General features: G+C 62.2%; 118 protein-coding genes (2 of these 118 cut by a window edge). 51 read left to right on the plus strand and 67 right to left on the minus strand.

All coding sequences use genetic code 11. From position 1 onward, the window contains the following. The 5 genes in view from V5N12_RS06435 to V5N12_RS06455 are tightly spaced (at most 33 nt apart) and all read right to left on the minus strand, a layout consistent with a single transcriptional unit that may run on beyond the window. A protein-coding gene (locus tag V5N12_RS06435; protein ID WP_332898329.1) for a DUF7283 family protein crosses the window boundary here: on the minus strand, positions 1-178 show its 5' end (the start). 293 nt of this gene lie to the left of the window's left edge; only the first 178 of its 471 coding nucleotides appear in the window; its start codon is at positions 176-178; its stop codon lies off the left edge, out of view. 32 nt (positions 179-210) lie between these two features. Then, positions 211-1,914, minus strand: a complete 1,704-nt coding sequence (locus V5N12_RS06440) for a type II secretion system protein (RefSeq protein WP_332898330.1) — start codon at positions 1,912-1,914, stop codon at positions 211-213. Next, entirely contained in the window at positions 1,911-3,806 is a 1,896-nt protein-coding gene (locus V5N12_RS06445) for an ATPase, T2SS/T4P/T4SS family (RefSeq protein WP_332898331.1), read from the minus strand. Before V5N12_RS06445 ends, V5N12_RS06440 begins: the two co-directional genes overlap by 4 nt. 33 nt (positions 3,807-3,839) lie before the next feature. Further along, a complete protein-coding gene (locus V5N12_RS06450; RefSeq protein WP_332898332.1) occupies positions 3,840-4,298 on the minus strand; it encodes a DUF7311 family protein in 459 nt (152 codons plus the stop codon). Beyond that, entirely contained in the window at positions 4,295-4,687 is a 393-nt protein-coding gene (locus V5N12_RS06455; protein ID WP_332898333.1) for a DUF7310 family coiled-coil domain-containing protein, read from the minus strand. Before V5N12_RS06455 ends, V5N12_RS06450 begins: the two co-directional genes overlap by 4 nt. Before the next feature lie 74 nt (positions 4,688-4,761). Here V5N12_RS06455 and V5N12_RS06460 point away from each other — a divergent pair, with 74 nt between their 5' ends. After that, positions 4,762-5,841 carry a tubulin/FtsZ family protein gene (locus tag V5N12_RS06460; protein WP_332898334.1) on the plus strand — a complete coding sequence of 360 codons (1,080 nt, stop codon included), beginning with the start codon at positions 4,762-4,764 and terminating at the stop codon, positions 5,839-5,841. Here V5N12_RS06460 and V5N12_RS06465 read toward each other — a convergent pair. Together V5N12_RS06465 and V5N12_RS06470 are read right to left on the minus strand one after the other, a co-directional pair. Then, positions 5,838-7,181 carry an alkaline phosphatase family protein gene (locus V5N12_RS06465; RefSeq protein WP_332898335.1) on the minus strand — a complete coding sequence of 448 codons (1,344 nt, stop codon included), beginning with the start codon at positions 7,179-7,181 and terminating at the stop codon, positions 5,838-5,840. The two genes, V5N12_RS06460 and V5N12_RS06465, sit on opposite strands and share 4 nt — an antisense overlap. A gap of 202 nt (positions 7,182-7,383) precedes the next feature. Further along, entirely contained in the window at positions 7,384-7,917 is a 534-nt protein-coding gene (locus V5N12_RS06470; protein ID WP_332898336.1) for an inorganic diphosphatase, read from the minus strand. 188 nt (positions 7,918-8,105) lie between these two features. Here V5N12_RS06470 and V5N12_RS06475 point away from each other — a divergent pair, with 188 nt between their 5' ends. Further along, the gene (locus V5N12_RS06475; protein ID WP_332898337.1) at positions 8,106-8,465 is read left to right on the plus strand and encodes a PadR family transcriptional regulator; all 360 of its coding nucleotides are present in this window, start codon (positions 8,106-8,108) and stop codon (positions 8,463-8,465) included. On the opposite strand, the gene V5N12_RS06480 is transcribed toward V5N12_RS06475, so the two are convergent. Together V5N12_RS06480 and rnhA are read right to left on the minus strand one after the other, a co-directional pair. Then, positions 8,460-9,011: a DUF7108 family protein gene (locus tag V5N12_RS06480; protein WP_332898338.1), complete on the minus strand. Its 552-nt coding sequence runs from the start codon at positions 9,009-9,011 to the stop codon at positions 8,460-8,462. The genes V5N12_RS06475 and V5N12_RS06480 overlap by 6 nt on opposite strands. Next, complete coding sequence (gene rnhA, locus V5N12_RS06485; RefSeq protein WP_332898339.1) at positions 9,004-9,597, minus strand: ribonuclease HI; 594 nt, start codon at positions 9,595-9,597, stop codon at positions 9,004-9,006. Before rnhA ends, V5N12_RS06480 begins: the two co-directional genes overlap by 8 nt. Before the next feature lie 180 nt (positions 9,598-9,777). On the opposite strand from rnhA, the gene V5N12_RS06490 reads away from it, so the two are divergent. After that, the gene (locus V5N12_RS06490) at positions 9,778-10,743 is read left to right on the plus strand and encodes a transcription initiation factor IIB (protein ID WP_332898340.1); all 966 of its coding nucleotides are present in this window, start codon (positions 9,778-9,780) and stop codon (positions 10,741-10,743) included. A 170-nt stretch (positions 10,744-10,913) separates the two neighbouring features. Continuing rightward, positions 10,914-12,176, plus strand: coding sequence for a DNA repair protein NreA (nreA, locus tag V5N12_RS06495; RefSeq protein WP_332898341.1), 1,263 nt, complete (start codon positions 10,914-10,916; stop codon positions 12,174-12,176). Here the strand turns inward: nreA and V5N12_RS06500 are convergent, their stop codons facing one another. From V5N12_RS06500 to V5N12_RS06510, 3 genes are all read right to left on the minus strand, one after another. After that, positions 12,177-12,626, minus strand: a complete 450-nt coding sequence (locus tag V5N12_RS06500; RefSeq protein WP_332898342.1) for a DUF302 domain-containing protein — start codon at positions 12,624-12,626, stop codon at positions 12,177-12,179. A gap of 38 nt (positions 12,627-12,664) precedes the next feature. Next, entirely contained in the window at positions 12,665-13,252 is a 588-nt protein-coding gene (locus tag V5N12_RS06505; RefSeq protein WP_442904959.1) for a CPBP family intramembrane glutamic endopeptidase, read from the minus strand. Positions 13,253-13,343: 91 nt separating this feature from the next. Beyond that, the gene (locus V5N12_RS06510; RefSeq protein WP_332898344.1) at positions 13,344-13,628 is read right to left on the minus strand and encodes a DUF5789 family protein; all 285 of its coding nucleotides are present in this window, start codon (positions 13,626-13,628) and stop codon (positions 13,344-13,346) included. A 151-nt stretch (positions 13,629-13,779) separates the two neighbouring features. On the opposite strand from V5N12_RS06510, the gene V5N12_RS06515 reads away from it, so the two are divergent. Further along, a complete protein-coding gene (locus V5N12_RS06515) occupies positions 13,780-14,637 on the plus strand; it encodes a DUF7139 domain-containing protein (RefSeq protein WP_332898345.1) in 858 nt (285 codons plus the stop codon). Here the strand turns inward: V5N12_RS06515 and V5N12_RS06520 are convergent. Genes V5N12_RS06520 through V5N12_RS06530 form a run of 3 tightly spaced genes read right to left on the minus strand, consistent with a single transcriptional unit; the run spans position 14,634 to position 17,250 of the window. Further along, a complete protein-coding gene (locus tag V5N12_RS06520) occupies positions 14,634-15,080 on the minus strand; it encodes a Mut7-C RNAse domain-containing protein (protein WP_332898346.1) in 447 nt (148 codons plus the stop codon). The genes V5N12_RS06515 and V5N12_RS06520 overlap by 4 nt on opposite strands. Continuing rightward, positions 15,080-16,819, minus strand: coding sequence for a DNA polymerase/3'-5' exonuclease PolX (gene polX / locus V5N12_RS06525; protein ID WP_332898347.1), 1,740 nt, complete (start codon positions 16,817-16,819; stop codon positions 15,080-15,082). Before polX ends, V5N12_RS06520 begins: the two co-directional genes overlap by 1 nt. Continuing rightward, on the minus strand, positions 16,816-17,250 hold the full coding sequence (locus V5N12_RS06530) for a DUF5788 family protein (protein WP_332898348.1): 435 nt from the start codon (positions 17,248-17,250) through the stop codon (positions 16,816-16,818). Before V5N12_RS06530 ends, polX begins: the two co-directional genes overlap by 4 nt. A 104-nt stretch (positions 17,251-17,354) precedes the next feature. Between V5N12_RS06530 and V5N12_RS06535 the strand changes: the two genes are divergently transcribed. Genes V5N12_RS06535 through V5N12_RS06545 form a run of 3 tightly spaced genes read left to right on the plus strand, consistent with a single transcriptional unit; the run spans position 17,355 to position 19,853 of the window. After that, entirely contained in the window at positions 17,355-18,278 is a 924-nt protein-coding gene (locus V5N12_RS06535) for a rhomboid family intramembrane serine protease (protein WP_332898349.1), read from the plus strand. Further along, complete coding sequence (locus tag V5N12_RS06540; protein WP_332900078.1) at positions 18,275-19,006, plus strand: endonuclease V; 732 nt, start codon at positions 18,275-18,277, stop codon at positions 19,004-19,006. Before V5N12_RS06535 ends, V5N12_RS06540 begins: the two co-directional genes overlap by 4 nt. A 25-nt stretch (positions 19,007-19,031) precedes the next feature. After that, positions 19,032-19,853: an SDR family oxidoreductase gene (locus V5N12_RS06545; RefSeq protein WP_332898350.1), complete on the plus strand. Its 822-nt coding sequence runs from the start codon at positions 19,032-19,034 to the stop codon at positions 19,851-19,853. Here V5N12_RS06545 and V5N12_RS06550 read toward each other — a convergent pair. After that, on the minus strand, positions 19,850-20,893 hold the full coding sequence (locus V5N12_RS06550) for an ArsA family ATPase (RefSeq protein WP_332898351.1): 1,044 nt from the start codon (positions 20,891-20,893) through the stop codon (positions 19,850-19,852). The two genes, V5N12_RS06545 and V5N12_RS06550, sit on opposite strands and share 4 nt — an antisense overlap. 163 nt (positions 20,894-21,056) lie before the next feature. Then, positions 21,057-22,154, minus strand: coding sequence for a pyridoxal phosphate-dependent aminotransferase (locus V5N12_RS06555; RefSeq protein ID WP_332900079.1), 1,098 nt, complete (start codon positions 22,152-22,154; stop codon positions 21,057-21,059). A 78-nt stretch (positions 22,155-22,232) separates the two neighbouring features. On the opposite strand from V5N12_RS06555, the gene V5N12_RS06560 reads away from it, so the two are divergent. Both V5N12_RS06560 and V5N12_RS06565 read left to right on the plus strand, forming a co-directional pair. Further along, complete coding sequence (locus V5N12_RS06560; RefSeq protein WP_332898352.1) at positions 22,233-22,745, plus strand: CinA family protein; 513 nt, start codon at positions 22,233-22,235, stop codon at positions 22,743-22,745. 27 nt (positions 22,746-22,772) lie between these two features. Next, positions 22,773-23,252, plus strand: coding sequence for a metal-dependent hydrolase (locus V5N12_RS06565; protein WP_332898353.1), 480 nt, complete (start codon positions 22,773-22,775; stop codon positions 23,250-23,252). Here V5N12_RS06565 and V5N12_RS06570 read toward each other — a convergent pair. Continuing rightward, the gene (locus V5N12_RS06570) at positions 23,249-23,983 is read right to left on the minus strand and encodes a PHP-associated domain-containing protein (RefSeq protein ID WP_332900080.1); all 735 of its coding nucleotides are present in this window, start codon (positions 23,981-23,983) and stop codon (positions 23,249-23,251) included. The two genes, V5N12_RS06565 and V5N12_RS06570, sit on opposite strands and share 4 nt — an antisense overlap. A 120-nt stretch (positions 23,984-24,103) precedes the next feature. On the opposite strand from V5N12_RS06570, the gene V5N12_RS06575 reads away from it, so the two are divergent. After that, positions 24,104-24,409, plus strand: a complete 306-nt coding sequence (locus V5N12_RS06575; RefSeq protein ID WP_332898354.1) for a DUF7565 family protein — start codon at positions 24,104-24,106, stop codon at positions 24,407-24,409. A gap of 75 nt (positions 24,410-24,484) precedes the next feature. Here the strand turns inward: V5N12_RS06575 and V5N12_RS06580 are convergent, their stop codons facing one another. From V5N12_RS06580 to V5N12_RS06600, 5 genes are all read right to left on the minus strand, one after another. Then, the gene (locus V5N12_RS06580) at positions 24,485-24,922 is read right to left on the minus strand and encodes a transcription elongation factor Spt5 (RefSeq protein WP_332898355.1); all 438 of its coding nucleotides are present in this window, start codon (positions 24,920-24,922) and stop codon (positions 24,485-24,487) included. A gap of 1 nt (position 24,923) precedes the next feature. Further along, a complete protein-coding gene (locus tag V5N12_RS06585) occupies positions 24,924-25,097 on the minus strand; it encodes a protein translocase SEC61 complex subunit gamma (RefSeq protein WP_332898356.1) in 174 nt (57 codons plus the stop codon). Positions 25,098-25,143: 46 nt separating this feature from the next. After that, positions 25,144-25,944, minus strand: coding sequence for a helix-turn-helix transcriptional regulator (locus tag V5N12_RS06590; protein ID WP_332898357.1), 801 nt, complete (start codon positions 25,942-25,944; stop codon positions 25,144-25,146). A 65-nt stretch (positions 25,945-26,009) separates the two neighbouring features. Next, on the minus strand, positions 26,010-27,164 hold the full coding sequence (gene ftsZ / locus V5N12_RS06595; RefSeq protein ID WP_332898358.1) for a cell division protein FtsZ: 1,155 nt from the start codon (positions 27,162-27,164) through the stop codon (positions 26,010-26,012). 97 nt (positions 27,165-27,261) lie between these two features. Beyond that, positions 27,262-28,584, minus strand: a complete 1,323-nt coding sequence (locus V5N12_RS06600) for a D-aminoacyl-tRNA deacylase (RefSeq protein ID WP_332898359.1) — start codon at positions 28,582-28,584, stop codon at positions 27,262-27,264. Between the two features lie 83 nt (positions 28,585-28,667). Here V5N12_RS06600 and V5N12_RS06605 point away from each other — a divergent pair, with 83 nt between their 5' ends. From V5N12_RS06605 to V5N12_RS06635, 7 genes are all read left to right on the plus strand, one after another. Further along, on the plus strand, positions 28,668-29,840 hold the full coding sequence (locus V5N12_RS06605) for a sodium:calcium antiporter (RefSeq protein WP_332898360.1): 1,173 nt from the start codon (positions 28,668-28,670) through the stop codon (positions 29,838-29,840). Positions 29,841-29,897: 57 nt separating this feature from the next. Further along, positions 29,898-30,695, plus strand: coding sequence for a shikimate dehydrogenase (locus tag V5N12_RS06610; RefSeq protein ID WP_332898361.1), 798 nt, complete (start codon positions 29,898-29,900; stop codon positions 30,693-30,695). A gap of 25 nt (positions 30,696-30,720) precedes the next feature. After that, entirely contained in the window at positions 30,721-31,308 is a 588-nt protein-coding gene (locus V5N12_RS06615) for a helix-hairpin-helix domain-containing protein (protein WP_332898362.1), read from the plus strand. Positions 31,309-31,357: 49 nt separating this feature from the next. Next, positions 31,358-32,833: an aminodeoxychorismate synthase, component I gene (gene pabB, locus V5N12_RS06620; protein ID WP_332898363.1), complete on the plus strand. Its 1,476-nt coding sequence runs from the start codon at positions 31,358-31,360 to the stop codon at positions 32,831-32,833. After that, positions 32,830-33,453 carry an anthranilate synthase component II gene (locus V5N12_RS06625; RefSeq protein ID WP_332898364.1) on the plus strand — a complete coding sequence of 208 codons (624 nt, stop codon included), beginning with the start codon at positions 32,830-32,832 and terminating at the stop codon, positions 33,451-33,453. Before pabB ends, V5N12_RS06625 begins: the two co-directional genes overlap by 4 nt. Continuing rightward, complete coding sequence (locus V5N12_RS06630) at positions 33,438-34,319, plus strand: aminotransferase class IV (RefSeq protein WP_332898365.1); 882 nt, start codon at positions 33,438-33,440, stop codon at positions 34,317-34,319. The genes V5N12_RS06625 and V5N12_RS06630 overlap by 16 nt, the downstream gene beginning before the upstream one ends. A 240-nt stretch (positions 34,320-34,559) precedes the next feature. Continuing rightward, positions 34,560-34,976 (plus strand): Rieske (2Fe-2S) protein, encoded by a 417-nt coding sequence (locus V5N12_RS06635; protein ID WP_332898366.1) that lies wholly within the window; start codon positions 34,560-34,562, stop codon positions 34,974-34,976. Here the strand turns inward: V5N12_RS06635 and V5N12_RS06640 are convergent. Beyond that, positions 34,973-35,269, minus strand: coding sequence for a transcriptional regulator (locus V5N12_RS06640; protein WP_332898367.1), 297 nt, complete (start codon positions 35,267-35,269; stop codon positions 34,973-34,975). The genes V5N12_RS06635 and V5N12_RS06640 overlap by 4 nt on opposite strands. 199 nt (positions 35,270-35,468) lie before the next feature. Between V5N12_RS06640 and V5N12_RS06645 the strand changes: the two genes are divergently transcribed. Beyond that, positions 35,469-36,440: an NDP-sugar synthase gene (locus V5N12_RS06645; RefSeq protein WP_332898368.1), complete on the plus strand. Its 972-nt coding sequence runs from the start codon at positions 35,469-35,471 to the stop codon at positions 36,438-36,440. 1 nt (position 36,441) lies between these two features. Here the strand turns inward: V5N12_RS06645 and V5N12_RS06650 are convergent, their stop codons facing one another. The 5 genes from V5N12_RS06650 to V5N12_RS06670 form a co-directional block, all read right to left on the minus strand. Further along, positions 36,442-37,491, minus strand: coding sequence for a dipeptidase (locus V5N12_RS06650; protein WP_332898369.1), 1,050 nt, complete (start codon positions 37,489-37,491; stop codon positions 36,442-36,444). Between the two features lie 8 nt (positions 37,492-37,499). After that, the gene (locus V5N12_RS06655; RefSeq protein ID WP_332898370.1) at positions 37,500-38,234 is read right to left on the minus strand and encodes a diphthine--ammonia ligase; all 735 of its coding nucleotides are present in this window, start codon (positions 38,232-38,234) and stop codon (positions 37,500-37,502) included. 39 nt (positions 38,235-38,273) lie between these two features. Beyond that, the gene (locus V5N12_RS06660) at positions 38,274-39,410 is read right to left on the minus strand and encodes a DUF373 family protein (protein ID WP_332898371.1); all 1,137 of its coding nucleotides are present in this window, start codon (positions 39,408-39,410) and stop codon (positions 38,274-38,276) included. A 36-nt stretch (positions 39,411-39,446) separates the two neighbouring features. Continuing rightward, the gene (gene sppA, locus V5N12_RS06665; protein ID WP_332898372.1) at positions 39,447-40,469 is read right to left on the minus strand and encodes a signal peptide peptidase SppA; all 1,023 of its coding nucleotides are present in this window, start codon (positions 40,467-40,469) and stop codon (positions 39,447-39,449) included. Positions 40,470-40,572: 103 nt separating this feature from the next. Then, positions 40,573-41,463, minus strand: coding sequence for a coiled-coil protein (locus V5N12_RS06670; protein ID WP_332898373.1), 891 nt, complete (start codon positions 41,461-41,463; stop codon positions 40,573-40,575). Between the two features lie 582 nt (positions 41,464-42,045). Between V5N12_RS06670 and V5N12_RS06675 the strand changes: the two genes are divergently transcribed. The 4 genes from V5N12_RS06675 to V5N12_RS06690 all read left to right on the plus strand — a co-directional run bounded on the left by V5N12_RS06675 (position 42,046) and on the right by V5N12_RS06690 (position 43,827). Further along, a complete protein-coding gene (locus V5N12_RS06675) occupies positions 42,046-42,198 on the plus strand; it encodes a hypothetical protein (protein ID WP_332898374.1) in 153 nt (50 codons plus the stop codon). A 138-nt stretch (positions 42,199-42,336) separates the two neighbouring features. Then, entirely contained in the window at positions 42,337-42,750 is a 414-nt protein-coding gene (locus tag V5N12_RS06680; protein WP_332898375.1) for a DUF371 domain-containing protein, read from the plus strand. Positions 42,751-42,804: 54 nt separating this feature from the next. Continuing rightward, positions 42,805-42,987 carry a hypothetical protein gene (locus V5N12_RS06685; protein WP_332898376.1) on the plus strand — a complete coding sequence of 61 codons (183 nt, stop codon included), beginning with the start codon at positions 42,805-42,807 and terminating at the stop codon, positions 42,985-42,987. Between the two features lie 42 nt (positions 42,988-43,029). Next, a complete protein-coding gene (locus V5N12_RS06690; RefSeq protein WP_332898377.1) occupies positions 43,030-43,827 on the plus strand; it encodes an endonuclease III domain-containing protein in 798 nt (265 codons plus the stop codon). Here V5N12_RS06690 and V5N12_RS06695 read toward each other — a convergent pair. Genes V5N12_RS06695 through V5N12_RS06705 form a run of 3 tightly spaced genes read right to left on the minus strand, consistent with a single transcriptional unit; the run spans position 43,824 to position 45,426 of the window. After that, on the minus strand, positions 43,824-44,240 hold the full coding sequence (locus V5N12_RS06695; RefSeq protein WP_332898378.1) for an EamA family transporter: 417 nt from the start codon (positions 44,238-44,240) through the stop codon (positions 43,824-43,826). The genes V5N12_RS06690 and V5N12_RS06695 overlap by 4 nt on opposite strands. Before the next feature lie 39 nt (positions 44,241-44,279). Further along, complete coding sequence (locus V5N12_RS06700) at positions 44,280-44,702, minus strand: disulfide bond formation protein B (RefSeq protein WP_332898379.1); 423 nt, start codon at positions 44,700-44,702, stop codon at positions 44,280-44,282. After that, on the minus strand, positions 44,689-45,426 hold the full coding sequence (locus V5N12_RS06705) for a DsbA family protein (RefSeq protein WP_332898380.1): 738 nt from the start codon (positions 45,424-45,426) through the stop codon (positions 44,689-44,691). The genes V5N12_RS06700 and V5N12_RS06705 overlap by 14 nt, the downstream gene beginning before the upstream one ends. Positions 45,427-45,511: 85 nt before the next feature. On the opposite strand from V5N12_RS06705, the gene V5N12_RS06710 reads away from it, so the two are divergent. Further along, positions 45,512-45,958, plus strand: coding sequence for a MaoC family dehydratase (locus tag V5N12_RS06710; RefSeq protein WP_332898381.1), 447 nt, complete (start codon positions 45,512-45,514; stop codon positions 45,956-45,958). Here the strand turns inward: V5N12_RS06710 and V5N12_RS06715 are convergent. Beyond that, a complete protein-coding gene (locus V5N12_RS06715) occupies positions 45,955-47,868 on the minus strand; it encodes a beta-CASP ribonuclease aCPSF1 (RefSeq protein ID WP_332898382.1) in 1,914 nt (637 codons plus the stop codon). The genes V5N12_RS06710 and V5N12_RS06715 overlap by 4 nt on opposite strands. Positions 47,869-48,194: 326 nt before the next feature. Between V5N12_RS06715 and V5N12_RS06720 the strand changes: the two genes are divergently transcribed. The 5 genes from V5N12_RS06720 (at position 48,195) to V5N12_RS06740 (ending at position 57,119) form a co-directional block, all read left to right on the plus strand. After that, positions 48,195-48,674 carry a hypothetical protein gene (locus V5N12_RS06720; protein ID WP_332898383.1) on the plus strand — a complete coding sequence of 160 codons (480 nt, stop codon included), beginning with the start codon at positions 48,195-48,197 and terminating at the stop codon, positions 48,672-48,674. 119 nt (positions 48,675-48,793) lie between these two features. Next, complete coding sequence (gene proS, locus V5N12_RS06725) at positions 48,794-50,254, plus strand: proline--tRNA ligase (RefSeq protein WP_332898384.1); 1,461 nt, start codon at positions 48,794-48,796, stop codon at positions 50,252-50,254. A gap of 166 nt (positions 50,255-50,420) precedes the next feature. Beyond that, the gene (gene gltB / locus V5N12_RS06730) at positions 50,421-54,950 is read left to right on the plus strand and encodes a glutamate synthase large subunit (RefSeq protein ID WP_332898385.1); all 4,530 of its coding nucleotides are present in this window, start codon (positions 50,421-50,423) and stop codon (positions 54,948-54,950) included. 69 nt (positions 54,951-55,019) lie between these two features. After that, positions 55,020-56,003: an NAD-dependent epimerase/dehydratase family protein gene (locus V5N12_RS06735; RefSeq protein WP_332898386.1), complete on the plus strand. Its 984-nt coding sequence runs from the start codon at positions 55,020-55,022 to the stop codon at positions 56,001-56,003. Between the two features lie 57 nt (positions 56,004-56,060). Continuing rightward, on the plus strand, positions 56,061-57,119 hold the full coding sequence (locus tag V5N12_RS06740) for an NAD(P)-dependent glycerol-1-phosphate dehydrogenase (protein WP_332898387.1): 1,059 nt from the start codon (positions 56,061-56,063) through the stop codon (positions 57,117-57,119). Here V5N12_RS06740 and V5N12_RS06745 read toward each other — a convergent pair. Then, positions 57,116-57,631: an NUDIX hydrolase gene (locus tag V5N12_RS06745; RefSeq protein WP_332898388.1), complete on the minus strand. Its 516-nt coding sequence runs from the start codon at positions 57,629-57,631 to the stop codon at positions 57,116-57,118. The genes V5N12_RS06740 and V5N12_RS06745 overlap by 4 nt on opposite strands. Positions 57,632-57,809: 178 nt before the next feature. Beyond that, a complete protein-coding gene (locus V5N12_RS06750) occupies positions 57,810-59,603 on the minus strand; it encodes a S9 family peptidase (RefSeq protein WP_332898389.1) in 1,794 nt (597 codons plus the stop codon). Between the two features lie 109 nt (positions 59,604-59,712). Between V5N12_RS06750 and V5N12_RS06755 the strand changes: the two genes are divergently transcribed. Continuing rightward, the gene (locus V5N12_RS06755) at positions 59,713-60,774 is read left to right on the plus strand and encodes a glycosyltransferase (RefSeq protein ID WP_332898390.1); all 1,062 of its coding nucleotides are present in this window, start codon (positions 59,713-59,715) and stop codon (positions 60,772-60,774) included. A gap of 196 nt (positions 60,775-60,970) precedes the next feature. On the opposite strand, the gene V5N12_RS06760 is transcribed toward V5N12_RS06755, so the two are convergent. The 3 genes from V5N12_RS06760 to purH form a co-directional block, all read right to left on the minus strand. Beyond that, positions 60,971-61,642: a helix-turn-helix domain-containing protein gene (locus V5N12_RS06760; protein ID WP_332898391.1), complete on the minus strand. Its 672-nt coding sequence runs from the start codon at positions 61,640-61,642 to the stop codon at positions 60,971-60,973. Positions 61,643-61,717: 75 nt separating this feature from the next. Then, positions 61,718-64,150, minus strand: a complete 2,433-nt coding sequence (gene folP / locus V5N12_RS06765) for a dihydropteroate synthase (RefSeq protein ID WP_332898392.1) — start codon at positions 64,148-64,150, stop codon at positions 61,718-61,720. 111 nt (positions 64,151-64,261) lie between these two features. Beyond that, a complete protein-coding gene (gene purH, locus V5N12_RS06770) occupies positions 64,262-65,839 on the minus strand; it encodes a bifunctional phosphoribosylaminoimidazolecarboxamide formyltransferase/IMP cyclohydrolase (RefSeq protein ID WP_332898393.1) in 1,578 nt (525 codons plus the stop codon). A gap of 168 nt (positions 65,840-66,007) precedes the next feature. On the opposite strand from purH, the gene purB reads away from it, so the two are divergent. Continuing rightward, complete coding sequence (gene purB, locus V5N12_RS06775) at positions 66,008-67,411, plus strand: adenylosuccinate lyase (protein WP_332898394.1); 1,404 nt, start codon at positions 66,008-66,010, stop codon at positions 67,409-67,411. A 74-nt stretch (positions 67,412-67,485) separates the two neighbouring features. Beyond that, the gene (locus tag V5N12_RS06780; protein ID WP_332898395.1) at positions 67,486-68,136 is read left to right on the plus strand and encodes a TVP38/TMEM64 family protein; all 651 of its coding nucleotides are present in this window, start codon (positions 67,486-67,488) and stop codon (positions 68,134-68,136) included. On the opposite strand, the gene V5N12_RS06785 is transcribed toward V5N12_RS06780, so the two are convergent. The 6 genes from V5N12_RS06785 to dapA are packed head-to-tail and all read right to left on the minus strand — an operon-like array spanning position 68,133 to position 73,805. Next, positions 68,133-69,206, minus strand: a complete 1,074-nt coding sequence (locus V5N12_RS06785) for a M20 family metallopeptidase (RefSeq protein WP_332898396.1) — start codon at positions 69,204-69,206, stop codon at positions 68,133-68,135. The genes V5N12_RS06780 and V5N12_RS06785 overlap by 4 nt on opposite strands. A 1-nt stretch (position 69,207) precedes the next feature. Next, positions 69,208-70,074, minus strand: a complete 867-nt coding sequence (dapF, locus tag V5N12_RS06790; protein WP_332898397.1) for a diaminopimelate epimerase — start codon at positions 70,072-70,074, stop codon at positions 69,208-69,210. Next, a complete protein-coding gene (gene lysA, locus V5N12_RS06795) occupies positions 70,071-71,306 on the minus strand; it encodes a diaminopimelate decarboxylase (RefSeq protein WP_442904960.1) in 1,236 nt (411 codons plus the stop codon). Before lysA ends, dapF begins: the two co-directional genes overlap by 4 nt. Before the next feature lie 5 nt (positions 71,307-71,311). Then, complete coding sequence (locus V5N12_RS06800; protein WP_332898399.1) at positions 71,312-72,142, minus strand: 2,3,4,5-tetrahydropyridine-2,6-dicarboxylate N-succinyltransferase; 831 nt, start codon at positions 72,140-72,142, stop codon at positions 71,312-71,314. After that, entirely contained in the window at positions 72,139-72,903 is a 765-nt protein-coding gene (gene dapB / locus V5N12_RS06805; RefSeq protein WP_332898400.1) for a 4-hydroxy-tetrahydrodipicolinate reductase, read from the minus strand. The genes V5N12_RS06800 and dapB overlap by 4 nt, the downstream gene beginning before the upstream one ends. After that, positions 72,900-73,805 (minus strand): 4-hydroxy-tetrahydrodipicolinate synthase, encoded by a 906-nt coding sequence (gene dapA, locus V5N12_RS06810; protein ID WP_332898401.1) that lies wholly within the window; start codon positions 73,803-73,805, stop codon positions 72,900-72,902. The genes dapB and dapA overlap by 4 nt, the downstream gene beginning before the upstream one ends. Before the next feature lie 349 nt (positions 73,806-74,154). Here dapA and V5N12_RS06815 point away from each other — a divergent pair, with 349 nt between their 5' ends. Beyond that, positions 74,155-74,652 (plus strand): LabA-like NYN domain-containing protein, encoded by a 498-nt coding sequence (locus V5N12_RS06815; RefSeq protein WP_442904929.1) that lies wholly within the window; start codon positions 74,155-74,157, stop codon positions 74,650-74,652. Here the strand turns inward: V5N12_RS06815 and V5N12_RS06820 are convergent. Continuing rightward, complete coding sequence (locus tag V5N12_RS06820; RefSeq protein WP_332898403.1) at positions 74,649-74,831, minus strand: hypothetical protein; 183 nt, start codon at positions 74,829-74,831, stop codon at positions 74,649-74,651. The genes V5N12_RS06815 and V5N12_RS06820 overlap by 4 nt on opposite strands. A 149-nt stretch (positions 74,832-74,980) precedes the next feature. Between V5N12_RS06820 and V5N12_RS06825 the strand changes: the two genes are divergently transcribed. Genes V5N12_RS06825 through V5N12_RS06835 form a run of 3 tightly spaced genes read left to right on the plus strand, consistent with a single transcriptional unit; the run spans position 74,981 to position 76,618 of the window. Further along, positions 74,981-75,448: a PUA domain-containing protein gene (locus V5N12_RS06825; protein ID WP_332898404.1), complete on the plus strand. Its 468-nt coding sequence runs from the start codon at positions 74,981-74,983 to the stop codon at positions 75,446-75,448. 52 nt (positions 75,449-75,500) lie between these two features. Continuing rightward, positions 75,501-75,899, plus strand: a complete 399-nt coding sequence (locus V5N12_RS06830) for a nascent polypeptide-associated complex protein (protein ID WP_332898405.1) — start codon at positions 75,501-75,503, stop codon at positions 75,897-75,899. Continuing rightward, positions 75,896-76,618 (plus strand): methyltransferase domain-containing protein, encoded by a 723-nt coding sequence (locus V5N12_RS06835; RefSeq protein ID WP_332898406.1) that lies wholly within the window; start codon positions 75,896-75,898, stop codon positions 76,616-76,618. Before V5N12_RS06830 ends, V5N12_RS06835 begins: the two co-directional genes overlap by 4 nt. Here V5N12_RS06835 and V5N12_RS06840 read toward each other — a convergent pair whose 3' ends face one another. The 3 genes from V5N12_RS06840 to V5N12_RS06850 form a co-directional block, all read right to left on the minus strand. Next, entirely contained in the window at positions 76,619-78,307 is a 1,689-nt protein-coding gene (locus V5N12_RS06840) for a DUF7096 domain-containing protein (RefSeq protein WP_332898407.1), read from the minus strand. Between the two features lie 170 nt (positions 78,308-78,477). Then, positions 78,478-78,792 carry a transcription factor S gene (locus V5N12_RS06845; RefSeq protein WP_332898408.1) on the minus strand — a complete coding sequence of 105 codons (315 nt, stop codon included), beginning with the start codon at positions 78,790-78,792 and terminating at the stop codon, positions 78,478-78,480. An 88-nt stretch (positions 78,793-78,880) separates the two neighbouring features. Further along, on the minus strand, positions 78,881-79,138 hold the full coding sequence (locus tag V5N12_RS06850) for a DUF5789 family protein (RefSeq protein WP_332898409.1): 258 nt from the start codon (positions 79,136-79,138) through the stop codon (positions 78,881-78,883). A gap of 226 nt (positions 79,139-79,364) precedes the next feature. Here V5N12_RS06850 and V5N12_RS06855 point away from each other — a divergent pair, with 226 nt between their 5' ends. Next, the gene (locus V5N12_RS06855) at positions 79,365-80,624 is read left to right on the plus strand and encodes an MFS transporter (protein WP_332898410.1); all 1,260 of its coding nucleotides are present in this window, start codon (positions 79,365-79,367) and stop codon (positions 80,622-80,624) included. Here the strand turns inward: V5N12_RS06855 and V5N12_RS06860 are convergent, their stop codons facing one another. After that, on the minus strand, positions 80,625-81,398 hold the full coding sequence (locus V5N12_RS06860; RefSeq protein WP_332898411.1) for an enoyl-CoA hydratase/isomerase family protein: 774 nt from the start codon (positions 81,396-81,398) through the stop codon (positions 80,625-80,627). Between the two features lie 82 nt (positions 81,399-81,480). Between V5N12_RS06860 and V5N12_RS06865 the strand changes: the two genes are divergently transcribed. Continuing rightward, a complete protein-coding gene (locus V5N12_RS06865; protein WP_332898412.1) occupies positions 81,481-81,975 on the plus strand; it encodes a DUF5797 family protein in 495 nt (164 codons plus the stop codon). Here V5N12_RS06865 and V5N12_RS06870 read toward each other — a convergent pair. Together V5N12_RS06870 and V5N12_RS06875 are read right to left on the minus strand one after the other, a co-directional pair. Continuing rightward, on the minus strand, positions 81,964-82,929 hold the full coding sequence (locus V5N12_RS06870; RefSeq protein WP_332900081.1) for a DUF5787 family protein: 966 nt from the start codon (positions 82,927-82,929) through the stop codon (positions 81,964-81,966). The genes V5N12_RS06865 and V5N12_RS06870 overlap by 12 nt on opposite strands. Before the next feature lie 99 nt (positions 82,930-83,028). Beyond that, positions 83,029-83,466 carry a bis(5'-nucleosyl)-tetraphosphatase gene (locus tag V5N12_RS06875; RefSeq protein ID WP_332898413.1) on the minus strand — a complete coding sequence of 146 codons (438 nt, stop codon included), beginning with the start codon at positions 83,464-83,466 and terminating at the stop codon, positions 83,029-83,031. A 155-nt stretch (positions 83,467-83,621) separates the two neighbouring features. Here V5N12_RS06875 and V5N12_RS06880 point away from each other — a divergent pair, with 155 nt between their 5' ends. The 3 genes from V5N12_RS06880 (at position 83,622) to V5N12_RS06890 (ending at position 85,767) form a co-directional block, all read left to right on the plus strand. Then, positions 83,622-83,948, plus strand: coding sequence for an uS10/mL48 family ribosomal protein (locus V5N12_RS06880; RefSeq protein ID WP_332898414.1), 327 nt, complete (start codon positions 83,622-83,624; stop codon positions 83,946-83,948). 45 nt (positions 83,949-83,993) lie between these two features. After that, a complete protein-coding gene (locus V5N12_RS06885) occupies positions 83,994-85,283 on the plus strand; it encodes an amidohydrolase (protein WP_332898415.1) in 1,290 nt (429 codons plus the stop codon). A 103-nt stretch (positions 85,284-85,386) separates the two neighbouring features. After that, complete coding sequence (locus V5N12_RS06890; protein ID WP_332898416.1) at positions 85,387-85,767, plus strand: methylated-DNA--[protein]-cysteine S-methyltransferase; 381 nt, start codon at positions 85,387-85,389, stop codon at positions 85,765-85,767. Here the strand turns inward: V5N12_RS06890 and V5N12_RS06895 are convergent. Both V5N12_RS06895 and V5N12_RS06900 read right to left on the minus strand, forming a co-directional pair. Next, entirely contained in the window at positions 85,764-86,558 is a 795-nt protein-coding gene (locus tag V5N12_RS06895; RefSeq protein ID WP_332898417.1) for a hypothetical protein, read from the minus strand. The genes V5N12_RS06890 and V5N12_RS06895 overlap by 4 nt on opposite strands. A gap of 54 nt (positions 86,559-86,612) precedes the next feature. After that, a complete protein-coding gene (locus V5N12_RS06900) occupies positions 86,613-87,983 on the minus strand; it encodes a geranylgeranyl reductase family protein (RefSeq protein WP_332898418.1) in 1,371 nt (456 codons plus the stop codon). Between the two features lie 130 nt (positions 87,984-88,113). Between V5N12_RS06900 and V5N12_RS06905 the strand changes: the two genes are divergently transcribed. The 7 genes from V5N12_RS06905 (at position 88,114) to V5N12_RS06935 (ending at position 93,327) form a co-directional block, all read left to right on the plus strand. Continuing rightward, the gene (locus V5N12_RS06905) at positions 88,114-88,449 is read left to right on the plus strand and encodes a 2Fe-2S iron-sulfur cluster-binding protein (RefSeq protein WP_332898419.1); all 336 of its coding nucleotides are present in this window, start codon (positions 88,114-88,116) and stop codon (positions 88,447-88,449) included. Between the two features lie 141 nt (positions 88,450-88,590). Further along, entirely contained in the window at positions 88,591-89,238 is a 648-nt protein-coding gene (gfcR, locus tag V5N12_RS06910) for a transcriptional regulator GfcR (protein WP_332898420.1), read from the plus strand. 170 nt (positions 89,239-89,408) lie between these two features. Then, a complete protein-coding gene (locus V5N12_RS06915; protein ID WP_332898421.1) occupies positions 89,409-89,750 on the plus strand; it encodes a glutaredoxin family protein in 342 nt (113 codons plus the stop codon). A gap of 168 nt (positions 89,751-89,918) precedes the next feature. Further along, positions 89,919-90,509, plus strand: a complete 591-nt coding sequence (locus V5N12_RS06920; protein ID WP_332898422.1) for a DUF7110 family protein — start codon at positions 89,919-89,921, stop codon at positions 90,507-90,509. Between the two features lie 124 nt (positions 90,510-90,633). Beyond that, positions 90,634-91,593, plus strand: coding sequence for a phosphoadenosine phosphosulfate reductase family protein (locus tag V5N12_RS06925; RefSeq protein ID WP_332898423.1), 960 nt, complete (start codon positions 90,634-90,636; stop codon positions 91,591-91,593). A gap of 266 nt (positions 91,594-91,859) precedes the next feature. After that, positions 91,860-92,819: a phosphoadenosine phosphosulfate reductase family protein gene (locus V5N12_RS06930; RefSeq protein WP_332898424.1), complete on the plus strand. Its 960-nt coding sequence runs from the start codon at positions 91,860-91,862 to the stop codon at positions 92,817-92,819. 40 nt (positions 92,820-92,859) lie between these two features. Beyond that, complete coding sequence (locus V5N12_RS06935) at positions 92,860-93,327, plus strand: hypothetical protein (protein ID WP_332898425.1); 468 nt, start codon at positions 92,860-92,862, stop codon at positions 93,325-93,327. On the opposite strand, the gene V5N12_RS06940 is transcribed toward V5N12_RS06935, so the two are convergent. Genes V5N12_RS06940 through V5N12_RS06950 form a run of 3 tightly spaced genes read right to left on the minus strand, consistent with a single transcriptional unit; the run spans position 93,324 to position 96,373 of the window. Then, positions 93,324-94,067: a hypothetical protein gene (locus V5N12_RS06940; RefSeq protein ID WP_332898426.1), complete on the minus strand. Its 744-nt coding sequence runs from the start codon at positions 94,065-94,067 to the stop codon at positions 93,324-93,326. The two genes, V5N12_RS06935 and V5N12_RS06940, sit on opposite strands and share 4 nt — an antisense overlap. A gap of 56 nt (positions 94,068-94,123) precedes the next feature. Then, positions 94,124-94,948: an aldo/keto reductase gene (locus tag V5N12_RS06945; RefSeq protein ID WP_332898427.1), complete on the minus strand. Its 825-nt coding sequence runs from the start codon at positions 94,946-94,948 to the stop codon at positions 94,124-94,126. A 51-nt stretch (positions 94,949-94,999) separates the two neighbouring features. Further along, positions 95,000-96,373 carry a geranylgeranyl reductase family protein gene (locus V5N12_RS06950; protein WP_332898428.1) on the minus strand — a complete coding sequence of 458 codons (1,374 nt, stop codon included), beginning with the start codon at positions 96,371-96,373 and terminating at the stop codon, positions 95,000-95,002. Positions 96,374-96,550: 177 nt separating this feature from the next. On the opposite strand from V5N12_RS06950, the gene V5N12_RS06955 reads away from it, so the two are divergent. Beyond that, positions 96,551-96,712, plus strand: coding sequence for a hypothetical protein (locus tag V5N12_RS06955; RefSeq protein ID WP_332898429.1), 162 nt, complete (start codon positions 96,551-96,553; stop codon positions 96,710-96,712). A gap of 19 nt (positions 96,713-96,731) precedes the next feature. Here V5N12_RS06955 and V5N12_RS06960 read toward each other — a convergent pair whose 3' ends face one another. Beyond that, on the minus strand, positions 96,732-97,595 hold the full coding sequence (locus V5N12_RS06960; protein ID WP_332898430.1) for a 2-oxoacid:ferredoxin oxidoreductase subunit beta: 864 nt from the start codon (positions 97,593-97,595) through the stop codon (positions 96,732-96,734). Next, the gene (locus V5N12_RS06965; RefSeq protein ID WP_332898431.1) at positions 97,592-99,355 is read right to left on the minus strand and encodes a 2-oxoacid:acceptor oxidoreductase subunit alpha; all 1,764 of its coding nucleotides are present in this window, start codon (positions 99,353-99,355) and stop codon (positions 97,592-97,594) included. Before V5N12_RS06965 ends, V5N12_RS06960 begins: the two co-directional genes overlap by 4 nt. A gap of 99 nt (positions 99,356-99,454) precedes the next feature. Here V5N12_RS06965 and V5N12_RS06970 point away from each other — a divergent pair, with 99 nt between their 5' ends. Continuing rightward, entirely contained in the window at positions 99,455-100,090 is a 636-nt protein-coding gene (locus V5N12_RS06970; RefSeq protein WP_332898432.1) for an FAD-dependent oxidoreductase, read from the plus strand. Between the two features lie 39 nt (positions 100,091-100,129). Beyond that, positions 100,130-100,711 carry an NUDIX hydrolase gene (locus V5N12_RS06975; protein WP_332898433.1) on the plus strand — a complete coding sequence of 194 codons (582 nt, stop codon included), beginning with the start codon at positions 100,130-100,132 and terminating at the stop codon, positions 100,709-100,711. Here the strand turns inward: V5N12_RS06975 and V5N12_RS06980 are convergent. The 9 genes from V5N12_RS06980 to V5N12_RS07020 all read right to left on the minus strand — a co-directional run. Beyond that, positions 100,670-101,287, minus strand: coding sequence for a LysE family translocator (locus V5N12_RS06980; protein WP_332898434.1), 618 nt, complete (start codon positions 101,285-101,287; stop codon positions 100,670-100,672). The two genes, V5N12_RS06975 and V5N12_RS06980, sit on opposite strands and share 42 nt — an antisense overlap. A gap of 2 nt (positions 101,288-101,289) precedes the next feature. After that, positions 101,290-101,709, minus strand: coding sequence for a VOC family protein (locus V5N12_RS06985; RefSeq protein ID WP_332898435.1), 420 nt, complete (start codon positions 101,707-101,709; stop codon positions 101,290-101,292). Next, positions 101,709-102,092, minus strand: coding sequence for a methylmalonyl-CoA epimerase (gene mce, locus V5N12_RS06990; protein WP_332898436.1), 384 nt, complete (start codon positions 102,090-102,092; stop codon positions 101,709-101,711). Before mce ends, V5N12_RS06985 begins: the two co-directional genes overlap by 1 nt. Positions 102,093-102,139: 47 nt before the next feature. Next, a complete protein-coding gene (locus tag V5N12_RS06995; RefSeq protein ID WP_332898437.1) occupies positions 102,140-103,822 on the minus strand; it encodes an acyl-CoA mutase large subunit family protein in 1,683 nt (560 codons plus the stop codon). A 136-nt stretch (positions 103,823-103,958) separates the two neighbouring features. After that, a complete protein-coding gene (locus V5N12_RS07000) occupies positions 103,959-105,419 on the minus strand; it encodes a TIGR00366 family protein (RefSeq protein WP_332898438.1) in 1,461 nt (486 codons plus the stop codon). A gap of 264 nt (positions 105,420-105,683) precedes the next feature. Further along, complete coding sequence (locus V5N12_RS07005) at positions 105,684-106,667, minus strand: quinone oxidoreductase family protein (protein ID WP_332898439.1); 984 nt, start codon at positions 106,665-106,667, stop codon at positions 105,684-105,686. 33 nt (positions 106,668-106,700) lie between these two features. After that, positions 106,701-107,693, minus strand: coding sequence for an asparaginase (locus tag V5N12_RS07010; RefSeq protein ID WP_332898440.1), 993 nt, complete (start codon positions 107,691-107,693; stop codon positions 106,701-106,703). After that, complete coding sequence (locus V5N12_RS07015) at positions 107,690-108,967, minus strand: amidohydrolase (RefSeq protein WP_332898441.1); 1,278 nt, start codon at positions 108,965-108,967, stop codon at positions 107,690-107,692. The genes V5N12_RS07010 and V5N12_RS07015 overlap by 4 nt, the downstream gene beginning before the upstream one ends. Positions 108,968-109,022: 55 nt before the next feature. Continuing rightward, on the minus strand, positions 109,023-110,494 hold the 3' portion of the coding sequence (locus tag V5N12_RS07020) for an acyl-CoA synthetase (RefSeq protein ID WP_332898442.1). 166 nt of this gene lie beyond the right edge of the window; the window shows 1,472 of its 1,638 coding nt (coding positions 167-1,638); the start codon falls outside the window, past its right edge; it ends in the stop codon at positions 109,023-109,025.

Below are 110,494 nucleotides of genomic sequence, written 5' to 3' on the forward strand. Positions count from 1 at the left end.
CCGGGTGTTCTCCGGTGGCGTTGTAGGGGCTCGCCGCCACACGGTCGATTGAGGTGGTGAGCGGCCCCGTCGCGGCCGGAGTCGTCGTAGGTAGGCTCAGCGCCACACCGAGTACCGCGACGCTCACCACGCTCACGCCAAACCAGACGTACACGGACTCTGCGGGCAGGTCAAACATGGCCCGGAGTGGCCCCGTACTCTGGTATAAACTTACGTGAGGTGGGCGGTCACTTCGACCGTTGCAAGAAACACGGTTGGTGCGACCACGAGCGCGATACCGACGTGATAGCCGACGTGCGCCCGATTCAACCCGGCTTCGAGGCCGACGCTGAGCGTGGTGAGAAGTACGGCGAGCAGGAGGACGTAGACGCCGATAGCAGTGCCAAGCGTGTCGAACGCGAGCGCCTGACTCGCCAGTTGTGCGTCCGTCCCAGACAGGCTCGTCGCGAGCGCGACGGTCGTTCCGCCAACGAGCGGCGCGAAGACGAGGCCGGTTTGTCGAAGCGTGTCCGCCACTCGCCGCAGGTTCCGTCTGGCGTGTGTCTCAACGTGGTTCAGGTCGTCTAAATGGTCTGCCATCGACACGATTGCGTGACCAGCCGGTCGTCCTTCGGTCGCCGCAAGCGCGAGGAGCGTGCTAGCGCTTTCGACCCGTGGACTCGGGAGTGAAGAAAGCGCCCCGTGTGGCCCGGTAAAGGCGCGCTTGAGGTCGGTTTTCAACACCCGCTGGGTGCGCGCTGCATCCGCGAACACCTCGCCGGTCGCCCCGCCGAGTTCCTCCCCAACGCTCACAAGTGCGGCGTCCACAGCCGTCCCGGTCTGGACGCGTTGGCCGACGAGATACAGTGCATCAGCGAGCCCGTCTTCGACTGCGCGAACGCGCGTCTGAACCTTCGTCACCGGGTGGAACCACGCGATGAGCGTGACGCCCACCCCTCCGCCAACCGCGACGAGCGGCGCGCCCCACGACGCTCCGAAACGCGTCGTCGCCGCATAGGCGACCAAGCCACCAGCACTGCCCAATACCGGTGCCCATCGTCGCCACGCTGGGAGCGCCGGATGGGTGGCCGAAATCTGTCCCGGTGAGAACACCATTGGTCGCCGGACGAGCAACCACGCGCTCGCCGCAAGCAATCCAGTAGGCAACAGTAGGTCGTAGAGGACGACGAACACGGGTGTCGTGACCGGCAACCCAGCCGCACTCGCCGCGGGCAACACCGCCACGAGTGCGAGCGGGAGCAACACACCAAACGCGTACAGCGCCGTCGTCGGGCCGCGAATCTGCTCGACGAACGATTCGGTTCGCTCGCGCGTCCCCGACAGCACCGCATCGAGTGCCCTGTCGAGCGTTCGGCCACGCTCTCCCGGCGGAGCCTGGGCTGCCGCACCGACGAGCGAAAGCGAGCGTCTGAGCGAGGGATACCATTCGTCCCATTCGGTGGCAAACGTCTCGAAGCCGCTTCGGCCGGTTCCGCGTGCCATCCGGACGTGGGCAGCCAAACTAGCACCGAGTGGACCAGTGCTCGTCTCCGCGGCGAATGCCGCCGCTGATTCTGCGGTCGGGTCGAGTCGCATTCGCAACACCGCCCGACTCACCAGTCCGGGCGTCTCACCGAGTGCAGCCGTTCGTCTGGCCGTTGCGAGCAGGAAGGGAAGTCGATGGATGGCATCTGCGACCAGCAACGCGATGACGACTGCACCGAGAAATCCCGCTAACTGCTGGCGGCCACGTGACGCGAGAACCGCCACAAGTAGCGCAGTCACGGAAAAGGAGCCCACTGCTGCGACGTAGCCACCTTTCACGACCGTTTCCGCACTGACGTCCCACGCGAGGAAGGCCATCGCACGGTGAAGGTCGTCACTGACTGACACCGACCACGGCCAGAGCGTGGCCAACTGCGTGAGCCAACTCACGACTCCACCCGGCGGCGCGCGTGGGCCGCTACGACCTCCTCCGGCGTTGTCTGTCCGTTCGCCACGAGTTGCTCGAACCAGTGTTCGCGTGCCTCGACGTGGGCACGCACATCGGCATACGACTCTGTCGGGGTTGTGAGTGCCTCCACGAGCCGACTTCCTCCTCGGTCGATGCGTCCCGTGGCTTCGAGTTTCGAGACACCGTGGTCGTACAGCGGAGCGAACGTCGCGGCTCCGTCTCGTTCGACCACTTCCTCGATGCGGACGACGCGCCGGGTTCGTCCCTCGGGGCCATCGGCGGGGCGGAGCGTGACGACGAGGTCGGTTGCCGCGAAGGACGTTTCGGGGACGTTCAGGTCGGTGACGACGCGTTCTTTGACCGCCGCCCCACCGTCTCCGTGGATGGTTCCGAGGACGGTGTTCACTCCGGCACCGACGCGCATCGCTTCGTAGAGCGCAGCGGCTTCTTCCCCGCGCACCTCTCCGATGACGAGCGCGCCGTCACCGAGTCGAAGCGCGGTTCTGAGCGCATCGGTTGGCCCGAGTGTCGTGGCGTTCTCGGTGGTCGAGACGTGGAGTGCTTGCACGTCGCGGCCCGCCGCTTGCAGCGCGGAGACGGGCAATTCGGGGGTGTCTTCGATGAGGACTGTTCGCGTCGCGGCTGGGAGTTCCCAGAGCAGTGCGCCGATCAGCGCCGTCTTCCCAGCACCGCGGCTCCCGGCGATGAGACCGGTTACGCCGCGTTCGACAGCGACTGACAGGAGTGCGGCCACGTCCGCACTGAGCGTGCCGTTTGCGACGAGCGCCGCGAGCGTCCACGGTTCCCTGCCGTGGGCTCTGAAGACGAAGCCTGTGCCATCGCTCACGGGTTCGGTGACGCCTGCGACCCGAAGCTCCAGATCTTTCGTCTCTGCAACCGTATCGAGGGTCGGACTCGCCCGCGAGAAGGTACGCCCGCTTTCACGACGCAAACGCGACGCAAGCGCCGCTGCGCCTTCCTGCGAGAGCGAGACGTTCGTCTCACAGATGTCGCCGTCAACCTGAACTCTGAGCGTGTTCTCCGAGACGGGTGCAGTGGCAAACACGTCAGACACGTGGGGGTCTGCGAACAGGTCTTCGAGCACGCCGTAGCCGTGGGTGTGCTTTCGCAGTATCGGCGCGAGTGTGTCACTGGTGATGGGGTCGGAAACGACGGCTTGCACCGCCCGGCGTGGAGCGCGCGGGCCGTCGCCCACCGACCCGCTTGCGAGCGTGTCGATGGCCGCATCGAGCTGTGCGAGCAGCGCTGGGCTGAGAGTGTACTCGATAGGTTCGACGTGGTAGGTGTCGAGTTCTGTGGCGGGCTGTACGTAGCGACGCACCGTCGCGCCCGTGTCGAGTGTTTTCGTCGCGCAGAGGCGCGCGTCAGGCGGCGGGCGCGCCGTCACCCGCGAGTGGGCGAGCGAGAGGCCAACTACCGGGCACAGGAGTTCGTCGTACGAATCGACGTGCTGGCACACTTCGAGCAAGCCGGTTTCTGCGGCGATTCGCGCGACCGGGTCTGCCCGTCCCGCTGCGTCGTGGGCGGAGCGAAGCGGGTCTGTCCGGGTGCGTTCTGCGAGCAACTCGTCGTGAACGCGAATTTGTGAGGCGAACCGTCCGGCAGCGACGAGCGCCGCCGCAGCCCTCTCGCGATAGGTTCGCGTCCGCCCGTCACACTGCGTTTTGATTTGCGAAACGTCGCGCGTTTCGAGCGCCTCGATGACGGTTGCCCGACAGGCCGGGTCCTCAGCGAGTTCACCGCGTCCCGGGCACGCAGTCGATTCGACGGACAACTGCGCGCTTGAAAACGAGCATTCACACCGACAGGCCGGTGAGTCAGAGCGCGTCAGCCGACGAAACCACTTGTGCATGGCCCGGAGTCGTCCCTTGATTGCTGATAAATCTCAGGGCAGCCGACGAACTGCGACAGCGGGTGTTCCATCGTGGGTTTCGAGCGTGAGCGCGAGGCGGTGTGTGCCGGGTTCAGTGAGTTGAATGCCGTCCGGCTGGGCGGGCGTTTTCAGCGGCACACCCTCGATGAACACGGTGTGCACTGCACCAGCCGAAACCTGCCAACGCAGGACGCCCCCGGTTGGGGTTGGTGCGATGCGGACGGAGGACACTCGGGCGCGTGTCCACGCTCGCTCGGGGAGCCTGAGCGTGAGTGTCTGGTGGGTGAGCGCACGCTCCGGCGAGACTGGGTCCGTTCGTTCTGGAAGCGTTTCGATGGCCGTCTGAAACTGGCTCATCGTCGCGCGCAGTTGCGTCTCGGTCGATTCGACGCTCGCACGCTCGATTGCGGGCAGGCTCACAGCGACGAGCGCAGTCGCCAACAGCGTCGCGAGCACGACGCGGAGTATCACCGCGCTCTGAACCGTTCGAGCAGTCCAGTGGCCTCCTCGCCGGTGTCCTCTGCTGGCTCGAACGAGTCGAGCGACTGGCGCGGTTCGGGCTCGGGCTGGGTCGAATCGAGGGTTCGTTCCAGTCTGTCAACTGCGGCGAGCGCGGCGTCTGCGCGCTGTTCGACGTCGTCATTCACCGCCTTCTGTTGACCAACGTAGCCGCGAACCGCCTGTACCGCGGCGTCGAGTCGGTCGAGGCGCTCGTCGATAGTGTCAAGTCGGTCTGTGACGGCGTCGATTCGTTGGGTGAGTGCCGCGACATGTTCGAGGTCGGAAACGGGCTGGTCTGTGTCCGTCAGTGTGCGCTCAACGGCGCTAAGTCGCTCTTCGAGAGCGTCTATCTCGGTCATGGCTCACGCTGGTTCCCCCATCCGGTTTGAATGCTCGGGACAACGTTGAATAGTTTCGACATTGACCAGTAGGTATGAAAGCTGTTCTCATCGGGGTTGGTCAGGCTGGGGGGAAACTCACACAGCGAATGGCCGAGTTCGATGCCAAGATGGGGTTCAACGCCATCCAAGGCGCACTCGCGGTCAACTCGGCGCGCGCAGACCTCCAATCGCTTACGCTCGACACGATTCTTATCGGCCAAGAGCGAGTGAAGGGCCACGGTGTGGGCGGCGACAACGAGATGGGCGCGAAAATCATGGACGAAGACGCCCCAGAAGTGATGGACGCTCTTGACGGACGCATCACCTCAGAGGCAGAGGCGCTGTTCATCGTCGCCGGACTTGGCGGCGGGACAGGCAGTGGCGGCGCGCCGGTGTTGGCCCGCCATCTGAAACGCATCTACGATATCCCAGTCTACGTTCTCGGCGTGCTCCCCGGTCGCAGCGAAGGCTCACTCTATCAGGCGAACGCTGGTCGCTCGCTCAAGACAGTCGCCCGCGAGGCAGATGCCGTGTTGCTCATCGACAACGACGCGTGGCACGCAACGGGTGAGAGTGTCGAGGAAGGCTTCTCGAAAATCAACGAGAACATCGCCCAGCGCGTGGGCCTCCTGCTCGCGGCGGGTGAGGCCACGGAAGGCGTCGGCGAGAGCGTCGTGGATTCGAGCGAGGTCATCAACACGCTTCGTGGCGGCGGCATTGCGGCACTTGGCTACGCGAGCGCGGAAGCCAGTCCGGACGCGAGCGAGAATTTGACCGTCATCACGAGCGTTGCACGCAATGCGCTGCTCACGGGGTCGAGTCTCCCGAACGCCGTCGAGGCAGAGGCGGCGCTGCTCGTGATTGCCGGGAAACCAGACCGCCTCTCGCGCAAAGGCGTCGAGAAAGCGCGCCGCTGGCTCGAAGACGAAACGGGAAGCATGCAGGTGCGCGGAGGCGACTTCCCGCTTGAGAGCGACCGAATCGCCGCGCTCGTTCTCGTGAGCGGTGTCGAACGCTCGCCGCGGCTGGCCGAGTTCATGGAACGCGCGAAAACGGCCCACGAGTCGCGCCCACAAAAGCGGGCCGACCCGGCGGCCGCGTTCAAAAACGACGAGTTAGACGACCTCTTTTAGAGCAGGCTCGCGCCGTCGTAGGCGTCGCGGGCGAACTCGATATCCATCAGGTCGAGGATGGTTGGTGTGATGTCGAATAAGTCCGCATCGCGGATGGTCGCGTTTTCGTCGTCGATATAGAGCGAGGCGTTGTCGAAGCTGTGCATCCCGTTCCGTGGCCCCACGTCGAACACGTCGCCGTGTGGCTTGAAGCCGGATTTGAGGTCGTAGCCGTGGTTCGGAATCACGACGAGGTCGGGCGCGATGTCCTCGTGGTTACCGCGGAACGCTTCTTCCTTTTTGACGACGCGCTCAGCCACCTTCTTGCCGTCGGGGCCTTCGAGTTCTTCGAGCTTCGTCTTCAGCTCCTCGCGGACGGCTTCGTACTCCTCTTTCGGGACGCTTCCACGCGGTTCGCGGCCTTCTAAGTTGATGTAGAAACGGCCGGGGATGAGCGAGTAGGCCTTGCTGTCTCCAGAAATGTCGCCGAGACCGGAGTGGTCGTCTGACTCGTAGTCGAGCCAGCCCTGCTCGTGGAGCCAGGCGTTACAGTGGACTTCGTAGTTGAGCGTCGTGAAGCCGTGGTCGCTTGCGACGACCATCGTCACGTCGTCTGCGAGGGCGTCTCGCAGTTCGCCGAGGTAGCGGTCGACCTTTCGGTAGAACTCGATGAACTCCTCTTTGTACTCGCCGTCGTGTTCGTAGTCTTTGAACAGGAAGTGGTTGACCCGGTCGGTCGTCATGAACACGCCGAAAAACAGGTCCCAGTCGTCCTTCTCGACGAAGTGTTTGAACGCGTTAAAGCGCCCGTCGAGCGTCTTGTGGGCGTCTTCGATAAACGCGGTTTTGTCGTCGTCGTGGCCGAGTTTGGCGTTTACGTCGATACGATAGCCCATCTCCGAGAGCGGCCCTTCGAGGTCTTCTGGATAGGTTGCCTTATCGAGACCCGGTGAGAGGAACCCAGAGACCATGCGCTGGACGTTGCGCTGCGGGGGGAACGTGACGGGGACGTTCATCACCGTCGCGTTTCGTCCTTCGGAGGTCACGCGGTCCCAGAGGCGCTCTGCTTGCACGTCACGACCCATCGGAACGTACGTGTCGTAGGACCCCACTTCGCGGTCTTGGAAGCCGTACACACCGGTCTCGCCGGGGTTCTTCCCCGTCGTGAGCGATGGCCAACACGCGCTCGATTCGGGTGGGACGATGCTGTCTATCGCACCGGCTGCACCGTCGGCCGCGAGCGCGGCGAGATTCGGAAATTCATCCTCGTGTTCTGAGAGTAGGCTGTACGGCACCCCGTCGATACCGAAGAAAGCGACGCGAGGGGTATCGTCGCCACGTAGCCGGTCGAACAGACCCATACACACCCTTTCCGCCGTGGGGCACATGAAGTTTCGTTTCGACCGCGAAACTCGGGGGGACTCAGTGATGGCGGCAATCGAGGGGTCATTTCTCTCTGCTGACGGAGGTGTCTGTTCGCGCGAGCAACGTTGCGGGAACCAGCCCGTCGGCTCACGGCGCGGTGCGATGAAGTGGTGGGCGGTGAAAGCCCCCGAAAAGCGATTATCCGAAGTGCTGTTCGTAGAGGTCGCGGGCGTGTTCGATGGCGTCGTACGCCGCCTGCTTGTCCTCCCAGCCTTGGGTCGTGACTTCCTTGCCCTTTTCTAAGTTCTTGTAGGTCGAGAAGAACTCGTCAATCTCCTCGCGCAGCTGGTTCGGAATGTCTTCTAAGTCTTCGATGTGGTCGAAGCGCGGGTCTTCGTTTGGCACCGCGATGACCTTGTCGTCTTGCTCGCCGTCGTCGTCCATCTTCATGAGGGCGACGGGACGCGCTTCGATGATACACCCGGGGAACGTCGCGTCCTCTACGAGGACGAGCGCGTCGAATGGGTCTTCGTCGTCGTAGTACGAGCGGGGGATGAACCCGTAGTCGCTCGGATAGTGGACGTTCGAGTGAAGCACGCGGTCGAGGACGACGCCGGGGATGTCCTTGTCGTACTCGTACTTGTTGCGTTCACCTTTCAGGCATTCGACGACGACGTTGATCACTTCGGGCGAGTTCGGCCCTGTCTGCAGATCTTCCCAGAGATTCGCCATGCACCTGCGTCTCTGGCAGGCGTCCCAAAAGTCCTTTCGGCCTGCCTTTGGCCTGAATATTCTCGAACGGTGGTACATACATGCGCGAACTGACAGGCGGGTTCCCTCGGCAACAAAATCCGCAATTGTACCCGAAAACCGCTGGTTGGTTGAGAAGTGTTAAATGGATTGATGACATATCCTCAAGCATGTCAGAGGCACAAGCAGTATCGGACGAACTGGGCATGGTTCGGAACCTGACGGCGTTCCAACAGAACATTCTCGTCATTTTGAGCGAGCAACCGATGTACGGGCTCGCAATCAAGCGAGAACTTGAGTCGTACTACGGCTCGGAAGTGAATCACGGACGGCTGTATCCAAACCTCGACGACCTCGTAGAGATGGGACTCGTCGAAAAGAGCGAACTCGACAAGCGCACCAATCAGTACGCGCTTACGAGCGATGGCGAAGGTGCCGTCGTGGACAAGCTTGAGTGGATTCTCGCAAAGTTCGTGAACGAAGACGACCGCGCTGACACGGTCCGCGACATCATTAACGCGCAGTTATAGCGGCGACGGTTTGCCTGCGAGTTCGAACACTCGCGACAAACTCGCCTGCACAATCGTTTTTTGTGACTCCGTTGGCCAGGCATTGCGCTGGTAATACTCTGAGAGGAACTCTTCGACTTCGTCTCTCGTCGCAGAGTCCATCGGCCGAACGTAGTGGTTGCCCATGAAATCCGCGAATATCCGGGCGTTCGCGGCGTGGTCGTCACCGAACTCGGCTTCGACCTGACCGACGAGCGCCTGGTTGTGGGCTTCGACGTTCTCCCACTCGTTTTCGACGCCGGGACCGTCGATAACGCGCTCGACTGCGCGAGTGGTATCGTGGATGCGGTCGAACTGTACTTCGCCGTCTTCGACCCACTCGGCGGGATAGAGCACGAGTGTGTGGCGCACACCCTCTTCACGTACCCGGGCGACGAAGTCGTACTCCGCGACGAGCGTGTCTCGCCGGTCGCGGTAGGCGTCGGCCTCGCCGTCGTCGATTGCGTTCAACGCGAGTCTGGTCAGTCGCTCTGCCTCTGTGATTACGTCGTCAGGGACTTCAGGCATTGTCGAGAGCCTCATTTGCGAGGTTATCAGCGCGCTCGTTTATCTCTCGCGGAACGTGCGAGAGCGACCAGTCGTCGAACGCGGAGAGCAGCTCGTGTACCTTCACGCGCCGTTCGCGCATGCCCGGGTCGTTCGCGTTCCACTCGCCGCGCACCTGTTTGACGACGAGTTGGGAGTCGCCACGAATCTGTACCTCGTCGAACCCGTAGTCTCTCGCCACTTCGAGGACTTTGATGAGCGCTTCGTACTCGGCGCGATTGTTCGTCGTATTCCCGATGCGCTCTGACCCTTCGGCGACGATGCCGTCACCGGTGACGATGACCCAGCCAACCGATGCCGGGCCGGGGTTGCCGCGACTCGCGCCGTCGAAATAGAGGTGCGCGCGCCCGCCGTTGCCCGAGAGCAAGCCAGTCAGTTGCGCGGTGTTTTTGCCCTGTACGACGACCTTCTCGGCGTAAGCCACGGCGGTCGCCCCTTCGTAGGAAGCGCGCCACTGCTCGTGGTCTGTGTTGCCTGGTTGCACGGAAATTCCCGCTGCTTCCAGGCGGTTTCGTGCCTCGGCGACGTCGCACTCAATGACTGGCATCTGAACGTGAAGTCACTGATACTCTAATATACGATTTCCGGTTTGTCGCCCCGTCCTGACTGTCTAACGCGGCCGCTGTCATGCGATTTCTCAATGTCAGATCCAATACTTGTCCTCTGACGAACCACAAAACTCATACCAAGGGTTTAAGTACGTCGGTGTTACTACTATAAAAATGCGATGACACGGTCCACCCGAACACGGGAGCGCACGCTCGAGGAGGAATCAACGGGGGAGGAGCGAGAGGGGGTTCGCACTTGTCCAGAATGTGAGTCTGATAATCTTGTCAAAAGTACAGACCGGGGGGAGATTGTTTGTGACGACTGTGGTTTAGTCGTCGAGGAGGAGAACATCGACCCAGGCCCGGAGTGGCGAGCATTTAACCACCAGGAACGTCAGCAGAAGTCGCGTGTGGGTGCACCGACGACGCAGACGATGCACGACAAGGGCCTTACCACTACGATTGACTGGAAGGACAAAGACGCCTACGGTCGCTCTATTTCCTCAAAGAAACGCAGTCAGATGCACCGGCTCCGCAAATGGCAGGAGCGCATTCGTACGAAGGACGCAGGCGAGCGCAATCTGCAGTTCGCACTTTCTGAAATCGACCGCATGGCCTCCGCGCTCGGTGTGCCACGGTCTGTCCGCGAAGTTGCGAGTGTTATCTACCGACGCGCACTCAAAGAAGACCTCATCCGGGGGCGCTCCATCGAGGGCGTCGCCACCTCTGCACTCTACGCCGCCTGCCGCAAAGAAGGCATCCCGCGTAGCTTAGAGGAGATCTCTGAAGTCTCGCGTGTCGAACGCAAAGAGATTGGACGTACCTACCGCTACATCTCACAGGAACTTGGTCTCGAAATGCGACCGGTAGACCCCAAAAAGTACGTCCCTCGATTCTGTTCTGAACTCAACCTCTCCGAAGAAGTCCAGTCGAAAGCCAACGAGATCATCGAGACGACGGCCGAGAAAGGCCTCCTCTCTGGGAAATCACCAACCGGCTACGCGGCTGCTGCTATCTACGCGGCCTCACTGCTCTGCAACGAGAAGAAGACCCAGCGCGAAGTCGCAGATGTCGCGCAGGTCACCGAGGTCACCATCCGGAACCGCTATCAAGAACAGATCGAAGCGATGGGCATTCACAACTAAGCCCACATCCGTACTTTTATCACCGAAACCGTGACCAGCCAGTGGCATCTCCGCTGTGTGAGCCACGAGACGGGCCGCGACTGCGCGACACGTCGTCTCGTGGGTGGTCGCGTGTCGCCTGCTCGCCACGAACGAACATTCAAGGCCGTTCCACCCCTCGCTATCGGTGAATGCGGCTCGACGAATTTATCGACGGACTCGAACGCGACCCGGACGCAGAGCGACGGCGTCTCGCGGCCGAGAAGTCCTACGAAATTCTCGACTACATGGACACCGCGAAGCAGTCCTTCCAGAACGTCCTCCAAGGAGATTCGCTGTTCGGGAGCACCGCACCCTCCATCTTCGTCGGCCGGTCTAACTACCCGCGCGTCTCGACGGGCCTCCTCTCACCGATGGACCCCGATTCGAACGCCGCGGATTTTGCGACGAGCGGCGAGTGGTATCGTCAAGGCTTGAGCATCGACGACGTGTTCCAGCGTCGCACCGGCCTGCTCAACTCGACGCGCTCTGCAGCCGTGGACGTAAACGACGTGTGGGACGGCTTCGTCGGCGTCCAGCGAGAGGTCGCCATCGCGGGCCGACCCGTGGACGTAGAGATTGGCCTCGACAACGCCTCTGCGCTCGACTTCCAGCCGAACGTCGACGAGATTTCGACGCCGACTGGTCCCCGTGCTCGCGCGCGCTCGGCCGACCTCGCAGAGAACCCCTACATTCCGCGTCCGGTGCAGAAGACGCTCGAAGACGACGACTGGCAGGCACAGGGCGCGATGACCTACCTCTACCGGCGGGGCTTCGACGTGTACGACATCAACAAAATTCTCTCTGCGGGCGCACTCGGCCAAACAGAGAGCCGAAAGCTCGTCCCGACGCGCTGGTCGATCACGGCGGTTGACGACACGCTCGGCCAGTATCTCAGAGGGCGCATCCGTAACGCGCCGAGCATCGACACGGTGCAGGTCTGGACGAACGAGTATATGGGCAACCAGTTCTGGGTCGTCCTCGCGCCGGGTACCTGGGAGTACGAGTTGGTCGAGATGAAAGCGCCGGGGAGCATCTGGAACCCCGACCCCGGCGGCGCACTCTGGATGGGTGCGGATTCGGAGGGCTACGAAGGCCGCACCGCCTACGTCGATGAGACGTCGGGAGCCTACTACGCCTCCCGACTCGGCGTCCTCGAATACTTAGAGTCCATCGGCCGACAGGCAAAATGCCTCGTCCTCCGGCACGTCTCAGACGACTACTGGGGGCCAGTGGGCGTCTGGCAGGTCAGAGAGAGCGTGCGCAACGCCTTCGACGGCGACCACGGTGAGGCAGAGACGTTCCACGACGCCGTCCGGCAGGTCGCGCCGCTCTTGCCAGTCTCGCTCAACGACCTGCGCAGAAAATCGTCGATGGTGTCGGGGATTCAGGCGAACCTTACCGACTTCTCCTGATTATTCGCTGTCGAGGTTCGCGAACGCTTTCTCGACGAGCTTCCCGGTTTCGCCAACGAGTTCGTCCCACTCTTCGTTGTCCGGAGCCATCCCGAGCAGGCGCGCTGCGCGCATGATGCTGATGTGATACACTTGCTGGACGCCCGGCTCTTCTTCCCAGATGACGACGTTGCACGGGAACAGCGCGCCAATCTTGTTCCCACTCGCAGAGAGCGCCCAGTCGGCCATCTTCGGGTTGCACGCACCGAGCACGTAGTACGGGTCGCGGCCTGCATCGACCTTCTCGTTCAACAGCGCAGAGGGCGAGAACTCGGTGGCGACGCCGAAGCCAGCGTCCGTAAACGCCTCACGGACGCGCTCGATGGCGGCTTCGTGTTCCATGTGGAGGATGGCGGTTTCCTCGCCGATGTCTTCTGCATCGAGGTCTGCGGGGTCAAACGGCAGGCTCATAGCCGGGGGAACGGGTGGGTCGGCAAAAAGACTTCCCGCTAGAGGGGAAGCGGAAGCCAGCGCAGCCACGCGAGCACTTGCTCGGGCGGCAACAGCGGCTCGTGGAGCACGAGCCAATCGAGCAGTGCGAGGCCCGCACCGTGGGCGACAATCGAGGGGAGAATGGAATCGCTCTTGTAATCAACTGCCCCGAACAGCACGTCCGTTGGTCCGGAAAGGATGATTTCGATGGGGGGCTTGCCTAAGTGCTGGAAGGTGTAGATTATCGGGCTGACGAACACGCTCTTGAAGCCGATTTCGCGGATGCCGACGCACAGCAAGCCTCTGAAGTAGGTCTCCGCGGCGACCACGACCACGAACTGCTTGAGTGCGTGGGGGAGGTACTGATTGAGCGCCGCGCCCGTTTCCCACATCGGGTAGTAGGCCCTGACCGAGGGGAGCGAGGAGCCGACGATGTAAAACGGCAGCACGAACAGCGCGAGGAGGACGGTGTTTTTGACCGCGAGGCGGTCGACGCGCCAACCGAGGTGCCGACCGTAGAACACCGCGAGAATAGCGGGGCCAAGGATGTACACGACCGTGTCGTGGAAGACACGCTGTTCGAGGCCGGTTATCTCCCACTCCATCCAGATAATGGTGAGGATGGCTCCCCAGAGAAGGGCAACTTGCACCCAGGACAGCGAGGGGAGTCGCTGACGCAACGCCTCTATGGACACCTTATTCAGTTGGAACCGGGCCAGTGCCGATGGCCGTTCGCACGTCATCTACGAACTCTTGACGCGTTTCGAAGTACGGCGTGTCGATGTTATCGAGGACGTCACCGAGTGCCTGTGGGCCATCCGGCGTTCGGATGGCGGTGTCTCCCTCGCGGCGTTTGAGTTCACTGTGCTCCATGCCCCACGTCAGTCGGGAGGCGACTCGTGCGAGTGGAATGCCCTCGACGGACTCGCCCTCGCCAAGCTCGACTGCGGGCGCGGCTTCTTCTTCCGCTTCGTCTGCCATGAGACGACGTTTGCCCGCCCCGTGATTAGACCTTTCGACTCGGCGCGTTTTCCAGTTATGAGGAGTCTCGCCCGCGCTTTGCGCCCATTGTGACAGAATTCGGAGTGGTGTCTGACGTACTGTTTTGTGGAAGGCCAGTGTAGATTCCCGCATGACCAGCCTGACGGAGGTGTACGAGGGGAATATCGGCACAGAAGCGAGCCTCCAACGGCTGTACCTCGGCTTGAGTCTGTTCGCGGTTGGGGCGATACTCGTCGTCCTCGGCATCGTCATTGCGACGACAAACGTCGTCGGTAACGCGCTTTGGCAGTCACGAGAAATCGCGGGCGTGCTCGCTGGTGTGGGCCTTCCCGCGGTGTTCGTCGGCATCTTCAGCGTGCTTCCAGCAGGTCGAAGAACGCGACTGCTCGCGGCAGGCGGCGCAAGCATCGCGCTCTCCGGTGTCGCGCTGTTCTGGTACGCCTTCCCGACAATGTGGTTTCGCGACCCCGTCGACCTCACCCTCCCCGTAGTCGCAATCTATTTCTTCGGAACGATGACCACGTTCTGGTGTCTGTTCGCTGGGGTTGCGAACTTCAAAGTCCGCAACAAACCCGGGGGGACGGTCAAACTCGAAGTCACCAAGGAAGGGAAAACGCGTATCGTGGCCGTCGATGGCCCGGCGCTCTCGGGCGGCCTTGGCGGAATTGGCCTGCTCGGTGTCCAACCGGATGGCGAAGTCGAAACCCAAACGGCGGTGCAAAACGCCCGCCAGACCTCACGCCACGCGCGCCACATCAGCGACGGCGGGGCAGACACGCAGACGGTACGGGACGTGCCGACCGACGACGGCGCAGAACTCTTAGACCAGCCAACGCCGCCACGCCCGGCAGACCGGTACTGTGGCAACTGCTCGCACTTCGAGTACGTCCAGACGCCACAGGGCCGCAAACCCTACTGTGGCGCACACGACGAGGTCATGGATGATATGGAGCCGTGTGCGCAGTGGCACTACAATTTAGACCACTAAAGCGACTGAAGCGTTTTTCCGACGCGCTCCCAATGACTTCCTTTCCAAAAGTACTGTCCGCAGTCGACGCACTGCCAGAGCGTGCTCACGCCATCGGGAACGTACTCAGGTGGCGTTTCCGGTGACGACTCGGCCAACGCACCGTTACACCGTCCACAATAGGTGGGCGCTTCGAGTTCGAGCGCGAGTCCAGCTGTCTGCAGTTCGCGGAGTTGGTCTGTCACCTCGCGTTCGCGTAGGAGGATGCTCTCTGGTACCTGCGCTGCCAGTGATACGTCTCGGGTCACTAGCATTCGCCCCTCTTGCGCTGCAATCGTACGAAGTGTGTCGTCCGCTTCGACACCCCGGTCGAGCGCGTAGACGGTATCGTAACCACACATCCGCAGATAGCTCGCAAGCCGCCCGAGCATTACGTCGAGCAAGAGACGTGGGCGCGCAGTCATCAGCCGAAGAAGTCGCGCACGTCGTCGGCCGAGCACGCGTTGAGCACGTCGTCTGCTTCCGCCCAGCCACGCCGAGCGGTGTGGACGCCGTAGCGGATGAGTTCGTAGTTTTCGGGTCGGTGGGCGTCGGTGTTGATGGAGATGGTCGCGCCGTGTTTGAGCGCCTGTTGAACCATGCTCCCTGAGAGATCGAGACGGTGGGGGTTGGCGTTGATTTCGAGCGCCGTGTCGTGTGCTGCAGCCGCTTTGGCGACCGTCTCGATATCAAATTCGAGACCCGGACGCTGATTGAGCAGGCGGCCGGTTGGGTGGCCGAGGATGGTTACGTGAGGGTTCGAGACGGCCGTGACGAGCCGATCCGTCGCATCGCCGTCTAAGTTGCTGTGGGGCGACGCGACGACGATGTCGAGTGCCGCTGCGACTTCCTCGCCAATCGAGATGCCGCCCTCGTCGTCGATGTTGGCTTCGACGCCCGCGAACACCTCGATGGACGCGTCTTCTGCGACGGCGCGAATCTCTGAGAGTTGGTCGAGTAGTTCGTCATCCTCCAAACCAACGCCGCCGACCATTCCCGGCCCTGTCGCGTGGTCTGAGATGCAGAGATAGTCGTGGCCGAACGCGGCCGCGCCCTCGACCATCTCTTCGATGGTGTTGTTGCCGTCAGACCACTCGGTGTGGAGGTGGAGGTCGCCGCGAATGTCGTCCTCGTCGATGAGCGTTGGCAGGTCACCGTCGAGTGCGACTTCGATTTCGCCGCGGTCTTCGCGGAGTTCGGGCGGCATCCACGGCACCGAGAGGGCGTCGTACATGCTCTCCTCTGTCTCGCCCGCGACGCGCTCACCAACGCGCTGGCCCGCGTCCGGGTCGTCAACCACTGAAACGTCGAAGACGCCGTACTCGTTCATCTTCAGATTTTGGTCAATGGCGATGTTCCGGAGGTGGACGTTGTGGGCTTTGCTCCCGGTGAAGTACTGGAGCGCCGCGCCGAAGTCTGCGACATCGACGACCCGGAGGTCGATTCTGAGGCCACCAGAGCGCACGGCTGCCTTTTTCGTGCCCGCTTCGATGACGTCGTCTACGTCGGCCCAGTCGGTGAACGCCTCGATGACCGCTTGCGGCTCGTCGCTCGCGGCGAGGATGTCGATGTCGCCAATAGTGGCTTTCCACCGGCGTAGCGACCCCGCAACCTCCCACTTCTCGGCTTCCGAAACGTCCTCGAAGTAGGCGAGAATGGACTCCGCGAGTGGGCGCGCCTCTCCGAGCAGTTCACGGCTCTGCGATTCGCGGGCGAACGGAATGTTTTCGAGGATGTTTTCCTCTGTTTTCGCGCCGAACCCGGAAATCTCCTGAATCTTTCCGGCTTTTGCGGCCTCCTCGAGTTCATCGAGCGTCGTGATGCCGAGCGCTTCGTAGAGCTTTCCCACGCTTTTCGGGCCGACGCCTTCGACGGCGGTGAGTTCGGCCATGTTGACTGGCAGTTCTTGTCTGAGTTCGACTAACTCAGAAATTTCACCGGTTTCGAAGTATTCGACGACCTTCGAGGAGATGGCGTCACCGACGCCCGAAATTTCCTCGACTGCGTCTTGGCCGTCTGCCGCGAGCACTTCGATGTCGCGATGGTGTTCGCGGATGTTCTCTGCCGCCCGCCGGTACGAGCGAGGCTTGTACTCGACGCCTTTCGCGTCGAGTAAGTCTGCGAACTCCTCGAACAGGGCGGCGACTTCGTGGTTGCGGCTCATCGACTGCGTCCCTGACTTTTCTGCTTGCCAAGCGCCTGTTTCAGGAAGTTCATCCAGCGTTTCTGGTCTGCGGCTTGTTGGGCCGATATCTGCTGTTCTAAGTTCGCCGGGCCGAGCTGTTGGAGCGCGTTCAGCGCCCGGTCGATGCCAATAATCGCGGACACGAGGTCGTCTGCTTCCTCGACCGAGATGTCGCCCTCTTCGAGGCGGTCTCGGCGCTCGTTTCGCTCGCGTCTGAGATTCTTTTTCGCCTCGTCAACCTCGTCCTGTTTTCCCGGCGGAACCGTGTCGAGGCGTTTGATTTCGAAGACGAACGACCGCAGGTCGAGCGGCTCTCCCTGTACCACGATGCGGTCTGGAATGTCCGCACCCACCGTCGCGCCTTCGCGTTCGATGCGTTCAAGGCGCTGTTTTCGCTCGAACTCTTTCACACCCAGACTACAGGGTGGACGGGCAAAAATCTACAGCCCCGCGCCCCTGTGAGCGCCGGGGCTTACCCCAACCCCTTTTTATGCTCGGGTTCGTATCGAAGCCAATGGCGACGTGTGACCAGTGTGGCAGACACGAGAATCTACCCTACAACTGCCGACACTGCGGTGGAACCTACTGTTCTGACCACCGACTACCCGAGAATCACCACTGCCCCGGGCTGGAAAACTGGAACGACCCGCAGGGCATCTTCGCGAGTGATTTCGACGACAGCGTCCGGAACGAAGGCGGCCGTTCGCAAGCCGTATTCAACCGCGTGAATGTGAACACCGGAACCGGCGGGTTCCTCGGCTACTTCCGCAACAACATGACCTTCGTCTTCCTCGGGCTGATGTGGGTCTGGTTCATCATCGAAATCGCTGTCTTCCCGTTGTTCGTTGCGCCCCAGAACTCTCCGCTGTGGCGAGCGGTGTTCGTCTTAACTCCGCAACATCCAGAGTACGTCTGGACGTGGGTCACGTCTATCTTCTCCCACGGCGGCTTCACCCACATCGCAATCAACAGCATCGTGCTGTACTTCTTCGGCCCGATTGTCGAACGCCGGGTCGGGTCGCTCAAGTTCAGCGCATTGTTCCTTGGCGCAGGGATGATTGCTGGCCTCTCCCAAATCGGCGCGGCGATTCTGACCGCGTCTGCGGCGACCGGCGGCGTGGTGGGCGCGAGCGGCGCAATCGCCGCGCTCATGGGCGTCTTAACGGTGCTCAACCCCAACCTGCGCATCTATCTGTACTTCATCATCCCGATGCCACTGTGGGCCGCGACGGCGCTGTTCGCCGGGTACTCGGTGCTCGTCTCCGCTTCCTTCGGCATCGGCGCAGGCGGTGTTGCCCAACTCGCTCACCTCTCCGGACTTGGCATCGGCCTCATCTACGGCTACCTGCTGAAACAGCGCGGTGAGCGCGCCCCCGAACAACTCCAGTTCGGCGGCGGTGGCCGCGGCGGCCCCGGACGGAGACGCGGCCCATTCTGACCGTGAAACATCCGGAGTTCGCGCCTGACCCGGCGCTCTCGCGTGCCGAGATGGAGCAACTTCAACGCGAACTCGCAGAAGTCGCTGTGTTTGAAGATACTGTCGAAATCGACCCCGAAACCGCGCTCATCGCGGGCGTTGACCAAGCGTTTCTCGACGACGAAACCGCTGTGAGCGCCATCGTCGTCATGCGAGGTGGCGAGGTCGTAGAGCGTACGTCCGCTATCTCACCGATTTCAATTCCGTACATTCCCGGCCTCCTCGCCTTCCGCGAGGGCGGGCCGATTCTCGATGCGTTCGAAACCCTCGAAACAACGCCCGACCTCGTCATGTTCGACGGCAGCGGGCGCATCCACTTCAGGCAGGCGGGCATCGCCACGCACATCGGCGTCATGCTCGACATTCCGTCGATTGGCGTGGCAAAGAGCCTGCTCTGTGGGAACCCAAAAGGCTCTGTTTCCGGCCGCGAGGCAGGCACGCGCGTCCCCATCGAAGCCGACGATTCCGTGGACGCACCCGCCGGGGAGATAATTGGCTACGCCGTCCAAACGCGCCAGTACCCGAACTCGAAACAAATCAACCCACTCTACGTGAGTCCGGGCCACCGGGTGAGCGCCGCAACCGCCGCAACCCTCGTGGAAGCCACATCGACCAAGTACAAACTGCCAGAACCCACGCGGCTTGCCGACACCTACGCGGCAGAAGTGAAGCGAACCACTGACAGTTAACTGTCCACAGAAAGAGGGTCAAACAATGACGAAAACCGCCCTCATCACTGGTTGCTCGTCCGGCATCGGCCGTGCAACCGCCCAAGAATTTCTCGATACGGAGTGGGAAGTGTACGCGACCGCCCGCGACACCGCCGACATCGAATCCCTCGCAGACGCCGGCGCGCATACCGCCGAGTTGGACGTGACCAAAGGCGAGGACGTAGCGCGCGTTGTCGAACGAATCATCGAGGAACACGGCCGCATCGACTGTCTCGTGAACAACGCTGGCTACGGCAAACTCGGGCCCGTCGAGGACATAACACCCGCAGAGGCCCAACAGCAGTTCGACGTGAACGTGTTCGGTCCACATCGCCTGATTCGCGCAGTCCTCCCGCACATGCGCGAGGAAGGCGAGGGGAAAATCATCAACGTCTCTTCGGTGCTCGGGCGCATCTCCATGCCCGGAACTGGCGTCTACAGCGGCTCTAAGTTCGCGCTCGAAGCAATGTCAGACGCCCTCCGCGTCGAAGTCGAGGAGTTCGGTATCGACGTGGTGCTCGTCGAACCCGGTCCGGTCGAAACGAAGTTCTCAGACCGCGTGGGCGAGGAACTCAATGAACTCGACCGGACTGAAGCCTACGCAACGTTCTACAAACTGTTCGACGACACGTCGCTGCTCGGTGGCGGAAGCATTGGTGCGGTCACCCCCGAGCGCGTCGCAGAAGACATCATCGAAGCCGCGTTCTCGCCGAATCCACACCCCCGCTATCAGGTCGGCAAACCGGCCAAATACGGCGAGTACGCCCGATTCATTCCTGCAAATTGGATTGACTTCGCCTACCGACAGGCGCGCCGATTCCTCTAATCGAGGCAGGCGGCGACGACCCGCAACATCTGTTCTCCGCGCACTTCGTCTGCGAACAGCGGCACGCGCTTTACCGTGTGCCCCATGAACAGGTCTTGGGCCTTCGTGAGCGCGTTCTGTTGGACCTTCCAGCGGCGCTGGCAGAACTCACACGAGTCGAGGTTTGGCGAGACGAACCAGTCGGTTTCGATGCCCGTCACGTCCGTCAGATTCTCCATCACCTGATTCACGACGACGGTGCTAACAGGGATTTTGAACTCAGTGAGCCGCGAGAGCAGGCGCTGGGATTCGACGACGCTCATCTCCTCTGGCACCATGACGATGCGGAAGTCGGTCTGTGCGGGGTCGCGCAGCGTCGCACGCAGACGTTCGATGCGGGCGGCGAACTCCTCTAAGTCGCCGATTCCTTCTTCCGGGTTCTGTCCATCGCCAAACATCCCTTTGAGTCCCTCCATCATCCCGCTGAAGCGCTGGCGGAGTTTGATGAAACGCCCGACCATCGAGTCGAGCACCTCGGGGAGTTCGAGTAGGCGCAGTGTGTGGCCCGTCGGCGCGGTGTCGATGACGACGCGCTCGAAACGCTCGTCGTCCATGTACTGGAGCAAGAGACGCATTGCGGCCGCCTCGTCTGCGCCGGGCATCGTCCCGCCCATGAGCGGATTTTCATCCTCGTCATCCCCAGGCAGCAGTTCACCGAGGCCGCCCATGCCGTCCATGCTCCCACCCGCGCCGAACATGCCGTCTTCCATCGCCGCATCGGGGTCGATTTCCGCGCCGTAGAGCGGTACGTCATCCCGAATGCGGGCTGGCTCTGGAGAAATCTGCGTCTCGAACGTGTCCGAGAGCGAATGGGCCGGGTCGGTCGAAACGACGAGCGTGGCGGTGCCGTCACGGGCGCTCGCGAGGGCCGTCGCCGCGGCCATCGTCGTCTTTCCGACGCCGCCTTTGCCACCGTACAACACGTATTTCGGGGCGTCAACACCGACCGGAACGTCTGCGTCGTCGATTGATTCGACCGGCTCGACGGTCAGTTCACTCATGGTCGCCCGTTACTCGCGGGGGTTTGTGTACTTCTCGGTCGCCCCGAGGGTTTAGATACGAAGCCGACTCCAACCCGGAGCGGACGCATTCACACCGCCAGACCGGTGTGGGGTGGTCACGCAAACCCGTGACCAGCAGTCCGACTACCCCGAGAGGGTTTCGCTAGAAGTAGTCGGCCAGTCGGGTGGCCGCCTCCGTCGCGCGCGGCGTCACGAGCGCAAAGCGCAGCCAGTCGCCTCTGCTCTCACCGAAGGCTTCGCCGGGCATCCCCGCAACGCCCGCCTCGTCGATGAGGCGAAAGACGTTGTCGAGCGTCCCCGGGAAGCCGTCGAAGCGCGCCATGACGTAGAAGCCACCAGCAGGTCGGTTGTAGGCAGCCCCGGCTTCGTCCAGCGCGTCGGTGAACGTCTCGATGCGCTCAGCGAGCAGCTCACGAGTCTCTGCGTGGTACGACGCGGGCGTCTCTCTAAGCGCCTGCAACACGGCGTACTGCGAGGGCCGCGGCCCAGTGACGTTCACGAGCATGTGGCGGGTTTTCGCTCCGGCGACCAATTCCTCGGGGAAGATGGCGTAGCCCACGCGAAATCCCGTGATGGCGAACGACTTCGAGTAGGCGTTGGTGACGACGTAGTGGTCTGAGTCGAACGAGAGCGCGCTCGTGAACGTCCCCGAGTAGTCGAACTCGTCGTACACCTCGTCGCTCACGAGGATGGCGTCGTACTCCTCTGCGATGGCGACGAACTCGGCCATCGACTCACGGTCGTAGACGGCCCCCGTCGGGTTGTTCGGCGTGTTCACCACGATGAGTGCCGTCTCCTCACATGCCGCTTCACGCACGGCCGCCGGGTCGAGCGTGCCGTCTTCGTCTGCAGGGACGTATTTCGGCCTCCCACCGAGCATTTTCGTCTTGCCCGGATAGTAGGGGTAGACGGGGTCAGTCAGAATGACTTCGTCTCCGGCATCGCGCTCAAGCGCACCCGCCATGGCGAGATAGTTCGCCTCGCCCGCGCCGTTCGTGACGACGATGCGGTCTACAGACACATCTCTGCGCGCCGCAATCTCCTGGCGGAGTTCGAACAGCCCTTCGCTCGGCGGGTACTGGAACTCGTCACCGCCGAGGTCTGCGTAGTCGTGCAACCCCTGGCTCAGCGCAGGCGGCGAGCCCCAATCAGGATTCCCGCTCACCATGTCGATGACGTCTCGGTCTGCGTTCGCCGCGTACTGCATCACGCGAAAGAACAGCGGCGTCTCGTAGTCCATATGCCATCCATGGAGTCCGGCATGGTTGTTCTTTCGTTGGGAGTGGGTTTCTTGCGCGCGGCGACCCATTACACTGCCATGACCGATGACGCAATCGAGGTGCGCGTTGGCGATGCGCTGCGCGCACAGGGAGAAACCGTTGCCGTAGCCGAATCCTGTACCGGTGGGCTCGTTGGCTCGCTGCTCACCGACGCTCCCGGGTCGAGTGACTACTTCGACCGGAGCGTCGTCACCTATTCCTACGACGCGAAGCGTGCGCTCCTTGCGGTCAACCGCGAGTCACTCGACGAACACGGCGCGGTGAGCGACCAGGTCGCCCGTGAGATGGCACGGGGCGTCCGCGACACCGCCGACACGACGTGGGGTGTGGCGACCACTGGGATTGCGGGGCCGGACGGTGGCACGCCCGAGAAACCCGTTGGAACGGTGTTCATCGGCGTCTCCTTTGCGGGTGAGTGGGGAACCGGAACCTCGGAAACCACCGTTACTCGCCACCAGTTCGAGGGAACACGCACAGACATCAAACGACACATCGCCCACCAAGCGCTCTCAGACCTACTCTCTGCGATAGAAAAACGGAAAACCTTGTAGGGTGGCGTCGCGTTCGCTTCGCTGTCGATGAACAAACGAGGCCACGTGCTGAACGCCCTGTTGTTGAGCATCGGACTGGGCTATATCCTCCATCCGAGCGGCGACATCGAGACGCTCCGAACGATTGCCGAAGTGAGCGTCCCCGTCGTGCTTGGTGCGCTCTTCCCCGACGTTGACACGGACTTTGGCCGCCACCGAAAAACGCTCCACAATCTGCTCGTCCTCGGCGTGTTCGCCGCGTGGCCGACCTACTTCGGGAACCTCCACTACGTCTGGATTGGTATTTTGACGCACTACATCCTCGACATCCTCGGGTCGAAACGCGGCATTGCGCTGTTCTATCCGTTCGAAAAGGAGTACAATCTGCCCGTCGGCGTGCCCGTGAGCAGCCGCTACGCGGATGCGGTGATGCTCGCGGTGACGGCCGTTGAACTCATCGGTGCAGCAGTCATCATCTACCGCGAACCGCTCTCCCAGATTGCCTTCCAGTCACTCGGCTTGATTTAGTAGACGCTGATGTCGTCGAACCGCCCGCCGTAGGCGATGTGGTCTGGGTGGGTTGGCTCCGTGCCGGAGAGAAAGAGGCGGTCGATTTTCCCGTAGCTGTTCTCGTAGCCGAGGTGGGCGAACTCAGCGAGACAGCGCAGCCGGTGTCCGATACCGGTTCGATGCATCACCCGGCGGGGAACGCCCTCGCGGAGGGCGGTGACGAGGTCAGCTGTGGTCTCGAAGCGTTCGTCGAACGCCGTCCACGCCTCACCGATGGTGCCGCGCATGTGGGCGTACGACGAGGTGAACCCCGACAGTCCGGTTTCGCGGATGATTTCTTCTGCCCGTCGGTTCTGGTGGGGCCAGTGTTTCGGGTTGTAGGCTTCGACGCCGTGGATGCGGTCTGCGAAGCGTTCGATGTCCGGTTGCTCCATGCTGACGGTGAGAAACTCCGGGTGTGGGACGAGAACCGCGGCGTTCTGGCGGGCGAGTTCGGTCATCGCTCCGTCGAGCGTGATGAAATCTGGGACGGGTTCTGACAGGCCGAGGGCGAGGATGTGCTTTCGCGTCTTCCAGTCGCCGGTGAACAGTTCGCGGCCGGGGATGACGAGGAGGTCGTCGTCTGAAAAGGCGGCCGCTCGCGCGTTTATGGCCGAAAGACGCGTGAAGTGGGGCGCGTAGACGAGCGCGTCGATTCCACGCGCTTTGGCTCTAGCTACGACCTTCTCATCGAGGATTTTGACGTGCATGTCGACACGAAACTCGTCACGACTCACGGCCGTTGGTTTCGTCGCAAGGGATTAAGTGATTCTGATTTGCGCAACACGGAGGAAATTGTATATATCACCCACCGCAACAATTCAGTACGGATGTCACCTTGGGAGTGCGCCATCGAGGGCTGTGGTAACCAGTTCGAGAGCGTAGAAAGTGCGGCCGTCCATCAAGCAACCGACCACACACACCACGAATGTCAGGTGTGTGGCACGGTCATGCCGGACGGCTATTTCGCCATCAAACACGCGTTCGAGGAACACACACGTGCAGAGTACGTCCGCGCCTACGGCGCGAACGCCGCAGACGTACGCCGCCGCGAGAAGGTTCTCGACGATATCGAATCGGAAGTCGATTTAAACGAAGTGCTCGCACGCATCGAACAGGCTGGCCACGCCGTCTGAGGCCGACGCGTTTTCGACTACGTTAGTGGGGAGAGCCATGGCTCTGTATCCTGGGAAAACGCGAGAAACCTGCGATTATCGCTCTTCTGAGTCGAGCACGCGAATCTGGTCGCCGCGCACGGTGACCGGAATCGGAACGGTCGCCTCGTAGAGTTCGACCGTCACCTGGTCTTTGCCTTCGTCGATGCGTTGAACCTGCGCCTTCTCGCCTTTGAACGGCCCAGCGATGAGTTCGACGATGTCGCCCTCTGCAATCCCTTCGACGTCGGGCTTTGGCGAGAGGAAGTGTTCGACTTCACCGATCGAACTCTCACCGGGGACGATAGTGCGCGCGTGGGGGATTTCCTCTAAAACGCGCTTGATGACGGCGTCGTTGTCGGCTTCGACCATCACGTAGCTCGTGAGCGAGTCAGGGGCGAGTGCGGCGTGAATCTCGTCCTCCTCGCGGTTGATAATCATGTCTGCGACGGTGCGCTCTTGGCTGGCTGTCGTCTTGACGGCGTAAATCGGCATTTTACGCACCGCCCGGGACGAAGCTCATGATTACGAAGATGACGAATCCGAGCAGCCCAACTAACACGATGCCTGCTCCGGCAATCTTCGCAATCTGAGAGAACTCCTCTCGCGATGGCGTACTCGCAAGCTTGAGCACTCGTGTGTATGACGAGAGCTTAAACGGAACTTCCATGCCGAGGTGTTACCTCCCCGCCTTTTTCTATTTATTGCTTACAGTCTCACCCCTCAACCGAGAACAGTTCAGGGGTCACAAGGGTCGCAGCCCGTCGATATTCGGCAATCGTGTCGCTCGCCCACGCCCGGACGTGTTCGTCTTCGGTGATGATGAGCGCCCGTGGCATTCGCTGGTCGTCATCGACCCCGAGCAACGTCTTGTGGTCGGTGACCATCACGACGTACGGGACCTCCCCGTCGTATTCGTGGATGGAGGCGTTGCCCGTTTCGACCATCTCCGCCATTTGGGTGGCGAGGACGGCGTCTTCACGAATCGTTTCGACCACTCCCCGGGTGAGCACGGCGCTCAATCGCTGGGTGCCGTTGGCGACGGCCTGCCAGTTGGCTTCGAGATTCTCGGCTGCGACCGAGTGTGTGAGCATTTCGACCTCGTCTGCTTGTCGCAGGTAGGTTGCCGCCCAGCGAATCGGCGCGAGCGGGTCGCTCTGTGAGGGACGGATGATGGTTGCGTCGTGGAGACACGTGAGCGGAAAATCGAATTCGTCTGCGGGGAGCCACTGGATGATGTCGTGGAGCTTGTTTGCGGTCTCCGTCGTCTCGATGAGTTCGTTGAACTGGGTTGCGACCAACCGGCCAATCGAGGTTGCGCGATACTCGTTGCCGTCTTTGCGAATCCAACCACGCGTCTGGAGATCTGTGAGAATCCGACCGAGTGTCACTCGGGAAGCACCGGTCGCGTCTATGAGTTCGTCTCGGGTGCACGGCCGCGTCGCGAGTGTGTCGAGAACCACAACCCGGTTGGTGGAGCGGGCGAGGAACTCGATGTCCGCCAACGGGTGGTCCATACGTCTAGTGAGCCTGCGCGCTATATGAGGTTCGCTAGATTGTTCGGAAAATTGAACAGTCAGGATTATTCGACGAAGTCGATGTCGTCGCCGACCTGCTGGGCCGCTTTTTCGCGCTCTGCTTCGCTCTTACCGTAGATTTGTGGTGATTCGACGCCGGTGACGACAATCATCGTCTCCATCTTGCCCTCGTAGTCCTCGTTGACCGTTGCGCCCCAGATGATGCGTGCGTCTGGGTCGATGCGGTCGTAGATTTCTTCGACGACGCCCTCGGCTTCTTCGATGCTCATGTCCGGGCCACCAACGACGTTGACGAGCGCGGAGTTCGCGCCTTTGAACTCGACGTCGAGCAGCGGCGAACGGAGCGCAGACCGGACGGAGTCTTTCGCCTTGCTCTCGGTGTCGCTCTCTCCGAGGCCAATCATGGCGACGCCACCGTTCTCCATGATGGTGCGAACGTCGGCAAAGTCCACGTTGACCAGGCCGGGGCGCGTGATGAGTTCGGTCATGCCCTTCACCGAGCGCATGAGGACGCGGTCACAGATTTTGAAGGCGTCCTGCAGCGGCATGTTCGGCGCGTAGTCGAGCAGGCGGTCGTTCGGGATGACGATGACCGTGTCCGCGACCGAGCGCAGGCGTTCTAAGCCAGCGTCCGCGTTCGCGCGACGTCGTTCACCTTCTGCAGTGAACGGAATCGTAACGATTGCGATGGTGAGCGCGCCTGCGTCCTGTGCGGCCTGTGCGACGACGGGCGCAGACCCGGTGCCGGTGCCACCGCCGAGACCGGCCGTGATGAACACCATGTCGGAGCCGGTGACGGATTCGTTGATGTCTTCGATGTCTTCCTGTGCGGCTTCCTCACCGATCTTCGGGACGGACCCGGCCCCGCGGCCGCCGGTGCGTTTTCGGCCGATGAGAATCTTCGTGTCTGCTTTCGTGTTGTTGACGAGGTGTTGGGCGTCGGTGTTCGCGGCGACGAGCGTCGCGCCGAGGATCCCCTCTTCTGCCATGCGCGTCACGGTGTTGCTCCCTGCACCACCACAGCCAACGACCGTAATCTCCGTCTTGAGGTCGTCTACGACCGAGAGCAGTTCCTCGTCGGTCATCGTCCCGGATGTTTTCATACCCTTCCCTTTAGAACCGTTTTCTGCCCCCGGAGGAGCCTCGCCGCCTCGGTCTTGCTCGGCTTCCTCGATAGCGTCCTCAATAATTGAGTCCATGTAATACGGATGGGTTCAAGACGAGAGGTAATTATTTTTCCCCTCTTGTCTGCCGCACGTCAGACGCTTATTCCATCAAAAAATATGTTAATGAAAATTAGAGTCTGAACGTCTGCTCCCGGTACGTCCGCACCTCTTCGGGAGGTATCTCACGACCACGAATCGTGACAGGTTGCCCACTTGCCAGCTTCCCAAATTTCGGCCCCTCGGGGATGCCAAGCGTCGCGGCTTTTTCGGGGTCGAACGTCGAAACGCGCGCGACGACGGCGTCGGCTTCGCGCACGACTTCGTCGTACTTCTCGCGGAGAATCGGAACGAGCGCGTCGATGAAGGCATCACGGGCGGGTTCGTTTGGAATCGCTGCGCGCCCCCCGACCCGAGTCCCAGCTTCGTCGGTTGTGAATGCGAGCAGGTGTGCTTCTGCGGCCGCCCGTACTGCCTCGCGGTCGGTGCCTTCCGCCTCTTGGATGAGCGCGACCGGAAGCGAGACGGTCTCGAATGCGACCGGCCACGTCTCTAGCTGGCCAAATCGAAGGCCGTCATCGACCGGGCACAGCGCCGCTTCGAGTTCCGAGACGGCTGCGAGCGGTACGTCGCTCGTCTCTTGAACCCACGTCTCGCTCACGACGCGGTAGCCGAGTGCATCGATGGCGTCTCTGAGGGCGGGTTTCTCGCCGTCGACGACGGCGAACTCGGCGGCGCTCTGCTCGAAGGCGTGGGCGAGCACGTCACGATGCTCGTGTGGGTCACCCATATCAGCCAAACACCAGTCGGCAGCGATGTGGCCCACGGCCCACGCCGTCTCCTTGACGATACGGGTCGGGCGCGGGACGTAGTGGCCGCCGCCGAAGCCGACGAGGTGGCGCTTGCTGTCGGCGGGAACCCCCTTGAGCGCGAGAATGGCTTTCGCCACCGCACGTGCGCCCTCGGGGTCTTCCCACTGTTCTTCGCCGCTTCCGAGTTCCACGAACATAGAGGGGACGCCCACCGCAGAAGGACCGTGGTGGGTACACTCCATCCCCACGTCGTAGCCCGCAGGCGCGACTTCTTCGAGTGCCTTGATGACGGCTTTGTGCGCGTTCGGACAGGCACGAGCGAGGCCGCCGTCGACGCCGCCGTACTCGGCCGGGCCGAAGTTGCCGGTGAAGTGGGCGGTCAATAGCGGGCCGGTGTCGCCCGCGTGACGCGAGGCGAACACGATGTATTCGGGGTCAGAGAAGGCGTCCGCGACGGTTTCGAGTTCTAAGTGCAGGTCGTCGAACTCACGCAGACAGAAGCCGTCTGTGCGGTAGACGGTGCCACCACCGCGCGCGTCCGGGCGGCTGTCGTCTTCTGATTCAGTCCAGTCAGCGAGCGAGCGCAGGTGCTCACCGATGTGGACGGAGGCGGAGTCGGCACGGCTCACGACGAGTGCAATCACGCTGATGGCTAACAGAGACGTGCAATAAAGCCCGTCGGAGTGTGGATAGAATCGCTTAATTGAGTTTGTCGAGAAGCACGTCCATGGCACCGCACCTCGGCTTGGTCTCCGTGCCGTTTTTGCCCCGCACGGTCGGAAACGGTCTTCTTTTGCTCGGCTCGTTCGCCCTCCTCCTCCTCGGTGCAGAGGTGTTCACGAACGGCGTCGAGTGGCTCGGGCATCGACTCGGCGTCTCAGAAAGCGCGACTGGAAGCATCCTCGCGGCGGTGGGGACGGCGCTTCCAGAAACCATGATTCCCGTCATCGCCATCCTCCAAGGGGTTGCGACGGGCGACACCTCGGGCGCGGACGAAGTCGGCGTCGGCGCGATTCTCGGCGCGCCGTTCATGCTCGCGACGATTGCGATGTTCCTCATCGGCGTGAGCGTCCTGTATTTCGCCCGCCGTCGGGCGTACGGCCCCGAATTTCACTTCAACGAGGTTTCGACCCGACGCGACCTGAGTTTCTTTCTCGTTGGCTACACGCTCGCGTTCATCGCCGCGCTCATCCAACAGCGAAGCCTCGAAATCACCATCGCCATCACGCTCGTCGGCCTCTACGTGTTCTACGTCTATCGCTCGCTCAAAAGCGGCGAACTCATCGAAGGCGAGGCGTTAGACGACCTGCATCTCGGCCTGTTTATCGAACGGGGTTGGGGGCCGATTCCCGGCATCGGTGACGCGGCGAATGAGTACAGCAGCGACCCCTCCCGGGGGCTGGTCATCGTCCAGACGCTCATCGCGCTCGGCCTCATCATCGGCGGGGCACAGCTGTTCGTCACGGAAATCGAGTTCTTCTCTGCTGAAGTGCTCACCATCCCAGCCGCCGTGGTCGCGCTCTTGCTCGCGCCACTCGCCACGGAGTTACCTGAGAAGTTCAACAGCATCATCTGGATTTCACAGGACAAGGACACGCTCGCGATTGGCAACATCACGGGCGCGATGGCATTTCAGGGCACGCTCCCGGTCACGCTTGGCATCCTGTTCACCTCGTGGAACCTCACCCTCGAATGGGGGACTGCCGGGTTCCTGAACGCCTTCTCTGCGATTCTCGCCATCGTCTCGGCCGTGTTGCTCTACGTCCGGGCCCGAACGATCAACGAGGGTAACATGAACCCGCTGCCGTTCCTCATCGGCGGGGCGTTCTACGTCGTGTTCATAATCGTCCTCGTCTACCACGTCGTGGTTCTCAACCTGTCCGTCGTGGGCGGTCACTGACCTCAATTGCTGCCCGGAGACGACTGTTTTATTCGGTGCTACCGCGTGGCCCTTGCCATGCAGGTGTTCGGCCTTCTTGGCAACCCCGTGACTCACTCACTTTCGCCGCCGATGCACGAAGCGGCCTACGCTGAACTCGATCTCGACGCGCGCTATGTCACTTTCGAACCCGCGCCTGAAGCCCTCGAAGCCGCCATCTGCGGCGCACAGGCGCTCGGCATCGCGGGCCTCAACGTGACGATTCCGTTCAAACAGGACGTTCTCGAACTCGTCGAACCGGACGACCTCGCCGCGCGCATCGGCGCGGTCAACACCATCGACTTCTCGGGCGAGACGCCGACGGGCCACAACACGGACGCGATTGGCGCGGTGCGCGCCCTGCGCGACCACGACGTGGCACTCGACGGAACCGCCGTCGTCGTCGGTGCGGGCGGGGCGGGGCGTGCAATTGCCTTCGGCCTCGCAGACGAGGGCATGACCGTGCGAATCGCCAACCGCACCGAGCAGAAAGCCCACGACCTCGCCGACGCCGTCCCGAACGCGACCGGCCACGGCCTCGGAGACCTCGACAAACTCCTTGCAGACGCGTCCGTCCTCGTGAACGCGACGAGCGTGGGCATGGAATCAGACGAGACGCCGGTCCCGAAAGCCGCCCTCCACGACGAGTTGGCTGTGCTCGATGCGGTGTATCGCCCGCTCGAAACCCGCCTCCTGCGCGACGCTCGTGCCGTCGGTGCGACGACGGTCGATGGCGCGTGGATGTTGCTCTATCAGGGTGTCGAAGCCTTCGAACGGTGGACGGGGAACGACGCGCCCGTGTCCGTGATGAATATCGCGTTACGTGAACGTCTTTAAGTGCGACGCCTTTCTATCGACTGTCATGGGTCTGTTTGACTGGCTGAAATCGGTACTCGGAATGAACGGGTCGCGCCCTGACCAGCGCGACAGCGAGCGTGTCGGCGGGAAAAGCGCCAACCGTGCGGACACCTCTTCTCACTCCTCCTCCGCGGCGTCCACTGAGACGACGGCGACGGCCTCCACGGAAACGATGACGGACGAAGCCGACGTGGAAGTCGGCGCGGCGGAACCCGCAGAGGCGGTCGGTCCTGCGGACACGAGCACGGAAGACATGGAGGCGGAACCAATCCGCGAGGCGGCAGAAGAACAGGACGATGCGGCCGCAGAAGAGACGGACGCGGCTGCCTCCACGGAATCGATGACGGACGAAGCCGACGAGGAAGTCGGCGCGGCAGAACCCGCAGAGGCCGCCGGGCCGACAGGCGACACGGGCGAGCCACTCACCATCATCAAAGGCATCGGTCCGGCCTACGCAGACCGCCTCGAAGCGGCCGGTATCGGCTCGGTTGCCGACCTCGCCGCGGCCGACCCGGGGGAGATTGGCGCGGCAATCGACGTGTCGCCAAAGCGCGTCGGGCGCTGGATTGAGCGCGCAAAACACCGCGTCTAAAACGCGGCGAACCGCAAGAGGGTTAGTCGCACACCGTCTTCGATTCTGCATGACTGGGCCATCCGTCGTGACCGACAGGGCCTCGTTCCGGGCAGCGGCGCGCGACGCACACGGGGCGCGTGTGCCGGTCGAGGTGCAGGTCACGGTTGCCGACCCGTTTCTCGCCTACCGCCGCGCCCGTGAGGACGCAGGCGGCGTGTTTTTGGAGACGACCGGCGGGCAAACTGGCTTTGGCGTGTTCGCCACCGACCCCGTAGACCACCTCGAAACGACGTTTACTGGCTATTCTCCCGACGGCTCGCCCTCGCTTGCAGCACTCACAGCCCGCCTCGACCGCGAGACGCTCGTCCGCGGCGACTGCGACGTTCCTTACCCCTGTGGCGCGCTCGGCTGGCTCTCGTACGACCTCGCCCGCGAACTCGAACGCCTCCCCGACACGACCGCAAACGACCGCAGGCTTCCCCAACTCCAAGTCGGCGTCTACGACCGCATCGCCTCGTGGGAAGAGCCACACGACGGCGAAGTAACCCTTCGAATCACCGCGTGTCCCGTGGTTGGCGACGACGTGGATGCGGCCTACGACGACGGGAAAGCACGAGCGATGGAACTCGCAACCGCCGCGCTCGCAGGCGACCCGAGCGTTTCACCCCCGGCTCCGACGACCGAATCGGTCACCTTCGAATCGGATTGCGACCGCGACGAGTTCGCCGCTCGCGTCCGGCGCGTGAAACAGTACATCCGCGACGGCGACACCTTTCAAGCGAACATCTCCCAGCGCCTCTCTGCGCCCGCCACCATCCACCCTGTTGAGGCGTACGCCGCCCTTCGTCGGGTGAACCCTGCGCCCTACTCCGGGCTGATTGAGTTTCCCGGCGTGGACCTCGTGAGCGCGAGTCCGGAACTCCTCCTCGACGTAGAAGGCGACCACGTGACGACCGAGCCGATTGCGGGCACCCGACCGAGAGGGCACACCGACGAAGAAGACGCCCAACTTGAAGCCGACCTATTGGGTGACGAAAAAGAGCGCGCAGAACACGCAATGCTCGTCGATTTGGAGCGAAACGACCTCGGCAAGGTCTGTCAGTATGGAACGGTCGAAGTGAGCGAGTACCGCCGCGTCGACCGCTACTCAGAGGTCATGCACCTCGTTTCGCTCGTGGAAGGCATCCTGCGCGAAGACGTGTCGCTCGCAGACGCCGTCGCCGCCGTCTTCCCCGGTGGAACCATCACGGGCGCGCCGAAGCCCCGGACGATGGAGATAATCGACGAGGTCGAAACCACTCGCAGAGGCCCCTACACCGGGAGCATGGGCGTGTTCGGCTTCGATGGGAAAGCCACCTTGAACATCATCATCCGTACGCTCGTCCGCCACGCAGACAGGTACTATTTGCGCGTCGGTGCGGGCATCGTCCACGACTCCGTGCCAGACCGTGAGTACGACGAGACCTTGGATAAGGGCCGAGCGCTCGTGAACGCCATGGACGAAGCGCTCGGCGAGCAGGCCGCGATGGAGGTCGAAGAGTGATTCTCGTCATCGACAACTACGACTCGTTCGTCTACAACCTCGTGCAGTACGTTGGAGAGGCAGTCGCCTCTCCATACCCTGCGGCGGAACCGCAGGATGAGGGGGAATTTCATTCGGATGTACTTGTCAAGCGCAACGACGCGCTCACCATCGCAGACATCCGCGACCTCGACCCCGACGGCATCGTCGTCTCGCCCGGCCCCGGAACGCCCGAAGAAGCGGGCATCTCGATGGCCATCTTCGGGGAACTCGACTACCCGACGCTCGGCGTCTGCCTCGGCCATCAGGCGCTCTGTGCGGCGAACGGCGCGCCCGTCGGCCACGCCCCCGAGGTCATCCACGGCAAGTTCTCGCAGATGGTCCACGACGGCGAAGGCATCTACCGAGGGCTGCCGAACCCCCTCAAAGTCGGGCGGTATCACTCGCTCGCCGTCCGGCGCGAAGACCTCCCCGCCAGCCTCACCGAAACGGCCTACACCGAGGACGAACACGGCGTCGTGATGGGCGTACGTCACGTAGAAAAGCCACATGAGGGCGTCCAGTTCCACCCCGAAAGCATCCTGACCGACGCGGGCAAGCAACTCATTGCGAACTTCATCGACCAATGTACTTCCACGTAAACGGCGACCTCGTGCCCGAACAGGAGGCCACCGTCTCGGTGCGCGACCGCGGGTTCATGTACGGCGACGCCGCCTTCGAGACGCTCCGCGCCTACGGCGGGACGGTGTTCGAGTGGGACGCCCACGCAGACCGCCTTTCCCGTACGTGCGAGACGCTCGCGCTCGACCACGGTTTGTCGGACGACGAGTTACTCAACCGGATTCACGAGACTCTGGAGGCGAACGACCTCACCGAAGCCTACGTCAAACTCTCCATCTCGCGCGGCGTCCAACCCGGGAAACTCACTCCCAAACCCGACATCGACCCGACGGTCGTCGTCATGGTGAAGGAACTGCCGCGTGGGGGCACCACGGGCACGCCGGTCTGGGACGGCCCGGCCGTCGTCCAGACAGTGAAGACCCGCCGGATTCCGAACGAGGCGATCCCCGCCGCAGCGAAGACGCACAACTACCTCAACGGGATTCTCGCGCGTCTCGAACTCCAGCGCGCTGCCTCAGACACCTATCAGGCGGACGAGGCGCTCATCCGCGATGCGGCTGGCAATATCGCTGAGGGTGCGACGAGCAACGTGTTTTTCGTCATCGACAACGCGCTCCGGACGCCCGCGACGACCGGCCCCGTCCTTCCGGGTGTCACCCGCGACGTAGTCCTGAAACTCGCCCGCGAACAGGGAATCCCGGTCGAGGAAGGGACTTACACGCCAGACCACCTCCGCCGCGCGGACGAAGCCTTCCTCACGAACACGACGTGGGAGCTTCGCCCCATCGAAACAGTGGACGGCATCGAGGTGGGTGGCGGCCCCGTCACCGACCTGCTCTCGCTCGTGTTCAACGAGTACGTCGAAGACCGCCATTACGGCGAGTGAAACTCTCTCAATGAGAAACTGCGGTGCGGGGTTGTGCGGAAGGCTGTGTGGTGCTGTTGCGGAGGCGGTGCGGTTCAGGAACGTCGGCTTTTCACAGTCACGTTTGCGGTCGATTATTCGTGTTCAGGTTCGCTCTCATCCACTCGCGGTCACTGCTGTGTGGAAGTCACTGATTCTACAATTCTTCTCAGCCACAGGTAGAACCACAAACGTTGAACCCACCCTGTCCTAAGCCGACCTATGGACGAGGCAAGTCGTATCGCGCCGCTCGCTGACATCCCCACGGACAGCACGCTCCTTTTCACCGCCCGTGAGGGGTTTGACAAGGTCGAAATCATCCTCATCGAACTCGAAGACGGCGTGGCCGCGTGGCGAAACTACTGCCAGCACTGGACGGACGTGCGCCTCGACAAGGGGAGCGGGGCGTACGTCAGAGACGGCGAAATCGTCTGTGAGAAACACGGCGCGTACTTCGAGGGCGACTCCGGGTTGTGTACGCTCGGGCCGTGTGAGGGCGCTGTCCTCAACGATGTGGACGTGACCGTCGAAGACGGCGACGTGTATCTGACCGACGACCGCTACGAGTTCGAGCACCTCGGACCATCTGGCGAGTACGACCTCTCCTCTGGTGGGCGTATCGATTTCACCGGAAATTAGGTCGCCTCGACGCGGAAGGCTGGTTCGGTCAACCCCTCGTGTTTGCACTCGGGACAGCGTGAGGGGAGGTTTGCGGGGTCGTCGAAGCGGTCGAACCCACAGCTCTTGCACGCGGGCGGCGCGACGAGGAGTTGTTCGCCGGTTCCGTCGAGCGTTTTTGCGACGTGCTGGATGTGCGAGAGGACGGCGTGTGGCGTCAAGTCGAGCGCCACGGCGAGTTCGCTCGCGGTTGCGGTTTCGCCACGAAGGTGGTCTGCGATGCGCTGTCGAGTCGTCTGCTCTGCTTCGCGCATACCCGAGGGTGCGTCCGCCGTGAGTAATTACTTATTGGCGAGGCGACCCACTGGGGTCACGCCGACCACTTTTATACTTGGCGCGTTGGGCCACGCTACCAATTCGCGCATCGGCGCTCGGTTTTTCGCCAGTTCAAATGTGCTGACTGTCCGGCCTGAGGCAAAAAGGTCTTAGCCACTCGCTTTGAGTAGTCGAACTATGCAAGCAGTCGTTTTGGCTGGTGGGTATGCGACGCGTCTGTGGCCGATTACGAAACATCGACCGAAGATGTTTCTCCCGGTTGGCGAGGAGACGGTCATCGACCGCATTTTCGAACAACTCGAAGCGGACGATCGCATCGATGAAGTGTTCGTGAGCACGAACGAGCGGTTCGCAGAGGACTTCGAACAGCACCTCGAAGCGAGCCCGTTCGAAAAACCTCGACTCTCGGTCGAGGACACGACCGCAGAAGACGAGAAGTTCGGCGTCATCGGCGCGCTCGCCCAACTGGTCGAACGCGAGGGCATCGACGACGACCTGCTCGTCATCGCCGGTGACAACCTCATCTCGTTTGCCGTGAGCGATTTCATCGACTTCTTCGACGAAAAGCAGAACCCGGTGCTCGCCGCATACGACGTGGGGTCGCTCGACCGCGCGAAATCCTACGGCCTCGTGGACTTAGACGGCGACGTTATCGTCGACTTTCAAGAGAAGCCTGACAATCCAAAGAGCACGCTCGTCTCCATCGCGTGCTACGCCTTCCCCGAGGATTCGATTCTGTTCGATGAATACCTTGACGCGGACAACAACCCGGACGAACCCGGCTGGTTCATCCAGTGGCTGTTCAGCCGCCAGGAAGTGAACGCGTTCACCTTCGAGGGCGCGTGGTACGACATCGGTACGCCGGAGAGCTACCTCGACGCAGTCGCGTGGTCGCTCGGCGGTGAGAACCTCGTCGCAGAGTCCGCAACCCTTGACAACGTCACGCTTGGCGAAAACGTGCTCATCATGCCGGGTGCGACGCTCGAAAACGCCGCGGTCGACCAGTCGGTCATCTTCGCCAACGCAACCATCGAAAACTGCGACCTCCGTGAGTGCATCATCGACGAAGAGACGCACGTCGCAAACGTGAACCTCGCAGGCGCGCTCATCGGCGCGCACACGCACCTGACCAACGGCAACAGCAAGTAGCCTACGTCCACGTTTCTTCGAGCACGCGCACCCAGTTTTCAGACGCGATTTTCCGTATCGCTTCCTCACTGAATCCTCGCTCGCCGAGCGCCGCGAACACCGCGGGCATTCCGGTCACGTCGCCCACGGTGTCGGGGACGGTCGCGCCGTCGAAATCCGTCCCAATCGCCACGTGTTCGACCCCAATTCGCGCTGCGACGTACTCGATGTGGTCTACGAACGTGGAAATCGACGTGTCAGGATTGTTGTCGGCGTCGGCCCGGATGTTCGTCACGCAGAACGTGATGCCGACGACGCCGTCCGATTTCTCGACCGTGTCTAACTGTTCGTCGGTCAGGCTCCGCGTCGTTTCGTTGAGGGCGTACGCCCCCGTGTGACTCACCACGAGCGGGTCGTCGCTCAGTGCTGCCACGTCGAAAAAGCCCGTCTCATTCAGATGCGCGAGGTCAAGGACGATACCGCGGTCGTTGCACGCCCGGACGAGGTCACGCCCGGCGTCGGTAAGTCCGGGACCGATGTCCGGTGAGTGGGGGTACTGGTAGGGCACGCCGTGGCCGAAGGCGTTCGGCCGACTCCACGTCAGGCCAATCGAGCGGACGCCCGCCGCATAGAGAAAGTCGAGATTCGACAAGTCCGGTTCGACGGCTTCTGCTCCCTCTAGGTGCGCGACGACTGCGAGTGTGTCGTCTGCGAGACAGGCGGTGAGGTCGGCATTCGTCCGAACGACGCGAATCGCGCCGTCTGCTTCGGTTTCGAGTCGGTAGAGCCGTTCGAGCACATCGTAGGTGACTCGTTTCGCGCTGCCTGTGTCGATGGCGTCTGCGAGCGGAACCTCGTAGCCGTCTGCGGTTTCGATGATCTCGGCAGTACCGTCACCGGGGACGAAAATGGCGAACAAGCCGCCCGCGTAGTTCGCGGCGCGGGCACGAGGGAGGTCGATGTGGCCGTGTTCAGATACCTCGAAAAACGAGCGGCCCTTTCCGCGTTCGGGGAAGTGGAGGTGCAACAGCGTGTCGTTGTGTCCGTCGAAAACGCGCGGTGGGTGGGTCATAGGAAGCTTCAGGTATCGCTCGGTTCGAGCCGCGCATCCGTCACGTGAATCCGCCCGCGCGTGCCCTCCCATTCGGTTTCGTAGTCGAGCGCGATTCGTCGGTGCATGTGTGGGCCGTCCACGACGAACGTTTCGAACTCGCCGCCCTCGCCGAGGATGTGGACGCCGTATTCGTCGTTGAGGTCGCGGAGTTCTGCAAGGGAGTCGGCGTCTAAGGTGCGCCCGAGCCACGACTCGTCGAGGCCGTAGGCGGCGACTTGGATGATTTTGATTTCGAAGCCCGCCTCAAACATCTCCGCGGCGAGCTCGTCGGGGTCGCGCTGCCAGAGCGGGGCGAACAGTTCGATGCCGAGACGGTCGCACATCGCCTGAATCCGGCTCGTTTGGAACTCGGATTGGATGGCTCCGGCGGTGACGCCAACGATGTTCTCTTCTTCCATCAACTCGCGGAGTGCGGCTTCGAGCGGTTCGAGTTCGGCGTCGCCTTGCTCGCCGGATGCGTCGGCCGATTCTGCGCCGAGGTCGCCCGGATGCACGTCGATGAGGGGGATGCCGATGCTCTCTGCGGCGAGGGTCGCGAGGTTCGTCGCCGGAACGTGGTACATGTAGGAGTCGCCTTCGGGGTGGACGGTGAGGAGGTGAGAGACGGGCAGACCTTCTTCGAGTGCCCGATAGAGCGCCCACGAAGAGTCCTTGCCGCCCGAAAAGAGGCTGATCCACGTGCCGTCTGCGTCGTCTGCCATACTCGCTGTTTGCGGCGGGGGGATTTACACGCCGCGGACTCACTCGGGGAGTTCGTCGCGGATAGACCCACCCGTGACGTAGGAGGTGAGGCGGACGCCGACGAGGCTGATGAGCACGCCCACGATGACGAACGCGGCGAGGCGTGTTCCCGTCGAAAGGGTGAATCCAGCGACGGAAACCGCGCCGAATTCGAGCGCAGGGACGGTTAACTGGCCGATGATGCCTGCACGTTCTAAGAAGTAGGCCGAAAAGCCACGGATGACGAGGCCAACCGCGACCACGCCGAAGGGGAGGTTCATGTAGGAAGACCGGATGGTGTCTTCGCGAATCGATTCGTCGATGAGCCGCCCCGTACTCGCAGTGAGCGCGGCCATCGCAAGCCACGGAACGCTGTCGAAGATGAACAGCATGGCGAGGACGAACACGGCGTCGGTCGCTTCCAAACTGGAGACGCCAATCGCGCCCGCGAACACGCCGACGAGGGCGAGTCCGGCGGCGACGACGTAGGTCACAATCGACACCTGTCCGGAGTAGAGCGCATCGCGGACGCCCGATGCGAACGTCGAGATGGCGTCGTCTACGCCGAGGCCCTTGTACAGCAAGAACACGCCGATGACGGCGGTGATGGCGGCGATAGCGACCGCCGGACTGTCTGCGAGCAACAACAAGACGGGAAAGACGAGCAGACCCGCCCCGATGGGGACGAGAATCGTTTGTCTGAGTTCTTCGTCCGCGAGGAACTGCTTGAGCAGGTAGTACGTCGATTCTAAGTCGCGCGCTTGTCGGACGACGACGCGGTCGACCGCATCGACGCGCACGCGGCTTTCGATGATGGGGACGAGCCGTTCGTCTTCGGTGCTGTCGATGACGACGACAGCGGAATCGGGGTCGTAGCGGTCGATGAGCTGGTCGAGTTGCCGGGCAACGGCCCGGTCTGCGCTCACGGCGTCGCCCGCCCCAGAGACGACGGCGACGACGGCGTCTTCGTCGGTATCGCGCAGGTCGCGGGTGACGCGCAGCGCTTCGAGCAGACAGTTGACATGGCTGTCTTCGGGGTCTGCAAGTCCCACTTCGGTGACGAGCGAGGCGACCGATTCCCACCCGGAAACCGGCGTGTCGATGCCGGTCTGTGGGATGACGTCGCCGCGGTCGACACAGACGACCAGCGTTGTCACGGTAAAAGCCAGACGCCGGTCGAATAAAAAACCTCCCTACAGTCGAATGTTCATCTCGCTCGACTCGCCCTCGCGGGTGAGCACGCGCCCGACGCCCGACCCAGCGGCGAAGGCGATGCGTTCGACGCCGAGGCTGAAGCGTTCGGTGAGGCTGCGTTGGGGGACGAACTCCACGACCGACACCGACGGCAGGCCGAGCAGCTCTGCGACTCGGTCTTCGACGCTCTCGCGCGTTCCGAGCGCGTCAACCAGCCCGAGATCTACTGCTTCCTCACCGAGGTACACTTTGGCCTCGGTCGCCCGAACCTCTGACTCAGAGAGGTCGCGCGCCTCGGTCACCCGCGTGACGAAGTGGTCGTAGAGGTCGTCGATGATGCCCTGTAAGTAGTCGCGCTCTGCATCAGACACCTCTTTGAGCGGCGTGCCCGCGTCCTTGAACCTGCCTGCGGCGAACCGCTCGTAGGAGAGGCCGAGTTTGTCGGCCAGTTCGGTCGCGTTCACCCGCGAGCCGATGACGCCAATCGAGCCGACAATGGTCGCCTCGCGCGCCCAGAGTTCGTCGCAACCGGAGGCAATCCAGTACCCCCCGCTCGCGCACACGTCGGTCGCGTAGGCGACGGTCGGTCCCTCAAAGCGCTCGACGGCGAGCCGGATGTCGTCGCTCGGGACGACTTCACCGCCGGGCGTGTTCAGCCGGACGATGAGCGCGGAGACGTTCCCGTCGTCGTTTGCGGCGTCGATTTGCTCGACGACTTGGTCTGCGTGTGCGCCACCCGGCGTGGAGGGAAAGCGCCCGCCGCCGTCGCGGCTGATGGGGCCTTCGACGGCAACTTCCGCGACGTTGTAGCCGGGGAATCGAGATTGGGCGACCCGCGAGGCAAAGCGAAGGCCGAGAATCACGGTGGCAATCGTCAGGAGAACGCCGAGCAAGATTGCGAGCGAGCCATCCGGGATGGTGACGAACGCCCACCATCCGGCGAACAATGCGACAATCGCGCCGACTGCGAGAATGAGAATCCGACCGATAGTCTGTCGTCGGTCAGTTTGGTCAGCTGCCATGTCTCTCGGTGGGTGACACGCAGAGAAAAGCCTTTAGCCGATTTTCGAGACAGCGGCGTCGCTCAGGCCTGCTGAGAAAACTGAAAAACGCGGCGTACCGAACTTAGAGCATCCCGGTCTTCTGGAGCTTCATGAGGTCCTCGGTGTCGAGGGTTTCGCCGTCCTTGAAGCGCTGGTAGATTTCCTCGGCTTCTGCCTTGGCTTCCTCGCGCTTCTCCTCGCGGGCGGAGCGGCGCTCTTTCTCCTCTGCCTTGTCCATCTCGCGGAGGCGCTTTTGGACGCGCACGAAGTCGTTGTGGTGCTGGTCTGCGGCTTCCTGTGCCTCAACGAACTTCTCGTGCATGTCGTCTGCCTTGTCACGGATGTCGTCGGCCTCGCGGTAGGCCTCGATCATCTCGTTGTGGTGCTGTTGGGCCTTGTCAGCGAGCTCCGTCACTTCCTGGTGGTGCTGGCTGGCTTCGGCGCGCACTTCTTCGGCTTCGGCGACGAGTTCTTCGAGGTTGTCGTTGTCGTCGAGTTTCTCCTTGCGGCTCAGATACTCCTCGCGCTTGTTCTCGATTTTCTCGATGAGCTCGCGCTCGTCTTCGGTCGAAAGGACCTCGGTCTGCTGTTTGAATTCGAGTTGCTCAATTTCCTTTTTGAGCTCCTCAAGGCCCTTTCCCTGGTCAAGTTCGAGGTCGGACTTCATCGATTCGACCTTCTCGAACAGCTCGTTTGCCTGCGCGTTGAGCTCGTTGCGGAGCTTCTTGTGCTCCTGGACTTGCTCGTTCAGCGAGTCGCGCTGTTCGCGGTGTTCTTGGGCCTTGTCGACGGCTTCACGCGTCTGTGCGTTGAGTTCGTCGCGCTTGCCTGCGCGCTCTGAAGCCATCTGGTTCAGCTCGTTCCGTCGGTCGCGGAGCTGTCCAGCGAGTTTGATTAGTTGGCCTTTAGAATCAGTTGCGAGGTCGTCTTCTGTCAGTTCGATGTTTTTAGTCTGGTCTAGCGTTTGTACCATAGTTAACTCACGATTCCATTACCGCACCGGCGCGGGGCAGTTGCCACTCAGTGGGGATGATAAGCAGCCGATAACACGTTGTCCCTGTCATTCTGCGTGCGATACTGCCAAACGCCGGTGGCGTTCTGGTACTCGGTAATACCTCCTCCGACCATATAAAGATTGTGCATTCTATGAGCTATGTAATCACGTAACAATCGCAAGACGGGGCCACGATAAGGTGTAGCATGCCATGAAAATAGTATTTAAACAACTCGCGGCAATCCATGCCACGTTAAGGCATACAAACACCAGACTGTCTGGTTCAACCCCCCATATGGCCCCTGCGGAGGCATCCGATTTGTGGCATCCAATACGTTCGACTCGTGTATCGAACCCTCCCTACCCGGGCGTCGAATGTTCTCCGCTTATCGAGTGGTTAGTTACCCCTCACCAATAGCGAGGAGTTCCACACGTATACACGTGATACCTAAACAGATAGAGTTCGGCCGAAATCGACAGCGATCCGGACGCTCTCTCATACTTTCACTTTCACTCCGCACACGGGTCGATTTAACAGTGGTCGGGGGTGTTCTCTCAGACATGCTCGAAAAACTCACCTGCACCTGCGAGAACCCCGAGTGTGGTCGGACGCTCCACGAAGACCGGCTCATGCTCTCGATGCGTACCGACGTGGGCGAGCGCCGCGCCTACGAGTGTGCGTGTGGTGCAGTGACCGTGACCGTCGTGCGATAGGCTACGTCGCACGCAGGCTTCTAGCCGTGCCAGCCGTCGGCCACAGCAGCTCGCCACGGCGGTCTCACAGCCCTGTTCGCGCTTCCGACGTGCACCGTCGATGGTGACTCGTATATGCGACCCCCCATTAGCGGGGCCATGGACGAAGTTGTACGCGCCCACGGGCACGAAAACGTGTTAGGACACCATTCTTCGACGTTCGAACTCACGAGCGACGACTTCCTCACACCAGCGGGCGACTGTATCCTCGGTATCGAAGCCGACCGCGTTCCGGCCGATTTCGCAGACGCATTCGTCGAGGCGTGTCAGTCCACAGACGCCACGCTCACCGCCACCCTCGAAGTCGGTGACCTGACCGAAACCGTCACCGGCCGTGGCCACCCCGACATGACCTTCGAGAACGAGCGCAGCCTCGTCTTCCGGACGAGCGAGTACGTGGACGATCGCACCGTCATGGTCGGCGCGGACAAAGCCGCCGAGGATATCGACCGCGACCTCGTCGCCGCACTCGCAGCCGGTGAAGCCTGCACGCTCACGCTCTCTGTCGAATAGACGTTCGCATTCGCAACCAGTAGAAACAATTCTCTTGCGCACCTATGGATGGCTATGACCGACGCGTGTACCTACTGTGGCAAGGACGTGTATGATCACGACCCAGTGTTCGTAGAGAAACTCGATGTTGGCGAGCGCGTTGAAGCTGGCCAGTTCTGCAACTACGCCTGCCTCGCCGTCTATATCGAGGAAAACCACCTCACGACGGGTGCGTGTTGTACCCTCGACTACACGTGACCCGCCGGACGACCTTTGTCCGCCGACGAACAAGACGTGACCATGCCAGAGGAACCCGCAAACAACATCAGCGGCGGGATTGACGGCGGCGGCCGGGCGGCCGAGTTCTCCCGCGGCGAGCCAGCCTCGCGCGCCGAAGCCGTGATCGACCGGCTCGGCGAGTTGTACTGGCAAAAGCAGTACGGCGGCCAAGACGCCTTCACCTGCCTCGTGCGAACAATCCTGAGCCAGAACACGAGCGACGTGGCCAGCCAACCGGCCCACAACTCGCTTCTCTCCCGCTACGGCAGGGATGACCTTGCCGTCTCTCTTGCTGACGCCGCCCACGACGAACTCGCAGCGACAATCAAGTCAGCCGGACTCTACAACCAGAAGGCCACGGTCATCATCGACGCTGCCTCGCGCATTCTTGAGGAGTACGGCAGCGCAGCCGCCTTTGACGAGTTCGTCAGAGACGAAACTCCGGAGACGGTTCGGTCCGCCTTACTCGACATTCGCGGCGTCGGCCCGAAAACCGCAGACTGCGTCCTGCTCTTTGCGGGTGGCAGAGACGGCGTGTTCCCCGTGGATACCCACGTCCACCGAATTTACCGCCGGATGGGAATCGCGCCACCGGACGCAGACCACGAGGAGGTGCGAACGGTGCTCGAACGCGAGGTTCCCGCAGAAAAGTGCGGCTTCGGGCACACCGCGAGCATTCAGTTCGGACGCGAGTACTGTACGGCGCGAAAACCGGCGTGTCTGGACGACCCGGACGCCTGCCCAATGGCAGACCTGTGCGACCAAGTCGGCGTGTATCCGGTAGACGGTGAGGTTGTAGACCCCGCAGAGACAGTCTAACGCGCCAACATCACGACCGCGAGCACACCAAAGCCGACGCCCGCAACGTCTGTTATGTCCATCGAATCCCCGAGAACCAGCACGCCGAGTAGCGCGGCCACCACGAAGTAGAGCGCGCTCACGGTGGTCACGATCCCCGTCCGCCCGTAGCTCAGGCCCGTGTAGAAGGCAACGGCGGCGATGCCCGAAAACACGCCCGCGAGGACGGCGAAGGTGAGTCCCGGCCCGCCGACGGAGAGGTCTTTGCCGAGCGCGAGGACGTAACCGAGCGCGATGGCGACGCCGACGACGTAGGAGACAATCATTGCCACCTCGGGTTCTATCGACTGGGTGGCCATATCCGCGAAGATAGCCCAGATACCCCACGAGACCATGGCGACGAGGGCGAAGATGACGGCGAGGTTGTTGCTCATGTCGGCAAAAACGAGGGAGGGGGCTGTAGTCGCTTCGACTCAGCGCCGGAACGCGGCAGCCGCGACGAGGCCCGTGATGAGGATAAAGGCGATAAGCGAGAGGTTCGGGACGGTGAAGATGGCGACTTTGAACTGGACGCTGGTACAGCCGGTTGCGCCGGGGCCGAAACTGCACCCGGACGTGAAGTCTGGAACCAACTGGATGTACGAGTGGTACGCCGCGACGGTGAGTCCGAGCACCGAAAGCGGGAGCACCATCTTGAACGCCTCGACGCGGGATTCGAGCGTCGACACGCCGAGAATCACGACGAGCGGGTACATCAGAATGCGCTGATACCAGCACAGTTCACACGGGATGAGGCCGAGGCCGAGGCTCAGATACAGACTGCCGAGCGTGGCTATCGTGGCGACGGCTGTCGCCGCGGCGAGCAAGTGTTTCGGCGCGACGTCAGTTGCCGCCATTGACGAGCGCGTCGAGCGCGTTTCGCGTCTTCTCCGGCTCGAACGGGGAGTACACCTGTCCGTCGATGACGAGCGACGGCGTGCCGCTCACGCCTGCTTTGCCTGCGGCGTCCGTGGTTGCTTTCACGTCGTCTTCGTACTCGCCGTCTTCGAGGGCAGTTTTGAGGTCGTCGATTGGGCCAACGCCAGCCTCCTCTGCAAGGATGGCGAGGTTTTCAGTGGTAGCCCACACCTCTTCTTCCGGTGGTTGGTTCGCGTACACGTACTCGTGATACGGCCAGTAGTGTTCGGGGTCTAAGTGCCAAATCGCCAGTCCAGCGCGGGCGGCGCGCGGCGCGTCTTCGCCGAGGAATGGACTCCCGTCGCTGCCGTAGGACAGCCCGCGAAATTCGAGCGAGAGGTCGCCCGGTTCAACGTAGTCGGTCACGATTTGCGAGAGGCCGAGTGCGCGGGGGTCGTCGGTCGAGAACAGCTTGCAGGCGGGGCACTTCCAGTTCCCGAAGTAGGTGATTTTCGGGGCGGACGCAGACCCCATCAGCGCGTAGGTGTGGTCACCCGGATTCTCGGGGAGCGGTGCGTTTGCGGCGGGTTTGTCGAGGGCAGCGTCGCTGCGGCCGTCTTCGAGCTGGTAGCTGTCGCCACCGGAACCGCCGAGACAGCCAGCGAGGGCTGCGGTTCCGACCGCGCCACCAGCCACGAGGAGTTGTCGTCGCGTGAGGGACATTTGTTCGTGTGCGCCTCTACGTACCCGAGAACGTAACGGCTTCGGCTACCCAGAGACCTTTGATAACACGCGACAAGCAGGGGATATGACCTCTCGGTATTTCGAAGACCTCGCCGTCGGTGAACGCATCGAGGTCGGCCCAGTCACGCTCACGGAGGACGATATCATTTCGTTCGCAGAGCTGTACGACCCACAGCCCTTTCACACAGACCTTGACGCCGCCGCAGACGGCCCGTTTTCCGGGCTTATCGCAAGCGGTTGGCACACCTGCGCGGCGACGTTTCGCCCCATCGTAGACGCCGTGTTCTCCGAGTTGGCGTTCGTGGGAGGCTGGGGAATCGACGAGCTTCGGTGGCGAACACCGGTGCGGCCCGGCGACGAGTTGCTGGTTTCGGTGGAACTGGTCGCAAAACGCCCGCGAGACGAGGGTCGTGGCGACGTAGACTACGACGTGGTGGTGAGAAATCAGCGCGAAGACGTGGTGGTCACGTACCGCGACCACGTGATTGTCGAACGGCGGGTGGCGGATTAGAGGAAGCGGAACGTTTCGAGGTTTTTCGGCGCGAAGGTGCGCATGTTGAACTCGTGATAGAGCGCAGACGAGAGGTCCTGGGTCGACGACTCGTCACCGTGGACACAGAGCACTTTCTCTGGGCGTGGGTTCATCGTTCGGACGAAGTCCATCAGCCCCTTGCGGTCTGCGTGGCCGGAGAATCCGTCTACGGTTTCGACGTTCATGTTGAGCTTCAGCGTGTTCGAGCGGCCGTTGCCGTCGTTGATTGGGATTTCGTCCCAACCGTTCTGGATGCGCCGGCCCATCGTCCCCTGTGCCTGGTAGCCGACGAAGACGAGCGTCGTGCGCTCGTCGCCGCCGAGGTGTTCGAGCCACGACATAATCGGACCGCCGGTGACCATCCCGGAGGTCGAAAGGATAATTGCAGGGCCGCTGTCGGTCACGTCTTGGCGCTCTTCTTCGCCGCCGTCGATGTGGTTGAACTCAGGGGCGAGGAAGGGGTTTGCGTCCTCGTGGAAGATGCGGTCGCGCAGGTCGTCGCGCAGATACTCTGGGTAGGTCGTGTGAATCGCAGTCGCCTCCCAAATCATCCCGTCTAAGTGGACGGGCATCTTCGGAATCTTGCCCTCGCGCATCGCCTCTTCTAAGACGAGCATGATTTCCTGTGAGCGACCGACGGCGAACGCCGGAATCAGGATTTTCCCACCCTTGTCGTGGGTCTCGTTGATGATTTCGATGAGGCGCGCTTCCGAATCCGCCTGGTCGGTCTGGTAGTCGTTGCGCCCACCGTAGGTGGACTCCATGACGAGCGTTTCGACGCGCGGGAACTCGTTGACCGCGCCGTTGAACAGGCGCGTGTCCTTGTAGTGGATGTCGCCGGAGAACGCCACGTTGTAGAGGCCATCGCCGATGTGGAAGTGGGCAATCGCACTCCCGAGGATGTGCCCGGAGTTGTGGAGCGTGAGTTTGATGTCCGGCGCGATGTCGGTCACGTCACCGAATTCGAGCGGGATGGTGTGCTTGATCGTTTCGCGCACCATCTCGGACTCGTACGGCGGCGTCCGGCCTTCTTTCGCGGCCACGTCTAAGTAGTCGAGTTGGAGCAAGCCCATCAGGTCACGGGTTGGCTCCGTCGTGTAGACGGGACCGTCGTAGCCGTATTTGAACAGAAGCGGCAGGAGCGCGGAGTGGTCGAGGTGGGCGTGCGTCAGGACAACCGCGTCAATCGAGTTGAGCGGCGTGACTTCGGGGACGTGAAGGTACGGCACTTCGTCCTCTGCGCCCGGTTTGTCACCGCAATCGATGAGGATGCGCGTCTCTGGCGTCGAGAGCAGGAAGCTTGCGCGACCGACTTCGCGACAGCACCCGAGGGTCGTGATGCGAACCCAGTCCTCTTTGGACATTTCGCGGCGGTGAATCTGGCGACCGATTCGCTCTAAGATGTCGCGGCGCTCTTCGCGCTCCTGTTTCAGGAAGTTGCGCACGTTCGAGACCGTCGAAGACTCGATTGGCGGCGTGCGGACGACTTCCGGCGTCCAGCCGACTTTCTGCGTAATCTCTCGGAGCGTCGAACCGTGTCGACCGATGACCATGCCCGGTTTCGCCGCCTCGATGACGACTTCGCCCGTGTCGATGTGGAAGTCTAAGTCGGTGACGCCCGCTTCCTCGGGGATGACGTTCATGACCTGTTCGCGCGCCTTCTCGGGCGGGGTCAGGACGTCGGGGTCGGGTCGCACCGTGATGCGTTTTCTGAGCTTGCTTGCGAGGGTACGAATGAGGTCACCATTCTGGGCGAACTCCTTCGGGTCGCGAGTGTAGATGACGAGTTCCGGCCCTTCGTACTTGACGTCGGAGACGGTGATGTTACTCGGCAGTTCGCTCGTAATCGTTTCTTTCAAATCCTCAAGTTGCCGTTCTACAGTACTCATAGGTTAAAATTGGCTGCAATTTGTGTGGGGGGTCTTCCATCTGCCCACTGCTCGGTGGCACGCCAACGGCGAGTGCCATGGATGCCGGTCGCTCACTGTGTCACCTCGCCGCTGACGTGACCCAGAGTGGCATTCTCAGTACGTAAACTGTGTAGCATAACAGGTACTGTGTAGGTCGTATCCGCTACCGAACCGAGCAGTGCTCTCCGAACCTGGTGTCGGAGGTTGCGGGAAGAGTCCGGAAAACCCGCACGTAATTCTCGGTAACACTTCTTAGTTATAAAAGCCTTCGCAAAATTGTAGCCATCTGCCCACTAGCCGTTCGTATGCGAGTCACTCCTGCGATGGTGCGTGACGAACGAGACTGGGTCCAAAATCGCGCGTCCGTCGTCGTTCCACTCATCAACACCGTCCGAGAAGCCCTCGGTGAACAGTTCTCTGTCACTGTCTCACCCGTCACCGAAGACGCATACAGCGAGGCGGTCACTGCGGTGTTCGCAGACGGCGACCTCGCAGTGAACGTCGCGGGCCTCGTCGCCATCCTCCGCGACCTCGACTGCGAGGGGGACTATCCCGGCTTCGTCGTGGACGAACTGCTCGGGCGCGAGCTCGCGGCGATGATTGCGGGCAACCAGCCGTTGCACCTGCTCGGGCAGGCCACGTTTCACTACGCGGACGTGCACACGCACACCGCGGGCGTCGCGGGCGCGGACGACTTGGATGCCGCCCTCGCCGCAGGCTTCCAGACGCGTCTGCCGGGCTGGCCGTGGACCGAAGGTGAGAGTCCGTTTTCGGTCATCGACTGACGGGCTGAATCAGGAGCGCCCTCCACGACCGGCTGTTTTCGGTGACGTACGAGGGGCCGTGTGCCACGCGGGCCGACGCTTCAAGGGATTTAAGAGCGCATCGCTGATTTGCTACGACAATGAGCAACGGTGAGCAAGAACTCGGCATTACCGAGTCAAAAGAGCACAGCCCCGGCGACTGGTACGCCGAAGTCGTCCAGAAGGCGAACCTCGCAGACTACGCGCCGATGGGCGGATTTATCGTCACGAAACCCCGCGGCTACGCCCTCTGGGAGGGGATTCAGGACAACTTAGACGCCTGGTTCAAAGAGACCGGCGCACAGAACGCGTATTTCCCGCTCTTTATCCCTGAGAGCTACCTCGAACGCGAGAAGGACATCGTCGAAGGCTTCGACCCGGAAGTCGCGTGGGTCACCCACGGCGGCCACACCGAACTCGAAGAGCGCCTCGCCGTGCGGCCAACGAGTGAGTCCATCATCGCGCCGTACATGGCAAAGTGGGTTCGCAGCCACCGCGACCTGCCGCTTCGCCTGAACCAGTGGTGTTCGGTCGTGCGCTGGGAAGCGACGGACACGAAGCCGTTTTTCCGCACCAAGGAGTTCCTCTGGCAGGAGGGCCACACGGCCCACGAGACGGAGGACGAAGCGTGGGACGAGACGATGACGCGCCTCGACCAATACGAACGCCTCTACACCGACGTGCTCGCCATCCCCGTCCTCAAGGGCCGGAAGCCGGACCACGACAAGTTCCCTGGCGCACACACCACCACCACGACCGAGGCGCTCATGCCCGACGGCAAGTCGGTGCAGGGCGCGACGAGCCACTACCTCGGCCAGAGCTTCGCAGAAGCGTTCGACCTCACCTACACCGACGAAGACGAAATCGAGCAGGTCGCCCACACCACGTCGTGGGGACTGTCGTGGCGCGCACTCGGCGCGCTCATCATGACGCACTCGGACGACCAAGGGCTCATCGTCCCGCCGACCATCGCCCAAGAGCAGGTCGTCATCGTCCCCATCTGGAACGAGGACAACCGCGAGGAAGTGTTGGAGTACGCCCAGGATATCGCCGACGAACTCGATGCAGGTGGCATCCGCGTCGAACTCGACGACCGCGACGAGCGCAATCCCGGCTTCAAGTACAACGAGTGGGAACTGAAGGGCGTTCCCCTGCGCATCGAAGTCGGCGGCTACGAGGTCGCAGACGAGGAAGTCACGCTCGTCCACCGGCCAGACGGCGAAAACGTCACCGAGGACAACGACGAGAACCTCGTCGAAACCATCGAAGCACACCTCGACACCATCTACGACAAGCTCTACGCCACCGCAGAGGAGAACTTACAGGAGAACATCCGCGAAGCCGAGAATCGCAACGAAATCCTCGGCACGATTGGCCAACACGGCGGCTACGTGAAGACCGCGTGGTGTGGTGACGAGTCGTGTGAGACGGAAATCAAGGACACCATCGCCGCAGAAATCGTGATGGTTCCTCTCGACCGCGACGAAGAACCGATTGGCGACACCTGTGCTATCTGTGACGAAGCCGCCAACGAGACGGCGTATTTCGCCAAATCGTACTGATTCCCGGCGATTTTCGGGACGTTTTCAGATTTTTTCGCCTCGCACGCGACGCCTGCCCATGAGGAATTAGAACAATATAGTGGCATATATATCCAATTAAGTGAGTTAAACAGTCCCTTAGTCCTTGAGGGGTAACCTCTTATTGGTGAGTGCGTACGGTTGGCACATGGCTAACCTCTCATCTGACAGCCGTGAGTCCCCACTGGTACGGGGCCTCGCGGACCCGACCGACGCCCGGGCGAACTGTGGCGTCGGCGTCGTCATGGACTTAGACGGCGGCGTAGACCACTCCGTCGTCGCAGACGGCGTTGAACTACTCGTAAACTTAGAACATCGCGGCACCACCGGCGCAGAGGAGAACACGGGCGACGGCGCTGGTATCATGCTGCAGATTCCCCACGACTTTTTTTCCGCCGAGGTCGACGCATCCCTCGGAAACCCGCGCACCTACGCCGTCGGCTCGCTTTTTTTGCCACAGGATGCAGACGCCCGCGACGCCGTCAAATCCGTCGTCGAAGACACCCTCGCAGACCAACAGCTAGACGCCGTCGCCTGGCGCGACGTGCCGACGGATAACGCAGACCTCGGCGCGACCGCGCTCGAAGCCGAGCCACACGTCGCCCAACTGTTCGTCAAACCGGCTGGAGACATTTCGGGCGACGCCTTCGACCGCCGTCTCTACGTGACCCATCGCGCCGTCGAAAAGGCCGTGTCTGCTGCGGATATCGACGGGAGCGACCGTTTCTATCTCTGCTCGCTCGACCGCAAAACGCTCGTGTACAAAGGGTTGTTAAAAGCCGACCAACTCGCTGGCTATTACCCCGACCTCGAAGACGACCGCGTCGCCTCGAACTTCGCGCTCGTCCACGCCCGATTCTCGACGAACACGCTCGGCGCGTGGCATCTCGCCCACCCGTACCGCCGGATGATTCACAACGGCGAAATCAACACCATCCGCGGGAACATCAACTGGATGCGCGCCCGGGAGACGGATTTAGCAAGCGACGTGCTCGGCGACGACCTCGACACGATTCGCCCCATCGTCGCAGACGAGAACCAGAGCGACACGGCGTCCGTGGACAACGTGTTAGATCTCTTGCTCGCAAACGGCCGCGAACTCCCCCACGCCCTGCGGATGCTCATCCCCGAGGCGTGGCGCAACGTGGACATCGACGACGACCGCCGCGACTGGTACGACTTCCACGCCTCGCTCGTCGAACCGTGGGACGGCCCCGCGCTCGTCGCCGCGACCGACGGTGACCGCGTCGGTGCCGTCCTCGACCGCAACGGCCTGCGTCCGTGCAGATACGACATCACGGGCGACAACCGCCTCATCATGGCTTCTGAGGTCGGCGCGCTCGAAACCGACCCGTCGAACATCAAAGAGCGCGGTCGCCTCCAGCCCGGCCAACTGTTCCTCGCAGACCCCGAAGAGGGCCGCGTCGTCCCGGACGACGAAGTGTTCGCAGACCTCGTTGACCCGAAATACGGCCAGTGGGTCGCAGACCAGCAGGTGCGCCTCGCAGACCTCACCCTCACAGATGCGGACGCGACCACGTCAGCAGACCTCCGCAACAAACAGGCGCTGTTCGGCTACACGTACGACGAACTCGACAACCTGCTCGAACCGATGGCGAGCAAGGGGAAAGACCCCGTTGGGTCGATGGGTGACGACACGCCGCTGTCGGTGCTCTCTGACTACAATCGTCCCCTGTTCAGCTACTTCAAACAGCTGTTCGCGCAGGTGACGAACCCGCCGCTCGACTACATCCGCGAAGAACTGGTCACGTCGCTCGAATCGCGGCTTGGCCACCAGCGAAACCTGCTCGCAGAGTCGCCGGAACACGCAAAGCAGCTCGTCTGTGACTCGCCCATCCTCAAAGACGAGCAACTCGCGGCCATCCGCGACCTCAACACGCTGTCGGTGACGACCCTCGACGCCACCTACGACCCAGACGACGGGCTCAAAGCGGGCCTCGAAGCCGTCCGCGAGGCGGCAACCGACGCGGCCGCAGCGAACGACATCGTCATCCTTTCTGACAAAGCCGCAGACGAGACGCGCGTCCCGGTTCCAAGCCTCTTGCTCACCTCGGGGGTCCACCATCACCTCGTGCGCAACGGGCTTCGCAACCACTGTGGGCTCGTCATCGAATCCGGCGACCCACGCGAGGTCCACCACATGGCGACGCTCGTCGGCTACGGCGCGGACGCCGTAAACCCGTACCTCGCCTTCGAGACCATCGCGGACGTCGTTGCCGGGCCTGACGGCGCAAACCCCGTCGCGGCCATCGACGCCTACGTCGGCGCGCTCGAAGACGGCCTGCTCAAAATCATGGCGAAGATGGGCATCTCGACGGTCGAGAGCTACCAAGGCGCGCAAATCTTCGAAGCCGTCGGCCTCGATTCCGGCTTCGTCGCCGAATACTTCGAGGGAACCGAAAACCGCACCGAGGGTATCGGCATCGAGGAAATCGAAGCCGACCTGCTCGACCGCCACGCGACGGCCTTCACCGAGGAAGCCGATATGAAACGCGTCGGCGAGTACGAACACCGGTCGAGCGGGATTTTCCACGGCTGGAACCCACAATCGGTCGGCACGCTCCAGCAGTCGGTACGCAGCGGCGATTACGAGCGCTACAAGGAGTTCGCGGCGATGATGAACGACCAGAACGAGCAGCTTCAGACGCTGCGGGGGCTGCTCGAATTCGACGACAGCCGCGAGTCGATTCCAATCGAGGAGGTTGAGTCCATCGAGTCCATCGTCAAACGTTTCTCGACGGCCGCGATGAGCCTCGGTTCGCTCTCGCCGGAAGCCCACGAGAACAACTCGATTGCGATGAACCGCCTCGGCGCGAAATCGAACACCGGTGAGGGCGGCGAACCGCCAGAGCGCTTCGACACCGAAAAGGAGTGTAACGTAAAACAGGTCGCCTCCGGTCGCTTCGGCGTTACGAGCCACTACCTCGCGTCGGCCGACGAACTCCAGATCAAGATGGCACAGGGGTCGAAACCCGGTGAGGGTGGCCATCTGCCCGGCCAGAAGGTGAACGAGATGATTGCCCACGTCCGCTACGCGACGCCGGGCGTTGGCCTCATCTCGCCGCCGCCGCTGCACGACATCTACAGCATCGAGGACCTGAAACAGCTCATCCACGACCTCAAAGTCGCAAACGAGAACGCGGACATCAACGTCAAACTCGTCTCCGAGGCCGGCATCGGCACGATTGCGGCGGGCGTTGCAAAGGCGAACGCCGACGTGGTGCACATCAGCGGCCACTCCGGCGGGACAGGTGCGAGTCCGCGCACGTCTATCAAGAACGCGGGCCTGCCGTGGGAACTCGGGCTTGCAGAGGCCAACCAGATGCTCTGTCAGACCGGGCTTCGCTCGCGCATTCGTGTCACCGCAGACGGCGGGATGAAGACGGGCCGCGACGTTGCTGTCGCCGCCTTACTCGGCGCAGAGGAGTACGTCTTCGGGACGGCGAGCCTCGTCACCTCCGGCTGTGTGATGGCTCGCCAGTGTCACAAGAACACCTGTCCGGTCGGCGTTGCGACCCAAGACGAGAACCTGCGCCGTCGGTTCCCCGGTGAGCCACAACACGTCATCAACTACATGACGTTCATCGCGGAGGAACTGCGCGAAATCATGGCCGAGCTCGGCTTCCGTACGGTCGAGGAGATGATTGGACAGGTCGAAGTGCTCAAACAGCGCACCGACGTCAAACAGCCAAAGGCGAAGAAGGTAGACCTCTCATCTGTGCTCGCCCCACTTGCGGGCAACGCGCGCACGAAGACAGAAGCGCAGAACCACGATATCGACTCGCAACTCGACCACGCGCTCATCAAGCAGGCGATGCCCGCCTTGCAGCGCCGCGAACCCGTCGTGCTCGAAAGCGGGATTACGAACGTCGACCGCGCGGTCGGCGCGATGCTCTCGAATCGCATCTCCAACAAGTTCGGCGGCGACGGCCTCGCAGACGACACCATCGCCATCGACTTCGAGGGGACGGCGGGCCAGTCCTTTGGCGCGTTCCTCGCCTCGGGCGTCACGATGCACCTGACCGGCATCGCAAACGACTACGTCGGGAAGGGACTGTCGGGCGGGAAAATCGCCGTCCAGACGCCACCGACGGCGTCGTACAAGGCCGACGAAAACGTCCTCATCGGCAACGTCGCGTTCTACGGTGCGACCGAGGGCGAGGCGTACATCAACGGCATCGCAGGCGAGCGGTTCTGTGTGCGCAACTCCGGCGTGAAAGCCGTCGTCGAAGGCGTTGGTGACCACGGTTGTGAGTACATGACCGGCGGTGTCGCCGTCGTCCTCGGTGAGACGGGCAAGAACTTCGCCGCAGGCATGTCCGGCGGCGTCGCGTACGTCGTAGACGAAAACGACACGCTGGCTTCGAAAGCGAACACGGGAATGGTCACGCTCGACAACACCCTCTCAGAGCGCGACCGCCGGATGCTTCGTCGCCTCGTCGAAAACCACGCAGCCTACACCGACAGCGAGCGCGCCAAAGAACTGCTCGCAAACTGGGAGGAAACGCTCTCCTCGTTCGTGAAGGTCATGCCCGACGCCTACGCCGAGGTCATCGCAGAACACGATTCAGAGGACGTGCGCACGAAACTGCCGCGCGCCGCCTCGGAGTACGCGGAGGGGAACACGGGAAACGGTATCGCGCTCTCTGACGACTGAGCAGAGAGCGCCATCGTTCGACTGACCGCGTCCGCCACTATTTTGCGCACCCGTCACCCAGCACCAGACATGACAAACGCCCTCGTCATCGGTGGCACGCGGTTTATCGGCAAGTGGACGGTTCGAGAACTCCTCGACCACGACTACGACGTGACGATTTTCAATCGTGGGAACCACGAGAACCCGTTTGACGAGACGGTCACGCACATTCAAGGCGACCGGACGAACGACGCCGAGCTCGCCGCCGCGGCGACCGAGGCCGACCCCGATGTCGTCATCGACTGCGTGGCGTACAAGCCCCGCGAAGTGCGCACCGCGACCCGTATCTTCGAGGACGTGGACGCCTACGTCTACATTTCGAGTGGAAGTGCCTACGGCGACGAAGAAATCCCGAAACGCGAGGGCGTCACCCGACTCTTCGAGTGTACGAACGAACAGGCAGACGAGGACTCGGCCGAATCCTATGGTCCGCGGAAAGCAGAGGGCGACCGCGCCATCTTCGCCGCCGCAGACCGCGGCGTGAACGCGATGAGCGTCCGCCCGTGCATCGTCTACGGTCCGGACGACTACGGCGAGCGTTTCGACTACTGGATTACCCGCGTCAGAACCTACGACCGCGTCATCATCCCCGGCGACGGGACGAACCTCTGGCATCGCGCCTACGTCGAAGACGTGGCGAGCGCGCTGCGTACCGTCGCAGAGGAGGGCGAGCCCGGTGAGGCGTACAACGTTGGCGACCAGCGGCTCGTGACCTTAGAGGAGATGCTGCATCTCATGGCGGACGCGCTCGACACCGACATTGACGTCGTGCACGCGGGCGAGCGCGAACTGTCGATAGTCGACCTCACGCCCGACGATTTCATCCTCTGGCGCGACTACCCGCACGTCCTCGCGACGGAGAAACTCGCTGCCCTCGGCTGGGAATCGACGCCCCTGCACGAGGCGATGCAACGCACAGTCGATGACCACCTCGAAAGCGACCGCGACGGGAGCGAACACGACCCCGGCCGCGAAAATGAGGAACGGCTCCTTTCGGTTCTCGACACCATCTGAGCACACGTCAGCCGACAGAGAGTAAACGGTATCACGGCGGGCGGTTCATCTCATGGTATGTTTACAAAGTCGTCGTGGATTCGGCTGCCACGAAACGTCCTGGTGGGTCACGGGGTCTTAGACCAGACGGTGGAGGCAGTCTCCGAACTCCACCTGCGCGGGACGCCGGTTCTCGTCACGAGTCCGACGCCGCGGAAAATCGCTGCCGACCGCATCATCGAACAGTTCGAAGCCGCCGGCTTTTCGCCCGAAGTCGTCGTCGTCGAGACGGCGAGTTTCGCGGAGGTACAGCGCGTCATCGACGCCGCAGAGGCGGTGGACGCGGGCTTCCTCGTCGGCGTCGGTGGCGGCAAGGCAATCGACATTGCGAAGATGGCCGCAGACCGCATCGACCGCGGCTTCATCTCCGTGCCGACGGCGGCGAGTCACGACGGCATCGTGAGCGGGCGGGGGTCGGTCCCGGAGGGGGACACCCGTCACAGCGTGGCCGCAGACCCACCGCTCGCCGTCGTCGCGGACACCGAATTGCTCGCGAACGCGCCGTGGGAACTCACAACTGCGGGCTGTGCGGACATCATCTCCAATTACACCGCCGTCAAAGACTGGCAGTTGGCCCATCGCCTGAAGAACGTCGAGTACTCAGAGTACGCGGGCGCGCTCTCTCAGATGACCGCGGAGTTGCTCGTAGAACGCATCGACGCCATCAAACCCGGCCTCGAAGAGTCTTCGTGGGTGGTCGTAAAGGCGCTCGTCTCCTCGGGCGTGGCGATGAGCATCGCTGGGTCGTCGCGGCCCGCAAGCGGTGCAGAACACCTCTTTTCCCACCAGCTCGACCGGCTCGCGCCCGGGGCGGCACTCCACGGCCATCAGGTCGGCGTCGGCTCGATTCTCATCGAGTATCTCCACTCGGGCGAACACGGTCAGTGGCAGAACATCCGCGATGCGCTCGATAAACTCGGTGCGCCGACGACCGCAGAGGAACTTGACATTGCTCCAGAAACCGTCATTGAAGCCCTGACAACGGCCCACGAGATTCGCGACCGCTATACGATTCTCGGCGATGGCGTGAGCGAGGATGCGGCGATTGAAGTCGCAACCGTCACGGGCGTTATCTAAGCGGGAAGCGCGTCAGAAACCGTTGCGGGCGGATTTTTCCACCATTCGACGGCGGTAACCCCGTCGCCTTCACACAGTTCGCCGCCAGCCGGAACGCCAGAAAAGATGATTTGGAGTTGATACACGGGGGGCCGCTCGACGTTTCGTTCGTCGCCAATCCCCACAATCGACACCCTTGTGACTTCGTCGATGTTGCAATCGAGGCCTGTTGTTCGTTTCACGAGTCGCTTTGCGCCCGCTTCGAGGGTCTCGTCTGCGTTCACCGTTCCGCCGGGTTCGGCCCAGCGGTTCGTCCCCTCCTCGTCTTTGACCAGCAACACGCGCTCTTCTGCGTCTTCGAGGCGGACGCCCGCGCAGGCGACGCGACCCGCTGCGAACTGCTCGCACGCCCGCTCGTAGGCGGCCGGCGGCAGCGCAGTTGTGGTCTGGTCTACCGAAACCGACCCGTACTGTGTCGAAAGCGTAGAAAGAAGCTCCCCGACCTGCTCGCGGGAGCGTTCTGAGACGGTCATAGCCGCCCCAAAACAACCAGTTGTAATAAGTCTTCTACAACGGGAAATGTGCCGGTAGCTGACCTGTAACGATAACAAACTGCGTTTGCGAATAATCGTACCCGGTCAGTCTGTGGGTTCACGTGCCTTTCGCAGAAAACGTCTCGCTAAAGCCGACATGTGTGTCCGTTTTCCTGTCTCAGACGTAGGTGTCGAGGAAGTCCGCGACGGTCGTGTAGGCGATGACCCGATTTTCGAGTTTCGAGAACCCGTGGCCCTCGTCGTCAAAAATGTGCTTTTCGACGGGCACGTGTTTGCTCGCTTCTGCGGCGATCTGTTCTGCCTCTCCGACCGGGACGCGCGGGTCGTTCTTGCCGTGGAGGACGAGCAGCGGCGCGCTGATGGCGTCGATGTTGTTGATGGGGCTAATCTTCTCTAAGAACTCGCGGTCGTCTGTAAGCGAGCCGTATTCGGCCTCGCGGAGTTTGCGCCGCCAGTCGCCCGTATTCTGGAGGAACGTGATGAAGTTCGCAATGCCGACGATGTCGATGCCCGCAGCCCAGAGGTCAGGGTACTCGGTGAGCGCGGCGAGCGCCATGAATCCACCATACGAACCGCCCATCACTGCGATACGGTCTGGGTCGACGCTCGGGTGGGCGTGGAGCCACTCGACGGCGGCTTTGATGTCCGCCACTGAGTCCATGCGCTTTTCGACGTCGTCTAAGCGCGTGTAGGCCTTCCCGTAGCCCGTAGAGCCACGCACGTTCGGCTCGAAGATGGCGTAGCCGCGATTCACCAGATACTGTTTGACGGGGTTGAACGACGGTCGACGTTGACTCTCCGGGCCGCCGTGGATGTCTACGACGACGGGCGTCGCGCCCGCTGTGGCGTCCTGTGGGTGCGTGAAGAAGGCCGGAATCTCGCGGCCGTCGAACGACTCGTAGCGGATGACTTCGGGTTCGCGGAACGTGTCTTTTTGAATCCCGGCAGTCGAGGCGTTCGTCCAGCGCTCTGCGTCGCCTGTCTCCACGTCCACGACGTAGACGTTCGCGTTCTCGGAACTCCCGGTGACCGTAATCGAGAACGCGCTCGCGTCGTCGTTGAAGCTGATGCCGCCTTGGACGCCGCGGGGGAGCGCAGGCTCTGGATACTCCTCGATATCGGTGGGGGAGGTGAGGTCGCCAACGGTGAGGCTCGTGTAGCCTTCGACGTTCCGAGCGTAGATGATGCGCCCGGTGTCCTCGTCGATGGCGGCTCCTGCGACGTTCCACGCTGGGTCTTCGACGACGGGTTCGAGTTCGAGTGTGTCGAGTGGGAGGCGGGCGAGCCAAAGTAAGTCAGAATCGCGGTCGGTGACGAGATAGAGGCTCTCGCCATCCGGCCCCCACTGGGCGCTCCCGTAGCGGACGTGCCCCTCGTGGGGCGTGACGTGGGTCAACTCGCCGGTTTCGACGTCAAGGACGTACACGTCTTGGTCGAAACTGGAGTGCGCTTCAGAGACGATGAGGCGGGTGTCGTCCGGGCTCCACCCGCCGACAGTCAGCCAGCCGTCGCCTTCGTACACCAACTCGGCGGCTGCACCGGTCTCGTCGCGGCCTTGGACGTAGATGTCGAAGACGCTCCCCTCCCGGCGATTCGAGGAGAAGGCGAAGCGCTCGCCGTCGTGGCTCCAGCCGCCCCACCAGTGTTTGGCCTCGGGCGTATCGGTGAGCGCCGTGACCGTCCCGTCGCTGTCGAGGCGAAACAGCTGTTCGCGTTCGTTGCCGCCCTCGTCCATGCCGAAGATGAGCTCCGGGTTCTCGGGTGACCACGAGGCGAAGGTGATGCGCTCGTCGTAGAAGGTGCGCTGTTCTGGCCAGCGGCCGGGTTCGTGCAGCGACCAAATCTGGGAGGTCCCCGTCGTGTCCATCAAGAAAGCGAGCTCGCCGTGGGGGCCAAACGACGCGGACCCCGCACTGCGAATATTGAGATACCGCTCGACATCATACACCATACGACTGCTTCTCCGTTCGCCCGCAAAGCCGTTTTTATCGTCGGGATGTCATATTGGACGAGCAAGCCGTTCGGGTGGTTTTTTATCAATTGATTTCGTCCCGAGGTGTATGCGCGTCGCGTTCGTCTCGTCTAATACGACCGATAGACGAGACACCCAGGGCAACCGCCGGGTTCGCAGAGTCGCAGAAGGCCTTGCACGGAAGGGCCACGAGGTTGCCGTGTTCTGTACCCAGTGGTGGGAGGGCGAGACGGTCGCGGAGTTCGAGCGAGACGGCGTTACCTACCACGCCGTCACCGACACGCCCGCCCCGCTCACGTTTGCCGCCAAAGTGCCGTTTGCGCTGTCATCGTTTGACCCCGACATCGTCCACGCCACGCCAACGCCACCGGCACAGGTGGTCGGTGCGCGGCTTTCGACACTGTTCTCGCGGACGCCGCTCGTGGTCGATTGGTACGGCGATGACGACCCGCCCGAGTCCTGGAGCGGGCGGTATCCGGCCCGTGCCCCAACGGCGGTCATCACACCCTCGCGGATGGTGAGTACGTGGGTCAGAGAGAGCGGGGCGTCAGCAGAAGCCGTCAAAATCATCCCAGAGGGCGTCGATGTGTCGCTCATCGAGGACACTGACCCAACCGATGGTGTCGATGTCGTCACCGCCTGCTCGATGGACGAGCACGCGAATCTCGACAGCCTGTTTCTCGCGCTTGCAGAACTCCGCGATCGCGACTGGCACGCGGTCGTCATCGGTGACGGCCCACATCGTGCGGCGTTCGAACAACAGGCCATAGACCTCAGAATCGCAGACCGAATCACGTTCACCGGGTCGCTCTCGCCCGCAGAGCGCGTTGCTTACTACAAGGGTGCCCACGTGTTCACCCACACGGGCACGCGAACGCCGTTTGCTACCGACCTGCTCTGGGGGCTCGCGTGTGGCTGTATCGGCATCGTCGAGTACCACACCGACTCTGCGGCCCACGAACTCGTCGAAGGCTTAGAACGGGGTTTTCGGGCCACCTCACCACAGGAAATCGCAAACGCAATCGAAAAAGCGGGGTCGCTCGACACGCGAACGACCGACGAGCGGTTTTTCAAGTACAGCCACGACGCATTGCTGTCTCGGTATCTCACCTGTTACGCCGCGGTGCGTGACGACGCCGGACTCTTCTAATCGTGAAAATAGCAGGGGCGTGGGTCGTGGTCAGCCCCCCTCTACGCGTGTGACGCCACGTGAGCATTCGTTCCACGCTCTTGCCCCCACTTCTCGCGGGCTACGCACACCCCACGAGTCATACGCAGCCACGCGAGCAGGTAGCAATTACCACACCACAGGCTTGTTACGTTCGGTTGGCTGTTTAACGGATTTATTACCGTCGTTCGCCCACTTCACTGCCGTTGAGCGAGCGAACGGCTTGGTACACGGTTTTCTTTATCGCGGGTCGAAGGCGCTTTGAGACGGCTTGTGGTGTGATACCGAGCTCGTCGCTGAGTTCGTCGAGCGACACGAGCCGAGGACTTTCGAAGTAACCGTGTTTCACGGCCAACACGAGGGCTTCTTGCTGCTCTTTGGTGAGTTCGACAGGCAAATCTGCCCCGTCTACGGTGTCAAGCGTAGTGATGCGCTCGATTGTGACGGGGATGTTGTTGGCGTCACAGGCCGTGTGGAACGCCGTCACTGAGTCGTGATTCTGGAATCGAACTCGAAAGAACCAGTGGTCGTCGCCATGGGCTTCGAGAATCGTGCCACCAGTCTCGAACAGTGCGCTCAGCAGAGTCCCTGCGGCCGGTGTACAGACGATGCGATACAGCAATCGGTCGTCAATCTGGTCGAGGAGGGTAGCCGATTCAACCTCCGGAGACTCCATGGCGAACTGTTCGAACGGTTCTGCTGCGGTGCCGGAAACCCAGATGTAGGGAACCGGTTGCTCGCCAAGTGGGACGATACGTTCGAGTTCGATATGGACGCCCGACAACTGTGTGAGTGCAGGCCCAAAGATGAACGACTCTGCGGGGAGTACGAACTCAATGATGGTGCCCATACACGTCTTAGGACGCCAACTAATAGAACTGTTTGTGTATTGAGAACTACTGCATCCGGCGCATGCAGACGCGACTCACTCAAACTGGCTGGGGTCGCGCGCCGCCTGTGCGGCACGAACCGCGGCGACGTTTGCGTCTACATCGTGGACGCGCACGATATCCGCCCCGCGTTCGACCGCGAGCGTCGTCCCCGCGATGGTCGCAGGCAGGCGGTCGTCGGTCTCCTGCCCGACGAGGTCGAACATCGATTTATGGGAGTGGCCAATCAGGACGGGGCAGCCGAGGGCGTGGAGTTCGTTCGCGCGCCCGAGCAACTCGAAGTTCTCTACTGCCGATTTCCCGAAGCCGAGGCCGGGGTCAACGATGATTTGTCGGCGGTCGAGTCCTGCCTTCTCTGCGAGCAACACCTTCTCGTTTAACTCCGCGATGACGTCCTCGACCACATCGTCGTACTCCACGGTGTGTTCCGGGACGACGGGCGCGTCGAGGCTGTGCATGACGACGATGGGCGCGTCGAACTCGGCAGCGACGAAGCGCATCTCCGGGTCTTCTAAGCCGGTCACGTCGTTTACGATGTCGCCACCGGCTTCGAGCGCCGCCCGCGCGACGGCCGCCTTTCGTGTGTCAATCGAGATGAGACATTCGAGGTCTGCGAGTTGTTCGACCACAGGAACGACCCGTGCGATTTCGGCTTCGGTACTCACCTCGTCTGCGCCGGGGCGCGTGCTCTCGCCGCCGATGTCGATGATATCGGCTCCCTCTGCGACGATTTCTTTTCCGCGTGAAACGGCATCCTCGATGGCCTCGTACCGGCCGCCGTCGTGGAAGCTGTCCGGTGTGACGTTCAAAATTCCCATGACGACGGGGCCGTCTTCCCACGGATAGCCGAGTTTCTCGGGGCGCGTCTGAATCGAGAGCGCCTCGCGGATGTCGTCTGCGAACGGCGAGAGGCCGTAGGGTTGGCCGTCGAGTTTGTCTGCGAGGCGCTTGAACTGCGCGAGCGTCCCCATCAACACGACGTCGAATGTCTCGTCGTCTTGGTCGTTGAGCCCCGACAGCGCACACTCACCGCCGAGTGAGAGCATCTCCTCTTTCAGGTACTGTGCCTGGCGCTTTTGGACTCGCGTTTTGAGCACGCGGTGGACGGCCTTGCCCCGCATTCGCCAGACGCCTGCGTCGGTGACGTGTGCGCCCGAGAGCGTTTTGCCCGCGTCGTCTAAGTCCACGATGCGCTTTGGAATCTCGGCTCGTGTCCAGCGCCTGCGGGCTTCTGCGACGACGAACAGCGACCCCGTAATCAGGACACAGTCGTTCGGTCCGGCGTTCGACAGCGCGAGCTCGACGGCGCTTTCGACAGCGCTCCGACGCGACACGTCTGCGACACCCGCGTCCTCGAAGATGCTCGCGAGGACTGCCCGGTCTTGTGAGCGGTCTAAATCGGGTTGGCAGGTGACGACCGAGTTGGGCGTCGGGAGCGCCGCCACCATCGCGCGGTGGTCTTTGTCGCTCATCGCGCCGAACACGAGGTGGAGGTTGTCGTACTCGAACTCTGCGAGCAAGTCAGCAACGACCTCGCACGCACCGGGGTTGTGCGCGCCGTCGAGCACGGTGAGCGGCGACTGACTCATCACCTCGAAGCGCCCCGGCCAGTGGGCTTTACGGAGGCCGCGGGCGATGGTTGCTTCGTCTACGTCTGCGACCTGTCGGGCAAGCGTGGCCGCGATGCCCGCGTTCGCCGCCTGGTGGTCGCCAAGCGCGGGGAGACGCGCCTCAACGTGCCAGTGGGGGCCGGAGAGCCTGACGCGGCCTTCGAGGCCGTCGCGTCCGTCGTAGGCGACCGTCACGTCCGCGTCGTCGCCGCCGACGGTGACGATATCGCCCGCCTGCGTGCGAACCGCATCGAGCGCCGTGCCCGTGGCCGCGGTCACGAGCGGGTTCACGCCGGCGGCGACGTGTGCTTTGTCCGTGGCGATTTCCTCGACGGTATCCCCGAGGTACTGGGTGTGTTCGAGCGAGACGTTCGTCACGGCGCTCGCGATGGGGGACACGGCGCTCGTCGCGTCGTATTTTCCACCAATCCCGACTTCGAGGACAGCCACGTCTACGTCCTGTCTCGCAAACTCCCACACGGCGAGCGCGGTGAGCGTCTCGAAGAAGGTTGGGGATTCGCCCGCCGCGGCCGCCTCAGTGAGATACGGTTTCGTCTGTTCGACAAACGAGATGAGAGCCCGCTTCGAAATCATCCGACCGTTCACCCGGACGCGCTCGCGGACGTCCTCTAAGTGCGGTGAGGTGTAGAGCCCGACCGACAGCCCGGCTTCGCGGAGGGTCGATTCGAGCATCCGAACGGTGCTGCCCTTGCCGTTTGACCCCGCGACTTGTACGAAATCGATGTCGTCGTCGGGACTGCCGAGGTGGTCGAGCAGGGCCCGCGTGGCCTCGGTGCCCGCCCGTGGGGTGAACCGCCGCAGGTCGAAAAGAAAGTTCGCGGCGTCGTGGAACTCCATACAGATGGAATCTTGAGGTGTCCGCTTTAGCCTGTCGAACGTCGGTGGGTGTCGCGTCACACGCGAGGTGAGTGCTACTCGCAACGAGCTTTAAACACGCCTTCGCTGCGCTCAATCGTGCTTAAAGGAACGCTGGCCGGTGAACACCATCGTCATGCCGTGTTCTTCTGCGGCAGCAATCACGTCGTCGTCGTTGACCGAGCCACCGGGCTGGATGACGGCGGTGATACCGGCTTCCGCGGCGGCTTCGATGCCGTCTGGGAACGGGAAGAAGGCGTCTGAAGCCATCACTGCGCCTTCTGCGTCCTTGCCCTCTGCGTGTTCCTCGGCCTTCATCGCGGCGAGGCGGACGGCGTCCACGCGGGAAACCTGTCCCATGCCCACGCCGACGGTTTCCGTGCCCTTCGCGAAGAGAATCCCGTTGGATTTGACGTGCTTCAACGTCTGCCACGCGAACAGCATCGTCTCTAACTCCTCGTCGGACGGCGCTTTTTCCGTGGCGACTTCGAGGTCATCGACGGTGAGTTTCTGGAGGTCGCGTTCCTGAATCAGACGGCCGCCGACGATTGGTTTTTCGACGAGCGTGGACGTAATCTCGTTGAGCGGGCCAACGTCGAGCACGCGCAGGTTTTTCTTCTCGGTGAGTACGTCGAGGGCAGCTTCGGTGTAGCCCGGCGCGACGACAACCTCTTTGAACGAATCGATGATGCGCTCTGCCGTTTTCGCGTCACACGTGCGGTTGAGCGAGACAATGCCCCCGAAGGCGCTCATCGGGTCGGTCGAGAGCGCGTTTTCGTAGGCTTCAGCGAGGGTGTCGGCGGTCGCACAGCCTGCGGGGTTCGCGTGCTTGATGACCGCGGCGGCGGGCTCGTCGAACTCCTTGATGAGGTTCAGCGCGGCGTCCGCGTCGTTGTAGTTATTGTACGACAGCGCCTTCGCGCCCTCGTTGAGCTGGTCTGCGTGGACGACGCTCGCCTCTTCGCAGGTCGCGTCGGCGTAGACGGCGGCTGCTTGGTGGGGATTTTCCCCGTAGCGCAGGTCGGTGAGGTGGTCTGCGGTTTCGACGCGGCGGGCCGGGAACTCGCCACCAACGTCGGCATCGATTTCGACGCCGTCTTCCGAGACGGTGACGGCGTCGTCAGCGAACCACTTGACTGCGCGCGGGTAGGCCTTGTACTCGCCCTCGTAGAGGACGCGCTCTTTGAGCGTCTCCTCGGTGTCGCCGTCGTAGATTGGAATCGGCTCTTGGGTGACGATTGGCCCGGCATCGACCTCCTCGTTGACGACGTGGACAGTGCAGCCGGTGACTTTCACGCCCGCAGAGAGCGCGTCGCCCCACGCGTCCATGCCCTTGAACATCGGGAGCAGGGAGGGGTGGACGTTGAGCGTCGTCGGAGCATTGTTCAAGAATTCGCCGGTCAGGACGCGCATGTAGCCGTCGAGACAGACGAGGTCAAAATCGTAGTCGGCGAGGCGTGCGAGGATGCGCTGTTCGTGTGATTCACGCGATTCACCCGCCTCGCGTTCGACGACTTCCGTGGCGATGCCGCGCTCTGCTGCGGCGTCGAGCACCGGCGCGCCCTCTTGGTTCGTAAGGACGACCTCGACCGCCGCGCCGCCGGGCGCGAGGTCTGCGATGTGCATGAGATTCCGTCCGCGGTTGCTCGCCAGACCAGCGATTCGTGTCATGTGCGAGAGCGCGTCCGCCGGGAGTAAAGTAATTGCGATTGCTGGAGCTATTCTATACGAGTTCGTGCATAAAATGGGTGCGAAAACCGCACTCGTCCAGCGGTTCTATGCACGCCCCTGTGTCCCTCGACCGACACGCTTTTGCTATGCCGGGCGGCAGTCGAAGGTATGTCATCATTCGACGCAGACGGCCCGCTGTTCGCCGTCTCGCCGCTCGACGGGCGATACGGGCGCTACACCAAACCGCTCGCGCCCTACGCCAGCGAGGCCGCGCTCATGCGCGCCCGTGTGCAAGTGGAAGTGGAGTATCTCATCGCGCTCGCCGACCTCGACGCGACACCCCTCGAAATCGCTGACACAGACCGCGAGACGCTGCGCGCCCTCTACAAGGAGTTTGACGCAGACGACGCGGACATCATCAAGCAACTGGAAACGACGGGCTACAAGGAGTACACCGCGACCAACCACGACGTGAAAGCCGTCGAGTACTTCATCCGCGAGGGCCTCCCCGCGTCGCTCGCAGACGCCGGCCCGTGGGTGCACTTCGGCCTCACGAGCGAGGACGTGAACAACCTCGCCCACCGCCTGCTCGTCAAGCCCGCTGTCAAAGAGATTCTCTTGCCCGAACTCTACGAAACCCGCGACGTGCTCATCGCCATGGCCCGCGAGTTCCGCGACCTGCCGATGCTCGCACGCACCCACGGCCAGCCAGCCACGCCGACGACGTTCGGCAAGGAGATGGCCGTCTACGCAGCCCGTCTCGGGCGCACCATCGCCACCATCGAGCGCGCGAGCGACGAAATCTCGGGCAAGCTCGCGGGCGCAAGCGGCACGTACGCCGCCCACCACGTCGCCTACCCGGACGTTGACTGGCGCGCGTTCTCCCGCGAGTTCGTCACCTCACTCGGCCTCGACTACACCCCGCTCGCGACGCAGGTCAACCCGTGTGATGACCTTGCCGCGCTGTTCGGGGCCATCCGCACCGCGAACACCGTCCTCATCGACTTAGACCGCGACATGTGGCTCTACATTTCAGACCGGTATCTCGGCCAGGAGACGGTCGAAGGCGAGACGGGCAGTTCGACGATGCCCCACAAGGTCAACCCAATCGACTTCGAGAACAGCGAGGGTAACCTCTCGAAAGCAAACGCCGACCTCGTGTTCTTGGGCGACTACATCACCACCTCCCGGCTCCAGCGCGACCTCTCGGATTCGACGGTCAAACGCAACATCGGCGCGGCGTTCGCCTACTGCCTCATCGCCTACGGCAAGGTGCAAAAGGGGCTCTCGAAGGTCGTCCCGAACGAGAAGGTCATGCGCGAAGAGCTGGATGCGACGCCGGAAATCATCGGGGAAGCCGTCCAGACCATCCTCCGACGCGAGGGCCACGAGGACGCCTACGAGCGCGTGAAAGCCCTCTCGCGGGGCCAGCGCGTCACCCTCGACGATTTCCGCGCGCTCTTCGACGACTTAGACGTCTCAGAGGACGTGCGCGACGAACTCCACGCGCTCACGCCTGCGGGCTACACGGGCATCGCCGCCGACCTCGTAGACGACATCGATTCGGCGTAGACAGTTATCCACGTCCCTCGCGTACGGGTAGGTACGTGAAAATTTTCGTTTCGGCTGACGGGCGGCGCGGATTTGTGCTTCGTGTAGCCGCCTTCGTGCTCTTTTTTGCCGCCCTCCTCTTGGTGAGTCGACAGGCACTCCCGCTGTTCGCAAACCCGGAGTATGCTCGCACGCTCATCGCAGGCTACGGCTCGCTTGCGCCGCTCGTCTTTATCGGCCTCCAAATCACACAGGTCGTCATCGCTCCCATCCCCGGACAGGCGATGGGGGTGGTGAGCGGCTACCTCTTTGGCGCGGCGCTCGGCACGCTCTACAGCGTGATTGGCGCGGCCATCGGGAGCTTTCTCGCCGCGGGCATCGCCCGGCGGTTTGGCCGCCCCTACGTCACCCGTGTCGTCCACCCGGACACGCTTGCCCGGTTCGACGGCGTCACCGACCGCCGGGGCGCAGCGGGCCTGTTTCTTGCCTTTTTAGTCCCCGGCCTGCCCGACGACGCCATCTGTTTCGTCGCCGGACTCACTCGGCTCTCGCTGTCGCGCATCGTCCTCATCGCCATTCTCGGGCGCGCCCCGTCGCTCTTGCTCACGAATCTGGTGGGCGCGGAACTCGCCAGCAGGAATCTTGCGACGGCGGCGATACTCGGCGTGCTGGTGCTCGCGCTCTCAATTTTCGGCTACGCGAATCGTGAGGCGCTCGCCGCGTGGGTCGCAGGCGACGGGAGTTAGGAGAGAAACGACGCGACGGTTTCGGTGATAGCCGCTCCCGCTGCTTCGACCTCTGAGAAGCGGACGTACTCGCGCGGCGCGTGGGCGACTGCACCCTCGTCGTCTGCGAGCACGCCGGGGCCGAACACGACCGTCGGCGCGTCTGCGGCGAAGTAGGACGCTTCGGTCGCCGCCGAGAACGGGCAGATGTCGCCACCCGACGCGGCCGCGAGCGTCTGCGCCAGTTTGCCGTCGTCGTCGGTCTCGAACGCTTCGAGAAACGGCGTCGGGCGCTCGGTGAGCGCGAACGTACACTCGAAGTCGGGGACGTGTTCGCGGAGGTGGGCTTCGAGCGAGGTTGTGAACGAGTCGGCGGTTTCGGGCGGGACGCTCCGGCGGTCAACGGTGATGCGACACTCGGCAGGAACCTGATTCGACGCGGTTCCGCCGTCAATCATCGTGGGCGTGAGCGTCGCTGCGCCGAGTTCGGGATGCACCGGCGGGGCGTCGTCGCGTTCGAGGAACGTATCGAGCGCGCGAAGCACCTGTCCCGCCCCGGTGACGGCGTTTTTCCCCGACTGTGGCTCTGCGGCGTGGGCGTTGTCGCCGTGGACGGTAATCGTCCCCTCGAAGCGGCCTTTCGCCGCGTTGCACACGTCGAGATTCGTGGGCTCGCCAACGATGTAGGCGTCTGCTGAAATGTCGAGGGCGGCCGCGCCGAGCGACAGCACTTCCTCGTCGGGTGTGATGGCGAGGGTGAGTTTGCCGCGCACGACGTTGGTATTGAAAAACGCGACGAGAAGGGCGGTGAGCGGCCCCTTCGCGTCGCACGACCCGCGCCCGCGGATGATATCGCCGTCGCGCGAGAACTCGACGTGCGGCGGGACGGTGTCGATGTGGGTATTGAGGACGACGTGTGGCCCGGGTTCGTCGCCGTCGCGTGTGGAAATGGTGTTGCCCGCGTCGTCTACGCGCACACCAAAGCCTTCGGCTTCGATGGTCGAAACGAGCAATTCGCGCATCGCAGACACGTCCTCGGTCGAGGGTGTCTGTACCGCAGTTTCGAGAAATGATTCGGGGTCGAACGCCACCTCAGGCCTCCGTCGGGTCAAGCCGTCCGGGCTTGCTTCCGGCCACCTCACCCCGAAAATCGAGTTCGACTGGCCCCCAGAGGTAGGCGGGGCCGTCGGTGAGCGTGACTTCGAGGTCGCCGCCGGGCGGCGAGACGGGAACCGGGTCTGCCCCCGAAACGAGGCCGAGTTCGCGCGCCGCGGCAGCGATTGCGACCGCGCCCGTGCCACACGACTTGGTTTCGCCTTCGACGCCGCGCTCGAAGGTGCGCTGGTCAAACCCACCGTCTGCGCGCTGGCTGGCGAAGTTGACGTTCGCACCCTCGGGGAAGCATTCTGCGTGGCGGATGGCTGGGGCCACCGCTTCGAGGTCGATCTCGGAAACGTCGTCCACGAAGATGACGGCGTGTGGGACGCCCGTGTTCACGGCCGTGACGCGGTAGCCTTCGATTTCCTGGTCTACGACCGGCGCGTCTGCGACGACCGGAACGTCGTCGGGTTCGAACGCGGGCTTTCCCATCTCGATGGTTACGCCGTTGGGTTCGATGCGGGCGTGACGGGTTCCCGCCTGCGTATCAATCATTATCTCCGCTTCGCCGGTGCGTTCTGCGGCCCACGCCGCCGCACACCGCGCGCCGTTGCCACACATCGCCGCCGTCGAGCCGTCTGGCTGGACGAGCGTCATGACGACGCGCGGCGGCGAGTAGCGGTCTTCGAGCGCGAGAAAGAGCACGCCGTCTGCGCCCACGCGGTCGCTTGCGGGGTCTGAAACGCCGGTCTCGCGGTTACACAGCGAAGTGGCGAGCGCCCGTCGGTCGGGGACTGCCTCTGCTGCGTCTACTAGTACGAAGTCGTTTCCGGTTCCGTGGTACTTGTCGAATCGAATCATGGTTCTTCTAAGCTGGTTACGTCGGCGAGGGTTTCGCGGCGTACCGCCAGATACGCCTTGCCCTCGTCGAGACAGACGACCGCGGGTCGCGGTCGCGAGTTGTACTGACTGGCCATTTCGTAGCCGTATGCGCCAGCGTTACCGATACAGAGCAGGTCGCCGCGGGCGGGTGCTGGCAGAACCCGGCCGGTGGCGAAAATATCGCTCGTCTCGCAGATTGGGCCTGCGACGAGCGTTTCTACGGCCTCGCGCTCCCCTGCATCGGGCGCGAGGTTTCGAATTTCGTGGTACGAGCCGTACATCGCCGGTCGGACGAGCGTCGTCATTCCGGCATCGACGCCCACGACGAGCGTCTCGGGCGTCGGCTTCGCAGTGTTGACGCGGGTGAGCAACACGCCCGCGTCGGCGACGAAGTAGCGACCCGGTTCGATTGCGAGTTGGGCGTCCACCTCACCGAGCGCATCGCGGGTCGCCTCGGCCACCGCTGCGATGTCGAGCGGCGGTTCGGCTTCTTTGTATGGAACGCCGAAGCCACCGCCGACGTTGACGAACTCAAGCGGAACGGGCGACTCGCGGGCGAGCGCGCCCATTCGACTCACGAGTTCGCGGTGGGCGGAGAGGTCATCACCCGAAATCCCACTGCCCGCGTGGGCGTGGATACCGACTACGTCGAAGCCGCGGTCTGCGGCGGCTGCGAGCAACGATGGAACCTCGTCGTACGGGACGCCGAACTTCGGGTCGGTGCCCGTCGTCACCTTTTCGTGGTGCCCCGCGCCGACGCCCGGATTCACGCGGACGGCGAGCTTGCCGAAAAAGTCGCGCTCTGCGAGGCGCTCGAGCGTGTCGGCCGCTCCAATCGTGATGGTGAGCAGGTGGTCGGCTGCGAGCGCGCACACGTGGTCTAAATCTTCACTCGGGGGATTAACCGCGGTGTAGCGCACCTCGCTTCCCGTGAAACCGGCGTCCAGCGAGCGCTGGACTTCGCCTGCTGAGGCGCACTCCGCGCCAACTCCCTCATCGCGCAGGGCGCGGAGGACGGGCTTCGAGGTGTTTGCCTTCGTCGCGTAGCTCACCTCAGCGTCCGGGAACGCCGCGCGGATGCGCCGGGCGTTCTCACGGACGCGAGCGATGTCGTAGACGTACAGCGGCGTGTCGTAGGCCTCTGCGAGCTGGTGCAGGCGGTCTGCCCCCCACTCGCTGAGCCTGCGTACGTCGGGGTTCACGCCGCTCACGTCGTTCATTCGCGCAGTGCCTCCTCGCGGGCGGTCGCTTCGAGCGTGGTCGCCTCGATGTCCGTCGCCACGACGGCTGGCTTGTACGCCCCGCCGGCAAACAGGTCGTGGTCGCCAATCGAGGATTCGACAAAGCGCGTAAAGGCGCGGCGGTTTGCGGGCAGTTCGCCGTAGATGACTTCCTCAGAGACGAGGTCGTAGACGGGGATACGCGGGGTCAACAGCGTGTTTTCGCCCACAATCGAGTTCTCACCGACGACGAACCCGGAGGTCACCCGACAGCCCGCACCGAGCGAGACGCCATCTTCGACGATGACGGGCGCGTTCTCGACGGGTTCTAAGACGCCGCCGATGAGCGTGTTCGCGCCGAGCTTGACGTTCTCACCGATTTGGGCACAGGAGCCAACGGTGTCACACGAGTCGACGAGGGTGCCGTCACCGACGTGCGCGCCGATGTTGACGTAGGCCGGACTCATCAAAATCGCGTTCGAGCCGATGTACGCGCCGCGGCGGATGACCGTCCCGTCCGGCGTGTTACGCGTGCCCTTCTCCAGCAGGTCGCTCGTGTCGCGCAGCGGGAGCACGTCGTGGTAGGTCACGTCGCCGTAGGTGCGCGGTTCGGTGTTGCGGAGGCCGAAGTTCAGCAGGATGCCCTGCTTGACCCACTCGTTTGCCTCCCACGAGCCGCCGCGCTTTTCGGCGGCGCGAATCTCACCGGCTTCGAGCGCTTCTAAGAACGCGTCGAGTTCTGCGAGTTCGGCGTCGCCGACGTCGGCGGCCGTCAGTCCGTCTTGCTTTCGTTGCCACAGGGTTTCGATTGTCGCTTGTAAGCTCATTGAGCGTCTCCAATTACGTCTGCAAAGTCGTACCAGCCAGCGTCGCGTGGGGCGACCCACACGGCCGCATCGAGCGCGCCGGCGGCGAACACCCCGCGGCTTTCCGCGCGGTGGGTGAGTGTGACTACCTCATCGTTCCCAGCAAGGAGTACCTCGTGTTCCCCGCGAATGTTGCCCGCTCGTCGCACGAGGACGCCGACTTCGTCGTCTGCACGCGGGGCGTCTCCCTCGCGGCCGTACACGCGAGTGAGGTCGCGTTGTTCATCGATGCGGTCTAAAAGCATGTTCGCCGTCCCGCTTGGCGCGTCGCGCTTTGCGTTGTGGTGGGTTTCGACGAGTTCGATGTCGTAGTCAGGCAGGGCCGCAACGGCCTCGTCTACGACATTGAGCAACGCCTGAATCCCACGGGCGAAGTTCGAGGATTCGAGGACGGGAACCGATTCGCTCGCGGTTTCGAGCGCGGCGTACTGCTCTTCACTGAATCCGGTCGTCCCGACGACGACGGCGACGCCCGCCTCCGCACAGGCGGTGACGTATTCGACCGACGACTCGGGGACGGTGAAGTCTACGAGCACGTCGGGTTGGTGTTCTTCGAGCAGGGCGGGCAGGGCGTCGTCTGCTTCGAGCGTCACGTCCATCGCGACGTCTTCTGGATCGCGGCTCACGGCGAAGACGAGTTCAACGTCGTCACGGTCGCGCGCGAGCGCGATGACCTCCTGTCCCATCCGGCCCGTCGCACCGGTGACCGCAACCCGCGTCATCGGGCGAGCGGTGCCTCCGCATCTTGTAAGTCTGCGAGCACCTCACGGAGTGCGTCGAGGTTCTTCTCGCCCATGCGCGACAGCGGCGGGCGCATCGCACCCGTGCCGTGCCCGCGGATGGCGAGCGCTTCGTTGATTGGAATCGGGTTGGTCTCGATGAACAGCGCGCGGAACAGTGGCCCGAGTTCGTAGTGGAGTTCGCGGGCCATCTCGTAGTCGCCGTCGAGTGCCGCGCCGACCATCGCGCAGGTGCGCTCTGGTTCGACGTTTCCGGCGACGCTGATGGTGCCGGTCGCACCCATCGAAATCATCGGGAGCGTGAGGCCGTCGTCACCGGAGAGGACCGCGAAGTCCTCGTCTTGGGTCTTCTCTAACACTTCACCGACCCGATTCAGGTCGCCGCTCGCGGCCTTGTAGCCGAGGATGTTTGGGTGGCTGGCGAGGTTGACGGCGGTTTGTACCGCAATGTTTCGCCCGGTGCGGCTCGGGACGTTGTAGATAATCTGTGGGAGGTCAACCTCGTCTGCAACCGTCCGGAAGTGTTCTTCCATGCCCGCCGGTTCCGGCTTGTTGTAGTACGGCGAGATGAGCAAGAGAGCGTCTGCGCCCGCGTCCGCCGCGCGGTGTGAGAGCGAGACGGCTTCTCGCGTCGAGTTCGAGCCGGAGCCAGCGATGACGGGCACGTCGGAGACGGCATCGACGACGCACTCGATGACTTCGATGTGTTCGTCGTGGGTCAGCGTCGCGCTCTCGCCGGTCGTCCCGACGGGAACGAGGCCGTCTACGCCAGCTTCTTCGAGTCGCTGGGCGTCTGCTGCAAGTTGGTCAAAGTCGATACTCAGGTCGTCTGCGAACGGCGTGACCATCGCGGGGAACACGCCACTGAATGTTTGGTCTGTCATTGTGGTTGGGGTCTGTCGTAATTTACGTGCGCTCTGCGGTCAAAGAGTAGCTCACAACGGAGGTGCCAGTTCCGCCGCGAACAAGGTGTGCTCACGCACGTTTGCGTTTAGGGCCCCAAAAACGTCGCACGCCACCCACACCACTGGCTGTTGTCGTGGTGGTCGTTGGTGTGGCGCGTCGCATACGAATCTCACAGTGTCGCCGCTACTTAGGCATTGCGCCAGTTGCGAACCCTGCCGTCGCCGTCTTCGAGTCTCATGGCATGTGTGCACACAGTCCATGCCCAACCATCGTCACAAAAAACCGGCGAGGGCAAACACCTTTCTTTCAGGCGTCTGAATGGTGGACATGGGTATTCACCATACGGGCCAGCGCGTCGCCCTTCTCGTTGACGCGCAGAATCTCTATCACTCCGCACAGAGCCTCTATTCACGGAATATCGACTATACGACGCTTCTCAACGAGGCGGTCGATGGCCGCAGACTTACCCGGGCGATTGCGTACGTGATTCGGGCAGATTCCCCAGATGAAGAGAGTTTTTTTGATGCACTGAACGACATCGGTTTTGAGACGAAAATCAAGGACATCCAAACGTTCGCAGACGGCTCGAAAAAGGCCGACTGGGACGTTGGCATGAGTTTAGACGCGGTCACCCTCGCGCCACACCACGACACGCTCGTGCTCTGTACCGGCGACGGTGACTTCAGCCGCCTCTGTTCGCACGTCCGCCATCAGGGCTGTCGCGTCGAGGTGATGGCGTTCAAAGAATCGACCTCGGAGTCACTCATCAACGCCGCAGACTCCTTTACTAACTTCAGCGAAAATCGAGACGACTTTTTGCTTTAGACCGGGCGACCGGTTTCCGACGTGCCGATGAGAAGCGACCCTGCAGCCATGCCAAGCGCGGCGAGGGCGCCGAGGACGACGGGTACTGGGGAACCGAGGAAGCTAATCGCGAACAGCACGATAGTGCTCACCAGCAGGGCCAGCGTGCCGAAAGTTACTCTCGTTTTCTCGTTGCTCATACCCGGGCTATAGCAGTTCTCCCATATGAGCGTTCTGGAAAACCGTGACACTGCGGCGCATTACCAATGATAATTCGTGATTGTGATGCGGGTGCAATTGACACGGTCGGGTAAAAGGCGTTTTATCTCCGAATCCCAAACGTCGGCCAATGAGTAACGCAAGCGAGCGTGCGGACCTCCGCACCATCGCAGACTATCAGTTCGGCGCGGGCGCAGGCGAGGGGCTCTTTGCGGGCGACATCGCAATCGAGCGCTCCAGCAACGGCCGCCCTCAGCAGATTCGCGTCGACGGCGAGCGCATCGTCTCGTTCGGTCTCGACGGCCGATTTACCCTCGGCGTCCGCGGCGGTCGTCGCCTCCGTGACGCTTTACCTGCGCCACAGGCTAGAGTCATCGTCGGAGACGAGAGCGAGCCGTTCGTCCGTGACGGCAAGAACGTGTTCGCAAAGTTCGTGAGCGACGTAGACCCCGAAATTCGCCCCGGCGACGAGGTGCTCGTGGTACACGAAACCGGTTCCCTGCTTGCGGTCGGGCGCGCAGAGCTGTCGGCAGCGGCCATGCGCGATTTCGAGACGGGGATGGCGGTCAAAGTCAGACACGGCGCGTCAGAGCAGTAGCTGAGAGCGGTCGGTCGCTAGTCTTTTGCCTCCGGGCTTCAAGTCTGCAGGTATGTTTGGAGGAGGCGGACTCAACCCGCGCAAGATGAAGCAGATGATGAAACAGATGGGCATCGAAGTCGAAGACATCGATGCAGAAGAGGTCATCATCCGAACGAAAGACGAAGACCTCGTGTTCACTGACGCCGACGTCCAGCAGATGGACGCTCAGGGCCAGAAAACCTACCAGATCGTTGGCGAGCCAGAATCCCGTCCACGCGGTGCGGGCGACAGTACGCCAGCGGTCGAAGGTGACGCCGTGGCCGAAGAAGACGCGTCCACCGAGGTGGAGATTCCTGACTCAGACGTCGAAATCGTCGCCCAGCGAACGGGCGCAAGCGCCACAGAGGCCCGCGACGCACTCGAAGCGGAAAACGGCGACCTCGCCGCCGCAATCTCCCGGTTAGAGTGACCGTCCTACTGGTTCACGGCTCTCGTGAGTACCTGCGCGAGCCGGGCGATGAGTTACAAACAGACCTCGGCGTGCTGCAAATTCCGGAAGACGTAGAACCCGGCCAGACGCTCTATACGCACTTAGATGAGCCGTTCACCGTCCGCCGGATGCGCGGCCCCGACCTGTTCAACCACTTAGAGCGGACGGGCGCGCCGATGCTCCCGCGCGACATCGGCCTCATCGTCGGCACCGTGGGCCTCGCCGCAGACGACACCGTCCTCGATGCGGGTACGGGCACCGGCATCCTCTCTGCGTACATGGGTCGCATGGGCGCAGACGTGACGACCTTCGAGCGAAACGAGGAGTTCGCAGCGGTTGCGCGCCAGAACATGCAGATGGCAGGCGTCGCGGACACGGTTTCCGTGCGAACCGGCGACATCACCGACAATCTGGACGACCTTGGCGAGTTCGACGTACTCACCCTCGACACGGGCGATGCCGCAGCCGTCGTGGCGCACGCCCCCGACCTGCTCGAAAGCGGCGGGTTCGTCGCTATCTACTCGCCGTTCGTCGAACACACGCGCGATGCGGTCGAGGCCGCCCGCGAGGCTGGCCTCAGTGACATCGAGACAATCGAGACTATCCAGCGCAAGATGGACTTCGACGAACGCGGCTCGCGGCCCTCGACGAAAGGCGTCGGGCACACGGGCTATCTCACGTTCGCAAGAAACAGCTAATCAGGCCGTCACCGACGTGTCGGTGCCGCCGTCGGTCACATTTTCCGAGGTATTCCGAACCGCCGTCACCACATCGTCAGTCGCGTTGGCCGGGTCGTCGGTGACGTTTCCGCCAATCGGGTCTTGCGTCACGGTGTCCGGGGCGTCAGTGGTCGTATTCGGCGTGGTTGTCGAATCGGGTTCGCGGGAGTCAGATGCGGGTTTGGTGGTCGGCTCGTCCGTTTTATCGCTCTCTCGGGCACCGCCGTCGAGCGTCGCCGTGCCGTTTTCGATGACGAACGTGAACGCCGCGCCGAGCTTTCCTTTCGCAACTTCGATGTCGAGGGTGTCTGTGGCGTCAGTCGCAAACTCCACCGTGCCGTCTGCGTTCGTCCGGCCAACCTCGCGGCCCTCAGCGAAAACGAGTGCGCCGGGAACGGGTTTGTCGTTGTAGAGTATGGTCACCGTCGCAACGCCGTTTTCGACGGTGGCTGTGGCATCTAAATCACGAAAAACCGAGTCGCGTTGGTTCTTGGTATTAAAATCGAATTCGAGTTCGCCTTCTGCATCACCGCGGACGCCTGTGATAGTCACGTCTTCTTCGGGCAACGTGAGCGTGAGTTGTCCGTCTGCATTCGTCGTCCCTACCCGCTCGCCGTTCACCAAGATGGCGACATCACCAGCCACCTCGCCGTTCGAAAACGCTTGAATGGTCACTTCTTGCCCGGGCGCGGCCGTTCCCTGTGCGACGACGAGCGCCAGCTCTTCTTGGCGTTTGTCATCAGCTCCGTTCCCGCGTTTGAGCGATTCATCGAGCGAGAACACCGTCCCAGTCGAGGCGTCTACGAGTACGGTCGCCGTTCCAGCGCCAGTCGCCGTGTCGAGTCGGAACTCGAAGCGGTAGAACCCGCGGCGTTCGTTCACGCTCGATTTGGTGAGCTGCCAGCCGTCTGCTGGGCCGCGAAGGGCGTCGCGCGCGGCGTCAAGCGCCTCTTGCTGAGTGATAGAGACGCTGTTGTCATCGTCTCGCTGGTGTTTCGTCGTCCGTGAGCGGTCGGTGTCGCCGTCTTCGACCCGGATGGTCAGCCCGTTGTCCGTTTCGAGGTGGACGTTGCCGGTACCTTCACCGACGAACCGCTTTTGGAGCGCGGACGCCCCCGGCCCGGTGAGCGGTTCGAGGTCAGTCGCCGCTCCGGCGAGCGTGCTCTGATTTACACCCACCGCAGAAAGGTCGAGGCCCGAAAGCCGTTCGACGCGGGTTTCGGTCTGGTCGATGCTCCGCAGGACGTTCTCGGCGCGCGCGTTCAACATAGCAAGCCGCTGGGCGTACTGTGCGCGGGTGAGGTCGCCCGCTTCGTACTGCGCGGTCACTCGTTCGTATTCTGCCCGGATGTCCGCTGCTCTCGCGTCGAGTCGTTCGATGCGTTTGGCGACGATTCGAGCCTGCGTGCTCGCGTTCGCCTCGTCGATCTGACTCTCGAACACTTCGTCGTTGAACTCGGTTTGGAGGCTATCGCCCGTCGTGGCCATCACTGTCGAGAGTTGGGCACCAACAGTAACAGACACGTTTGAATCGTTTTCCGCCGCCTGCTGGGAACTCGCACTCGCAGCAACACCGCTTGCGTCGAATGGGAGGGCCAGCACAGGGGCGGCTCCTCCGATGACGAGTATCGCGGCGAGGAGCACAGCGAGGTTCTTCCCCAGTGTCATTGTCAGTATTTCTATCCTATTACACTATAAAAGGGCGCGAACGTTCGAATCGGTTTGAGACCGTTCATTCCCCGAATTCGACAGGTATGAACTGTCTGACGAACGTCTGACGCTCGTTTCTGTGGGCGTCTCAGGGGGTTTATACCCTTGCTAAGAGCGGCTGGGTGTGGTCAGTGGTCGTCTTCGCGCCATCGGTGTTCGCAGTTGGTACAGACGAAAAAGCGCGTCTCGCTTTCGTCTGCCGACCGAATCTGCTGCATGTACCAGTAGGCTTCGTCGTTCTCACACTGTGGGCAGTGCACCTTCGTGGTCGGGAGGCCACGGTCTTCGGCGTCGCTCACGTCGACAATCTCTGAGACCTCCTGACTCTCGGTGAGGACGTAGTTTTTGTTCGCGTCTTTGAGTTTTGTGAAGTCACACTGACTGCACACCCATTCGCCGTCCTCTGCGCGCATCATCGAGCCACATTCGTCGCAGAATTCCATATCACGCTTAGGAAACTGGGTTCACTTATATTGTTGGTTGTCGGCTCACGGTGGATGATAGCTAACAACCGCTATCGAAAAAGTGTGCTCAGGCGTCGCCTTCCGACTGGCCCGGCTCGCCAACCGCCGCGATTGGCATGTACATGAACAGGTCGTTTCGCAGTTCCTCGACGGTCTCGTACATCGCGCTTGGCACCTGCTTCATGACGCTCGGAATCGTCGCCTCGCCATCCGCGAGTAGCACCGTCACATCGGAGAGTTCCGCCATCGCGTCCGTCCGCGAGATTGGGTAGGAGAGTTCAGAAAGCGTCCCATCGACGCGGCTTAATTTAACGACTCGTGTCATGGCAGGAGAGTCTGTTGGGAGGAGTATTAGTATGATGCGATTAATCATGAATGATTTGTGCCTTGATGCCTGCAACAACTGCCGCCCACAAACGGCGCGCGTCGAGTACGTTCAGAACCACAAACCATCACACACAACGCGCGTTCGCCACGCATTACCTCATACACGCGCTGATTGACCGCATTGGAAACCGTTTTCGGGCGCATCACCATATCACGAACAACGAATGGTCCTCGGAACAGACCGGCGCGTCCTCGTCCTCGCACTGGCGAGAATGGCAGACGCCATTGGTAACTCCTTTCTCATCATCGTCTTGCCGTTGTATCTCGCCTCGGACATCATTCCGTTGGAGGGCTTACTCGGGGCAACCGTCCCCGTCCTCGGCATCACCGTCACCACCGAACTCCTGATTGGTGTGTTGCTCTCGCTGTTTGGCTTCCTGAACTCCTTTGCCCAGCCGTTTACCGGTCGACTCTCAGACCGCACGGGCAAACGCCGCATCTACATCCTCTTTGGCCTCGTCCTGCTCGGCGCGGCGAGTGCGGCCTACGTCTTCGCACCGAACTACGAGACGCTTGTTCTGTTGCGCGCCCTGCAAGGACTGGGTGCGGCCTTCACCATCCCCGTCACCATCGCCCTCGTAAACGAACTCGCCACCACCGAGTCGCGCGGGGGCAACCTCGGCGTGTTCAACACCTTTCGGCTCATCGGCTTTGGCTTCGGCCCCATCATCGCCGGGTTCGTCGTCGCCGCAGGCCCCTACATGTTCTCCGGCATCTCGCTGAGCGGCTTCGATGCGGCCTTCTACGCCGCCGCCCTCGGCGCGTTCATCAGTTTCGGTCTCGTCACTGCGTTCGTCTCAGACCCCGAGAAAACAGACGACCTCGCCGCAGACGACCTCTCGTTTCAGGTGCGTGATTCGACCGGAAAGCAGGCGCTCGACCCTGTGTTCGCCCTCGGCGTGGCGACGCTGTTCATGGGCATCTCGATTGCGCTGTTCGCCACCCTCCAAGAGAACGTGAACACCCGCCTCGGCCAAGGCGAGTTCCTGTTCTCCATCCAGTTCGCAGCCGTCATCATCGCAAACGTCCTCCTGCAGGTTCCCATCGGGCACGCGAGCGACCAGTATGGCCGTCGCCCCTTCCTGCTCGGCGGGTTTCTCTTGCTCGCGCCCGCCGTTTTCGTCCAAGGTATCGTGACCTCGCCGGTCACCATGATTGTCGCCCGCCTCATCCACGGCGTCGCGGTGGCGATGGTGTTCGCTCCCGGCCTCGCGGTGGCTGGCGACCTCGCAAAAGAAGGGCAGTCGGGAACCACACTCTCGGTGCTCACGATGGCGTTCGGCCTCGGAACCGCAATCGGGCCGCTCGCCTCCGGTTATCTCGTGCGCTTTAGCTTCCTCACGCCGTTTGCCTTTTCCGCGGTGCTCGCGGTGGTCGCGCTCGCGCTCGTGTACTCGCAGGTAGAAGAAACGCTGCCCGCCTGATTATTCGAAGTCCGGGTCGCGCTTTTCGACGAAGGCGGTCATACCTTCGCGCTGGTCGTCGGTGCCGAACAGGGAACTCCAGATGCGCCGTTCGTAGGTCAGCCCCGAATCGAGGGTCATCTCGTGGACCTGATTCAGCGACTCTTTTGCCGCCTGCATGGCGAATTTCGGTTTCTCCTCCAGTTCCTTTGCCATCTCCATTACCCGCGAGTCGAGTTGGTCGTGGGCGACGACCTCTCCGACGAGCCCCATCTCGTTTGCGTCCTGTGCGTCAACGCGCTCGCCGAAGAAGACGAGTCGACGGGCGAGTTCGTCGCCAACGAGGCGTGAGAGGCGCTGGGTGCCACCCCAGCCGGGGATGATGCCGAGGTCGATTTCGGTCTGGCCGAGCACCGCCCGCTCGCTCGCCACGCGGAGGTCACAGGCGAGGGCGAGTTCACACCCGCCACCGAAGGCGTAGCCGTTGATGGCCGCGATGACCGGCGCGGGGAACTCCTCTAGCAGGTCGGTGACGCGGTGGCCCTGCTCTGCGTAGGCCTGTCCTTCCGCCACCGAGAGGTCTTTCATGAAGGAAATGTCCGCACCCGCGACGAACGCTTTGTCGCCTGCGCCGGTGAGGATGAGGACGCGCGCACCCTCGTCTTTCGCCTCACCGAGGGCGGCTTCGAGCGCGTCTAAGGTCTCTGTGTTCATCGCGTTCAACCGGTCTGGCCGGTCGACGGTAATCGTCGCAACTTCGCCCTCCCACTCCAGGTTCACGGTGTCCGATGACATGGCAACACCGATGGGAAGGACGGGCTTAATCGTTCCCCCGCAGTCAGAAAGGCCAATGTACCACCCGTTCGTACGGCGACATATGACGCTGTCCGAGGAGGCCGAGGAGCGACTCGCTGACATCGTGGCGCTCCAGCCCACGAAGAACAAAGACCTCCAAAAGCGGTGGGGCCTAGAAAGCGGGAGTGAAGTCCACCAGTACTTGGAAAACGAACTCAAAGAGTACTACTACCGCGACGAGAACAGCCTCATCCGCGCGACGCCGGAGGCTGCAGAACTCGTCGGCGTAGACCCCGGCCTCGTCGATGAAGGCGACGGCCCGCGGGCGATTCGTGTCCCTTTGCTTCAGAAACAAATCGTCGAAGTCGCCCCCGACCACGACGCAGAGTCCAAAAGCGTCGTCGCCATTCTCCACGCCATCCGCGACGCGTTCGACACAGACCCCGACGTCGAAGACGTGCGCTCCGGGCTGCGCAGTCTCGAACAGAAAGGCGTCATCGAAATCGAATACCGCACCGTCCCGACGTTCCGGCTTGCCATCGAGCGCGACTCGCTGTCGGTCGAGCTACTCGACTAAGCCGGGCCGGTTCTCGCGGCGCTTGCGGGCGAGAAACCGTTTGATTGCCTTGCCGGGGCCGCCCTCGATGGGCCAGCCACCCATCCGCGCCGCCGGTGGTTCGGGCGTGAACTTCGGACACGACCCCGAACACGCGACGCGCGTCGGGAACACTTCTTTCGCCGCACACCACGGCAGCCACGTCTCCGCTTCGTGCTTGAGTTCGAAGTGCGAACAATCAGGACGCATCGTGTCCGCATACGAGCGCCAGCCACGAGCGTAGGCGCGCTCTGCGAGCGCGAGGCGTTTTTTCGCCTTCGTTTCCGCGGACATCTCGTTGCCTTTTGCCGTCGTGCCCGCTTCTGTGATGGGGAGCGAACTCGGATACCACTCGACGCGCGCGTCGGGGAAATCCAGCGTCAGAATCCCGACTTCGACCGGCATCCGTTCGAGCAGTGCAGGTTCGACTGACTCGCCGGTCTGGTTTGTTGCCACCCACACCTCGTCGGCGAGTGCGAGGTTCGTGTCCTTCTCGACTTGTCCGCGAAGGGCGCGCGCGGCACTCGCATCCAAGTCCGGTTTGTTCTCGATGGCGACGATGCGCGACACCCAGTTTGGATACGGGCCAATGCGTCGAATCTCGATTTTATTGCCGTTGCGTCGGGTTTTCAGGATGCCACGGTCTGCGGCTTCGTGAATTGTCTCGCGCACGTAGCGCCACGGATAGCCCGGATTCGGCAGGGCGTCTTTGTACCACGCCCACGACTCGGGCGCGTGGCGAACAACGTGCAGCAGGTCAGAATCGAGTTCCTGTGGGCCAAACAGCGCGCGCTGTCTGAGTAACTCGCGGTCTGCCTCGATGACAATCGTATCCCAGCGCCGCCCGCGCGTCCCCAACTGCCGGGCGACGACGAGCGCGGTGTCCGGGTCGCGCGTACCCGTCGGTGGCCAGTGGCGCTCTGCCCACTGGCACATCACCAACTCGAAGATGAACTCTGCGTCGCCGAGATCGCACACGAGACGCAGTTTGCACTCAGAGAACTAAGGCGTTCGTGCAGCGGTTGCGACGCCGACTCAGAGGTCGCCGTTCTCGTTTAACTCGTCTAAGAACGCGTGGGCGTCTCTGAGGATGTCGCGTGGCCCATCTTGGGTGATGGTGTTGATTGCCTGTTCGTAGTCGCGCCACTGGAGGTCGCGGTGTTCTTTCGAGAGTTCCGCACTCGCTTCGAACGATTTTGCGATGAACAGGTGGACCGTCTTGTGGATGGTCTTCCCGTTCGCTTCGAACACGTAGTGGTAATCCTCACGGAACCCGTCAATGAGACGGAACTTACTGATGCCCGCCTCCTCTTTCACTTCACGAATCGCGGTCTGCTGGAGTTCTTCTTCTCCTTCGACACCGCCTTTGGGGAATTCCCAATCCCCGGGACGGCTCTTCAGCAGGAGATATTCACGGCGGCCCCTCGTATCACGAAAGAGGATAGCCCCCGCGCTTGTCGCTTTGACAGCCATTACACGTTGATACTGCGTGGTGGTTTAATTTCTTATTGCTTCGGCTGGCCGCCGGCGAGGCCAAAACTTCTCCAGCGAGAGACAGTATCGACGACGAGCGGCTTTGGATGAGTTTTTAGGGGTTGAGCACACAGGGTAGTGATACCCAACTCCCTATGAGCTTCACGACTACTCTCACACTCACAAGCGGGGACCGAAACGTCCTCGACGAGGTTGTAACCGACATCAAACGAACCGCGAATCGAAAAGGGGCCGCACTCCACGGTCCGCACACGAAACCAACGGAAGTCCACGCCGCTCCGCAGGCAAAGTGCCTCCATCCGACCGGCGACTCCTACCCGCAGTGGGAGTACACCGTCTACACGCGCGTCATCGAAATTGAGGGCCACGACGATTTCGCCCGCGCGGCAACCCAGTGGGATTTCCCCGCAGGCGTCCACGTCGAAGCAGAAATCAAGCAGGTTCGTGCGGCCGGTCGCTGATTCTTCTAACACTATCTTAAGAGCCTCCGTTGCAGAGAGTGTTCTATGCAACAGAGTGTGCACGACCATCTCGTTTCGCTCCGCCGTGACCTCCACCGTCACCCGGAACCCGCGTGGCGCGAATTTTATACGACGAGTCGCATCGTTGACGAACTCGAACGCATCGGCGTCGACCAGTTATATGTGGGCAAAGACGCCCTCGGAACCGAACACGGCGACCTTCGACTTGCGGTTCCCGACGAGGACGTGCTTGAGGAGTGGTTCGAACAGGCGCGCGCAGACGGTGCGCGCGCAGACGTGCTTGGACAGACCCGCGGCGGCTACACCGGCGCGGTCGCCGTCCTCGAAAAAGGCGAGGGGCCAACCGTCGCCCTGCGCGTGGACATCGACGCCCTACCCCAGCCAGAGTCCACCTCGGACGACCATTTCCCCGCCGCCGAAGGCTTCCGCCCACCGCACGACAACGCGATGCACGCCTGTGGCCACGACGCCCACATCACGTTCGGCATTGGCGTCTTAGAACGCGTCAAAGAGAGCGACTTCTCGGGGACGTTCAAGGTGTTTTTCCAGCCCGCAGAGGAGGTCATCGGCGGCGGCAAGCCAATGGCGAAAAGCGGCCACTTAGACGACGTTGACTACCTGCTCGGCGTCCACGTCGGGCTCGACCACCCGACGGGCGAAGTCGTCGCAGGCATCGACGGCTTCCTCGCGGTCAACCACTTCAACGTCGAGTTCACCGGCCTCCCCGCCCACGCGGGTGCTGCGCCGAACGAAGGGAAAAACGCGGTCCAAGCACTCGCCGCCGCCATCCAGAACTGCTACGCCATTCCGCGCCACAGAGACGGCGACACCCGCGTGAACTGCGGCGTCGTCGGCGGCGGAACGGCAGCCAACATCATCCCCGAATCGGCGTTTATGCACGTAGAGGTGCGCGGGAAGACGACCGAACTCATGGACTACATGAAGGAGAAGGCGGTTCGTGTCATCGAATCGTCGGCCGACATGTACGACTGCACTGTCGAGTTCGAGGAAATTGGCGAAGCCCCGAGTGCGACGAGCGACCAGTCGCTTGTGGACATCGTAAAGCACGTCTCTGAAGGCTCGAAATTCGTCACTTCGACCGTCGAACGCGACGACTTGGGCGGCAGCGAGGATGCGACGTTCCTCATGCAGGAAGTCCAGGAACACGGCGGCGACGCCGCCTACGTCTGCATCGGCACCTCCCACCCGACGGGCCACCACACCGCGACGTTCGACGTCGAAGAAAAGAGCATTGACGTTGCGGTCGACGTGCTTTCGAATTCGATTCTCGAAATAGCTGCTCGACGTCCCTAAGCTCTGAGCCGCGGCGTTCTGCGGGCGGAGGTTGGATAACAACACTGACTCTCGCGACGACGGCTGAGGAAACAGATTTGCTCGCCCCCGATAATCCCCGTCTATGGACGTCACGATTTTCGATACTGAAGTGACCATCGACGAGTCGCTGGTCGAAGAATCACCCGACGAAATCCGCACGCAAGTCGGCGAGTACGAATCCGGCGAGCGCACGCGTTTCGACCTCACGGTTCGCTATCCAGACAGTTACACAGGCCGTGTGATGCAGGCGATGGCGGAGATTCCCTACGGTGAGGTGAAAACCTACGGCGAAGTCGCAGCCGGTATCGACTCGGGAGCGCGCGCCGTTGGCGGTGCGTGTGCGCGCAATCCCGTGCCGCTGGTCGTCCCATGCCACCGCATCGTCCGCCACGACGGCATCGGGAACTTCGCGTATCCCGGCCTCAAAGAACAGTTACTGGCCTTAGAGGGCGCAGAGGTTTAGGCCGGTTCGGCTTCGAGCAGTTCGAACTCGGCGAGGCGCACGCCACAGTCACGGCACGAGAACGCGACCACGTCGAACGCGCGACAGCACGACTCGACGACCTCTTCACCGATTTCTACCTCGCCACCGCAGGTTGGGCAGGCTTCGAGGAACATTCGAATCGCCCCAACCATTCTCGCTCTCGTCTCGCGATCGTAGTCCAGATAGTTCGGGAGCGCAGAGATGAGCGTCTGGTGGGCCGCCACGTCCGCGATGAGTGCGGCCTGTGATTCCCAGTTTCCAGCCGGAGCCCCGTTTGCGAACACCATCGTGCGAGTGTGGTCGTCTTCGATGATGAGCGGTTCGTCGGTTTCTAAAAACGCGCCGAGCGCGTCCATAAGTGAGTCCGCTCCGACGTGTGCGATGGCGGCTTCCCACTCTGCGGTAAACTGCGGGTCGAGCGCGAGGTCGTCGCCCGCGTCGACGATGATTCCCTCCGCGGTGAGTTCGGCTTCGATATCGACTGGCCCCTTCGCGGTTGGCTCTGTTGGCGCGTGCGTGCCGAACAGCCGGTGGATGCGGGCTGGCAGGTAGCGTTTCGTGAGTTCGGGCGTGCCGGGGACGAGATAGCCGCGGACGTAAATGATGAGCACGCTTGCGAGAAACGCGGCGAGCGCGACGGGCGGCGACCAGACCGCGAGCAAGAGGCTCCCTGCGGCGGCGATGGTGACGTTCACGACAGTACACGGCAGACAGCGGTTCTCGCCAGTGTACGCCGGTTGGGTGAATCGTGTGAGAATGGCGGACGTCATAAGTGGGACACCGAGTTATCCCACCAAACGGGAGAGTCAGACTTCGTTATGCACTCAGTACTTCGGGTCTGCGCCGGTCGTTGCGTAGATATCGTCCATGATGTCGTCGCGGGTTGCCTGCCACGATTCGAAGCCCATCGGTGAGGTCGGATACGTCTCGTAATGAGTCAGCAGGTCGTCTGCGAGGTTCTTCGTCTTGTAGAAGTCATAGAGCGTCCCCCAGTAGCCGTAGCTTTTGAGCGCCGTCTGGAGTTTGAGGCCGAGGCCGACGTTCGCGCTGCCCGAGTAGAGCGCCTCTGAGAGTTTGTCCATCGGCAGCGCCGCCATCAGCCCTTGGAGCACGTCCGTGTCGTAGGCGGTGGTGAAAATGTTGTAGATGTCGAGGGCGGCATAGCGCCCGCCGAAATGCTCCATGATGCGGGTGTTGTATCGCCAGAGCAGCTCCTCTGAGACGTCGCCCTGTTCGAGGGCTTTGATGGCCTGTTCGCCGGCGTACTTTCCGGCGTAGGCCGCGCCGGCGATGCCGCCGCCGGTGGTTGGGTTGACGTGGCCTGCAGCGTCACCAACCGCCATGTAGCCCTCTGCGACGGCCGAGTCGTAGGGACGCCGCGTCGGCAGCGCCGCACCGAGTTTGTCGGTGACCTTCCCACCTTTGAACTCGGGGCGATTGCGGAGGTCTTGTTTCAGGTCTTCGACGAGCTTCATTGGCTGTTCGGTCATCTGGAAGCCAAGCCCGGCGTTGATTTCCGTCCCCGTACGTGGGAAGTACCAGAGGTAGCCTGCCGCGCGTTTCGTTGGCTTGAACACGAGCGCGTCGCTCCACTCGACTTCGTTTGGCACTTCAATGATTTCGCGGTAGGCAGAACAGAACTGCGAGTAGCTGACATTCGTGTCGAACGTCGAGCCGTTGAAGTCGACCTTGTCCTGCAGGAGCGAGAGCGCGCCCGCGGCGTCAATGGTGATGTCGGCGTCGTACTCGACGACGTCGCCTTTGCGCTTGCTACGGACGCCCGTCACCCGGCCAGCTTTGTCCTGAGTAACGTCCTGGACGACGGTGTCGTAGTGGAACGTCGCACCGGCTTCTTTTGCGCCTTTGATGATGAGCCGTCCGTACTCCCAGCGGTCGATGACGGCGAGTTCGCCCGGAATCGGGATGTCGAGAACCACATCTTCCTGTGGAATCTCAAAGCGCCCGTGGTCTACGTCCGTGTTGGTGAACGCCGGCATGATTTTTTCTTTCGGGATGGCCTCGGGGAAGGCGTCCGCGCCCTTGAGTGCGTCACCGCAGGCGATGTGCCCGGCTTCCTGCTCGGTCTTTCGCTCGATGACGACGACCTCGTAGCCCGCGTCTGCGAGGGTTGCTGCGGCGTAACAGCCTGACGTGCCTGCGCCAACGATGGCGACGTCAGGAGAATATGTGGTCATGCACACGATTGCTCCCCCAACGGAGAAAACTCTTTATCTTGGCCCTGTCGTTCGATTCTCTCGACGAGGGCGACAGGGGCGTCGAATGCCTACATAAAGAGTAAAGGTGCGGTCTTTCGTAGACGTAGTAATGACTGATTACACCGTCGAGTTTGTCGGCACGGGCGAGAAAATCACCGTCTCCGACAAGCAAACCATCCTGAAGCGATGTATCGAAGAAGGTGTCGCCCAGGAGTACTCGTGTCGCGTTGGCATGTGTCTCGCGTGTTCTGCTGAAATCGTCGAAGGCGAAGTCGCCCAACCGGCTGCCCGCGGCCTCACCGAAGAAGAGCGCGAAGGCTACGCGCTCACCTGCATGGCCCGCCCTCTCTCCGACCTGAAAATCGACCGCGGAAAGTACCCACCGAGCATCGAAGACGACGCGACCTCCGACGCGAGCGCGGAACCCGCCGCCGCAGACGACTAACACACCTGTTTTTGCGGTTTTCTCCACTGCCAGTGAGCGGCTGCGCTGGGTGGCTGAGCGACTTTCACGAACCCAGGGCCAGTTCCGGTGGTGAATGTGACCGACGAAACGATGATAAAAACGGCCCCCGAAGGCAGGCACATGAAGAACGTAGACGACCTCATCGAAAGTGCGCGGGAACTCGAAGCCCACGGCCTCTCGAAAGGCGAGATTGCAGACGAGCTCAACGTCTCGCGTGAAACCGCAAAGTGGTTGGTCGAACAGAGCGCGAAGACCGCGCGTCGCCCGGCCAGCACGTCGGATACCACGGACACGAGCCCCGACGACATCCACGTCGATTGGAGCTCGCTTGGCCGCAACAGCCAGCGCCTCGCTTACACGGCCAAGACGATGGCGAACGTCATCGACGCGGAGGCAGAAACCATCGAATCGACCGTCGGTATCGAGAAAGCTGGCGTCCCGCTCGCCACCGCCGTCGCCCGCGCGCTCGACACCGAACTCGCCGCCTACGCCCCAGCGAAACACCGCTGGGAGGAAGGCGACATCGAAGACCAAGAGTTCGGCGGGAGTTTCTCGCGGAACTTCGCGCAGGTCGAGGGGAAAAAGTGCGTCATCGTAGACGACACCATCACGAGCGGGACGACGATGACCGAGACCATCGAAGCGGTCGAAGCCGAAGGCGGCGAGGTTGTTGCCTGCGTCGTGCTCGTGGACAAACAGGGCGTCTCCGAACTCGAAGGCGTCCCCGTCCACTCGCTCGTTCAGGTCATGCGCGTCGACCGCGAGTAAGCCAGCGCCGGTCAGCCCGTACTGGTTAGGGAAAACCTTCTTTTCACCCGCCGAGGTATGGCACACCAACCCACAATATCAGGGTGATTCGATGTCGGCGCTCGTGGGGCGGGCGCCGCCAGTGGGTCTTCGGCGCAAGGATTTTAGACCGCGAGTGGCTACGATGGGCCATGACATTCCAGCCCGGCGAGTCACTCAACCAAGACGAAGTCACAGAACGCGTAGACACGGCCATCGAGGACAACGAAGTCGTGCTGTTCATGAAAGGTAACCGACTCATGCCCCAGTGTGGCTTTTCGATGCGCGCGGTCGAACTCATCTCCCAGTACCGCGAGGACTTCGAGACGGTGGACGCGCTCGCCTCGCTCGACGAGTTCCGCGTCGCGCTCAAAGAACACAGCGGCTGGGAAACCATCCCCCAGACCTACGTGAACGGCGAGTTCATCGGCGGCAGCGACATTTTGGCCGAATTAGACGAACGTGGCGAGCTCGAAGCGGCGCTCGACGCCTGAAGTCGGACTTCTGTCTCCCCACCTTGTGGGGATAATCGCCGGACAGCCCGGCAGCTTGTGTCGCTCGAAACGCGGCCGAAACGAAAGGGTAGCCCATATAAGCCCCGAACGCCTATGTACATTCGACCCTATACAGAGCCACTTCGACTCTGCTAACGCCCCACACACATGACCAGCCGCGTATATCGACTCCATTCAACGCTCGAACTGCCACTCGAAGATGTCCATGAGTTCTTCGACAATCCAGAACTCCCCGAAGAAATCGCGGACATCGACATCACTCGACGCAATAACACGCTCATCATCAGCGCCGTCTCCGCTGATGATAGCATCAGCAAGTACACGCCAACGGCGCAGCTGAAAGCCAGCGTCACGGAAAACCGCGTGTACGAAGTTCCACTCGACGAGTGGAACAAAGCCCAGCGCGGCGGCGCACCCAACTGGGGAGCCGCCCAGCAAGAAGAGCAGGAAAAACCCCCATCCGAACTCGTTGAGTACGCCTGCTTTAAGGGTGACCGCGAGACCGTCTTACAAAATACCGCACTCCAGTACCCGATGTTCGAGGTGCTCTGCTCGCTCGCGAAGATTGCAGAGAAAGGCACGCTCACGGCCATCTCGGCCGTTGACGACGACCTCGTCGCCACGCGCATCGTAGACGGCGAAGTCCGGCCGGCATCCATCGACGTCGTCGAGAACCCAACGGAAGACGCCGCCTCGAAGAAAGGTGTCAACTGGCGCGACAACAAGTTCATCTCGTAACGCGGTTGGTTTTCTCGGCTCTCTCTCCTGTGAGCCACTGCTCCACCCGCCCCATGTGTGTCAGTATCACCCGTTTCCGGGGCCGTAACGCCTTTTACACACCTAATTATATCTAATTACGAAGATGGCAACGAACTTCCCCGACTACGTCACCGTCGATTACACCGACGGCGAAGGCGAGAACCCCGAAGATTATCCATCTATCGAGCATAAAATCGAGAAAGCAATCGAGGTCACCAAGAAGGGCTTAGAAGAGTACGAGAACCCCGCCATCATGTGGACCGGCGGAAAGGACTCCACCCTCGTGCTCTACTTCGTCAAAGAGGTCGCAGAGCGTTTCGACCTCGAAATGCCGCCTGCGGTGTTCATCGACCACTTCCAGCACTTCGATGATCTGCTCGACTTCGTCGAACACTGGGCCAACGAGTGGGACGTAGAGGTCATCTACGCCCGCAACGACGACGTTGGCTCGCTCGCAGACGAGCCGGGCGACACCATTAGTGTCTCCGACCTGAACGAGCAGAACCAACACCACGTCCGCAACATCTTAGAGTACGAGGAGGACACGTTCCCGTTCCTGCTCGACACCTACGTCGGCAACCACCTGCTCAAGACCGTCGCGCTCAACAACGCCCTTGAGGAGTACGACATCGACGGTGTCATCTCCGGCATCCGCTGGGACGAGCAAGAAGCGCGCGCAGACGAGACGTTCTTCAGCCCGCGCCACGACCCCGACATCTACCCACCGCACGACCGCATTCAGCCGATTCTCCAGTTCGACGAGGCAGACGTGTGGGAAGCGTTCTGGAACTTCGTCGTCCCGGAGACGGTCGAAGGCTTCCCGGCAGAAGGCTACGTCCCACAGGACTACGACGACCTGCCAAACGGCCTGACCCACAAAGACATCCCGGTCAGCCCGAAGTACTTCGAAGGCTTCCGCAGCCTCGGCAGCGAAGTCAGCACCGAAAAGAGCGACACCGAGCCTGCATGGCTGCAGGACTTGGCCAACACGACCGAGCGCGCGGGCCGCGCACAGGACAAAGAAGACCTGATGGAGCGCCTGCGCGACCTCGGCTACATGTGAAGTCAGTCGGCTGACTTCCACACCCGACAGCCGTCATCCCTGTCGGGCTCCGTTCACGCTCCCACGGTGGCATACTCGGGGTCTGGGGAGGCTCCGACACACGCATGGTTGGGTTCCACACTCGCCACCGAGGAGTCGGCTTTTTCCGTTTTCACGCCCGTGAGCTGTGCTACCATGGTGTGTCGAGTAAGCAGTGCCAACCGACTGTCCGTAGCCCGGTAGGCAGCCCATACCAATATGCCGCGGGCGCGCAAATGCAGATACCAATGCCTGAAGGGTTTCCTTCGTATCTCAGCGTAGACTACGAAGACGGTCACTCGCAGAGCGCCGCAGACTACCCAAGCGTAGACGAGAAGATTGCAAAGGCAATCAACGTCACCCAGACCGCGCTCTCGCAGTACAAGAACCCCGCCATCATGTGGACCGGCGGGAAGGATTCGACGCTCGTGCTCTACTTCGCAAAGGAAGTGGCAGACGAGTTCGGCTACGAGATGCCGCCGGTCGTGTTCATCGACCACTACGAACACTTCGACGACGTGACGGCGTTCGTCCACCACTGGGCAGACAAGCTCGACTTAGACCTCATCATCTCGCGCAACGAGGACTTCGCCCGCCTCGGCGCATCGCCGGGCGACGAGATTCTCGTTTCTGACCTGAGCGAGCAGAACCAGCGCGAACTGCGAGACCGGCTCGACCACACCGACGACACATTCGTGCTCTCTGCAGATTCGTACGCGGGCAATCACCTGCTCAAGACCGTGGCCCTGAATAACACCATCACCGAACACGACATCGACGGCGTGTTCTCCGGCGTGCGCTGGGACGAACAGGACGCCCGCAAGAATGAGACGTTCTTCAGCCCGCGCCACGACTCGGAGAAGTACCCGCCACACGACCGGGTGCACCCGATTCTTCAGTTCAACGAACGGTCGCTCTGGGACGCTTTCTGGTACTACCTCGTCCCCGACCTCGTGGCCGACTACCCACAGGAAGGCTACGTGCCACAGGGCTATGACGACCTGCCAAACGGCCTGACACCAGAAGACCTGCCGGTCGGGCCAAAGTACTTCGAAGGCTTCCGCAGCCTTGGAACCTCAAAGGGTTCTGCGAAGAGCGACGACCGCCCGGCGTGGCTCCAAGACTTAGAGCACACCACCGAACGCGCCGGTCGCGCCCAGGACAAAGAGGGGCTGATGGCGCGCCTGCGCGACCTCGGCTACATGTGAGCGGGAAACCGTTTTGCCTGCGGTTCGTCTATCAGCTACTGTGACCGACTCACCTGTCTACTTCCGTGAGACCCAACGCTTCAGACAGCCGTGGCTGTGGGCGATTCTCATTTTTGTGTCTCTCATCCTGTTTTGGGCGGCGCTCGCTGAGGCAGAATCCGTGTTCCAGCGCGTCCTGTTTGGAGCGCTCGGCCTCGCCTTTCTGCTGTTTTTCGCCGTCCTCGGCCTCAGAACCGAGGTACGCGAAGACGGCATTCACCTCAAATTTTTCCCGCTGCACCTTTCAGAACGCCACATTTCCGCCAACGAACTCACTGGCTTCGACGCCCGCGAGTACCGCCCGCTTGCCGAGTACGGCGGCTGGGGCATTCGCCGGGGGAGAAACGGCTGGGCGTACAACGTGCGCGGAACAGCCGGCGTCGAACTCAGATACCGGGGAAAAACGCTGCTCGTCGGGACACAACAACCACGAGAATTTATCGAGGCACTCGACCGACTTGGCCGTTAGTCGCGCGCCGGGCGCAACACGTCTGCGATGGTGACGAGAATGCCGAGCAGCCAGCCAAGCGGCACCGCGATGCCGAACCACATGCCGACGTAGGCCACGCCCTCTAAGTCGTATCTCGTGCGGATGTAGGTGTTCAGATTGCCAATCGAGAGCAGGTTGTCGAGAATCCACCGTGCGAGCGTCGTGCTCTGGGGGAAGATGGCGTCTGCGAGCGTGGGCGAGTAGAGCGCCGCCACGACCGGCGGAAGAAACAGCGCAGTCATCCCGAACGGATAGGCGAGTACGACGGTCGTGCCCCTGCCGCCGACGCGGTTGAAAAGGACGGCGAGCACCGCAGCGAGGGTGGCGACGACGCTCGCGGCAGCGACGGCGATGAAGCCGTCTGCAGAAAAGCGGATTCGGGCGAGCGCGGTGAGTCCACCCCAGACGAGCAGCGAGAGCAAGAGGACGCCGACGACGCCGAGGCGCGTGGCTGTCCCGTCTATTTTTCGTGTGTAAAACCGCGTCATGTAGCCAAAGAGGGCGAGCGGGTAGAGAATGGCGACGAGCGGCACGCCGAGGGCACCCCAGAGACGATAGGCGACCATTCCGAGGGTGTTGTTCGGCTTCCACTTCCCGAGGACGGTGTGCGCTGTGTCCAGCTGGCGCGGGAACACTAGCTCCATCCACGTCTCGTGTAAGCGCGTCACGTCGACGCGTATGCCCGACACCAGCCCGCTGTTTCGTTCACCGACCGACATTGCACCTGAATTTCGGGCGCGTGCCCTTAACTCTCAACCTTCTGGAACCGAGACTGTCACCACGGCGCGAACGACGGGTCGACCTTTCGGTCGGTCTGGTTGAGTTCGTCAATGGCAGCGAATTCTGCATCGGTGAGGTCGAGGTCGAGCGACTGCCAGTTGTCGCTGATGTGGGCTTCGCTCGTCGCCTTCGGAATCGCCGTAATCCCCTTCTCGCGCAGCCACGCAAGACTGACCTGTGCGGCGGAGGCGTCGTGGTCGTCTGCAATCGCGGTGAGTTCAGGGACGTCAAAAACGTCACCACGGGCGAGCGGCGAGTAGGCGACGAGTTCGATGTCGTTGTCGTCACAGTACTCGCGCAGGTCGTGTTGCGGGAGCAGTGGGTGGAGTTCGACTTGATTGGCGAACACGTCGTCACCGAGAATCTCTTGGGCAGTTTCGAGTTGTTCTGGTTCGAAGTTGCTCACGCCGATACGGCGAATTTTCCCCTCTTCTTTGAGTTCCTCGAACGCCGCCAAGGTCGCTTCTGGGTCGTATTCGCGGGCGGGCCAGTGGACATAGAGCAGGTCTACGTAATCCACACCGAGTTTGTCGAGGCTCTCTTCCGTGGAGGCTTTCACGTCTTCGGGTGCGAGTTCGTCAATCCACACCTTCGTCGCGAGGAAGATGTCTTCACGGGACACGTCCGCCTGCGCGATACCGCGGCCAACGCCCTCCTCGTTGCCGTAAATCTGGGCGGTGTCGATGTGGCGATAACCCATTTCGAGGGCGGTTTTGACGCTCTCTGCACACTGTGCTTGGTCTTCGTTCTCCCACGTGCCGAGGCCGAGAAGCGGCATGCCGTCGGTACGCGGACAGTCGTCACTGGTTGGCAGGGACATAATCACCCGGCCCTATGTGAGCCAGCAGAAAAGGGATTGGGAAAGCGGAACTCAGTACTTCGGGGTCGCGCCTGTGATTCGGTACACGTCGTCCATCACGGCGTCGCGCGATTCGCGCCACGACTCGAACCCGCTCGGGTCGTCTGGGTACTCGTCGTACACGCTCCGCAGTTCGTTTGCCTTCTGTTGGACCTTATAGAGCTCGTAGAGGACGTTCCAGTGTCCGATGGTCTTGAGCGCGGTTTTGACTTTGAGGCCGAAACTCATCGATGCCGTGCCTTCTTTGCCAAGCGTGTCGAGGAGCTGTTGGCCCGGCAGCGCGCTGATGACCTTCACGAGTTCGTTCACGTCGTGGGCCCCACCGAAGATGTTGTAGATGTCCATCGCCGCAAACCGTTTGCCGAAGTCCTGCATCACGCGCTGGTTGTAGTTCCAGAGGTTTGCTTCGGTCACGTCGCCTTCGCTGATTGCGTCGATGGCTTCGAGCGCGGCCCAGTGGCCGGCTTTCGCCGCACCCGGAATGCCGCCGCCCGTCGTTGGGTTGACGTGGCCCGCGGCGTCGCCCACCGCGATGTAGCCGTTTGCGGTCGCAGAATCGTACGGCCGCCGGGTCGGCAGCGCCGCACCGAGCTTGTTCTTGATTTTCGCGCCGTCGAATTCAGGGCGCGAGCGAATGTCGTTTTTCAGCACCTCGACGAGCTTCATCGGCGGCTTGTTCATCTGGAAGCCAAGCCCGACGTTGATTTCCGTCGGCGAACGTGGGAAGTACCAGAGATAGCCAAGCTCTTCGGTTGGCTTGAACACGATGGCGTCGTGGTAGTCAACCGGCTCTTTCGTGATGAGCACTTCCCGGTAGGCAGAACAGAACTGTGAGTAGCTCACCTTGGTGTCGAAGGTGGTGTTCGAGAAGTCGACTTTGTCCTGGAGCAGTGAAAGGGAACCGGCGGCGTCGATGACGACATCTGCCTCGTAGTTTTTGACGTTCCCTTTTCGCGTCGTCGTGACGCCGGTGACCCGCCCGCTGTCGTTTTGGATGACATCGCGGACGACCGTGTCGTAGTGAATCTCTGCACCGGCGCGCTCTGCTTCTTCGAGCAGCACCTCGCCGTAGCGCTTGCGGTCTACGACGGCTCCCGGTGCCCGGAACGGGATGTCCAAGTGCGACTCGGTCAGCGGGTTCTCGAAGCGCGCTTTCAGGATGTTCTCGTTCGTGAACGATTCGGCCCGGAGATACTCGCGGTCGATGACGTCGGGGAACGTACTTTTCCCCTTGATTGCATCACCGCAGGCAATCATGCCACCATCCTCTCTTGACTTCCGCTCGAGAATAACGACGGAGAGACCCTCGTTTGCAGCCGTAGCGGCCGCAAAGGTCCCGGAGGTGCCACCCCCAACAATGATAATATCGTAGCGTTCGGCTGCCATTACACCCACTATACCGTCGGGTCTTAAAAAAACGATGTATGTGCCCCTGCTCTCGGGTCGTTTTCACTTTGTTTGCCTGTCGCACCTTCCGAAAATAGGTTAGATGGCCAACACATACTTGTTATTTGGGTAATATGTGTTCGAACAAGGCGTCGTATCGTCGGCGTCAAATCACCCATGGGACACATCAAACTCACCAATAGCCTCCTGAACCGAACCATTCCCGTAGACGGATTTACGGGCGTCATCACCGTTGACCTCTCTGGGGACAAACCGTGCGTAATCCTACCAGAACACGTCGAAGTAAAGCGAAAAGACGCACCGCTCACCGACGAATAAACAAAAAACTGGGTTTCGCTTAGTAGAACTCGCGGACGAGGTCCATTGCGCCTTCCGGCGGCTTGTCCTCGATTTGGGACATGTCCTCTGAGATGCCCCAGCGTTCCTCGAACGGAACCGAGTTCTCGTCTTTGTAGATGACACCCATGTACTCCTTTTCGGAGTCGAAGATGACGTCCTTCGCGGCGTCTTTGTCCGTTGGGTCGTGGTCTTCTTCTTTGAGGTCCACGAGCGAGTCGCGGAAGTAGTCGTAGGTGTCCACGTCGTTGAACGTGACACACGGACTGTAACAGTTGACGAACGCGAAGCCGGGGTGCTCGATTGCCTGTTTGATGATCTCTACGTGACGCAGCGCGTCAGAGGAGAACGATTGGGCGATGAACGTGCCACCCGCAGCGAGCGCGAGTGCGTGTGGGTTGACCGGGGCCTGCATCGGTCCATCGGGCGTCGTCGAGGTCTCGAAGTCCTCACGGCTGGTCGGGGAGGCCTGTCCCTTGGTCAGCCCGTAAATGCGGTTGTCCATCACGACGTACGTCATGTTGACGTTCCGGCGGACGGCGTGGACGAAGTGGCCCGCGCCAATCGAGAAGCCGTCACCGTCGCCACCCGCAACCATCACTTCGAGGTTCGGGTTTGCGAGTTTGGCACCGATGCCAACGGGGAGGGCGCGACCGTGGACGCCGTGCAGCGCGTAGCTGTGCATGTACGTCCCGATTTTGCCCGAACAGCCAATCCCGGCGACCAAGAACGTGTTGTCCGGGTCGTTGCCGGTTTCGGCGAGGCCTTTCATCATGCCGTTCATCGTCCCGAAGTCACCGCACCCGGGACACCAGGTCGGCTGCTTGTCGGATTTGAAATCAGTGAATCGAACGTCGGAGCTCATGGGGTTGCCTCCACAGACTCGGAGAGAGCCTGTTTAATTTTTGCTGCCAGCTCGTCTGCCTTGAAGCGGACACCGTTGTACTTGTTCAGGCGCTTTACGCGGCGAAGTGCGTCGTGTTCGATGAGGTCTGCGAACTGACCGGTCGCGTTACATTCGACGACGATAACGTCGTCTGCAGCGGCGATTTCCTCGGTCAGGTCTGGCCGTGGGAAGATGTACGGCACGGAGAGGAAGCGCACGGAGACGTCGTCTTCTTCGAGGAACTCCATCGCCTCGCGGATTGCGCCTTCGTTCGACCCCCACGAGATGACGAGATTACCGGAGTCTGCGTCACCGAACTCGCGTGGCGACCAGTCTTCGTTTTCGATTGCCGTCTCGACTTTGCGGTTGCGCTTGTCGACCTGTTCTACGCGCATATCCGTGTCCTCGGTACGACGACCGAGTTCGTCGTGTTCGAGACCAGTGGACATGTGCGCGCCGCCTTTCGTGCCGGGGAACGCGCGCGGCGAGACGCCGTCTTCGGTGAGCGCGTGTGGCTTGAACTGCTGTTTGTCGTTGACCCACTCGCCAAGGGACTCTTCGTCGACAACCTTGCCGCGGTCGATTTCGACCTTGTCCATGTCGAACTCTTCCGGTGGGAAGGTCTGTTCGCTCACGGCGAGCGCGAGGTCTGCGGCCAGATAGACCGGCGTCTGGTACTTTTCTGCTAAGTTGAACGCTTCGACGGTCTTGTGGAAACACTCGGAGATGCTCGTTGGCGTGAGGACGAAGCGCGGAATCTCGCCGTGGCCGCCGTAGAGCATCTGATTTAAGTCGCCTTGCTCTTGCTTGGTTGGCATCCCGGTGGACGGGCCAGAGCGCATGACGTTCGTGATGACGAGCGGCGTCTCGCTCGTTGCGATGAGGCCAAACGTCTCGGTCATGAGGTCGATGCCCGGCCCAGAGGTTGCGGTCATCGAACGGGCACCGGCGCGCGCCGCACCAAGGGCCATGTTGATGGCGGACAGTTCGTCCTCTGCCTGGACGACAGCGCCGCCGAACTGCTCTACGCGCCCGGTCATGTATTCCATGACGTTGGTCGCGGGCGTAATTGGGTAGCCAGCGTAGAACCGACAGCCAGCCGCGATTGCGCCCATGCCAATCGCCTCGTCACCGTTCAACAGCACGTAGTCTGCGTCGGTGGTTTCGAGGTCGTAATCGAGGTCTAAGTCGTAGTTCTCGCGGACGTACTCCTGGCCCGCGCGCGCGGCTTTCGAGTTGTTCTCGACGATGGAGCCACCTTTCTGTCCGAATCGCTTTTCGAGCGATTCATCGAGGTTCTCGATGGGGAACTCGGAGACTTCACACGCCGCGCCGAGAGCGACGATGTTCTGCATGATGGCTCCCCCGGCCTCTTCTGCGAGGCGGCGAAGCGGGACGTTCAGCCCAATCATGCCGTCTGGGGCTTCGAAGTCCTTCATCGTGGTTCGCTCACCGTCGTAGATGATGACCGAGCCCTCGTGGAGCTCTTCCATGTTCTCTTCGACCGTGCGTTGGGTCAGTGCAATCAGAATGTCGAGTCGGTCTACGACACTCTCGACGCGGTCGACCGAGGTTCGAATCTTGTATGCGGTGTAGCCACCACGAATACGCGATGCGAAGTCTTTGGATGTAAAGACGTGTCGGCCTGCGCGAGAGAGTGCCTGGGCGAAAATCTTCCCAGTGGAGTCGATTCCATCGCCGGCTTCACCGCCGATGGCCCAGTTCAGGTCCTCTGGCATTGTCGGTGATGGGTTTGCTGTACCGGTGCAAAAGGCTTCTGAATCAGTCAGTAAACTGGGAACGAAAGTGCATTTGCCGATAACCCACATGTGTGGGGTATGGAACCACGCGAAGTAACCGTCGCTGCGAATCGCCGCGTCGGCCCAGATACGGTCGCACTGGACGTGAAAACGCCGGATGGCTTCAGCGCAGAGCCCGGCCAGTTTGTCAAACTCACCCTTGACGTAGAGGGTGAATCCGTCTCACGCTTCTACACGCTCTCCTCTCCGAGCGTGACCGACACCTTCGAACTCACCGTCGGCATCGACCCCGAGGGAGATGTCGCCCCGCACATCGAAGCGCTCGAAGCCGGAGACACGGTCACCATCGCCGGGCCCTTCGGCAACGACTACTACGAAGGTGAGGCGCGCGTCGTCATCCTCGCAGGCGGCCCCGGCGTCGGGCCAGCAGTCGGCATCGCAGAGCGCGCGCTCGAAGAGGGCGGTGAAGCGGGCATCGTCTATCTCGACGACGAGCCCGTCCACGAAGCCCGCCTCACCGCGCTCGAAGAGCAGGGCGCAGCCGTGTTCATTCTCGACGCAGGCGAGTCGATGACCGACGCCGTTGCGTCGGTGCTGACCGGCGACGAACAGCTGTTCATCTACGGCTTTGCGGACTTCTTAGACGCCGCAACCGACGCCCTGCAGGCGGCAGGTGCAGACCCCGAAACCGCGAAAGTCGAGAACTTCGGCTGAGCCAGTAGCGTTTTCCTGCGCGCATCCAACGGTCGGTTCGTGTCCCACACCCCGCACGCAGAGCGAGAAGCCACGTGGCTCACAGACCGCCTGTGTGCCGACTACGGCGACCTGCCCGACGTGTACGAGGAGACACTGGCAATCTCGGGCGCGCGCTTTGACGGCTTCTGGGACTACGCTGAGGACGCCTTCGTCTCGGTGGCTGGCGCGCGCGTCGTAGACGAGGCGGGGCGTCTGCTCATGCTGCGCGACCGGGACGACCCGAACGACTGGACCTTCCCCGGTGGCGGAGTCGAACCTGACGACGAGTCGCTCGAAGCCGCGGCAGTGCGCGAGGTACGAGAGGAGACGGGCATCGAGTGTGAGCCGACCGGCGTGTGTCTCCCCTACCGCTTTTACTACACGACCGACACGCGCGACGAGACGATTCTCGCGTTCGGCGTGTTTTTCGACGCGATAGCCACCGGCGGCGCGTTCTCGACACCGAACGACGAGGTGCTAGAAGCGCGGTGGTTCGAGACGCCGCCGCCGCTCGACACCATCCCAGTGATGCTCCGGCCGACGGTCGAGGCGTGGGAGTCAGCGCAGGCCGGAGAGCGCACCGATGCCGAAGCCAAGTAGCACCACTCCTGCGGCGCGATTGACCCAGTGGAGCCACTGCGTCGTCACGCGCGCGCTGATGCGCGAGACGAGCGCTGCGAGTAACAGCCACCACGCGACCGACCCGAGAAAGACCCCCGCGACGAGTGCTCCGGCTTCGACCGCGGAGCCAACGGCCACGCTGTAGCCCGTGACGATGGCGACGAACGCGAGAATCGTGACCGGGTTCGAAAGCGTGAGCGCGAGCGTCGTGGTATAATCTGAGACGAGGCCACGGCCACTCGATTCGCCTGCTGGCTCGGTGGCCGGTGGCGCTCGGAGCGTCTGAACCCCGAGGCCAATGAGCAACAGCCCGCCAACCAGCCGCAACGGTGACGCATAAGCGAGCAGCAGCGACGAAATTGCCGTCACGCCAAAGGCAACAACCGCGCCATACATCGCGTCCGCAGACGCCGCACCAAGCCCCGAGACGACGCCCGAGCGCCAGCCGCGAGTCAGCGTCCGCTGGATACAGAGAATCCCGATTGGGCCAACCGGTGCGGCGATGGAGACGCCGAACACCGCCCCGAGCACGAACGTCTCAAGCGGTGCGGGCATTTTCAGGAATCGTCCGTCGGAATCGACCCATCGTAGGCGACGAACTCCACAGAGTGCCCGTCCGGGTCCTCGAAGTAGAGCGAGCGCCACTTGACCCAGCCGTGGGTCGTCGTCCGAACGTCGAGGCCCGCGGCTTCCAGTCGGTCTTTCTCCGAGTCGAAGTCCGCGAGGTCGATGGCGAAGGCGACGTGGTCCATCGTCGTGTGCCGTTTGTCGAGTCCCTCATACTCGTCCATCTCGGTGCGGTCGAACAGGACGAACACCTGCGTGTGCCCGCCGTAGGACTCACCGAGGTTGAAAAAGGCGTACGTGTCGCCGCGTTTCAGCAGGGACAAGCCGACTACGTTCTCGTAGAACGCGACCATCTCATCGAGCGATTCGGTGCGGAACGCGATTTCGCCGAGGGCTTTGACGGTGGGCATTAGTGTTGGACGAACTCGATGAGAATACCGCCAGTCGATTTTGGGTGGAGGAAGGCCACGTCATGGCCCCACGCGCCGGGGCGCGGCTCCTCGTCGATGAGCGTCACGCCGTGGTCGCGGGCGTTCTCAAGGGCGGCGTCGATGTCATCGGTCGCCAGCGCGAGGTGGTGGATGCCCGGGCCGTTCTTCTCGAGATAGCGCGACACCGTGCCCTCTTCGATTGGTTCGAGCAGTTCGAAATAGCCATCACTACAGTCTAAGAAGACGACGCGCAGGTCACCGAACTCCTCTTCGTGGACGGCGGGCATCGAAAACAGATCACCGTACAGGTCGATGAGCGCGTCTGCGTCGTCGGTGGCAATCCCCGCGTGGTCGAAGTGCATGGCTGACGTAGGGGCCGAACAGGTGATAAAATCGAGGGAGTGCGTACCTACAACGCCGCGCCGGGACGGTACTCACCGAACACGTCGCGCAGGGTGTTCGACACCTCGCCGGTCGTCGCGTACGCCTTCACCGCGTCGATGATGTACGGCATGAGGTTCTCGTCGCCTTCTGCGGCGTCTGTGAGTGCTTCGAGGGCGGCTTCGACCGCTTCCTCGTCGCGGTCTGCCTTCACGTCCTCTAACCGCGAAATCTGGCGGCGCTCGTCTTCCTCGGTCACTTCTTGGATGTCCGGCTGTGGGTCTTCGTCGACGCGATATTTGTTCACGCCGACGATGATGCGCTCTTCGTTTTCGATTTCCTTCTGGCGCTCGAAGGCCACGTCCTGAATCTGGCGCTGGACCCACTGGTCTTCGATTGCCTCGCGCATGCCGCCGCGCTCGTCTACGTCCTCGATGAGCGCCATCGCTTCCTCCTCTAAGGTGTCGGTCAGACTCTCGACGTAGTAGGAGCCTGCGAGGGGGTCGATGGTGTCGGCCGCGCCCGACTCGTGGGCGAGAATCTGCTGGGTGCGAAGCGCCGTCTGCACCGACTGTTCGGTCGGCAACGAGATGGCCTCGTCTTTCCCGTTAGTGTGGAGGCTCTGGGTGCCGCCGAGAACCGCCGCGAGCGCCTGATACGCCACCCGGACGACGTTGTTCTCGACCTGCTGGGCAGTCAAGGTCGAGCCGCCTGTTTGGGTGTGGAACTTGAGCTGCTTCGATTTCGGGTTCTGTGCGTCAAAGCGCTCTTCCATGATGCGCGCCCAGAGGCGGCGGGCGGCGCGGAACTTGGCGACCTCTTCGAAGATGTTGTTGTGGGCGTTGAAGAAAAAGGAGAGCTGTGGCGCGAAGTCGTCCACGTCGAGGCCCGCGTCCAAGGCGGCTTCGACGTACTCGATGCCGTCACCGAGCGTGAAGGCGAGTTCCTGTGCCGCGGTCGAACCGGCCTCGCGGATGTGGTAGCCAGAGATGGAAATGGTGTTGAATTTGGGGACTTCCTCCGCACAGAATTCGAAGATATCTGTGATGATGCGCATCGACGGCTCTGGCGGGAAGATGTAGGTGTTGCGCGCGACGTACTCTTTGAGGATGTCGTTTTGAATCGTCCCACGCAACTGCTCGCGAGAGACGCCCTGATTATCGCCAACGGCGATGTACATGGCGAGCAGGATGGAGGCGGGCGCGTTGATGGTCATACTCGTCGAAACCTCGTCGAGTGGAATCCCGTCGAACACCGTCTCCATGTCCGCGAGCGAGTCGATGGCGACACCGGACTTCCCGACTTCGCCCTGCGCCATCGTCGCGTCTGAGTCGTAGCCCATCTGCGTCGGCAAATCGAAGGCCATCGAGAGCCCGGACGACCCGCTGTCGAGGAGGTAGTTGAACCGCTCGTTGGTCGCTTCTGCGGTGGAGAATCCGGCGTACTGGCGCATCGTCCAGAGCCGCCCGCGATACATGGTGGAGTAGACGCCGCGCGTGTAGGGTTCCTGCGCAGGGAAGCCGATGTCTGCGTCGTAGTCGAGGTCTGCAATGTCGGCAGGCGTATAGAGACGCCTGACGGTCTGACCGCCCGTGTCGGTCGTGAACTCGTCTTCGCGCTCACCGAATCGCTCGACGGTCGGGGAGACCTGTGCGTCCTCCCACGTCTCTTTTTCCTCCCGAATCTGCGCAAGCTCGTCGGGGTCAAACATGAATAGAAGCGAGGTGACCCGCCGCCTTAAGGTTTGAGAGACCATCCCAACCTTGCCGTGAGCCTGCGGCTCGGTTTCGTGAGTGTGCGGTGAAAAGTACCCGAAAAATCGGGTGGTTAGTGGTCGAAAGTTGAGATTACGCTGCTGGGAGGCCGAGCATCACGGTCATGGTGATGGCCATGATGATGAAGCCGCCAACCATTGCGACCGTGGAGTAACCGATGATGTCACGGGCACGCAGGTTTGCGAGTGCCAGCAGTGGGAGCGCCCAGAACGGCTGCACCATGTTGGTGAGCTGGTCGCCCATCATCTCGATGAGGATTGCCGTTTCGAGTGGCATCCCGAGTTGTGCGGTGGTGTCGAGCAGGATTGGACCCTGTGCGACCCACTGGCCACCGCCGGATGGCACGAAGATGTTGACGATACCGGCGCTGATGAGGCCGATAACTGGCCACGTCGTTGGCGTGGCGATGGACGCGAAGAAGTTCGCGATAGTTGCGGTCAGCGCGGTGCCGGTGAGCAGTCCAGAGATACCCGCGTAGAACGGGAACTGGAAGATTATGCCACCGACGTTTTCGACGGATTCGTCCATCTGCTGGACGATGCGCTTTGGGGTGACCCAGAGAATCATCGCGAGGAAGATGAACATCGCGTTGATGCTGTTCAGCGTGAGGCTGGAAATGCCCCCTCCGCTGAGGACCCACGCGTCTATGACGTAGTAGAGTGGGAACAGCGCGATGACGAGTCCGAGAATCTTCGAATTGTTCAGTTTGTCTGCGAACGTGTTCGCTGCCACTCCGGGAACAGACTTTGTCTTCGATTCTTCTGCCACGCCGCCGTCGGTAGTGGCCTTGTCTCCGGACATCTGCCGGTAAACCTTGTCAGGCAGCGTTTTGATTTCGTCATCCTCTTTGGGGTGAAGTGCACCCATCAGCGGTGGGATGAGGACGAGCATGAGGCCAACCGTCACTAGGTTCACTGGGTGGCCAATGGTTCGACCGAGCGAGAAGCCATTCTCCATGACGTTCTCGTTCGGGAATTGCGCGAGTGCCGCTTCGAACGTTGGCGGGATGAGCGCTGGGTCGGCCATGATGAGCCCACTCGACGTGGTCAGCCCGGAGTGCCAAATCATGAGCGCGGTGTACCCGGCTGCGGCGAGCAGTGGGTAGTGAAGGTTCATCCCCTTCTCTCTGCCCTGATAGGCGACTTGTTTTGCCATCACCGCACCGACGATGAGGCCAAGTCCCCAGGAGATGAGGCCAGCGAGCATTCCGACGAACGAAACGAAGGCCACCGCCGTGAACGGGCTGGACGGAAGCTTTGCAATTCGTGCGAGGAATCTAGTTACTGCAGGTGATTTTGCGATAGCGTCTCCCATCATCAGCGTCACGGCGAACGCGGCCATGAAGCCAAGGAGCGTCCACACGCCACCGACCCAGGCGTCCATCGCGGCTGTTGGGGACGACCCAACAGCAATTGCACCACCAAATGCAAGTACTGTTAATATTATTACAAGAACGTACGGGTTTGGAACGTATCTCAGTGAAAGCTCTGCGAAAATGCCACCAAGACGACGTATTGGATCTGTGATTGCCATTACCTTACTGCACCGTGTTCATCCATTGAAGAAGTGCTATATAATGGTTTGGCACACGTTGTCACCAATCATATTGTTAATTGATTAAGAAATAATGTCGAAATAAAGATAATTCTGCAGAGAGTGTCCGGAATTATCATGCTACATTGCTGGATGCCACACACACAATATTTTCCAGAGTGGAATGGTCAGTTCAGTGGTTTTGTCCCAATGATTCTTCGTGTTCACACCGCTGATCATCACGAATTTCCTAAATGTAAAACATCAGTTAGTTACATTTATCACTATTTTTCCTAACACTCCCGATGTCGCGGCGTGTTTCATCGCAGCTGATGCCTCAGAAAGTGGGTAGGTTGCTTCGATACTCGGGCTAATTTCTCCGGTTTCGAGCAACGGCGAAACGGCGTCAAGAACCCGTCGCTGGTCATCCATTGACGCCATAATTGACATGAATCGCACATCCGCGTCGTCAAACATTGCAGCGAGCGATACCGATGGTGAGAGCGTCACGGGGGCACCTTGTCCGATGACGACGATGCGACCGCCACGACCAACCGCGGCGAGGTCGGTTTCGAGGTGTTTGGCGGCGTGGGCGTCGAGCACCACGTCTGCGGGCCGTCCGCCGAGAGCCTCGTGGACGGCGTCGGCCAACTCGTCCTCGCGGTAGTCGAGCACCGCATCCGCGCCCAGTCCGGTGACGAACTCGGTCGCTTCCGCGCCGTGGGCGGTACCGATAACGGTCGCGCCAGCACGAGCCGCGATTTGCACGGCAACGTGACCGACGCCACCACTCGCCCCGTGAACCAGACACGTCTCCCCGACTCGGAGGTCACCGCGCGTCACGAGCGCGCGCCACGCCGTCGTACAGACGAGCGCGGCGGCCGCACCCGTCTCGAAGGAAACGCCCTCGGGAAGCACGGCGAGTCGGTCTGCCGGAACCGCCGCAAACTCCGCGTACGTCCCGTCGTCTTGCCAGCCAAACCCGGTGCCGTACACGCGGTCGCCCGGTTCGAGACGGGTGACGCCCGCGCCGACTTCGTCGACGACGCCAGCGAGGTCAACTCCGCAGACGTGGGGGAGCCCCGCCGTTGGTTTGAGCAACCCCTCGCGGAGTTTGGCATCGATTGGGTTGACGCTCGCCGCCTCGATGGCGACGCGAACCTCGCCTGCCGCGGGTTCCGGGCGCGGAACCTCGTCGAGCGAGAGCACCGACTCGTCGCCGTAGTCGTGGTATCGAATAGCACGCATGGTGGGTGCTATGGAGAGCACCCGGAAAACGCTTCAGATGCCGGACATCGACGCACGTTCGACGTACTCGCGCACCTCGGCCGGATCGTCGCTCGCAGAGAGCGCGAGCGCGAGCGCGAGTCGCGCTTTGTGTGTCGGGAGGTCGCCGCCGAGTATCGCACCGTGGTCTTCGAGCGTGCGCGCGCCGCCACCCTTGCCGTAAATTCCGTTGACTGCGCCGCCGTGACACCGCGAAGTGACGACGACGGGGACGCCGTCTGCAATCGCGTCTGCGACGGCGGATTCGAGTGCAGGCGTGGTGTTTCCAAGGCCGGTTCCTTCGAGCACGAGACCGTCCACACCGGCATCGAGCGCGCGTTCGATTTGTCGCCCGTCGACGCCCGCGCCGCTTTTGACCATCTCGACGCTGGCGGTGATTTCACTCACTGGAATCGACACCGTCTCGCTTCCCGGCTGGCGGAAAAAGCGCACGTCCCCGCGCAGGAAGTTGGCAACGGGGCCAGCATCCGGCGCGTAGAACGTGTCGAGGTTGCTCGTGTGCCCCTTCGTTACGGTACGCGCCGAATAGAGGCTGTCAGCGAACGCGATGTACGCGCCGCCCGCTTTTCGAATGCGCTCGTTGGTCGCCGCACGAACCGCGGTGAGTAGGTTTGCAGGCCCGTCTGCGCCCGGCTCGTCCGGGCGTCGCTGTGCGCCCGTGAACACCACGGGAATCGTGTCGCCCGCGACCACGTCAACGAAGTAGGCCGACTCCTCCATCGTGTCCGTGCCGTGGGTGACGACGACACCGTCGGTGCCGTCTGTGGCGAGTTCTCCCACGCGCGCTGCGATCGCGGCAAGTGTCTCGAAGTTCATGGCGAAACTCGAAATCTGGGCGACTTCATCGACGCTGATGTCGGCGTAGTCAGTGAGTTCGGGAACCGCCTCGACGAGTTCGCCGCCTTCTTTCGTCGGAGTCGCGCCCGCGGACGTGCCGGTGCTCGCAATCGTGCCGCCTGTCGAGAGGACGGTAATGTGTGGGGTCATACTCGGTTTTCAAGTTCCAGCAGTGCGCCCGAGAGCACGTCGATGCCGACGAAGATGTCGTCCTCGTTCACGTCGAACGTCGCGGTGTGGTGGCCGCCGGGGTGGTCGGTGCCGATGATAGGGAACGCGGCGATGCCGCCGTTTTCCTTGACCGCTTTCATCAGGTAGGTGGCGTCCTCGCTCGCGCCGAAGTCCGCCCGGCGCACCAGCGACGTGACGCCCTCGACACTTTCTGCGGCGGTCGCAACGGCGTCAACGGCGGCGTCGTCGCTGTCCTCGCGCGGGGCGATGCTCAGCAGTTCGGTTTCGACTTCCACGTCGTGCATGTCGGCGGCCGCCCGGAGCGTGCGCTCGACTTTCTCGGTCATGTAGTCGAGCAGTTCGTTCGTCTCGGCGCGGATTTCGATGCCGAGTTCGCCGTCGTCGGCGATGACGTTCGTCGCCTCGCCTACGTCCGCCCAGCCGACGTTCACGCGCGTCAGGCCGTCTCGGTGGCGGGGAATCGCGTACAGATTCTGGATGGCCGTCCCGACCGCCTGCATGACGTTTCGGCCCTCGTTCGGTGCGAGTCCTGCGTGGGCCGACTCGCCCGTGAAGGTGACGCGCGATTGGCGAACGGCGAGCGGTTTGTCGCTCCCAGCAACCACTTCGCCGGAGGGGTGATTGAGGCCAATGTGGACGGCGAGGAGCGCTTCGACGTCGTCTACGAGCGGCGATTCGGACATCGGCTTGCCGCCACCGAGGACTTCCTCTGCGGGCTGGAAGAACACCTTGAGCGTGCCCGAAAAGTCGCTCTGCTGGATGGCTTCGATGGTGCCAAGCCCCATCGTCATGTGCGAGTCGTGGCCGCAGGCGTGCATCGCGCCGTCGTTCTCGGAACGGAAGCCTTCTTGGTTCGGATAGTGGCTCTCGTCGGTCGATTCGGGGCGCGGCAGGGCGTCGATATCCACGCGCAGGCCGAGCACGGGACCGTCGCCCTTCTCGATGACGGCGACGACGCCGGTGTGGCCGCCTTTCGTCTTTTCGAGCACGTCTTCGCGTGCGCCGTTTTCGCGCGCTTTCTCGAACCACTCATTGAGGACGGCGTCGTCGGGGACGCTCATCCGCGACTCGGAGACGAGCACGTCAGACCCAACGTGCAGTTCGTCTACGCCGAGCGCTTCGAGTTCGTCTACCAGCCGACTGGTCGTGAGAAATTCGCGCCACGACGGCTCCGGATAGCGATGGAACGTCCGTCGAATCTCGACTGCCCGGTCTCTGATTCCTTGGCTCATGGGTTCACCACCCACGATGCGAGAGAAGAATATAGTGTTCAGGGTGGCGGCGAGGTCACGCGGTCCGCGCGCGACTCCTGAGTTCGACGCGCCGAATCTTCCCGCTCGACGTTTTCGGCAGTTCATCGACGATGTGTACCCGCCGCGGGTAGGCGTGGCGCGCGAGTTTTCCTTTCACGAACGAGACGATGTCCTCGCGGAGGCCGGGACTCGCCTCAAACCCGCCACGGAGGACGACGAACGCCGTCACGACCTCGCCGCGCTGGTCGTCCGGCACGCCGATGACCGCCGCCTCCGCGACCGATTCGTGTTCGAGGAGCGTGCTCTCAACCTCGAAGGGGCCGATGCGATACCCAGAGGAGATGATAACGTCATCTGCCCGCCCGACGAACCAGTACACACCGTCCTCTTTGGTGACCGCGTCGCCGGTCAGGAAGTACTCCTCGCCGTCGAGCGTCGTCCACGCCTTCTCGGTCGCCTGCGGACGGTTCAGATAGCCAGAAAAGTACGTGCCGTCAGTGCGCTTGACCGCGAGTTCGCCCGTCTCACCTTCCGGGGCGCGCTCGCCATCGCCAAGCACTGCGACCTTGAAGCCGGGCAGTGGCGTTCCCATACTCCCTTGCACGAACTGCTCGGGTGCTGCGTGCTGGTTGCAGACGACCATGCCCGCTTCGGTGACGCCGTACTGGTCGTAAACGGGAACCGAGAGTTCGTCTTCGAACCACCGAACGACCTCTGGATTCAACGGTTCGCCCGCGCTGTTGCCACGTTCGAGCGCGAGATCGTACTGTTCGTGCAACTCGGCTTCGGCCATCAGCCCGCGATACGCGGTCGGGCTGCTCGCAAGCGTGGTGACGCCCGCGCGCTCCATCACGTCGTACCACGCCGTCGGGTCGAACTCACCCGCGTACATCACGTTCTGGACACCCATACTCACGGGCGCGACGCCCGCAGACAGCAGGCCGTACATCCAACCCGGGTCTGCTGCGCCCCAGAACACCTCATCGCCGGTGAGGCCCATGCCGTACCAGAGGTAGGGGTAGAGCGCGCCGAGCACGCGGTGGGTCAGGAGACAGCCCTTCGGCGGCCCCGTCGTGCCGGAGGTGTATTCGAGCGTGCACACGTCGTCTGCGCTCGTTTTGACCGTCTCGTGGCTGGTGGATTGGTCTGCGAGGAGGCTCTCGTGAGAGATGTCGTCGCCCTCTACGCCGACGCCCTCGCGGTCAAGCACGACGATGTGTTCGAAGCCGATTTCGTCCTCGACGGCGGCCACGCGGTCACGGTACTCGGGCGTCGTGAAAATCACGTCCACGTCGGCGTCCCCTGCCCGCGCCGCAATCGCATCGGGGCCGAAGGCGGTGAACAGTGGGACGTACACCGCGCCGGTTCGCCAGATGCCGAGAAAAAGCGGATAGAGTTCTGGAACCCGGGGAATCAGCGTCGCCACGGGGTCGCCGCGTTCGACGCCGAGGTCCACGAGGGCGTTTGCCACCTTCGAACTCTCGGCTTCGAGGTCTTCGTAGGTCT

The sequence above is a fragment of the Haladaptatus sp. CMSO5 genome (assembly GCF_036689885.1).
GTDB lineage: Archaea > Halobacteriota > Halobacteria > Halobacteriales > Halococcaceae > QDMS2.

Bases quoted from the DNA above. Each gene is read 5' to 3' on its own strand.
- V5N12_RS06545 (WP_332898350.1), top strand. From the start codon at position 19,032: ATGACGAAAACCGCCCTCATCACTGGTTGCTCGTCCGGCATCGGCCGT.
- V5N12_RS06490 (WP_332898340.1), top strand. From the start codon at position 9,778: ATGACACGGTCCACCCGAACACGGGAGCGCACGCTCGAGGAGGAATCA.
- V5N12_RS06995 (WP_332898437.1), bottom strand. From the start codon at position 103,822: ATGTTTGACCCCGACGAGCTTGCGCAGATTCGGGAGGAAAAAGAGACG.
- V5N12_RS06755 (WP_332898390.1), top strand. From the start codon at position 59,713: ATGCGCGTCGCGTTCGTCTCGTCTAATACGACCGATAGACGAGACACC.
- purH (WP_332898393.1), bottom strand. From the start codon at position 65,839: ATGACACGAATCGCTGGTCTGGCGAGCAACCGCGGACGGAATCTCATG.
- V5N12_RS06680 (WP_332898375.1), top strand. From the start codon at position 42,337: ATGGACGAAGTTGTACGCGCCCACGGGCACGAAAACGTGTTAGGACAC.
- V5N12_RS06890 (WP_332898416.1), top strand. From the start codon at position 85,387: ATGGACGTCACGATTTTCGATACTGAAGTGACCATCGACGAGTCGCTG.
- V5N12_RS06965 (WP_332898431.1), bottom strand. From the start codon at position 99,355: ATGCCAGAGGACCTGAACTGGGCCATCGGCGGTGAAGCCGGCGATGGA.
- V5N12_RS06860 (WP_332898411.1), bottom strand. From the start codon at position 81,398: ATGTCATCGGACACCGTGAACCTGGAGTGGGAGGGCGAAGTTGCGACG.
- folP (WP_332898392.1), bottom strand. From the start codon at position 64,150: ATGGAGTTCCACGACGCCGCGAACTTTCTTTTCGACCTGCGGCGGTTC.
- V5N12_RS06870 (WP_332900081.1), bottom strand. From the start codon at position 82,929: ATGTGCCAGTGGGCAGAGCGCCACTGGCCACCGACGGGTACGCGCGAC.
- V5N12_RS06645 (WP_332898368.1), top strand. From the start codon at position 35,469: ATGCAAGCAGTCGTTTTGGCTGGTGGGTATGCGACGCGTCTGTGGCCG.
- V5N12_RS06465 (WP_332898335.1), bottom strand. From the start codon at position 7,181: ATGGGTCTGTTCGACCGGCTACGTGGCGACGATACCCCTCGCGTCGCT.
- V5N12_RS06580 (WP_332898355.1), bottom strand. From the start codon at position 24,922: ATGCCGATTTACGCCGTCAAGACGACAGCCAGCCAAGAGCGCACCGTC.
- V5N12_RS06920 (WP_332898422.1), top strand. From the start codon at position 89,919: ATGACCAGCCGCGTATATCGACTCCATTCAACGCTCGAACTGCCACTC.
- nreA (WP_332898341.1), top strand. From the start codon at position 10,914: ATGCGGCTCGACGAATTTATCGACGGACTCGAACGCGACCCGGACGCA.
- V5N12_RS06630 (WP_332898365.1), top strand. From the start codon at position 33,438: ATGTACTTCCACGTAAACGGCGACCTCGTGCCCGAACAGGAGGCCACC.
- dapA (WP_332898401.1), bottom strand. From the start codon at position 73,805: ATGACAGACCAAACATTCAGTGGCGTGTTCCCCGCGATGGTCACGCCG.
- gfcR (WP_332898420.1), top strand. From the start codon at position 88,591: ATGAAGAACGTAGACGACCTCATCGAAAGTGCGCGGGAACTCGAAGCC.
- V5N12_RS06505 (WP_442904959.1), bottom strand. From the start codon at position 13,252: ATGGAGTGGGAGATAACCGGCCTCGAACAGCGTGTCTTCCACGACACG.
- V5N12_RS06930 (WP_332898424.1), top strand. From the start codon at position 91,860: ATGCCTGAAGGGTTTCCTTCGTATCTCAGCGTAGACTACGAAGACGGT.
- V5N12_RS07005 (WP_332898439.1), bottom strand. From the start codon at position 106,667: ATGCGTGCTATTCGATACCACGACTACGGCGACGAGTCGGTGCTCTCG.
- V5N12_RS06800 (WP_332898399.1), bottom strand. From the start codon at position 72,142: ATGAGCTTACAAGCGACAATCGAAACCCTGTGGCAACGAAAGCAAGAC.
- V5N12_RS06845 (WP_332898408.1), bottom strand. From the start codon at position 78,792: ATGGAATTCTGCGACGAATGTGGCTCGATGATGCGCGCAGAGGACGGC.
- V5N12_RS06455 (WP_332898333.1), bottom strand. From the start codon at position 4,687: ATGACCGAGATAGACGCTCTCGAAGAGCGACTTAGCGCCGTTGAGCGC.
- V5N12_RS06715 (WP_332898382.1), bottom strand. From the start codon at position 47,868: ATGAGTACTGTAGAACGGCAACTTGAGGATTTGAAAGAAACGATTACG.
- V5N12_RS06550 (WP_332898351.1), bottom strand. From the start codon at position 20,893: ATGAGTGAACTGACCGTCGAGCCGGTCGAATCAATCGACGACGCAGAC.
- V5N12_RS06750 (WP_332898389.1), bottom strand. From the start codon at position 59,603: ATGGTGTATGATGTCGAGCGGTATCTCAATATTCGCAGTGCGGGGTCC.
- V5N12_RS06555 (WP_332900079.1), bottom strand. From the start codon at position 22,154: ATGGACTACGAGACGCCGCTGTTCTTTCGCGTGATGCAGTACGCGGCG.
- V5N12_RS06815 (WP_442904929.1), top strand. From the start codon at position 74,155: ATGGGTATTCACCATACGGGCCAGCGCGTCGCCCTTCTCGTTGACGCG.
- V5N12_RS06675 (WP_332898374.1), top strand. From the start codon at position 42,046: ATGCTCGAAAAACTCACCTGCACCTGCGAGAACCCCGAGTGTGGTCGG.
- V5N12_RS06970 (WP_332898432.1), top strand. From the start codon at position 99,455: ATGGAACCACGCGAAGTAACCGTCGCTGCGAATCGCCGCGTCGGCCCA.
- V5N12_RS06955 (WP_332898429.1), top strand. From the start codon at position 96,551: ATGGGACACATCAAACTCACCAATAGCCTCCTGAACCGAACCATTCCC.
- V5N12_RS06985 (WP_332898435.1), bottom strand. From the start codon at position 101,709: ATGCCCACCGTCAAAGCCCTCGGCGAAATCGCGTTCCGCACCGAATCG.
- V5N12_RS06685 (WP_332898376.1), top strand. From the start codon at position 42,805: ATGACCGACGCGTGTACCTACTGTGGCAAGGACGTGTATGATCACGAC.
- V5N12_RS06610 (WP_332898361.1), top strand. From the start codon at position 29,898: ATGCAGGTGTTCGGCCTTCTTGGCAACCCCGTGACTCACTCACTTTCG.
- pabB (WP_332898363.1), top strand. From the start codon at position 31,358: ATGACTGGGCCATCCGTCGTGACCGACAGGGCCTCGTTCCGGGCAGCG.
- V5N12_RS06515 (WP_332898345.1), top strand. From the start codon at position 13,780: ATGACCAGCCTGACGGAGGTGTACGAGGGGAATATCGGCACAGAAGCG.
- V5N12_RS06475 (WP_332898337.1), top strand. From the start codon at position 8,106: ATGTCAGAGGCACAAGCAGTATCGGACGAACTGGGCATGGTTCGGAAC.
- V5N12_RS06830 (WP_332898405.1), top strand. From the start codon at position 75,501: ATGTTTGGAGGAGGCGGACTCAACCCGCGCAAGATGAAGCAGATGATG.
- V5N12_RS06820 (WP_332898403.1), bottom strand. From the start codon at position 74,831: ATGAGCAACGAGAAAACGAGAGTAACTTTCGGCACGCTGGCCCTGCTG.
- V5N12_RS06565 (WP_332898353.1), top strand. From the start codon at position 22,773: ATGAACAAACGAGGCCACGTGCTGAACGCCCTGTTGTTGAGCATCGGA.
- V5N12_RS06585 (WP_332898356.1), bottom strand. From the start codon at position 25,097: ATGGAAGTTCCGTTTAAGCTCTCGTCATACACACGAGTGCTCAAGCTT.
- V5N12_RS06445 (WP_332898331.1), bottom strand. From the start codon at position 3,806: ATGCACAAGTGGTTTCGTCGGCTGACGCGCTCTGACTCACCGGCCTGT.
- V5N12_RS06840 (WP_332898407.1), bottom strand. From the start codon at position 78,307: ATGACACTGGGGAAGAACCTCGCTGTGCTCCTCGCCGCGATACTCGTC.
- rnhA (WP_332898339.1), bottom strand. From the start codon at position 9,597: ATGCCAGTCATTGAGTGCGACGTCGCCGAGGCACGAAACCGCCTGGAA.
- V5N12_RS07000 (WP_332898438.1), bottom strand. From the start codon at position 105,419: ATGGCAATCACAGATCCAATACGTCGTCTTGGTGGCATTTTCGCAGAG.
- V5N12_RS06925 (WP_332898423.1), top strand. From the start codon at position 90,634: ATGGCAACGAACTTCCCCGACTACGTCACCGTCGATTACACCGACGGC.
- V5N12_RS06690 (WP_332898377.1), top strand. From the start codon at position 43,030: ATGCCAGAGGAACCCGCAAACAACATCAGCGGCGGGATTGACGGCGGC.
- V5N12_RS06500 (WP_332898342.1), bottom strand. From the start codon at position 12,626: ATGAGCCTGCCGTTTGACCCCGCAGACCTCGATGCAGAAGACATCGGC.
- V5N12_RS06760 (WP_332898391.1), bottom strand. From the start codon at position 61,642: ATGGGCACCATCATTGAGTTCGTACTCCCCGCAGAGTCGTTCATCTTT.
- V5N12_RS06590 (WP_332898357.1), bottom strand. From the start codon at position 25,944: ATGGACCACCCGTTGGCGGACATCGAGTTCCTCGCCCGCTCCACCAAC.
- ftsZ (WP_332898358.1), bottom strand. From the start codon at position 27,164: ATGGACTCAATTATTGAGGACGCTATCGAGGAAGCCGAGCAAGACCGA.
- mce (WP_332898436.1), bottom strand. From the start codon at position 102,092: ATGCACTTCGACCACGCGGGGATTGCCACCGACGACGCAGACGCGCTC.
- V5N12_RS06695 (WP_332898378.1), bottom strand. From the start codon at position 44,240: ATGAGCAACAACCTCGCCGTCATCTTCGCCCTCGTCGCCATGGTCTCG.
- V5N12_RS06520 (WP_332898346.1), bottom strand. From the start codon at position 15,080: ATGACTGCGCGCCCACGTCTCTTGCTCGACGTAATGCTCGGGCGGCTT.
- V5N12_RS07015 (WP_332898441.1), bottom strand. From the start codon at position 108,967: ATGAGCCAAGGAATCAGAGACCGGGCAGTCGAGATTCGACGGACGTTC.
- dapF (WP_332898397.1), bottom strand. From the start codon at position 70,074: ATGATTCGATTCGACAAGTACCACGGAACCGGAAACGACTTCGTACTA.
- V5N12_RS06560 (WP_332898352.1), top strand. From the start codon at position 22,233: ATGACCGATGACGCAATCGAGGTGCGCGTTGGCGATGCGCTGCGCGCA.
- V5N12_RS06605 (WP_332898360.1), top strand. From the start codon at position 28,668: ATGGCACCGCACCTCGGCTTGGTCTCCGTGCCGTTTTTGCCCCGCACG.
- V5N12_RS06460 (WP_332898334.1), top strand. From the start codon at position 4,762: ATGAAAGCTGTTCTCATCGGGGTTGGTCAGGCTGGGGGGAAACTCACA.
- V5N12_RS06735 (WP_332898386.1), top strand. From the start codon at position 55,020: ATGACAAACGCCCTCGTCATCGGTGGCACGCGGTTTATCGGCAAGTGG.
- V5N12_RS06570 (WP_332900080.1), bottom strand. From the start codon at position 23,983: ATGCACGTCAAAATCCTCGATGAGAAGGTCGTAGCTAGAGCCAAAGCG.
- sppA (WP_332898372.1), bottom strand. From the start codon at position 40,469: ATGGCAGCTGACCAAACTGACCGACGACAGACTATCGGTCGGATTCTC.
- V5N12_RS06980 (WP_332898434.1), bottom strand. From the start codon at position 101,287: ATGCCCGCACCGCTTGAGACGTTCGTGCTCGGGGCGGTGTTCGGCGTC.
- V5N12_RS06615 (WP_332898362.1), top strand. From the start codon at position 30,721: ATGGGTCTGTTTGACTGGCTGAAATCGGTACTCGGAATGAACGGGTCG.
- V5N12_RS06895 (WP_332898417.1), bottom strand. From the start codon at position 86,558: ATGACGTCCGCCATTCTCACACGATTCACCCAACCGGCGTACACTGGC.
- V5N12_RS06670 (WP_332898373.1), bottom strand. From the start codon at position 41,463: ATGGTACAAACGCTAGACCAGACTAAAAACATCGAACTGACAGAAGAC.
- V5N12_RS06535 (WP_332898349.1), top strand. From the start codon at position 17,355: ATGGCGACGTGTGACCAGTGTGGCAGACACGAGAATCTACCCTACAAC.
- V5N12_RS06905 (WP_332898419.1), top strand. From the start codon at position 88,114: ATGACTGATTACACCGTCGAGTTTGTCGGCACGGGCGAGAAAATCACC.
- V5N12_RS06875 (WP_332898413.1), bottom strand. From the start codon at position 83,466: ATGGCTGTCAAAGCGACAAGCGCGGGGGCTATCCTCTTTCGTGATACG.
- V5N12_RS06885 (WP_332898415.1), top strand. From the start codon at position 83,994: ATGCAACAGAGTGTGCACGACCATCTCGTTTCGCTCCGCCGTGACCTC.
- purB (WP_332898394.1), top strand. From the start codon at position 66,008: ATGTCATCATTCGACGCAGACGGCCCGCTGTTCGCCGTCTCGCCGCTC.
- V5N12_RS06705 (WP_332898380.1), bottom strand. From the start codon at position 45,426: ATGTCCCTCACGCGACGACAACTCCTCGTGGCTGGTGGCGCGGTCGGA.
- V5N12_RS06915 (WP_332898421.1), top strand. From the start codon at position 89,409: ATGACATTCCAGCCCGGCGAGTCACTCAACCAAGACGAAGTCACAGAA.
- V5N12_RS06575 (WP_332898354.1), top strand. From the start codon at position 24,104: ATGTCACCTTGGGAGTGCGCCATCGAGGGCTGTGGTAACCAGTTCGAG.
- V5N12_RS06710 (WP_332898381.1), top strand. From the start codon at position 45,512: ATGACCTCTCGGTATTTCGAAGACCTCGCCGTCGGTGAACGCATCGAG.
- gltB (WP_332898385.1), top strand. From the start codon at position 50,421: ATGGCTAACCTCTCATCTGACAGCCGTGAGTCCCCACTGGTACGGGGC.
- V5N12_RS06945 (WP_332898427.1), bottom strand. From the start codon at position 94,948: ATGTCCCTGCCAACCAGTGACGACTGTCCGCGTACCGACGGCATGCCG.
- V5N12_RS06740 (WP_332898387.1), top strand. From the start codon at position 56,061: ATGTTTACAAAGTCGTCGTGGATTCGGCTGCCACGAAACGTCCTGGTG.
- V5N12_RS06880 (WP_332898414.1), top strand. From the start codon at position 83,622: ATGAGCTTCACGACTACTCTCACACTCACAAGCGGGGACCGAAACGTC.
- V5N12_RS06865 (WP_332898412.1), top strand. From the start codon at position 81,481: ATGACGCTGTCCGAGGAGGCCGAGGAGCGACTCGCTGACATCGTGGCG.
- V5N12_RS06655 (WP_332898370.1), bottom strand. From the start codon at position 38,234: ATGGCAGACGACGCAGACGGCACGTGGATCAGCCTCTTTTCGGGCGGC.
- V5N12_RS06855 (WP_332898410.1), top strand. From the start codon at position 79,365: ATGGTCCTCGGAACAGACCGGCGCGTCCTCGTCCTCGCACTGGCGAGA.
- V5N12_RS07010 (WP_332898440.1), bottom strand. From the start codon at position 107,693: ATGACCCCACACATTACCGTCCTCTCGACAGGCGGCACGATTGCGAGC.
- V5N12_RS06950 (WP_332898428.1), bottom strand. From the start codon at position 96,373: ATGGCAGCCGAACGCTACGATATTATCATTGTTGGGGGTGGCACCTCC.
- V5N12_RS06745 (WP_332898388.1), bottom strand. From the start codon at position 57,631: ATGACCGTCTCAGAACGCTCCCGCGAGCAGGTCGGGGAGCTTCTTTCT.
- V5N12_RS06510 (WP_332898344.1), bottom strand. From the start codon at position 13,628: ATGGCAGACGAAGCGGAAGAAGAAGCCGCGCCCGCAGTCGAGCTTGGC.
- V5N12_RS06480 (WP_332898338.1), bottom strand. From the start codon at position 9,011: ATGCCTGAAGTCCCTGACGACGTAATCACAGAGGCAGAGCGACTGACC.
- V5N12_RS06470 (WP_332898336.1), bottom strand. From the start codon at position 7,917: ATGGCGAATCTCTGGGAAGATCTGCAGACAGGGCCGAACTCGCCCGAA.
- V5N12_RS06700 (WP_332898379.1), bottom strand. From the start codon at position 44,702: ATGGCGGCAACTGACGTCGCGCCGAAACACTTGCTCGCCGCGGCGACA.
- V5N12_RS06635 (WP_332898366.1), top strand. From the start codon at position 34,560: ATGGACGAGGCAAGTCGTATCGCGCCGCTCGCTGACATCCCCACGGAC.
- dapB (WP_332898400.1), bottom strand. From the start codon at position 72,903: ATGACGCGGGTTGCGGTCACCGGTGCGACGGGCCGGATGGGACAGGAG.
- V5N12_RS06900 (WP_332898418.1), bottom strand. From the start codon at position 87,983: ATGACCACATATTCTCCTGACGTCGCCATCGTTGGCGCAGGCACGTCA.
- V5N12_RS06960 (WP_332898430.1), bottom strand. From the start codon at position 97,595: ATGAGCTCCGACGTTCGATTCACTGATTTCAAATCCGACAAGCAGCCG.
- V5N12_RS06720 (WP_332898383.1), top strand. From the start codon at position 48,195: ATGCGAGTCACTCCTGCGATGGTGCGTGACGAACGAGACTGGGTCCAA.
- proS (WP_332898384.1), top strand. From the start codon at position 48,794: ATGAGCAACGGTGAGCAAGAACTCGGCATTACCGAGTCAAAAGAGCAC.
- V5N12_RS06825 (WP_332898404.1), top strand. From the start codon at position 74,981: ATGAGTAACGCAAGCGAGCGTGCGGACCTCCGCACCATCGCAGACTAT.
- V5N12_RS06640 (WP_332898367.1), bottom strand. From the start codon at position 35,269: ATGCGCGAAGCAGAGCAGACGACTCGACAGCGCATCGCAGACCACCTT.
- V5N12_RS06650 (WP_332898369.1), bottom strand. From the start codon at position 37,491: ATGACCCACCCACCGCGCGTTTTCGACGGACACAACGACACGCTGTTG.
- V5N12_RS06940 (WP_332898426.1), bottom strand. From the start codon at position 94,067: ATGTCGGTCGGTGAACGAAACAGCGGGCTGGTGTCGGGCATACGCGTC.
- V5N12_RS06850 (WP_332898409.1), bottom strand. From the start codon at position 79,138: ATGACACGAGTCGTTAAATTAAGCCGCGTCGATGGGACGCTTTCTGAA.
- polX (WP_332898347.1), bottom strand. From the start codon at position 16,819: ATGAGCCGCAACCACGAAGTCGCCGCCCTGTTCGAGGAGTTCGCAGAC.